The organism is Nonomuraea sp. NPDC050786 (assembly GCF_040654115.1).
GTDB lineage: Bacteria > Actinomycetota > Actinomycetes > Streptosporangiales > Streptosporangiaceae > Nonomuraea.
The window spans coordinates 1-114,430 of record NZ_JBFAHJ010000030.1; the positions used below are offsets into that span (position 1 = coordinate 1).

The 114,430-nt window shown below is 70.8% G+C and carries 100 protein-coding genes and 1 pseudogene (1 of these 101 cut by a window edge); 52 read left to right on the top strand and 49 right to left on the bottom strand.

The features are described 5' to 3' along the window. The first annotated feature begins 334 nt into the window (after positions 1–334). Both AB0H84_RS39800 and AB0H84_RS39805 read left to right on the top strand, forming a co-directional pair. Positions 335–2,020, top strand: a complete 1,686-nt coding sequence (locus AB0H84_RS39800; protein WP_357616691.1) for a thiamine pyrophosphate-dependent enzyme — start codon at positions 335–337, stop codon at positions 2,018–2,020. A gap of 10 nt (positions 2,021–2,030) precedes the next feature. Continuing rightward, positions 2,031–3,491 (top strand): aldehyde dehydrogenase family protein, encoded by a 1,461-nt coding sequence (locus AB0H84_RS39805; RefSeq protein WP_357616693.1) that lies wholly within the window; start codon positions 2,031–2,033, stop codon positions 3,489–3,491. 108 nt (positions 3,492–3,599) lie between these two features. On the opposite strand, the gene AB0H84_RS39810 is transcribed toward AB0H84_RS39805, so the two are convergent. After that, positions 3,600–4,448: a bifunctional methylenetetrahydrofolate dehydrogenase/methenyltetrahydrofolate cyclohydrolase gene (locus tag AB0H84_RS39810; RefSeq protein ID WP_357616695.1), complete on the bottom strand. Its 849-nt coding sequence runs from the start codon at positions 4,446–4,448 to the stop codon at positions 3,600–3,602. A gap of 221 nt (positions 4,449–4,669) precedes the next feature. On the opposite strand from AB0H84_RS39810, the gene AB0H84_RS39815 reads away from it, so the two are divergent. Genes AB0H84_RS39815 through AB0H84_RS39825 form a run of 3 tightly spaced genes read left to right on the top strand, consistent with a single transcriptional unit; the run spans position 4,670 to position 10,727 of the window. Beyond that, a complete protein-coding gene (locus AB0H84_RS39815) occupies positions 4,670–8,884 on the top strand; it encodes an NEW3 domain-containing protein (protein ID WP_357616697.1) in 4,215 nt (1,404 codons plus the stop codon). Beyond that, on the top strand, positions 8,881–9,804 hold the full coding sequence (locus tag AB0H84_RS39820) for a hypothetical protein (protein ID WP_357616699.1): 924 nt from the start codon (positions 8,881–8,883) through the stop codon (positions 9,802–9,804). Before AB0H84_RS39815 ends, AB0H84_RS39820 begins: the two co-directional genes overlap by 4 nt. Then, positions 9,804–10,727 carry an ROK family protein gene (locus AB0H84_RS39825; RefSeq protein WP_357616701.1) on the top strand — a complete coding sequence of 308 codons (924 nt, stop codon included), beginning with the start codon at positions 9,804–9,806 and terminating at the stop codon, positions 10,725–10,727. The genes AB0H84_RS39820 and AB0H84_RS39825 overlap by 1 nt, the downstream gene beginning before the upstream one ends. Before the next feature lie 135 nt (positions 10,728–10,862). On the opposite strand, the gene AB0H84_RS39830 is transcribed toward AB0H84_RS39825, so the two are convergent. The 4 genes from AB0H84_RS39830 to purN all read right to left on the bottom strand — a co-directional run bounded on the left by AB0H84_RS39830 (position 10,863) and on the right by purN (position 14,722). Next, positions 10,863–11,525: a DUF4097 family beta strand repeat-containing protein gene (locus AB0H84_RS39830; protein ID WP_357616930.1), complete on the bottom strand. Its 663-nt coding sequence runs from the start codon at positions 11,523–11,525 to the stop codon at positions 10,863–10,865. A 542-nt stretch (positions 11,526–12,067) separates the two neighbouring features. Then, positions 12,068–12,244 carry a hypothetical protein gene (locus AB0H84_RS39835; protein ID WP_357616703.1) on the bottom strand — a complete coding sequence of 59 codons (177 nt, stop codon included), beginning with the start codon at positions 12,242–12,244 and terminating at the stop codon, positions 12,068–12,070. A 313-nt stretch (positions 12,245–12,557) separates the two neighbouring features. Further along, positions 12,558–14,096, bottom strand: coding sequence for a bifunctional phosphoribosylaminoimidazolecarboxamide formyltransferase/IMP cyclohydrolase (purH, locus tag AB0H84_RS39840; RefSeq protein ID WP_357616705.1), 1,539 nt, complete (start codon positions 14,094–14,096; stop codon positions 12,558–12,560). Further along, positions 14,093–14,722: a phosphoribosylglycinamide formyltransferase gene (purN, locus tag AB0H84_RS39845; protein ID WP_357616707.1), complete on the bottom strand. Its 630-nt coding sequence runs from the start codon at positions 14,720–14,722 to the stop codon at positions 14,093–14,095. Before purN ends, purH begins: the two co-directional genes overlap by 4 nt. A 74-nt stretch (positions 14,723–14,796) precedes the next feature. Between purN and AB0H84_RS39850 the strand changes: the two genes are divergently transcribed. Further along, complete coding sequence (locus AB0H84_RS39850) at positions 14,797–15,216, top strand: hypothetical protein (RefSeq protein WP_357616709.1); 420 nt, start codon at positions 14,797–14,799, stop codon at positions 15,214–15,216. A gap of 50 nt (positions 15,217–15,266) precedes the next feature. Here AB0H84_RS39850 and AB0H84_RS39855 read toward each other — a convergent pair whose 3' ends face one another. Beyond that, the gene (locus tag AB0H84_RS39855; RefSeq protein ID WP_357616711.1) at positions 15,267–16,895 is read right to left on the bottom strand and encodes a DUF6350 family protein; all 1,629 of its coding nucleotides are present in this window, start codon (positions 16,893–16,895) and stop codon (positions 15,267–15,269) included. A 211-nt stretch (positions 16,896–17,106) separates the two neighbouring features. On the opposite strand from AB0H84_RS39855, the gene galE reads away from it, so the two are divergent. Then, on the top strand, positions 17,107–18,084 hold the full coding sequence (gene galE / locus AB0H84_RS39860; protein ID WP_357616713.1) for a UDP-glucose 4-epimerase GalE: 978 nt from the start codon (positions 17,107–17,109) through the stop codon (positions 18,082–18,084). A gap of 90 nt (positions 18,085–18,174) precedes the next feature. Here galE and AB0H84_RS39865 read toward each other — a convergent pair whose 3' ends face one another. Then, complete coding sequence (locus AB0H84_RS39865) at positions 18,175–18,948, bottom strand: hypothetical protein (RefSeq protein ID WP_357616715.1); 774 nt, start codon at positions 18,946–18,948, stop codon at positions 18,175–18,177. A 62-nt stretch (positions 18,949–19,010) separates the two neighbouring features. Further along, positions 19,011–19,823, bottom strand: coding sequence for a hypothetical protein (locus AB0H84_RS39870; protein WP_357616717.1), 813 nt, complete (start codon positions 19,821–19,823; stop codon positions 19,011–19,013). Positions 19,824–20,215: 392 nt separating this feature from the next. Between AB0H84_RS39870 and sucC the strand changes: the two genes are divergently transcribed. From sucC to AB0H84_RS39910, 8 genes are all read left to right on the top strand, one after another. Continuing rightward, complete coding sequence (sucC, locus tag AB0H84_RS39875) at positions 20,216–21,397, top strand: ADP-forming succinate--CoA ligase subunit beta (RefSeq protein ID WP_357616719.1); 1,182 nt, start codon at positions 20,216–20,218, stop codon at positions 21,395–21,397. A gap of 3 nt (positions 21,398–21,400) precedes the next feature. Further along, positions 21,401–22,276 carry a succinate--CoA ligase subunit alpha gene (gene sucD, locus AB0H84_RS39880; RefSeq protein ID WP_357616721.1) on the top strand — a complete coding sequence of 292 codons (876 nt, stop codon included), beginning with the start codon at positions 21,401–21,403 and terminating at the stop codon, positions 22,274–22,276. 160 nt (positions 22,277–22,436) lie between these two features. Next, positions 22,437–23,837, top strand: coding sequence for a glutamate--cysteine ligase (locus AB0H84_RS39885; protein WP_357616723.1), 1,401 nt, complete (start codon positions 22,437–22,439; stop codon positions 23,835–23,837). Between the two features lie 5 nt (positions 23,838–23,842). Further along, a complete protein-coding gene (locus AB0H84_RS39890) occupies positions 23,843–24,478 on the top strand; it encodes a neutral zinc metallopeptidase (protein WP_357616725.1) in 636 nt (211 codons plus the stop codon). 125 nt (positions 24,479–24,603) lie between these two features. Beyond that, positions 24,604–24,861 (top strand): WhiB family transcriptional regulator, encoded by a 258-nt coding sequence (locus tag AB0H84_RS39895; RefSeq protein ID WP_344997369.1) that lies wholly within the window; start codon positions 24,604–24,606, stop codon positions 24,859–24,861. A 233-nt stretch (positions 24,862–25,094) separates the two neighbouring features. Next, positions 25,095–25,778: a CPBP family intramembrane glutamic endopeptidase gene (locus AB0H84_RS39900; protein WP_357616727.1), complete on the top strand. Its 684-nt coding sequence runs from the start codon at positions 25,095–25,097 to the stop codon at positions 25,776–25,778. Between the two features lie 242 nt (positions 25,779–26,020). Continuing rightward, entirely contained in the window at positions 26,021–26,245 is a 225-nt protein-coding gene (locus AB0H84_RS39905; RefSeq protein ID WP_357616729.1) for a type II toxin-antitoxin system VapB family antitoxin, read from the top strand. Beyond that, positions 26,227–26,655, top strand: coding sequence for a PIN domain nuclease (locus tag AB0H84_RS39910; RefSeq protein WP_357616731.1), 429 nt, complete (start codon positions 26,227–26,229; stop codon positions 26,653–26,655). The genes AB0H84_RS39905 and AB0H84_RS39910 overlap by 19 nt, the downstream gene beginning before the upstream one ends. Positions 26,656–26,688: 33 nt before the next feature. On the opposite strand, the gene AB0H84_RS39915 is transcribed toward AB0H84_RS39910, so the two are convergent. Next, positions 26,689–27,408 carry a PIG-L deacetylase family protein gene (locus AB0H84_RS39915; protein WP_357616733.1) on the bottom strand — a complete coding sequence of 240 codons (720 nt, stop codon included), beginning with the start codon at positions 27,406–27,408 and terminating at the stop codon, positions 26,689–26,691. 125 nt (positions 27,409–27,533) lie between these two features. Here AB0H84_RS39915 and pcrA point away from each other — a divergent pair, with 125 nt between their 5' ends. After that, the gene (pcrA, locus tag AB0H84_RS39920; RefSeq protein WP_357616932.1) at positions 27,534–29,756 is read left to right on the top strand and encodes a DNA helicase PcrA; all 2,223 of its coding nucleotides are present in this window, start codon (positions 27,534–27,536) and stop codon (positions 29,754–29,756) included. A gap of 45 nt (positions 29,757–29,801) precedes the next feature. Here pcrA and AB0H84_RS39925 read toward each other — a convergent pair whose 3' ends face one another. The 3 genes from AB0H84_RS39925 to AB0H84_RS39935 all read right to left on the bottom strand — a co-directional run bounded on the left by AB0H84_RS39925 (position 29,802) and on the right by AB0H84_RS39935 (position 32,736). Continuing rightward, a complete protein-coding gene (locus AB0H84_RS39925) occupies positions 29,802–30,578 on the bottom strand; it encodes a L,D-transpeptidase (RefSeq protein WP_357616734.1) in 777 nt (258 codons plus the stop codon). Positions 30,579–30,895: 317 nt separating this feature from the next. Continuing rightward, a complete protein-coding gene (locus tag AB0H84_RS39930; protein ID WP_357616736.1) occupies positions 30,896–31,528 on the bottom strand; it encodes a response regulator transcription factor in 633 nt (210 codons plus the stop codon). Then, the gene (locus AB0H84_RS39935) at positions 31,525–32,736 is read right to left on the bottom strand and encodes a PspC domain-containing protein (protein WP_357616738.1); all 1,212 of its coding nucleotides are present in this window, start codon (positions 32,734–32,736) and stop codon (positions 31,525–31,527) included. Before AB0H84_RS39935 ends, AB0H84_RS39930 begins: the two co-directional genes overlap by 4 nt. A gap of 113 nt (positions 32,737–32,849) precedes the next feature. On the opposite strand from AB0H84_RS39935, the gene AB0H84_RS39940 reads away from it, so the two are divergent. The 5 genes from AB0H84_RS39940 to AB0H84_RS39960 all read left to right on the top strand — a co-directional run bounded on the left by AB0H84_RS39940 (position 32,850) and on the right by AB0H84_RS39960 (position 38,328). After that, complete coding sequence (locus AB0H84_RS39940; protein ID WP_357616740.1) at positions 32,850–34,382, top strand: PspC domain-containing protein; 1,533 nt, start codon at positions 32,850–32,852, stop codon at positions 34,380–34,382. Next, positions 34,372–34,575: a hypothetical protein gene (locus AB0H84_RS39945; protein WP_357616742.1), complete on the top strand. Its 204-nt coding sequence runs from the start codon at positions 34,372–34,374 to the stop codon at positions 34,573–34,575. The genes AB0H84_RS39940 and AB0H84_RS39945 overlap by 11 nt, the downstream gene beginning before the upstream one ends. Before the next feature lie 71 nt (positions 34,576–34,646). Next, entirely contained in the window at positions 34,647–35,129 is a 483-nt protein-coding gene (locus tag AB0H84_RS39950; protein WP_357616744.1) for a (2Fe-2S)-binding protein, read from the top strand. Further along, entirely contained in the window at positions 35,126–37,477 is a 2,352-nt protein-coding gene (locus AB0H84_RS39955) for a xanthine dehydrogenase family protein molybdopterin-binding subunit (protein ID WP_357616746.1), read from the top strand. The genes AB0H84_RS39950 and AB0H84_RS39955 overlap by 4 nt, the downstream gene beginning before the upstream one ends. After that, positions 37,474–38,328, top strand: a complete 855-nt coding sequence (locus AB0H84_RS39960) for a xanthine dehydrogenase family protein subunit M (RefSeq protein WP_357616748.1) — start codon at positions 37,474–37,476, stop codon at positions 38,326–38,328. Before AB0H84_RS39955 ends, AB0H84_RS39960 begins: the two co-directional genes overlap by 4 nt. 112 nt (positions 38,329–38,440) lie before the next feature. Here the strand turns inward: AB0H84_RS39960 and AB0H84_RS39965 are convergent, their stop codons facing one another. Continuing rightward, positions 38,441–39,622 (bottom strand): transposase, encoded by a 1,182-nt coding sequence (locus tag AB0H84_RS39965; protein ID WP_357616750.1) that lies wholly within the window; start codon positions 39,620–39,622, stop codon positions 38,441–38,443. Between the two features lie 174 nt (positions 39,623–39,796). On the opposite strand from AB0H84_RS39965, the gene AB0H84_RS39970 reads away from it, so the two are divergent. From AB0H84_RS39970 to AB0H84_RS39980, 3 genes are all read left to right on the top strand, one after another. Next, positions 39,797–40,519: an SRPBCC family protein gene (locus AB0H84_RS39970; RefSeq protein WP_357616752.1), complete on the top strand. Its 723-nt coding sequence runs from the start codon at positions 39,797–39,799 to the stop codon at positions 40,517–40,519. Positions 40,520–40,629: 110 nt separating this feature from the next. Continuing rightward, positions 40,630–43,245, top strand: coding sequence for a CDP-glycerol glycerophosphotransferase family protein (locus AB0H84_RS39975; protein ID WP_357616754.1), 2,616 nt, complete (start codon positions 40,630–40,632; stop codon positions 43,243–43,245). Next, positions 43,242–44,264, top strand: coding sequence for a glycosyltransferase (locus AB0H84_RS39980; RefSeq protein WP_357616755.1), 1,023 nt, complete (start codon positions 43,242–43,244; stop codon positions 44,262–44,264). Before AB0H84_RS39975 ends, AB0H84_RS39980 begins: the two co-directional genes overlap by 4 nt. On the opposite strand, the gene AB0H84_RS39985 is transcribed toward AB0H84_RS39980, so the two are convergent. Genes AB0H84_RS39985 through AB0H84_RS39995 form a run of 3 tightly spaced genes read right to left on the bottom strand, consistent with a single transcriptional unit; the run spans position 44,265 to position 47,636 of the window. Next, complete coding sequence (locus AB0H84_RS39985) at positions 44,265–45,302, bottom strand: sulfotransferase (RefSeq protein ID WP_357616757.1); 1,038 nt, start codon at positions 45,300–45,302, stop codon at positions 44,265–44,267. Positions 45,303–45,323: 21 nt separating this feature from the next. Beyond that, positions 45,324–46,142 carry a CDP-alcohol phosphatidyltransferase family protein gene (locus AB0H84_RS39990; protein WP_357616759.1) on the bottom strand — a complete coding sequence of 273 codons (819 nt, stop codon included), beginning with the start codon at positions 46,140–46,142 and terminating at the stop codon, positions 45,324–45,326. A 48-nt stretch (positions 46,143–46,190) separates the two neighbouring features. Next, a complete protein-coding gene (locus tag AB0H84_RS39995; RefSeq protein WP_357616761.1) occupies positions 46,191–47,636 on the bottom strand; it encodes a glycosyltransferase family 2 protein in 1,446 nt (481 codons plus the stop codon). Positions 47,637–47,782: 146 nt separating this feature from the next. Here AB0H84_RS39995 and AB0H84_RS40000 point away from each other — a divergent pair, with 146 nt between their 5' ends. Next, positions 47,783–48,274 (top strand): GNAT family N-acetyltransferase, encoded by a 492-nt coding sequence (locus AB0H84_RS40000; protein ID WP_357616763.1) that lies wholly within the window; start codon positions 47,783–47,785, stop codon positions 48,272–48,274. Beyond that, the gene (gene pseI / locus AB0H84_RS40005) at positions 48,271–49,314 is read left to right on the top strand and encodes a pseudaminic acid synthase (RefSeq protein WP_357616765.1); all 1,044 of its coding nucleotides are present in this window, start codon (positions 48,271–48,273) and stop codon (positions 49,312–49,314) included. Before AB0H84_RS40000 ends, pseI begins: the two co-directional genes overlap by 4 nt. Here pseI and AB0H84_RS40010 read toward each other — a convergent pair. Both AB0H84_RS40010 and AB0H84_RS40015 read right to left on the bottom strand, forming a co-directional pair. Next, on the bottom strand, positions 49,295–50,293 hold the full coding sequence (locus AB0H84_RS40010) for a hypothetical protein (protein ID WP_357616767.1): 999 nt from the start codon (positions 50,291–50,293) through the stop codon (positions 49,295–49,297). The genes pseI and AB0H84_RS40010 overlap by 20 nt on opposite strands. Beyond that, positions 50,290–51,018 (bottom strand): glycosyltransferase family protein, encoded by a 729-nt coding sequence (locus AB0H84_RS40015; protein WP_357616769.1) that lies wholly within the window; start codon positions 51,016–51,018, stop codon positions 50,290–50,292. The genes AB0H84_RS40010 and AB0H84_RS40015 overlap by 4 nt, the downstream gene beginning before the upstream one ends. A gap of 104 nt (positions 51,019–51,122) precedes the next feature. Between AB0H84_RS40015 and pseB the strand changes: the two genes are divergently transcribed. Together pseB and AB0H84_RS40025 are read left to right on the top strand one after the other, a co-directional pair. Continuing rightward, positions 51,123–52,097, top strand: coding sequence for a UDP-N-acetylglucosamine 4,6-dehydratase (inverting) (gene pseB / locus AB0H84_RS40020; RefSeq protein WP_357616771.1), 975 nt, complete (start codon positions 51,123–51,125; stop codon positions 52,095–52,097). After that, positions 52,097–53,221: an aminotransferase class I/II-fold pyridoxal phosphate-dependent enzyme gene (locus tag AB0H84_RS40025; RefSeq protein ID WP_357616773.1), complete on the top strand. Its 1,125-nt coding sequence runs from the start codon at positions 52,097–52,099 to the stop codon at positions 53,219–53,221. Before pseB ends, AB0H84_RS40025 begins: the two co-directional genes overlap by 1 nt. 59 nt (positions 53,222–53,280) lie before the next feature. On the opposite strand, the gene AB0H84_RS40030 is transcribed toward AB0H84_RS40025, so the two are convergent. Genes AB0H84_RS40030 through AB0H84_RS40040 form a run of 3 tightly spaced genes read right to left on the bottom strand, consistent with a single transcriptional unit; the run spans position 53,281 to position 57,717 of the window. Beyond that, positions 53,281–55,167 (bottom strand): glycosyltransferase family 2 protein, encoded by a 1,887-nt coding sequence (locus AB0H84_RS40030; RefSeq protein ID WP_357616775.1) that lies wholly within the window; start codon positions 55,165–55,167, stop codon positions 53,281–53,283. 40 nt (positions 55,168–55,207) lie between these two features. Further along, positions 55,208–56,839 carry a hypothetical protein gene (locus tag AB0H84_RS40035; RefSeq protein WP_357616777.1) on the bottom strand — a complete coding sequence of 544 codons (1,632 nt, stop codon included), beginning with the start codon at positions 56,837–56,839 and terminating at the stop codon, positions 55,208–55,210. A 41-nt stretch (positions 56,840–56,880) separates the two neighbouring features. Further along, positions 56,881–57,717 carry a hypothetical protein gene (locus AB0H84_RS40040; protein ID WP_357616779.1) on the bottom strand — a complete coding sequence of 279 codons (837 nt, stop codon included), beginning with the start codon at positions 57,715–57,717 and terminating at the stop codon, positions 56,881–56,883. Positions 57,718–57,878: 161 nt separating this feature from the next. Here AB0H84_RS40040 and AB0H84_RS40045 point away from each other — a divergent pair, with 161 nt between their 5' ends. The 7 genes from AB0H84_RS40045 (at position 57,879) to AB0H84_RS40075 (ending at position 64,756) form a co-directional block, all read left to right on the top strand. Continuing rightward, on the top strand, positions 57,879–58,124 hold the full coding sequence (locus AB0H84_RS40045; protein WP_357616781.1) for an acyl carrier protein: 246 nt from the start codon (positions 57,879–57,881) through the stop codon (positions 58,122–58,124). Further along, positions 58,102–58,869: an SDR family oxidoreductase gene (locus tag AB0H84_RS40050; RefSeq protein WP_357616783.1), complete on the top strand. Its 768-nt coding sequence runs from the start codon at positions 58,102–58,104 to the stop codon at positions 58,867–58,869. Before AB0H84_RS40045 ends, AB0H84_RS40050 begins: the two co-directional genes overlap by 23 nt. Next, positions 58,869–60,176: an AMP-binding protein gene (locus tag AB0H84_RS40055; protein ID WP_357616785.1), complete on the top strand. Its 1,308-nt coding sequence runs from the start codon at positions 58,869–58,871 to the stop codon at positions 60,174–60,176. Before AB0H84_RS40050 ends, AB0H84_RS40055 begins: the two co-directional genes overlap by 1 nt. A gap of 46 nt (positions 60,177–60,222) precedes the next feature. Next, positions 60,223–61,248, top strand: a complete 1,026-nt coding sequence (locus tag AB0H84_RS40060) for an acyl-protein synthetase (RefSeq protein ID WP_357616787.1) — start codon at positions 60,223–60,225, stop codon at positions 61,246–61,248. Beyond that, a complete protein-coding gene (locus tag AB0H84_RS40065; RefSeq protein ID WP_357616789.1) occupies positions 61,248–62,468 on the top strand; it encodes an acyl-CoA reductase in 1,221 nt (406 codons plus the stop codon). The genes AB0H84_RS40060 and AB0H84_RS40065 overlap by 1 nt, the downstream gene beginning before the upstream one ends. A 96-nt stretch (positions 62,469–62,564) precedes the next feature. Then, positions 62,565–63,236 (top strand): polysaccharide deacetylase family protein, encoded by a 672-nt coding sequence (locus AB0H84_RS40070; RefSeq protein WP_357616791.1) that lies wholly within the window; start codon positions 62,565–62,567, stop codon positions 63,234–63,236. An 8-nt stretch (positions 63,237–63,244) separates the two neighbouring features. Beyond that, the gene (locus AB0H84_RS40075) at positions 63,245–64,756 is read left to right on the top strand and encodes a hypothetical protein (protein ID WP_357616793.1); all 1,512 of its coding nucleotides are present in this window, start codon (positions 63,245–63,247) and stop codon (positions 64,754–64,756) included. 10 nt (positions 64,757–64,766) lie between these two features. Here the strand turns inward: AB0H84_RS40075 and AB0H84_RS40080 are convergent, their stop codons facing one another. After that, positions 64,767–65,246 carry an ATP-binding protein gene (locus tag AB0H84_RS40080; RefSeq protein WP_357616795.1) on the bottom strand — a complete coding sequence of 160 codons (480 nt, stop codon included), beginning with the start codon at positions 65,244–65,246 and terminating at the stop codon, positions 64,767–64,769. A 581-nt stretch (positions 65,247–65,827) separates the two neighbouring features. Here AB0H84_RS40080 and AB0H84_RS40085 point away from each other — a divergent pair. Both AB0H84_RS40085 and AB0H84_RS40090 read left to right on the top strand, forming a co-directional pair. Then, positions 65,828–67,402, top strand: coding sequence for a DUF1996 domain-containing protein (locus AB0H84_RS40085; protein ID WP_357616797.1), 1,575 nt, complete (start codon positions 65,828–65,830; stop codon positions 67,400–67,402). A gap of 138 nt (positions 67,403–67,540) precedes the next feature. Beyond that, a pseudogene (locus AB0H84_RS40090) lies at positions 67,541–68,098 on the top strand (protein-L-isoaspartate O-methyltransferase); the annotation flags it as partial. A 78-nt stretch (positions 68,099–68,176) separates the two neighbouring features. On the opposite strand, the gene guaA reads toward AB0H84_RS40090, so the two are convergent. Next, a complete protein-coding gene (gene guaA, locus AB0H84_RS40095; RefSeq protein ID WP_357616799.1) occupies positions 68,177–69,781 on the bottom strand; it encodes a glutamine-hydrolyzing GMP synthase in 1,605 nt (534 codons plus the stop codon). A gap of 41 nt (positions 69,782–69,822) precedes the next feature. On the opposite strand from guaA, the gene AB0H84_RS40100 reads away from it, so the two are divergent. Next, the gene (locus AB0H84_RS40100) at positions 69,823–70,773 is read left to right on the top strand and encodes a hypothetical protein (RefSeq protein ID WP_357616801.1); all 951 of its coding nucleotides are present in this window, start codon (positions 69,823–69,825) and stop codon (positions 70,771–70,773) included. On the opposite strand, the gene AB0H84_RS40105 is transcribed toward AB0H84_RS40100, so the two are convergent. Then, positions 70,764–71,585 carry an SDR family NAD(P)-dependent oxidoreductase gene (locus tag AB0H84_RS40105; RefSeq protein WP_357616803.1) on the bottom strand — a complete coding sequence of 274 codons (822 nt, stop codon included), beginning with the start codon at positions 71,583–71,585 and terminating at the stop codon, positions 70,764–70,766. The two genes, AB0H84_RS40100 and AB0H84_RS40105, sit on opposite strands and share 10 nt — an antisense overlap. A gap of 128 nt (positions 71,586–71,713) precedes the next feature. Beyond that, the gene (locus AB0H84_RS40110) at positions 71,714–73,207 is read right to left on the bottom strand and encodes a DUF885 family protein (protein ID WP_357616805.1); all 1,494 of its coding nucleotides are present in this window, start codon (positions 73,205–73,207) and stop codon (positions 71,714–71,716) included. 79 nt (positions 73,208–73,286) lie between these two features. Between AB0H84_RS40110 and AB0H84_RS40115 the strand changes: the two genes are divergently transcribed. Then, complete coding sequence (locus AB0H84_RS40115) at positions 73,287–74,030, top strand: N-acetyltransferase (protein WP_357616807.1); 744 nt, start codon at positions 73,287–73,289, stop codon at positions 74,028–74,030. A gap of 6 nt (positions 74,031–74,036) precedes the next feature. Here AB0H84_RS40115 and AB0H84_RS40120 read toward each other — a convergent pair whose 3' ends face one another. The 3 genes from AB0H84_RS40120 to AB0H84_RS40130 all read right to left on the bottom strand — a co-directional run bounded on the left by AB0H84_RS40120 (position 74,037) and on the right by AB0H84_RS40130 (position 77,402). Then, positions 74,037–75,014, bottom strand: coding sequence for a pyridoxal-phosphate dependent enzyme (locus AB0H84_RS40120; protein ID WP_357616809.1), 978 nt, complete (start codon positions 75,012–75,014; stop codon positions 74,037–74,039). A 69-nt stretch (positions 75,015–75,083) separates the two neighbouring features. Beyond that, positions 75,084–75,827 carry an MBL fold metallo-hydrolase gene (locus AB0H84_RS40125; RefSeq protein WP_357616811.1) on the bottom strand — a complete coding sequence of 248 codons (744 nt, stop codon included), beginning with the start codon at positions 75,825–75,827 and terminating at the stop codon, positions 75,084–75,086. A 69-nt stretch (positions 75,828–75,896) separates the two neighbouring features. Continuing rightward, positions 75,897–77,402, bottom strand: a complete 1,506-nt coding sequence (locus AB0H84_RS40130; RefSeq protein ID WP_357616813.1) for a succinic semialdehyde dehydrogenase — start codon at positions 77,400–77,402, stop codon at positions 75,897–75,899. Between the two features lie 73 nt (positions 77,403–77,475). On the opposite strand from AB0H84_RS40130, the gene AB0H84_RS40135 reads away from it, so the two are divergent. From AB0H84_RS40135 to AB0H84_RS40145, 3 genes are all read left to right on the top strand, one after another. Next, positions 77,476–79,719 (top strand): protein kinase, encoded by a 2,244-nt coding sequence (locus AB0H84_RS40135; RefSeq protein WP_357616815.1) that lies wholly within the window; start codon positions 77,476–77,478, stop codon positions 79,717–79,719. 32 nt (positions 79,720–79,751) lie between these two features. Beyond that, complete coding sequence (locus AB0H84_RS40140) at positions 79,752–81,737, top strand: beta-propeller domain-containing protein (protein ID WP_357616817.1); 1,986 nt, start codon at positions 79,752–79,754, stop codon at positions 81,735–81,737. A 155-nt stretch (positions 81,738–81,892) separates the two neighbouring features. Next, complete coding sequence (locus AB0H84_RS40145; protein ID WP_357616819.1) at positions 81,893–83,137, top strand: S8 family serine peptidase; 1,245 nt, start codon at positions 81,893–81,895, stop codon at positions 83,135–83,137. A 61-nt stretch (positions 83,138–83,198) separates the two neighbouring features. On the opposite strand, the gene AB0H84_RS40150 is transcribed toward AB0H84_RS40145, so the two are convergent. The 3 genes from AB0H84_RS40150 to AB0H84_RS40160 form a co-directional block, all read right to left on the bottom strand. Further along, positions 83,199–83,678 (bottom strand): DinB family protein, encoded by a 480-nt coding sequence (locus tag AB0H84_RS40150; RefSeq protein ID WP_357616821.1) that lies wholly within the window; start codon positions 83,676–83,678, stop codon positions 83,199–83,201. Next, positions 83,675–85,345, bottom strand: coding sequence for a glycerol-3-phosphate dehydrogenase/oxidase (locus tag AB0H84_RS40155; protein WP_357616934.1), 1,671 nt, complete (start codon positions 85,343–85,345; stop codon positions 83,675–83,677). The genes AB0H84_RS40150 and AB0H84_RS40155 overlap by 4 nt, the downstream gene beginning before the upstream one ends. A 208-nt stretch (positions 85,346–85,553) precedes the next feature. Continuing rightward, positions 85,554–86,324, bottom strand: a complete 771-nt coding sequence (locus AB0H84_RS40160) for a DeoR/GlpR family DNA-binding transcription regulator (RefSeq protein WP_357616823.1) — start codon at positions 86,322–86,324, stop codon at positions 85,554–85,556. Between the two features lie 129 nt (positions 86,325–86,453). On the opposite strand from AB0H84_RS40160, the gene AB0H84_RS40165 reads away from it, so the two are divergent. From AB0H84_RS40165 to AB0H84_RS40180, 4 genes are read left to right on the top strand one after another with little or no spacing between them, the layout of a single operon-like run. Beyond that, the gene (locus AB0H84_RS40165; RefSeq protein ID WP_357616825.1) at positions 86,454–87,326 is read left to right on the top strand and encodes a sugar isomerase; all 873 of its coding nucleotides are present in this window, start codon (positions 86,454–86,456) and stop codon (positions 87,324–87,326) included. Next, the gene (gene nagA / locus AB0H84_RS40170; RefSeq protein ID WP_357616827.1) at positions 87,323–88,459 is read left to right on the top strand and encodes an N-acetylglucosamine-6-phosphate deacetylase; all 1,137 of its coding nucleotides are present in this window, start codon (positions 87,323–87,325) and stop codon (positions 88,457–88,459) included. Before AB0H84_RS40165 ends, nagA begins: the two co-directional genes overlap by 4 nt. Then, on the top strand, positions 88,456–89,364 hold the full coding sequence (locus tag AB0H84_RS40175) for a 1-phosphofructokinase family hexose kinase (protein ID WP_357616829.1): 909 nt from the start codon (positions 88,456–88,458) through the stop codon (positions 89,362–89,364). The genes nagA and AB0H84_RS40175 overlap by 4 nt, the downstream gene beginning before the upstream one ends. Before the next feature lie 10 nt (positions 89,365–89,374). Next, the gene (locus AB0H84_RS40180) at positions 89,375–90,199 is read left to right on the top strand and encodes a class II fructose-bisphosphate aldolase (RefSeq protein WP_357616831.1); all 825 of its coding nucleotides are present in this window, start codon (positions 89,375–89,377) and stop codon (positions 90,197–90,199) included. Here the strand turns inward: AB0H84_RS40180 and AB0H84_RS40185 are convergent. From AB0H84_RS40185 to guaB, 6 genes are read right to left on the bottom strand one after another with little or no spacing between them, the layout of a single operon-like run. Then, a complete protein-coding gene (locus tag AB0H84_RS40185; RefSeq protein WP_357616833.1) occupies positions 90,189–90,623 on the bottom strand; it encodes a GNAT family N-acetyltransferase in 435 nt (144 codons plus the stop codon). The genes AB0H84_RS40180 and AB0H84_RS40185 overlap by 11 nt on opposite strands. Then, positions 90,620–91,396, bottom strand: coding sequence for a phosphotransferase (locus AB0H84_RS40190; protein ID WP_357616835.1), 777 nt, complete (start codon positions 91,394–91,396; stop codon positions 90,620–90,622). The genes AB0H84_RS40185 and AB0H84_RS40190 overlap by 4 nt, the downstream gene beginning before the upstream one ends. A 41-nt stretch (positions 91,397–91,437) precedes the next feature. Further along, entirely contained in the window at positions 91,438–92,118 is a 681-nt protein-coding gene (locus AB0H84_RS40195; protein ID WP_357616837.1) for an SDR family oxidoreductase, read from the bottom strand. Next, complete coding sequence (locus tag AB0H84_RS40200) at positions 92,115–93,311, bottom strand: sigma-70 family RNA polymerase sigma factor (protein WP_357616839.1); 1,197 nt, start codon at positions 93,309–93,311, stop codon at positions 92,115–92,117. The genes AB0H84_RS40195 and AB0H84_RS40200 overlap by 4 nt, the downstream gene beginning before the upstream one ends. Before the next feature lie 5 nt (positions 93,312–93,316). Further along, positions 93,317–94,438 (bottom strand): GuaB3 family IMP dehydrogenase-related protein, encoded by a 1,122-nt coding sequence (locus AB0H84_RS40205; RefSeq protein WP_357616841.1) that lies wholly within the window; start codon positions 94,436–94,438, stop codon positions 93,317–93,319. 4 nt (positions 94,439–94,442) lie between these two features. Beyond that, positions 94,443–95,924, bottom strand: a complete 1,482-nt coding sequence (gene guaB, locus AB0H84_RS40210; protein ID WP_357616843.1) for an IMP dehydrogenase — start codon at positions 95,922–95,924, stop codon at positions 94,443–94,445. Between the two features lie 444 nt (positions 95,925–96,368). Here guaB and AB0H84_RS40215 point away from each other — a divergent pair, with 444 nt between their 5' ends. Continuing rightward, positions 96,369–97,382, top strand: coding sequence for a helix-turn-helix transcriptional regulator (locus AB0H84_RS40215; protein ID WP_357616845.1), 1,014 nt, complete (start codon positions 96,369–96,371; stop codon positions 97,380–97,382). A 39-nt stretch (positions 97,383–97,421) separates the two neighbouring features. Then, positions 97,422–97,799 (top strand): DUF5319 domain-containing protein, encoded by a 378-nt coding sequence (locus AB0H84_RS40220; protein WP_357616847.1) that lies wholly within the window; start codon positions 97,422–97,424, stop codon positions 97,797–97,799. Between the two features lie 109 nt (positions 97,800–97,908). Here the strand turns inward: AB0H84_RS40220 and AB0H84_RS40225 are convergent, their stop codons facing one another. Further along, positions 97,909–98,544, bottom strand: coding sequence for a sigma-70 family RNA polymerase sigma factor (locus tag AB0H84_RS40225; protein WP_132334441.1), 636 nt, complete (start codon positions 98,542–98,544; stop codon positions 97,909–97,911). 1,739 nt (positions 98,545–100,283) lie between these two features. Between AB0H84_RS40225 and AB0H84_RS40230 the strand changes: the two genes are divergently transcribed. Together AB0H84_RS40230 and AB0H84_RS40235 are read left to right on the top strand one after the other, a co-directional pair. Then, positions 100,284–100,775, top strand: a complete 492-nt coding sequence (locus AB0H84_RS40230; RefSeq protein ID WP_357616849.1) for a hypothetical protein — start codon at positions 100,284–100,286, stop codon at positions 100,773–100,775. A 125-nt stretch (positions 100,776–100,900) separates the two neighbouring features. Then, positions 100,901–101,242 (top strand): hypothetical protein, encoded by a 342-nt coding sequence (locus AB0H84_RS40235; RefSeq protein WP_357616851.1) that lies wholly within the window; start codon positions 100,901–100,903, stop codon positions 101,240–101,242. Between the two features lie 969 nt (positions 101,243–102,211). On the opposite strand, the gene groL is transcribed toward AB0H84_RS40235, so the two are convergent. Together groL and groES are read right to left on the bottom strand one after the other, a co-directional pair. Continuing rightward, positions 102,212–103,831 carry a chaperonin GroEL gene (gene groL, locus AB0H84_RS40240; RefSeq protein ID WP_357616853.1) on the bottom strand — a complete coding sequence of 540 codons (1,620 nt, stop codon included), beginning with the start codon at positions 103,829–103,831 and terminating at the stop codon, positions 102,212–102,214. Positions 103,832–103,902: 71 nt separating this feature from the next. Then, positions 103,903–104,217 (bottom strand): co-chaperone GroES, encoded by a 315-nt coding sequence (gene groES / locus AB0H84_RS40245; protein ID WP_197093639.1) that lies wholly within the window; start codon positions 104,215–104,217, stop codon positions 103,903–103,905. 226 nt (positions 104,218–104,443) lie between these two features. On the opposite strand from groES, the gene AB0H84_RS40250 reads away from it, so the two are divergent. Then, a complete protein-coding gene (locus AB0H84_RS40250; protein WP_357616855.1) occupies positions 104,444–105,640 on the top strand; it encodes a class I SAM-dependent methyltransferase in 1,197 nt (398 codons plus the stop codon). 185 nt (positions 105,641–105,825) lie between these two features. Further along, a complete protein-coding gene (locus AB0H84_RS40255; RefSeq protein WP_357616857.1) occupies positions 105,826–107,661 on the top strand; it encodes a hypothetical protein in 1,836 nt (611 codons plus the stop codon). A gap of 187 nt (positions 107,662–107,848) precedes the next feature. Here the strand turns inward: AB0H84_RS40255 and tsaD are convergent, their stop codons facing one another. From tsaD to alr, 9 genes are all read right to left on the bottom strand, one after another. Next, positions 107,849–108,880 carry a tRNA (adenosine(37)-N6)-threonylcarbamoyltransferase complex transferase subunit TsaD gene (tsaD, locus tag AB0H84_RS40260; protein WP_357616858.1) on the bottom strand — a complete coding sequence of 344 codons (1,032 nt, stop codon included), beginning with the start codon at positions 108,878–108,880 and terminating at the stop codon, positions 107,849–107,851. Next, positions 108,873–109,304 (bottom strand): ribosomal protein S18-alanine N-acetyltransferase, encoded by a 432-nt coding sequence (gene rimI, locus AB0H84_RS40265; RefSeq protein ID WP_357616936.1) that lies wholly within the window; start codon positions 109,302–109,304, stop codon positions 108,873–108,875. Before rimI ends, tsaD begins: the two co-directional genes overlap by 8 nt. A gap of 11 nt (positions 109,305–109,315) precedes the next feature. Continuing rightward, positions 109,316–109,960, bottom strand: a complete 645-nt coding sequence (gene tsaB / locus AB0H84_RS40270; protein ID WP_357616860.1) for a tRNA (adenosine(37)-N6)-threonylcarbamoyltransferase complex dimerization subunit type 1 TsaB — start codon at positions 109,958–109,960, stop codon at positions 109,316–109,318. Between the two features lie 27 nt (positions 109,961–109,987). Then, positions 109,988–110,920, bottom strand: a complete 933-nt coding sequence (locus tag AB0H84_RS40275; protein WP_357616862.1) for a phosphotransferase — start codon at positions 110,918–110,920, stop codon at positions 109,988–109,990. A 33-nt stretch (positions 110,921–110,953) separates the two neighbouring features. Further along, the gene (locus tag AB0H84_RS40280) at positions 110,954–111,490 is read right to left on the bottom strand and encodes a class F sortase (protein WP_357616864.1); all 537 of its coding nucleotides are present in this window, start codon (positions 111,488–111,490) and stop codon (positions 110,954–110,956) included. Positions 111,491–111,493: 3 nt separating this feature from the next. Beyond that, the gene (locus AB0H84_RS40285) at positions 111,494–112,210 is read right to left on the bottom strand and encodes a hypothetical protein (RefSeq protein ID WP_357616866.1); all 717 of its coding nucleotides are present in this window, start codon (positions 112,208–112,210) and stop codon (positions 111,494–111,496) included. Between the two features lie 130 nt (positions 112,211–112,340). Further along, on the bottom strand, positions 112,341–112,799 hold the full coding sequence (tsaE, locus tag AB0H84_RS40290) for a tRNA (adenosine(37)-N6)-threonylcarbamoyltransferase complex ATPase subunit type 1 TsaE (RefSeq protein WP_357616868.1): 459 nt from the start codon (positions 112,797–112,799) through the stop codon (positions 112,341–112,343). After that, entirely contained in the window at positions 112,796–113,854 is a 1,059-nt protein-coding gene (locus AB0H84_RS40295; RefSeq protein WP_357616870.1) for an alpha/beta hydrolase, read from the bottom strand. Before AB0H84_RS40295 ends, tsaE begins: the two co-directional genes overlap by 4 nt. Positions 113,855–113,899: 45 nt before the next feature. Next, positions 113,900–114,430 carry the final stretch of an alanine racemase gene (gene alr / locus AB0H84_RS40300; RefSeq protein WP_357616938.1) on the bottom strand. It continues 603 nt past the right edge of the window, so 531 of the gene's 1,134 nt are visible here — the last part of the coding sequence; the start codon falls outside the window, past its right edge; it ends in the stop codon at positions 113,900–113,902.

The window sequence follows — 114,430 nt, forward strand, 5'->3', positions numbered from 1 at the left end:
TGAAAACCCACACCACCTACAACCAAGCAACCGCATGGTCGCACCGGCAACACGACTTCGCCGCTTGACATTCCAGGTCCAGGGATGTCTGACCCCGATGCGGCTCCTCCGACCGTTCCCTTCCCGCCGACGCTTGACATGGGCGGGTGAAGGCGTAGGTTTTCCGCGGTACGGGCTGTTCGGTCATAGATATATGTGCGCATCGCGAACAATTAGGAGCCTCAAAGGTGGCCCTGCCTCCTGAACGCGACCAGCTCACGACCCTCTCGCTGCCCCGCTTCGCGGAGCTGCGCGGCCACGTCTACCGGCAGATCCAGCGGGCGAGGGGCGAGCGGTGACGACGGTCAGGGACGCCACGTTCGACGTGCTCAGGCGGTACGGGCTGACCACGGTCTTCGGCAATCCCGGCTCGACCGAGGTGACGCTGCTGACCGGCCTGCCGGACGACCTGCGTTTCGTGCTCGCCCTCCACGAGGGGTCGGTCGTGGGCATGGCCACGGGGTGGGCCATCGGGCAGGAGGCGCCCGCGCTGGCCGTCCTGCACACCACGGCGGGGCTGGGGAACGCGGTGGGTGCCATCGCCACCGCCCGGGTGAACCGGGTGCCGCTCGTGATCCTGGTCGGGCAGCAGGATCGGCGGCATCTTGCGCTGGAGCCGTTCCTGGCCGGGCGGATCCACGGGCTGGCCGGGGACTATCCGGTCTGGGTGGATCAGCCGGTGCGGGCGCAGGACGTGCCGGGGGCGGTGGCGCGGGCCTTTCACGAGGCGACGACCTTCCACGGGCCCGCGCTGGTGGTGGTGCCGATGGACGACTGGGGGGCGCCCTTCTCCGGTTCGTCCGGGGAGCCGGTGGCGGCGGCCGTTCGGGTGGTGCGGCCCGTCGCCGTCGCGGACGGCGACCTGGCGGCGCTGGTGGAGCTGCTGTCGGGGGCCCGCTCCCCGGCGATCGTCGCGGGGGCGAGGGCGGAATGGGAGTCGCTGGTCCTGCTGGCCGAGCGGCTGGGGTGTCCGGTGTTCCAGGAGTCGTTCGGCGGGCGGGCCGGGTTCCCGCAGGACCATCCGCAGTACGCCGGGGTGCTGCCGGCCGACCGGGTCCGGCTGCGGGAGGCGCTGGCCCCGCATGACGTGGTGCTGGCCGTGGGGGCGCCGGTGTTCCGGCAGTACCCGTACGCGCCCGGTCCCCTGGTGATGCCGGGGACGTCGGTCGCGGTGGTCACGGACGACCCGGCCGAGGCGCATCGGAGCCCGGCCTCCCTGGCCTACCTCGCCTCGCCGTCGGCCGTCTGCGCTCGCCTGGCCGCGCTGCTTCCCGCCCGGCCTGCGGTCGCGCGGCGTTCTGACGTACCTGACCTTTCCGCCCGGCCTGCTGTCGCGCGGCGTTCTGACGTGCCTGACCTTTCCGCCCGGCCTGCGGTCGCGCGGCGTTCTGACGTACCCGACATTCCCGGACCCCCGGCGGAAGGGCGGCCGTTGCGGGCGGCGCACGTGCTGCGGGAGCTGGCGCTGCGGCTGCCCGCCGACACCGCGCTGATCGAGGAGACCCCGTCCTCCCGCCCCGACCTGCACCGGCTCGTACCGGCCAGGAACCCGCTCGGCTTCCTGTCGGCGGCCATGGGCGGGCTGGGGTTCGCCGTGCCCGCCGCGGTCGGCCTGCGGATGGCGCTGCCCGAGCGTCCCGTGGTCGCGGTCGTGGGCGACGGGTCGGCGCTCTACGGCGTGCACGCGCTCTGGAGCGCCGCGCACTACCGGGTGGGCGCGCTGTTCGTGGTGCTCGCCAACGGCCGGTACGCGATCATGGACCGGCTGGCCGACAAGCAGGGCGGCAAGGCGCCGTGGCCGCCGTTCACCGAGGTGGACATGCGCGGCCTGGCGAGGTCGCTGGGCTGCCCGGCCAGGCGGGTGGACACGTACGACGAGCTGACGGCGGCGCTGGACGAGGTGCTGCCGACGCTCTCCACCCGCGATGAACCCCTGCTGCTCGACGTGACCGTGACCGTGGACCCGGATTTCCAGCCTTAGGAGGCTCACCATGACGTTCCTCGACCCCAAGATCTGGACGGGATCGGTCTTCGACGGCGGATGGACGGCCTCGCGGGCCGGCGACGCCCCGGTCATCGAGCCCGCGACCGGCAACGAGCTCGGCCGCGCGGGCACGGCCGGCGCCGATGACGTGGCGGCGGCGGCCGTACGGGCTCGGGAGGAGCAGCGGGCGTGGGCCGCGACGTCTTACGAGGAGCGGGCGGCGCTGCTGCGGCGGGCCGGGCGGCTGTTCGAGGAGCACGCGCAGGAGATCCAGGAGTGGATCGTCCGCGAGTCCGGCGGCGTGCCGGGGAAGGCCGGGTTCGAGACGCACGTGGCGGCGCAGGAGTGCTACGAGGCGGCGGCGCTGGCCTCGCAGCCTCTCGGCGAGGTGCTGCCGACGGCCCGCAAGCGGCTCAGCTTCGCGCGGCGGGTGCCGGTCGGGGTGGTGGGGGTGATCGCGCCGTTCAACTTCCCGCTGATTCTCGGCATCCGGTCGGTTGCTCCGGCGCTCGCGCTGGGGAACGCGGTCGTGTTCAAGCCGGACCAGCGCACGGCCGTCTGCGGCGGGTTCGCGATCGCGCGGGTCTTCGAGGAGGCCGGGCTGCCGAGCGGGCTGCTGCACGTGCTGCCCGGCGGTCCCGAGGCCGGTCAGGCGCTGGTCGCCGACCCGAACATCCCCGTGATCTCCTTCACCGGCTCCACCGCCGCCGGGCGCAGGGTCGGCGAGGCCGCGGCGCGCCTGCTCAAGCGGGTCCACCTGGAGCTGGGCGGGAACTCGGCGCTGGTCGTGTTCGACGACGCCGACCTCGGCCCGGCCGCCTCGGCGGGCGCGTGGGCGTCGTTCTTCCACCAGGGGCAGATCTGCATGACCTCGGGACGGCACCTCGTGCACGAGGCCGTGGCCGAGGAGTACATCGAGCGCCTGGCCGCCAAGGCCGCGGCCCTGCCGGTCGGCGACCCCGCCACGGGACAGGTCGCGCTCGGGCCGCTCATCGACGCCGGGCAGCGCGACCGGGTGCACCGGCTGGTCACCTCCAGCGTGGCGGCCGGAGCCCGGCTCGCGGCCGGGGGGACGTACGAGGGGCTGTTCTACCGGCCCACCGTGCTGGCGGAGGTGCCGGTGAGCGCGCCCGCGTACGCGGAGGAGGTGTTCGGGCCGGTGGCGCCGGTGACGACGTTCGCCACGCTGGAGGAGGCGGCGGCGCTGGCCGCGGAGTCCGAGTACGGGCTCTCGCTGGGCATCCTCACCCGCGACGTGATGAAGGGGCTGGCGCTGGCCGATCTGGTGCCGACGGGGATCGTGCACATCAACGACCAGACCGTGGACGACGAGGCCGTGGCGCCGTTCGGCGGGGTGGGGGCGTCGGGGACGGGGGCCCGGTTCGGCGGCACCGGGGCGAACGTGGACGCCTTCACGGAGACGCAGTGGGTCACGATGCAGGGGGACATCGCCACGTACCCGTTCTGAGCCTTTCGGCGCACGCTCCGCGGGGGCGCCGCGCGGCGCGTCAGCCGCGTGCGGAGGCGGCGGGGAGGCGGTAGCGTTCCGCCGCCCCGCGAAATCGCGCCGCGTGGCTCAGTGGAGGCGCTCGGCGGCCTCGACCACGTTGGACAGGAGCAGGGCGCGGGTCATGGGGCCGACGCCGCCCGGGTTGGGGGTGAGGAAGCCCGCGACCTCGGCCACGTCCGGCGCCACGTCACCGGCGATCTTCCCGTCCACGCGGGAGACCCCCACGTCGAGGACGGCCGCGCCGGGCTTGACCATGTCGCGGGTGATCAGGCCGGGCACGCCTGCCGCCGCCACCACGATGTCCGCCCGGCGTACGTGGCCGGCCAGGTCCTGGGTGCCGGTGTGGCAGAGGGTCACGGTGGCGTTCTCGCTGCGGCGGGTCAGCAGGAGGCCGAGCGAGCGGCCCACCGTGATGCCGCGCCCGACCACGGCAACCTCCGCGCCCTTGATCGGCACGCCGTACTCCTGAAGGAGCAGCACGATGCCGTGCGGGGTGCACGGGAGCGGGGCGTCGACCATGTGGACGAGGCGGCCCAGGTTGACCGGGTGGAGGCCGTCGGCGTCCTTGGCCGGGTCCATGCGCTCGAGCAGGGCCATCGTGTCGAGGTGCTTGGGGAGGGGGAGCTGGACGATGTAGCCGGTGCACTCGGGCGAGGCGTTGAGCTCATCGACGGCCGCCTCGACCTCGGCCTGGGTGGCGGTGGCCGGGAGGTCGACGCGGATGGAGGCGATGCCCACCTCGGCGCAGTCGCGGTGCTTGCCCGCGACGTAGATCTGGCTGCCGGGGTCGTCGCCCACCAGCACGGTGCCCAGGCCGGGCGTGATGCCGCGTTCCTTGAGCGCGGCCACCCGGGCCGTGAGGTCTGCCTTGATCTTGGCGGCGGTCGCCTTGCCGTCGAGTTTCACTGCGCTCATGCCGCAATCCTTCCATGTCCGCACGCGCCCTCGGCACGCCACCCGGCAATCGCGGAGGTGTGCGTACGCCGGCCTCCAGGGCGAAGAGTTATCCACAGACGCCAGGCAGCTGAGTCGAGTTATCCACAGGCAATCGTTGACATCGTTGTCATCGATCTTGGAAGGGCTTAGTGTTGCGGGCGCCAGCAACATGCTCAGGAGGTCCCTTGCCTTGCCGCCTGTTGTCCGCAGAGTCGACCGATCTGTTCGTGGGCTCCCACGACGTGCCCTGCCAGGTGCTGAGAGTCACCGTTGGCGAAGGAGAGCACGAGTCGTCGCTGGAGCTGCGCGGCGAAGGCGTGCGGCTGGCCGGGCCGGTGACCGTGCCCGTGGCCGCCGCCGTCCTCGAGGTGCCCCTGACCGTGTCCGCGCCGCCCGGCAGCACCGTGCCCTGCGTGCTCACGCTGGGCGAGGAGTCGCTGGAGGTCACGGTCACGGCCGAGGAGCCGGGCTGGACCATGTACATGGTGTCCCACTTCCACTACGACCCTGTGTGGTGGAACACGCAGGCGGCCTACACCAGCCCGTGGGCCCTGCTCTCCGGCGACGGCACCACCCGGCCGCTGTGGGAGCGAAACGCGTTCGCGCTGGTCGAGGCCCACCTCGAGCTGGCGCTCCGCGACCCCGACTACCGTTTCGTGCTGGCCGAGGTCGACTATCTCAAGCCGTTCTTCGACACCCACCCCGAGCGGCGGGCCGACCTGCGCGCCCTCATGGCCGAGGGCCGGGTGGAGCTGATCGGCGGCACGTACAACGAGCCCAACACCAACTTGACCGGCGCCGAGACGACGATCCGCAACCTCGTCTACGGCATCGGCTACCAGCGCGACATCCTGGGCGGCGACCCGCGCACCGCGTGGCAGCTCGACGTGTTCGGCCACGACCCGCAGTTCCCCGGCTACCTTGCGGCGGCCGGGCTGACCGGCAGCGCGTGGGCGCGAGGGCCGTTCCACCAGTGGGGCCCGATCAGCAAGAACTTCAGGCAGGCCAAGAACGACGCCGGGCTGATGCAGTTCCCCAGCGAGTTCGAGTGGATCTCGCCGTCGGGCCAGGGGGTGCTGACCCACTACATGCCCGGCCACTACTCCGCCGGCTGGTGGATGGACTCCTCGCCGTCCCTGGAGGAGGCCTGCCAGGCGGTCCATGACCTCTACCGCTCGCTCAAACCGGTGGCCGCGACCAAGAACATCCTGCTCCCGGTCGGCACCGACTACACCCCGCCCAACAAGTGGGTCACCGACATCCACCGCACCTGGGCGAGCCGCTATGTCTGGCCCAGGTTCGTCTGCGCCACTCCTCGAGACTTCCTGGACGCGGTCCGCGCCGACATGTCGTCATTCAGTCCCCAGACCCGCGACATGAACCCCGTCTACACCGGCAAGGACGTGTCGTACATCGACACCAAGCAGGCCCAGCGCGCCGCCGAGGTGGCCGCCCTGGACGCCGAGCGGCTGTCGACGTTCGCGAGCCTGCTCGGGCTCGGCCGCTACCCGCACACGGCGCTCGACAAGGTGTGGCGCCAGCTGGCCTACGGCGCGCACCACGACGCGATCACCGGCTCGGAGTCCGATCAGGTCTACATCGACCTGCTGACCGGCTGGCGAGAGGCGTACGACCTGGCCACGACCACCCGGGACAACGCCCTCCGCGCGCTGACGGGCCGGATCGGCGTGGACGCGGCGAGCGTGGTGGTGACCAACACGCTCCCCTTCGCCCGCGACGGCCTGGTCCGCGTGGCCCTGCCGGCCGGGCAGACCGTGGCCCATCCTTCGGGCGCCCATGTCCCCGCCGTCCGGGAGCACGGCACGCTGACGTTCCTGGCCCGCGACGTCCCGTCCCTGGGGTGGCGTACGTACCGGATCGTGAACGGCTCCGCCGCCACCTGGACCTCGACCGACGCCTTCGCCGCTCTCACGGCCGACGGCGCGCCGACCGCCGACCCGATCACCATCCAGAACGATCGATGGCAGGTCACGGCCGATCCCGCCCGGGGCGGCGCGCTGATCTCGATCCTCGACCGATCAACCGGCCGCGAGCTCCTCAGCGGGCCGGGCAACGAGCTCCGGCTGTACGACGAATATGCCCAGCACCCGGACATGGGCGAGGGCCCCTGGCACCTCATCCCCACGGGCCGGGTCGTGGGCTCCGCGGACACGCGCACCGCGACCGCACGCGCCGACACCAGCCCGATAGGCCGGCGCCTGACCGTCACCGGGCAGGTCGGCGAGATCGCCTACGAGCAGACCGTCACCTTGCTGACCGGCTCCGACCGGATCGAGTTCACCACCCGCGTGCTCGACCACACCGGCGCCGACCGCCTGCTCCGCGTCCGCTTCCCGGCCCGCGTCGAAGGCGCGCTGCCGGTGTCCGACGTCTCGGGCGCCGTGGTGGGGCGCGGCTTCGCGCTCCCCGACGTGGACTCGGCCGAGCACCCGTGGACGCTCGACAACCCGGCCAACACCTGGTTCGGTCTGTCCGCCACCGCGAAGGTCGACCTCGGCGAGGCGGGCGCGCGTGCGCTCGGCGTGGCCGAGGTCGTGGTGCCCACGCCGGCGGACGCTCCGGATGCCCGCGACCTGGTGGTGGCCCTGGCCCGCGTGGGCGTGACCGCCACCACGTCGTCCGCCCCGGGCACGAGGTACGGCTGGCTCGACGTCGACTCGAACCTTCCGGACGTACGCATCGTCCTGGGCGGCCCCGACACCAACCCGCTGGCCGCCGAGATCCTCTCCCGGGCGGACCCGGCCTACCTGGACGCCCTCAAATCCGGCGAGTCCCGGGTGTGGATCCCGGCCGAACACCCGCTCCCGGCGGTCTGGCAACCGAGCGCCGACCTGCGCGACGTACGCGCCCTCCCGGCCCTGATCGTCACGGGCCCGATCGCCGACCTCGTGACGGACCTGGGCGACGCGACAATCGAGGCAGTGTGTCCCCTGGGCACGGAGCACCTCGACGACCGCACGGTCGCGCTGCTCGCCTACGGCCTGCCCGGCTTCGCGGTCGACCCGTCGGGCGCGCTGCACCTGTCGTTGATGCGCTCCTGCACGGGCTGGCCGTCCGGCATCTGGCTGGACCCACCGCACCGCACGACGCCGGACGGCTCGGGCTTCCAGCTCCAGCACTGGACGCACGAGTTCTCGTACGCTCTGGTCGCCGGCGAGGGCGACTGGCGGGCCCAGCGGCTCCCTGCCAAGGCTCAGGAGCACATCACCCCCCTGCTCCCCCGCACCCTCACCGCACCCCAGAGCGGCGACCTCCCCCAGACGCACTCCCTCCTGACCCTCACCCCCGCCCGGGACGTCCTCCTGGGCACCCTCAAGGCCACCGGCAACCCGCACGCGCACGGCCGCATCACCGGGCCCGACCAAGGCGTGACGATCCGCCTGGCCGAAGCCACCGGCCTGGGCTCCACCGCGGAGATCAGCTCTCCGCTCCTCCCTCTGCACTCCCTGACGCGCTCCAACCTCCTGGAGCACCCCGGCGCCCCGGTCACGACCACGAGCCTCCATCTGACAGGCTCCGAGATCGCCACCTACTCGACCACCACAGACCGGGACACTTCGTCGGAACCCGGTCCCGTGCCTCCTGAGCTCGGCCCCACCGCAGAGCAGGCCCAGCCGGTCTTCACCCGCTACTGGCTCCACAACAAGGGCCCTGCCCCGCTCGGCTACCTGCCGATCTCTCTTACGATCAGCCCCGGCCTGGTCAACCCGTCGGACGGAGAGTCCTTCGAGGTGGACGTGGTGCTCTCCTCACATCTGACGGACGAGCCTCACGAGGGCCTGGTCACCCTCCACATCCCGGAAGGCTGGAGCGCCTCCCCGGCCCAACGTGCCTTCCGCCTCGCCCCGGGCGGCCACCTCCGCTTCCCGGTCACGGTGACCCCGTCCCGCTCTGCGAGCGCCCACCCTGCCACGGGCCTGCACTTCGTCTCCGCCCGCACCTCGGTAGGCGGCCAGCTCATCGAAGACGTCACCACAGTGGCCCTCGCCCCCACCCCCGAGCTTCCGAGCCAGGGCACAGCCGATGCCTCCACCGGGGCCCACCACGGCACCAAGTCCGCCGAGGGCCGCCCCACAGGGCTGTCCGTCTCCCCCGTCACCGACGGCCTCACTCTCCGTCCCGGCACCAGCACCTCCCTCGTCCTGAGGCTGACCAACACCACCTCCGACGAGATCCGCGGCGAGTCGCAACTCGCCTCCCCGTGGGGGACGTGGCACCTGCTCCCCGAGGTCATCCAGGGCTTCACGATCGCAGCAGGCGAAACGGTGGACGTGTCGTTCCGGGTCGAGGTCCCCGAGGACGCACCCGCAGGCCACGCCTGGGCCCTGGCCAAGGTCATGTGGTTCGGCCGCTGCCAGTACAGCCCGGCGATCCGGCTGGAGGTGACCCGATGACGACCCACGTCCACCCTCTGGAAGGCGGCCCGGCTGCAGGATGGTCGGTGGCGGTGCGGGTGCGGACGGCTGCCACTGGGGCGGCCTCGGCGCCCGGCGTCGGGGCGGTGGCCGGGTGGGTCGACGGGCGTCCGATCCCCCGCGAGCGGCTCGAACGACGCCTCGCCGACCTGCACGACGGGCCCTTCCGCGCGACGCTGCCCGTGCCAGGAAGCTCGGAGGACCGTCAACTCGCCCGGTGGCTGACCCAGGTCATCCTCACGGAGGCGCTGTGCGAAGCGCTGGCCGCGGATCTGGGACTCGATCCCGTGGAGGCCGAGCCGTTCGAGGGCGTGGCGGCCGTCGAACTGGGCTCCATCAACACCGCCGCGTACAACGGCAACCCGTGGGTGCGGGCCGTGTTCGAGCACGTCACGGCCACGGTGGAAGCCCCACAGGAATGGCGCTCCCCCGTCCGCGCCGAGCGCTCTCCGCAGTACGTCATCCGGCACCGCCTCTTCCCGGATCGCTCAAGCGCCCACCGCGCGACACCCGATGCCCTCGACTCGCTCGGCCCGGCGGCATCGCTTGACTCCCTGCCTGCGGCGATAGCCGGAGCACTGCAGCGCCATCCACACGGCACCCTGGTAGGCCCCGTACAGGATGCCTTGGGGTGGCATGTCGCAATTCTCACCCCCGTCAAAGAGGGAGGAGCCGCCCTTCGGCCACCCCCACCCGCAGGCGACGCAGTCACCTCAGCGGCGCAGGCCACCACCCTGCCCCCACAGGACCGGAGTGGAGCGACGCTGCTGCTGGATGCCGCGCGGCGGAGGGCCTTCGCGCGCTGGCTGGATGACATGCGCGCCCGCAAGATCGAACTCGTGCCCGGCCTTGAACACCCTGGCGATCCCCGCCAGCCCGACAACCACCACAAACATTGATGAACTACGTACTTGCCATTGACATCGGAGGAACCAAGCTCGCCGCCGCACTGGTGGACGAGGAGGGTTCCGTGTTGCGTTCCGGTACGCGGCCCACGCCCCGTACGGAGGTCATGTCCGCCCTGGCGGCGCTCATCGCGGAGGTGACCGAGGAAGGCCCGCCACCGGAGGCCGTCGGGATCGGCTGCGCCGGCCCGCTGGATCTGGCCGCCGGGACGGTGAGCCCAGTGAACATGCCCAGCTGGCGCGGTTTCCCCCTGCGCGAGGAGGTGCGGAAAACGACGGGACTGCCGACCGTCCTCGCGGGCGACGCGCAGTGCTTCGCGCTCGGGGAGCACTGGCTGGGGGCGGGGCGGGACAGTGCCTCGCTGCTCGGCATCGTGGTGTCCACCGGGATCGGCGGCGGGCTGGTGATCGACGGCAGGCCGCTGCTGGGGACCACCGGGAACGCCGGGCACGTCGGCCACATGTCCATCGATCCCGGCGGCGAGCGGTGCGAATGTGGCGGCCGGGGTTGCGTCGAGCGCTACTCCAGCGGCCCCAACCTCGCCCGCTGGGCCCTGGACAACGGCTGGTCGCCCTCCTCAGGCCAATCGGATGAGAAGGCGGACGCGCGAGCACTCGCCAGGGACGCCGCGGCAGGCGATCCGATCGCGGTGGCGGCGTTCGAACGCGGTGCGCGGGCGCTGGCCGGGATGATCGCCTCGACGGCGGCCGCGGTCGAGATCACCACGGTGGTCGTCGGGGGTGGCGTGTCGGCGGCGGGAAGGGTGCTGTTCGACCCGCTGGAGCGCATGCTCGACGACGTGGCAGGGCTGGCGTTCGTCCGGTCGGTACGAGTCCACCAGAGCACCCTGGGCGTGCGCGCGGCCCTGGCGGGGGCGGCCCGGTTAGCCTGGCAGCGCACGTCGGCGGCCCCATAGCGGCGTGACCGGATGGCCGCGGAATCCGGCGCGAGTGCGTTCGGAAGAGGGGAACGACAGGGTGCCCGCTGACCTGCGGGCACCCTGCTGACGCCGGATACCGTGCCGAATCTCGGTGACCGGCGAGGCTGCGGGTCACAGGCTGCGAGCGATGATGTCGCCGTTGGAGGTGGTGGCGTGGATGTCGAGTTCGGCAGTGCCGTCGTTCTTGAGCGCATTGGTGATGCGGCCGTGGCTGGTGCCGGCGTCCAGGGCAGCCGAGACTCCGGCGGCGGCGGCGATCGAGATGTCGCCGGACTGGGTGCCGAGCACGACCTTGCCGCCCGTGGCCTCGGCGATCCGGATGTCACCGCTTGCGGTGCTGATCTGCGCGGGGCCGCCCAGGCGGCCCACCTCGACGTCGCCGTCGCTCGTGGTGAGGCGCAGGCTCGCGGTCTCGTCGATCTTGATCTTGCCGTACGCGCCTTCGAAGGAGACGTCGCCGAGGCGGCCGACCGTCCGGAGTTCGGCGCCGGCCGTCCTGGCCTCGACGCGGGAGCCGGCGGGCAGCTCGACCGTCAGCTCGATGGAGCCGGACGGGCCGAAGTACTGGTTCTTCACCGGGGCCTCGATCCGCAGGACGCCGTCGGCGTACTCGACCGTGGTCTCCTCCGCCGCCTTCACATCGCGGCTCTTCGAGGCGTTCGCGGGCCGGACCTCGACCGCGGTGTCGGCCCGGTCGGCGGCGACGAACCGGACGCGCCCCGCGGGGATGTCCAGGACGGCGGAGATCGGGGCGGGGGTGGCGAACGTCTGCATCATGTGCTCCTTGTGCTGCGTTGTCGTCGATCTCGCGAGGCCCGTCCCGGCGTGGCGCTCATGGCCTGTGCATGAGCGGCACACGAGTGCCGGGGTGAGCTCGGCGTGGCCCAGTCCGCAGCCCCGAGGCCGCATCGCTGAACCCTTCATGGCATTCACCATCGCCGACCGCTCTGATACCGGGCTGTCGCCGTCCTGACGCCGCCGCTGACATAGGGAGGAAAGTAGCCGGCCCGGGTCTCGACCCCGTGGCCATGTGGTGCAGACAGTCGATGCCGTGTTACTTGGCCCTGGGCACGATGAGCAGCTCGACTTCCTTGTCGATGGTCGCTCGCGCGCAAGGTCCAGCGCGCCGCGGCATGGGAGTGGGCCTTCGATCCGGCCATCCAGGGTGAGTGGGTCGAGGCCGACATCGCTGGACCGGAGCAGCAGCTCGTCGAGCTCGTCCGCCCGTACAGCTCGGCCTGCCGCCGCTGCTCGCCCTCCGCGAGCGCTGTCTATGCCGGGCCGGCGGGCTCCGCTGAGGGGGCCGGCCGCATAAGTTACTCGCGCTCGAGTGCCTGGGCCTCGCGGCGCTCGATGATCCGGCGGGTGAACGGGATGACCTCGACGGCACGGCTGCCGAGATAGGCACCGATGAAGGCGAGCACCAGGAGCACGACGGGGCTGGTGGCGAAGCCGTTCATGGTGACGAACGCCTGCAGGATCAGCTCGAGCAAGGGGGACTCCGTGGGGATCAGCAAGATGGGGGAGCATCAGGCTAACCGCATCTCGCGAATGCTCGGCCCCAAAACCGGACATGGCACGCCCCGGGATGCCCCGCGTGCGGCGGCCCGAGTCCACGCCGTCGGGCCACCCGGCCTCAGGCGGCGGGCGGCCCGAGCGTCCCCGTGACGGGCGGCCCGACCGCCCCCCATAACCGCCACGCGGCCCTCGGACCTGGTCCCATGTGGTGGGTGGTTCGAGGGCGGCGTGACAGCGGTCCGAGCACGCGCGTAGGGGCGGTCCGGGTGTCCTCTGACGGGTACAGGGTCAGTGGAAGAAGTGGCGGGTGCCGGTGAAGTAGAGAGTGACCCCGGCCTTCTCCGCGGCCTCGATGACGAGCTCGTCCCGGATCGAGCCGCCGGGCTCCACGATGAAGCGTACGCCGGCGTCGATCAGCACCTGCGCCCCGTCCGGGAACGGGAAGTACGCGTCCGAGGCCGCGACCGCCCCGGCCGCGCGGTCCCCCGCCCTCGCGACCGCCAGGCGGCACGAGTCCACCCGGTTGACCTGGCCCATGCCCACGCCCACGGTCGCCCCGTCGCTGGCCAGCAGGATGGCGTTGGACTTCACCGAGCGGCAGGCGCGCCAGGCGAACTCCAGGTCGGCCAGCTGCTCGGGCGACGCGGGCGCGCCGGTCTTGAGCTCCCACTGCGCGGCTGAGTCGCCGGTCGCGTCCACCTTGTCCACGGTCTGCGCCAGGAGCCCGCCGTCGATCTCGCGGAACTCCGTCGTCCGCGACGGCCCCTCCGGGCAGCGCAGCAGGCGCAGGCTCTTCTTGCCCCGCAGCACCTCCAGCGCCTCCTCCTCGTAGGAGGGCGCGATGACGACCTCGGTGAAGATGTCGAAGATCTGCCTGGCCAGCTCGGCCGTGACCGAGCGGTTGACGGCGATCACCCCGCCGTACGCCGACACGGGGTCGCACGCGTGCGCCTTGCGGTGCGCCTCGGCCACGTCGGCGCCGATCGCGATGCCGCACGGGTTCTGGTGCTTGATGATGGCCACGCACGGCTCGGCGAAGTCCCAGGCGGCCCGCCACGCGGCGTCGGAGTCGAGGTAGTTGTTGTACGACATCTCCTTGCCGTGCAGCTGCTCGGCGTTGGCCAGGCCGTCCGCGCGACCCACGTAGAGCGCGGCGCTCTGGTGCGGGTTCTCGCCGTAGCGCAGCGTCGCCTTGCGCTCATAGGCGGCCCCCGTGAACTCGGGGAACTCGCCGTCCCCGTGCGTCCGCGCGAACCAGTTGGCCACCGCCACGTCGTACGAGGCCGTGTGCGCGTAGGCGATGCCCGCCAGCCGCTTGCGATCGGTCAGCGTGAAGCCGCCCTCGGCGAGCGCGTCGCGCACGTCGCCGTAGAAGGTGGGGTCGACCACGACGGCGCAGGTGTTGTGGTTCTTCGCGGCGCCGCGGATCATGGCGGGCCCGCCGATGTCGATCTGCTCGACGCACTCCTCGTCGGACGCGCCGGAGGCCACCGTCTCCTGGAACGGATAGAGGTTCACCACGACGAGCTGGAACGGATCGATCTCCAGCTCCTCCAGCTGCGCCACGTGATTGGGCTTGGTGACGTCGGCCAGCAGTCCGGCGTGCACGCGCGGGTGGAGCGTCTTGACCCGCCCGTCCAGGCACTCCGGGAACCCGGTGAGCTGCTCGACCTTGGTCACCGGGATCCCGTACGACGAGATCGCGGCGGCCGTGCCACCGGTCGAGACGATCTCCACCCCTGCGCCGTCGAGGGCCCTGGCCAGCTCCTCGAGCCCGGACTTGTCGTAAACAGCGATCAGCGCGCGCCGGATGGCGATGCGAGTCACGTGGATTCCCCTCCTGTTTCGTTGCCGATGCGGACGATGCGTCCGCTGACCGTCCAGCCCTCGCGGACCATCCGGCCGACGATGTCGACGAGCAGGCGCCGTTCGACGGTCTTGATGCGTTCGTGCAGGACCGCCTCGTCGTCGTCCGGGAGCACGGGCACCGCCTCCTGGGCGATGATCGGCCCGCTGTCGACGCCCTCGTCGGCCAGCATCACCGTGCAGCCGGTCACCTTGACCCCGTGGGCCAGCGCGTCCCGTACGCCGTGCGCGCCGGGGAACGACGGCAGCAGCGCCGGGTGGGTGTTCAGCACGGGAAAGGCATCCAAGGTCGGCGGACCCAGAATTTTCATGAAGCCCGCCGAAACCACCAGGTCAGGCTCGTACTCGGCGATCCTGGCGGCAATGGCGGCATCCCATTCCGCCCTTGTCGCGTAATCGCCCAATTTTTCGACAAAAGTTGGTACGTTCGCCCTGGCCGCCCTGGTCAGCCCCTCGATCCCATCCCTGTCGGCGCCGACCGCGACCACGCGAGCACCGTAAGACGGGTCGGCGGAAGCGTCCAGCAGGGCCTGTAGGTTGGTTCCAGAGCCGGAGACGAGGACGACGAGCCGCCCAGCCTTAGACACGCACACTCCAAAAAGGAAACAGGGTGGGGCTGACAGGGTATCTGTTCCTCGCCCGGCGACGCAGAGGAGGTCAGGTGTCGACACCGGTGAAGGCACCGGCAGGCCAGCAGCCCGCTGATTCGGCGGGCCGCCGAGCGATCTGGTTGTCCATCGCAGCGCTGGCCATGACGTTCATGTTGCCGCTCGCCGGACTGGTCATGGCGTTGTTCGCGCTGATGGCCGGGATCCGGGCGTTCCCCCTGCTCAAGGGCGCGGGCCGGACCACAGGGGCCGCCGTGGGCGGCATCACCATCTCCTCGATCGCGCTGGCGCTGTCGGCCATGGCCACGGGGATGCAGCTGTACCTGATGGACGAGTACTCGGCCTACCAGGAGTGCATGAAGGGCGCCGGCACCGTTTCCGCGCAGGGCGAATGCTTCGCGCAGTTCAGGGACGCGGCCCAGCGCAAGCTCCCCGCCGACGTGCTCGAGGTGCTCGGGGCCATGCAGCCCTAGGGCAGCCCTAGGGCAGCCCTAGGGCAGCCCTGGTCCCGCCGGACGCGAGCCTAGTCGCGGTCCCAGGCGTACGGGTCGAGGTAGATCACATGGCCGCCACGGTCGTCCGACTCGTCCACGATGTCCTTGCGCGGCGGGCGGGCCGCCGGCTCCGGCGGGCGCGGGCGGGCCTGGGCGAGGGTCTCCGCCTCTGCGGAGGCGTGCTCGTCCTGCCAGTCGTCCCTGATGACCGGGATCTCCTGGGTGTCGGCCTCGGTGGCGTCCATCCAGTGGCCGGGCAGGGGGCGCGGGTCGGACTCGGCCAGCCCGACCTTGCTCGCCGCCTTGGCGATGGCGGCCCCGGCCTTGCGCACGGGAGCGGCCGCCTTGTCGAGCGGCGTACGGGCCCGCTTGTTGAGCAGCAGCAGGTTGGTCACTCCGGCGGAGATGCCGGCGGCCACGCCGACCTCCAGAGCCACCGACAGCGCCACCTCCCAGGGCGAGGGCCCCACCGTGGCCAGCCGGCCGCCGCCGATGGGGCCGCCGGACAGCGCTGCCAGCACTCCCGCCACGAGCCCGGTGACGACGCCGCTGAGGAACCCCCAGAGCGGCGCGGCCTCATAGGACGGCGACGGCGAGATCCTGGCCACCATCACCCCGGCCACGGCCCCCGCCGCGAACGGCAGCGCGATGACCGCCATCATCCACGCCGGAACGGGCCCGCTCTCCGGCAGGGCCCCCAGCAGCGGCAGGCTCGGCACCGTGCCGAGCTGCACCCCGGTGGGCGCGACCAGGGTGTCGGCGCCGATCGCGAACCCCGGCCCGGCGATGTAGGAGGAGGCCCAGATGACGGCGTTCAGCAGGTAGAGCACCTGCAGCAGCAACAGCAGCACCCCGCCCACGAACCCGGGCGAGAGCACGCTGGACAGCTCCTTGACCTGCCCGAAGTTCAGCACGACGGCGACCAGCACCAGCGCGAGCCCGGCCACGAGCAGCACGGCCGTGGCGACCGCCGTGCCGACGGTGAGCGCGCGCACCCGCTCGGGCAGCAGGCGCAGCATCACCCGCCAGGGACCGATCATCCGCGCCGTCGCCAGCGACCCCGCCAGGAACGCCAGCACGAAGTGGCTGAGCAGCGCCTCGCCGATGTAGGGCTGGGTGATCTCGTTGCTCGCCGCGAGCGCGATCAACCCCGCGAGCAGCGCGTACGGCGCCGCCAGCGACACCCCGGCCTGCACCACCAGGACGAGCTGGGCCCGCCGGCGGGCCCCGGCCTGCTCCTTCGGGCTGTTCTTCGGCAGCCGGGCAGGCAGGCGCAGCCGCAGGTCCGCGTCGCGCGCCATCCAGCGGCCGGCGCGATAGAGCAGCACGGCGGGCAGGATCGTCAGCCCCAGGGGCAGCAGGCCCACCCGCCCGCCGGGGATCGCGAACCCGGCGTGGTGCGCGACCAGCCAGAGCTGGGCCGCGGTGCGGAACACGCCCGGCAGCCCCGCGCCCAGCGTGCCGCGCGGCGCGGCGATCCAGCCGACGAGGGTGAGTGTGGTGAGCGCGGCCAGCCCGACGCCCAGGGTGGCGGCGGCGGCCAGCATCCCCGACACCGGCAGCGGCCGCCTCGTCTCGTCGTCGTCGCCCGGCACGCCGGGGAGCTTGCCGAGCACGGACCGGGGGGCAGTACGCAACTGGTCGAGAATCGCCGTCACAGTAGGCGATTTTCTCAAGGTTTCCCGACCAGCGCTTGGTTGACGCGCCGCCCCTCGCCCACTTTGTGAACCCGTAGCCCCCCGCTGGGGGGTGCGGACGCGGCCCATGGGGTCCGGTCGGCATGGGAAAGCCATGGGAAAGGCTGCGCCCGCCGGCGCACCGTACACGATGATGAGTTCTGCAACAGACCGACCGACGCTGGGAGCTGGGATGCGGGTATTGGTTACCGGAGGGGCCGGATATATCGGGAGCACTGTCGCGTCCGCGTGCCTCGATGCCGGGATGGAGCCGGTCATTCTGGACAGCCTCGTCACGGGCCGGCGGGAGTTCGCTCGGGGGCGGGAGTTCTATGAAGGAGATATCAGCGACGGTCCGCTGATTGACAAGATATTTACCGAAAATCCGGATATTGAGGCTGTCGTCCACTGTGCCGCGCTCATCGTGGTCCCGGACTCCGTGGCCGACCCCGTCGGCTACTACCGCGCGAACGTCGCCAAGAGCCTCGAATTCGTCGATCACCTGCTCCGCAACGGCTGCACCCGGATGATCTTCAGCTCCTCGGCCTCCATCTACCGCACGGGCGACGACCACACCGTGGACGAGGGGTCCCCGCTCGACCCCCAGAGCCCCTACGCGCGGACCAAGGCGGTGTGCGAGGCCATGTTCGCCGACATCGCCGCCGGTCACCCGATCAGGATCCTCTCCCTGCGCTACTTCAACCCGATCGGCGCCGACCCGCAGATGCGCACCGGCCTGCAGCTCCGCCGCCCCAGCCACGCCCTGGGCAAGATGATCGAGGCGTACGAGGAGGGCGTGCCCTTCCAGATCACCGGCACGAACTACCCGACCAGGGACGGCACGGGCATCCGCGACTACGTCCACGTCTGGGACCTGGCCACGGCCCACGTGGCGGCCCTGCGCCGCTTCGACGCGCTGGAGGCCGACGTGATCAACCTGGGCACCGGCGCGGGCACCACCGTCCGTGAGCTGGCCGAGGCGTTCAACCGCGTCGCCGACCGCCCGATCGAGGTCGTCGAGGCGCCCCCGCGCCCCGGCGACGTGGCCGGCGCCTACACCCGCAGCGACCTGGCCCGCCGCCTGCTGGACTGGCAGGCGGGCCACTCCATCGAGGACGGCATCCGGCACTCGCTCGAATGGGCGCGCATCCGGGAGTCCCGGCTCGGCTAGACCGGTGCCCCGGTCTCCATGCGCGTGTGGCCGGAGGGTGCCCGACGCCCGCGCGGCCGCAGGTCAACCGGCGCGCGGGCTGAAGATCACCTAGCGGTGGGCGAGCGCGCCGTCCGGGATGCTCTTGATCTCCTCCATCAGCTCGTCGAAAGCGGCACCCGTGAGGTCCTTGGAGTCGACCACTTGCTCCTCCGGCGGGGCCTTGATCGTGACCTTGGTGCCCCAGTCGGTGTACCGGGTGGTGACGGCGTCCCGCATCCAGCCGTAGGTGCCGAAATCGAGCTTCTCGTCGGTGATGAGACGCTCGGGAAGGCCCTTGGGCCCGATGTCCAGCCGATAGGCGAACCCGGTACCGGACTTGCCGTTGAGTCGGCGCACCTGTTCCTGGGTGATCGAGCCACGGTAGACGCCCGCTTTCGCGGTCTTGGCATGCGCGATCAGACCCTTCAGCACGACCGGCCTGGACAGGTCGGTCGGCTGGAATGAGATGAGCGGTCCCCGCAGGTCCAAGTGCACCCACGTCTTGCCTTCCGGCAGGCCACTCGTGCTCTGCAGGTAAATGTCGCGGCCCACGCTGACCCAACGCATCGGCATCGGATCGGCTTTCCGCTTGCGGGATACATACCGGACGGTGAAGTCACTGGCCACGATTCCCGAGGCGCCGAACTCGAGGACGCCGGTCATCCGGAAGGTCGCATCCGTCTTGTGGTCGCTGGAGGTCGCCCGGTCCGTCTCGGACACCTTCACGCCGTGCCCTGCGACGAGCTGCTTCTTCAGCGCCTTCACCGGATCGACGGCCGCCTGCGCGGGCGAGGCGGTGATCAGTGTCGCGGCGGCCAACGCCCCCGCGAGAACTCGCTTCATCCGCATCTCCTCACGAAAGGGCCCCCTCCTGCCCAGCAGGGCGGGAGGAGGCCGGGTACGGGCTAGTTGGCGAGCGAGTTCAGCGCGCTGTTCGGGATCTCCTGCGGGATCTGGCTGTCCTCACCGAGGTCCGCGATGTCGATCCACTGGTCCTCGGCCGGAGCCTTGATCTTTACCTTGGAGCCCCAGCCGATGTACCGGGTCTCGGTGACAGAGCGGGTCTTGCCCAGGACGCCGAGGTCCATGGTCCAGCCCGACGTCAGCTGGGTGGCCAGGCCCTTGGAGTCGACCTTCAGGGCGTAGTCGATCTTGATCTTGGAGAGCGGGCCGCCGATCTTCGTCCCGTACACCTTGGCCAGATCCTTGTAGGTCAGGGAGCCCTTGTACGTGCCGCCCTTGAAGCTCTTGGCGTGGGAGACGATCGCCTTCAGCACCTTCGGCTCGAAGATGTCGAGCGTCTGGTTGTAGGTGCCGCCGGAGGCCTCCCCGGTGTAGCGCACCCAGGTCTTGCCGTCAGGCAGGTTCTCGCTGAACAGACCGCCCTGGACGTAGCTGTAGCCGCCGACCGTGACGACGCGCGGCGGGCCGTACGCGGCCGCCAGGGACTTGTTCTTGCCCGCCCCGTGGGTCCTGACGTCGGACGCGACGACGCCCTTCTTGCCGAACTCGAACGTTCCAGAGGTCCGGGTGGAGGCGCCGGTGCTCTTGCCGTCCAGGGTGAGCCGGGTCGTCTCGGCGATCCGCACCCCGTGCCCCGCGACAAACTGCTTCTTCAGCGCCTTCACCGGGTCCACCGACGCGGCCTGCGCGGACGGCGTCGCGGTCACGAGCGCGGCGACCGTGGTTAACGCCAGGCCCGCGAGAATTCGCTTCATTCGTTTTCCTTCGGATTCAAAAGGAGAGGGAGCAGAATCCTGCCAATAGAAGATCACGAACATATCTCGAGAACCGGGTCACAAGCCGCCAAAACCGTGCATTTTTCGTGCAGTGAGGGTCCTGGAGAAGTGAGATCACCGTCACACAGCGGGAGAACCATGCCCCGATGACCTGGGCAGGTCAAGCTTCGGGCTAGGCTTTACCGGCGGAAACGCCCGGCACGCACCCCTGAGCGTAGGAGCTCGCCGTGAGAGAGCAGCGAACGATGCCAACGAGCGGTGAAGCGGATGCGACCATCAGCGCAGTTGCCCGGGCCGTCGAACATCAGTCGGAATAGCAGGGCGCGAACCCGACAGAGGGTGAGCGACCAAGTGGAAGAGGACGGACCCTCGTGGACCTGTTCGAACATCAGGCGAAAGAGCTCTTCGCCGACTACGGCATCCCGGTGCCACGCGGCATCGTCGCACACAACGTGGAGGAGGTGCGGTCGGCCGCCGAGGAGCTGACCGGCCGCGTTGTCGTCAAGGCCCAGGTCAAGACCGGCGGCCGAGGCAAGGCCGGCGGCGTGAAGGTGGCCGACGACGCCGCCGACGCAGTCAGCAAGGCCGAAGCCATCCTCGGCATGGACATCAAGGGCCACACGGTCCACAAGGTCCTCGTGGAGGAGGCCAGCGCGATCGCGGAGGAGTACTACTTCTCCTTCCTGCTCGACCGCGCGAACCGTACATTCCTCGCCATCTGCTCCGCCGCGGGCGGCATGGACATCGAAGAGGTCGCCCACACCTCGCCGGAGAAGGTCGCCAAGGTGCCGGTCTCCGCGCTGACGGGCATCGACCGCGCCAAGGCCCGCGAGATCGCGGTGGCCGGCGGCCTGCCGGAGAAGGCGCTCGACGGCGCCGCCGAGCTCATCGAGAAGCTCTGGTGCTGCTTCGTCGACGAGGACGCCACGCTCGTCGAGGTCAACCCCATGATCCTGTCGGCCGACGGCCAGGTGAAGGCGCTCGACGGCAAGGTCACGCTCGACGACAACGCCTCCTTCCGCCAGGCCGACCACGAGGCGCTCGCCGACAAGGCGGCCGAGGACCCGCTCGAGGCCAAGGCCAAGGCGAAGGACCTCAACTACGTCAAGCTCGACGGCGATGTCGGCATCATCGGCAACGGCGCGGGCCTGGTCATGTCCACCCTCGACGTGGTGGCCTATGCGGGCGAGCAGTTCCCCGGCAAGCCGTCCCCGGCCAACTTCCTCGACATCGGCGGTGGCGCCTCGGCCGAGGTCATGGCCGCCGGTCTGGAGATCATCCTCTCCGACCCGAGCGTCAAGTCGATCTTTGTGAACGTCTTCGGCGGCATCACCGCCTGCGACGCCGTCGCCAACGGCATCGTCTCGGCGTTCAAGCTGCTGGAGAGCCGCGGCGAGGCCGTGACCCACCCCCTGGTGGTCCGCCTCGACGGCAACAACGCCCAGCTCGGGCGGCAGATCCTGGCCGACGCCGCGCTCCCGCGGGTCGAGCTGGTAGACACGATGGACGACGCGGCCAAGCGGGCCGCCGAGCTCGCTGCGGTAGGTGCGTGACCCATGGCCATCTGGTTGACTGAGAACAGCAAGATCATCGTTCAGGGCATGACCGGTGGTGAGGGCACCAAGCACACCCGCCGCATGCTCGCCTCCGGCGCCAAGGTCGTCGGCGGCGTGAACGCCCGCAAGGCCGGCATCACTCACGAGGGCCTGCCCGTGTTCGGCACGGTCAAGGAGGCCATGGAGAAGACCGGCGCGGACGTGTCCGTCGTCTTCGTGCCGCCGGCGTTCACCAAGGACGCGGTCAAGGAGGCCATCGACGCCGAGATCCCGCTCTGCGTCGTGATCACCGAGGGCGTGCCGGTGCACGACTCGACCGAGTTCTGGGCGTACGCGGTCGCCAAGGGCAACAAGACCCGCATCATCGGCCCCAACTGCCCCGGCATCGCCTCCCCCGGCGCCTCCAACGCAGGCATCATCCCGGCCGACATCACCACCGCCGGCCGCATCGGCCTGGTCTCGAAGTCGGGCACGCTCACGTACCAGCTGATGTACGAGCTGCGTGACTTCGGCTTCTCGACCGCGGTCGGCATCGGCGGCGACCCCGTGATCGGCACGACGCACATCGACGCGCTCCAGGCGTTCCAGGAGGACCCGGGCACGGACGCGATCGTGATGATCGGCGAGATCGGCGGCGACGCCGAGGAGCGGGCCGCCGCGTACATCGAGCAGCACGTCACCAAGCCGGTCGTGGCCTACGTCGCGGGCTTCACCGCGCCGGAGGGCAAGACCATGGGGCACGCGGGCGCGATCGTGTCGGGCTCCGCGGGCACCGCCCAGGCCAAGAAGGAGGCTCTGGAGAAGGTCGGTGTCCGCGTCGGCAAGACCCCCTCCGAGACCGCCCAGCTCATGCGGGAGATCATGCAGGCGCGTTGATCGATCGCCTTTCAAGGCCCCGTGCGGTTCTCTCGCCGCGCGGGGCTTTTCGTTACGACTCTGGTCTTGGCGCTTCTGGCGTGGGACATTTCCTGTTATGGGCAGGGACGTGCCAGTTGTCGTGTTCAGCCGAGACGATCGCCGGAAATATCGTGAAAAGGTGCGTCGATGTCTCGACGTCTTCGCCCAGATGCTCCGCGAATCCCGCTTCGAGGTTGAACGCCCCCTCGCCGGCCTGGAGATCGAGCTCAACATCGTGGACGCGTACGGTGAGGCCGCCATGCGCAACGCCCAGGTGCTGGCCGCCATCGAGCAGCCGGACTGGGCGACGGAGCTGGGGCAGTTCAACATCGAGATCAACATCGAGCCCCAGGAGCTGGGCGGCGACGGCGCGCTGCGGCTGGAGAACGACGTCAGGGCGCGGCTCAACCACGCCGAGGAGCGCGCCCGCTCCCAGGGCGGCCACCTGGTCCTGATCGGCATCCTGCCGACGCTGCGCGAGCAGGACATCGGTGAGGGCACGCTCTCCGCGAACCCCCGCTACCGCCTGCTCAACGAGCAGATCTTCGCGGCCCGCGGGGAGGACCTGCATCTGTGCATCGAGGGCGTCGAACGCCTGGACACCCATGCCGACAGCGTCGCCCCCGAGGCCGCGTGCACCAGCGTGCAGCTGCACCTGCAGGTCAGCCCCGAGGCGTTCGCCGCGCACTGGAACGCCGCCCAGGCCATCGCGGGGCCCCAGATCGCGCTCGCGGCCAACTCCCCTTACCTGTTCGGCAAGGAGCTGCACCGCGAGACCAGGATCGCCCTGTTCGAGCAGGCCACGGACACGCGGCCGGCCGAGCTGAAGGCGCAGGGCGTGCGGCCCAGGGTGTGGTTCGGGGAGCGGTGGATCACCAGCGTTTTCGACCTCTTCGAGGAGAACGTCAGCTACTATCCCGCCCTGCTGCCGCTCTGCGAGGACGAGGACCCGCGTACCGAGCTCGAACAGGGACGCATCCCGCACCTGCACGAGCTGACCCTGCACAACGGCACGATCTACCGCTGGAACCGGCCGGTGTACGCGGTGGTGGACGGGGTGCCGCACCTGCGCGTGGAGAACCGCGTGCTGCCCGCCGGACCGTCCGTGGCCGACATCGCGGCCAACGCCGCGTTCTACTACGGGCTGATGCGCGTGCTGCCGTACGCCGAACGGCCGATCTGGAGCCAGATGTCGTTCCAGGCCGCCGAGGAGAACCTCGGCGCGGCGGCCCGGCACGGGCTGGACGCGCGGCTCTACTGGCCGGGAATGGGAGAGGTGCCCGCGGCCGAGCTGATCCTGCGCCGCCTCCTCCCCATGGCGCACGAGGGGCTGACCAGGTGGGGCGTGCACGGTCCGGTCGCCGACCGGCTGCTCGGCATCATCGAGGGCCGCTGCCTGACGGGCCGTACGGGGGCGAGCTGGCAGGTGGATCGCGTACGCGCGCACGGAGGAGATCGGCATGAGGCGTTGCGATCCATGACGCTCGGGTACATCGAGCGGATGCATTCGAATGAGCCCGTGCACACGTGGGACATGTGACTTCCGTGAAGCGCATCCTGATCATCGGCCTGGTCCTGCTCCTGGGCGCCTGTGGCCTCACGAGGCCGCGCTCCATGGACGCGAGGGGGGCCGACTCGTTCGAGGACGACGTGCGGACCGCTCGTACGCTGACGGAGGCGTTCTGGCAGCAGTACTTCCAGCGGCTCGGGCGCACCTATCGTCCTATTGCTGACTTTGTCCCCTATTCCGGGAATTCTGGCCCTAATTGCGGTAACGAGCCTGCCGTCCCGAACAACGCCTTCTACTGCCCGGTCGGCCACTTCATCGCCTACGACCAGGACTGGATGGAGTCGCTCTGGAACGAGATGGGGGACGGGTCGGTCTATGTGATCATTCCGCATGAGTTGGGGCATGCCGTGCAGGCGCAGCTCCAGACCGGTTTCCAGCTGAACGTACAAATGGAGCTGCAAGCCGACTGCTACGCGGGCGGCACCCTCTCGTCCCTGGTGCGTTCAGGCGCGCTGGAGACTCAGCCGGGCGACGAGGACGAGCTGCTCCTGAGCCTGGAGGCCGCCGGCGACCCGACGGACGACTGGCTGAACCCGTCCGCGCACGGGACGGCCGAGCAGCGCCAGGCGTCATTCGCGACCGGCTGGAGGAGCGGGGTGAGCGCCTGCTGAGCATCGCCCTCTGCCCGGTCCTCCTGAGATGTACCCGCCTGGGTCCGGGTCCGACTCGGGGATGTATGCACGGGTCAACCCAGAGGATGATGTGTCTGATCATGACCACGCTCTACCTTTGACCCATGCCTTTGGAGGAGATCGGCTGGCTGCGCAGGGGTGCGTGCAGGTCCAGCGACCCTGACCTCTTCTTCCCGCTCGCCCCCACCCCCTTGCAGGAGGCCCGCGCCAAGGCGGTGTGCGCGCGCTGCCAGGTCATCGAGGAGTGCCGCTCGTACGCGTTACGTGCGGGCGAGTCGGAGGGCATCTGGGGCGGCCTCACCCCGGAGGAACGCCGCCGCACCCGCTTCCCCACCGGCTGGCGCCGCCCCGCCGCCTCGTAGCTCCCGACCGTGCCCGGTCGGCGCCGCCACGCCGCCTTGTAGCTCCCGACCGTGCCCGGTCGGCGCCGCCACGCCGCCTCGTAGCTCCCGACCCACGCCCGGTCGGCGCCGCCACGCCGCCTTGTAGCTCCCGACCCACGCCCGGTCGGCGCCGCCACGCCGCCTCGTAGCTTCCCCGCTCCGCGCCCAGCCGGCGGTGACCGCGGAGGAGGTGCGCGACGTAGCCTGCAAGGGTGCTGCTCCGCTCGATCGCCATCCTCGCCGCCGCCAACATCATGAACAACAAGGTCGCCCCCCGCCTGGCGCCCCTGACCTCGGCCGCCGCGACCGCCGCCCTGGTCGCGATGGCTCGCCGGTCCGGTCTGTCGTGGCAGGAGCTCGGATTCGAGCACGGCCGCAGGGGCGCCGTGACGGGAGGCGCCTTGGCTGCGGCGGTGGCGGCCGTCTACACCGTCGGCATCGCCAACCCTCGCACCAGGCCGCTCTTCCTCGACGAGCGCGCCCTGTCACTCTCGCCCGCCCGCGCCCTGGAGGAGGCCCTGCTCCAGGTCCCGGTCGGCACCGTGCTGCTGGAGGAGGTGGGCTTCAGGGGCGCCCTGTACGCCATGCTGCGCCGGCGTCACGGCACGGTCGCCGCCACGGCGACCTCCTCGGCGCTGTTCGGCCTGTGGCACGTCCTCCCCGCGATCGACATGGCCCGCGCCAACCCCGCACTGGGTGCCCTGACGTCCGCCGAGTCCTCCACCCACCTCGACACCGCTCGGGTGGTGGCGGGGAGCGTGGTGTCCACTGCGGCGGCCGGGGTGCTCTTCTGCGAGCTGCGCCGCCACGGCGGCCTGCTGGCCCCCTCGATGCTCCACATCGCCACCAACTCCTTCGGCTACCTCTTCGCCCGGATCGCCGCCAAGCGAAAGTAGGGCTTTGCCCATATTGATTACGTAACGTAAGCAACGTTCGGTGGAGCTTTGATCCGCCACGCGTGAAGGTTCTCGTCCGCCGACGGAAGATCCTTCACCTGTCGATGGAGCGTTCCAGACACACTTTTCCCTGGTGTCTTACCGTCTCTCTCACGCATTCCCCGGGCCGGTGCCGCCTGAAGGAATGCGTATATCAAGATCACGATTCCTGATATACGATGGGAGCACGGAGGTGGTGCTGTATGCGTACAGTAATCGACATCGACAAGGACCTGCTGGAGAAGGCACAGCGGAAGCTGGGCGCCCCGACGATGAAGGAAACGGTTCGCGCCGCGCTTCAGGCGGTCGTCGACAGGGACGCGGAAAGGGCGAGCGCGATCGAGGCGTTCGAGTTCTGGCGCACGGAGGGGAGCCCGGACCTGTTGGATCCGGAGATCATGAAGCATGCGTGGCGGCGACTGGAGTGACGTATCTCCTCGACAAGAGCGCACTGGCCCGTATACGCACCAGCGACGTGGTCGCCAAGGCTCTCCATCCGCTCTACGCGGCGCGGGTCGTGGCGACCTGCGCCATCATCGACCTGGAGGTGCTCTACAGCGCCCGCGACTATGCGCACTATCAGCGCATCCTGCACGCCCAGCGCCAGTGCATCAGCCTCCCGGTCGACGGCGAGGTGCAGGCGAGGGCCCTGGACGTGCAGAGGCAGCTCGTGGAGAAGTCTCAGCACCGAGGTCTCGGGACGAACGATCTGCTGATCGCCGCCTGTGCAGAGGTGCACGGGGCGACGATCCTGCATTACGACCGCGACTTCGACATCATCTCCGAAGTCACCGGGCAGCCGGCGCTCTGGGTGGTGCGCCCAGGGTCGGTGCCCTAAAGAAAAGCCCTGGAGAAGGGCCCTGGATGGAGGTCAGGCTGTGGAGACGACCTGGAACGCCTCCGCGTAGTGGCCGGCGGGGAGGCCGGCCTGTTCGCCCCAGGCGGCGAAGCGGCTCTTGACGAAGTCGATGAAGCCCTCCACATGGGCGACCTGGCTCACATGTGACTGCAAGGCCGCGAGCTTGCGGTCCATGACCTCGGTGATGTCCACCCAGTGGTTGGGGGACGAGCCGCCGGTGAGCCAGACCTCGCGTACGGTCCACGCCTCCAGGCCCTCGTCCTTGACCAGCTCAGGGTAGGCGTAGGGGTTGCGGGCGTCCGGGTAGACGGCGTCCAGGGCGGAGCCGCCCACCGCGCGGTGGTCGGGGTGGCTGGGGGCGACGTGCTGGTAATTGCGATCCGGGTGGTGGGTGATGACCAGGTCCGGCCGGACCTGGCGGATGACGCGCGAGATGTCGCGCCTGAGCTCCAGCGAGGGCACCACCTGCCCGTCCGAGTAGCCGAGGAAGCGCACGTCCGTGACGCCGACCGCCTTGGCGGCGGTGCGCTGCTCGGTCCTGCGGAGCTCGGCCATCCCGGAATTGTCCAACGTGCGCTCGTTGCCGCCCGCATCCCCATCCGTGACCAGCAAGTACGTGACCTCGACCCCCCTGTCGACGAACAGCGCCACGCTGCCCGCCGCTCCGAAATCGACGTCATCTGGGTGGGCGGTCACCACAAGGACCCTGTTGATCTCGGCTTCCGACAGCATGGTTCCCCTTTCTGATGTTCTACGAAGGACAACCGCGCGCCCCTCGAATGGCATTCCGGTCAACGATTGTCGGTGGGGCGTCTTAACCTAGGTAGGTGCCCACCCAAGTCTCCGTAGACCACCCCCTGCTCGACGGCCTCAACCCGCAGCAGCGCGAGGCCGTGATCCATCATGGCAGTCCGCTGCTCATCGTCGCGGGGGCGGGATCCGGCAAGACGCGGGTGCTCACGCATCGCATCGCATATCTGCTGGCCGAGCGCGACGTGCATCCGGGCGAGATCCTGGCGATCACGTTCACCAACAAGGCCGCCCGCGAGATGAAGGAGCGCATCGACAAGCTGGTCGGGCCGCGCTCCAAGGCGATGTGGGTGATGACGTTCCACAGCGCCTGCATGCGCATCCTGCGGCGGGAGGCCAAGCGGCTGGGGTTCCCGTCGAGCTTCTCGATCTACGACCAGGCCGACTCGCAGCGGCTCATGGCGATGGTCTGCAGGGAGATGGAGCTCGACCCCAAGCGCTACCCGCCGCGCTCGTTCTCGGCGCAGGTCAGCAACTTCAAGAACGAGCTGATCGACTACGAGACCGCGCTCGACAAGGCGGGCTCGCACCTGGAGAAGACGCTCGCGCAGGCGTACAAGGCCTATCAGCTCAAGCTGACCGAGGCCGGCGCGATGGACTTCGACGACATCATCATGAACACGGTGACGTTGTTCCAGCTCTTCCCCGACGTGGCCGAGCACTACCGGATGCGCTTCAGGCACGTGCTGGTGGACGAGTACCAGGACACCAACCACGCCCAGTACATCCTGATCAGGGAGCTGGTCGGGCATCCCGAGCTGCGCACGACCGACGGCGAGCTGGTCCGGTCGGGCGCCGACATGTCCGAGCTGTGCGTGGTGGGCGACGCCGACCAGTCCATTTACGCCTTCCGCGGCGCGACGATCCGCAACATCCTGGAGTTCGAGCGCGACTACCCCGACGCGCGCACGATCCTGCTGGAGCAGAACTACCGCTCCACCCAGAACATCCTGGCCGCCGCCAACGCGGTCATCGCCCGCAACGAGTCGCGCAAGCCCAAGAACCTCTGGTCCGACCAGGGCGACGGGCCCAAGATCGTCGGGTACGTCGCCGACAACGAGCACGACGAGGCCATGTTCGTGGCCCAGGAGGTCGACCGGCTCAGCGACGAGGAGAACGTCAGGCCGGGCGACGTCGCCGTCTTCTACCGCACCAACGCCGCCTCCCGCGTGTTCGAGGAGATCTTCATCCGCACCGGGCTGCCGTACAAGGTGGTCGGGGGCGTGCGCTTCTACGAGCGCAAGGAGGTCAAGGACCTGCTGGCCTACCTGCGCGTGCTCGCCAACCCGGCCGACGTGGTGTCGCTGCGCCGCATCCTCAACGTGCCCAAGCGCGGCATCGGCGAGCGCGCCGAGGCCATGATCGAGGCGCTGGCGTCGCGCGAGCGCATCTCGTTCTGGGACGCGCTGCGCCGGGCCGACGAGGCGTACGGGATGGCCACGCGCTCGCTCAACGCGGTACGCGAGTTCGTCGCGCTGATCGAGGAGCTGATCGGCAAGGGCGAGGGCGTGCCGCCGTCGGCGCTGGCCGAGGAGGTGCTGGTGGCCACGGGCTACCGCGCCGAGCTGGAGGCGTCCGAGGATCCGCAGGACGAGTCGCGGCTGGAGAACCTCAACGAGCTCATCTCCGTCGCCTCCGAGTTCGAGGAGGCCAATCCGGAGGGGACGCTGGTGGAGTTCCTGGAGCAGGTGTCGCTCGTGGCCGACGCCGACCAGATCCCCGAGGCGGACGGCGGCCAGGGGGTGGTCACCCTGATGACCCTGCACACGGCCAAGGGGCTGGAGTTCCCGGTCGTCTTCCTGACGGCCATGGAGGACGGGGTGTTCCCGCACATCCGCTCGCTCGGGGAGCCCAAGGAGCTGGAGGAGGAACGGCGGCTGGCCTACGTCGGGATCACCCGGGCGCAGCAGCGGCTCTACATCACGCGGGCGGCCGTGCGCAGTTCCTGGGGGGCGCCCTCGTTCAACCCGGCCTCGCGGTTCGTCAACGAGGTGCCGGGGCAGCTCATCGACTGGCGTACGGACCCGGAGAAGTCCGCCTGGAGCGCGGCCACCCGCCGGGAGCCCGCCGCCCGCCCCGCACCCGCCAAGAGCGGTGGGCGCAAGGTGCCCTCGCTGGCGCCCGGTGACCGGGTGACGCACGACGCGTTCGGCCTGGGCACGGTGGTGTCCGTGGACGGGGTGGCGGAGAAGACCAAGGTGAAGATCGACTTTGGCGGTGGCGGGGAGAAGACGCTGCTGCTGGCGTACGCCCCGCTCGAGAAGCTCTGACCCTTCGTGCCCCGCCCCCTCCCTCCAGGGGCGGGGCACGGTGGGTCAGCTCTTCAGGGCGCTGCCCTTCTTCCACTCGGTCCAGTTGAGCTGCCAGTAGCTCCAGCCGTTGTTCCACTGCAGCTTGCGCTTGGTGCCGGTGATCTTGACGACGTCGCCGCGCTGGGCGATGCCGTAGAACCACTTGGCCCCGGCCGGGGTGGCGCGCACGCAGCCGTGGCTCTGGTTGGAGCGGCCCAGGAACTGGTAGTAGCCGGCGCTCTGGTGGACGTACTCACCGCTGTCGGAGATGCGTACCGCCCACGGGATCTCCTCCTTGTAGTAGCGCGGGTCCTTGGGGTCCGTCACGCCCATCCAGGAGGAGGTCATGGTCTCCACGGGCTTCTTGCCCATGGTGAGGTGGACGCCGCTGGTGGTGAGGTAGACGTCCACGCCGTTCCTGATCAGCCCGCCCCGGCCGGCGCTGATCGGGATCTTCTTGGCCAGCTTGCCGTCGCGGTACACCTTCATCTGGTGGCTGCGGGTGTTGACCACGGAGATGTTCTTCACGCCGACGGCGAAGCTGCGGGACACGTCCTTGGCGCCGGTGTTGCCGGGGAGCTGCGACAGGCGGGCGGTGAAGAGCACCTTCTGGTGGGGCTGCCAGTACGTCTTCGTACGGTAGATGACCTTGCGGGCCGACACCCAGCGCCACGCGCCCTCGGCCGGCTTCTCCGCCTGCACCTCCAGCAGGCCCTCCACGGCCGCCTTGTCCTCGACGTCGTGGTCGAACGTGACGATGATGGGGAAGCCGACGCCTACCTTCTCGGACTTCTCCCCCATCGGGGTTATGTCAGCTATATCAAGCTTGATCTTCTTCGCCGGTGCCGTGATGCCTGCCGCACCGACGGCTTTCACCACCGGGGCTTGCACTTGCGGGACGTGGCCGCTTTCGGCCGCACATGCCGTCAAAGCGGCCAGTGCGACCAGGGCCGGCAGCATCCGGGGGACGCGATTCAAGGGGGCACTCCTGGACTATGTGTTTTTCTCCTTCCTGTGTGACAACTGAGACAGGGGTTTTGTGGGCAGATCAGTGATAACTATCCCGTAACGTTCCACTCTCCTCATGGGTGACCTACCACCCAAAAGGGAAAAGGGCGTCAGACCAGGCGGCGGGCGGTGGCCCAGCGGGAGAGTTCGTGGCGGTTGGAGAGCTGGAGCTTGCGGAGGACCGACGAAACGTGGGTCTCCACGGTCTTGACCGAGATGAAGAGCTCCTTGGCGATCTCCTTGTACGCGTACCCGCGCGCGATCAACCGCAGCACCTCGCGCTCGCGCTGCGTCAGCGAGTCGAGCTCCGGATCGATGGACGGCGCCTCCGACGAGGCGAACGCGTCCAGGACGAACCCCGCCAGGCGCGGCGAGAAGACCGCATCGCCCTCGGCCACCCGCCGGATGGCGTCCGTGAGCTCCTTGCCGCTGATGTTCTTGGTCACGTAGCCCCGGGCCCCGCCCCTGATGACGCCGATGACGTCCTCGGCGGCGTCCGAGACCGACAGGGCGAGGAAGCGCACCTGGGAGCCCGCGCCCAGCACCCGGCGCAGGACCTCCTGGCCCCCGCCCCCGGGCATGTGCACGTCCAGCAGGACCACGTCGGGCTTGTGCTCGGCGATCGCCCTGACGGCCGTCTCCACGTCCTCGGCCTCGCCGACCACCTCGATCGAGTCGCCCAGCTCCGCGCGTACGCCCGAACGGAACAGCCGGTGATCGTCGACGATCAACACGCGCGTCATGCCTTCTCCACCTTCATCGTCAACATCACTTCCGTGCCCTCGCCGACCGAGGTACGCACCCTGGCCACGCCCCCGTGACGCTCCATTCTCCCGATGATGGACTCCCTGATGCCCATCCGGTCGAGCGGCACCGCCTCGAGGTCGAAGCCCTTGCCCCGATCCTTCACGAAAATCGTGACTTCTTCACCCTCTACTTCGGCATAGACGGAAATGGAAGGACTCTCGGAGTATTTGGCCGCATTGACCATCGCCTGCCGGGACGCCTTGAGCATGGCGGCCAGCCTGCCGGTCGAGTCGAGGTCGATGTCCCCAACGCAGACGACCTCGATGGGCACCCCGTGCGCGTCCTCCTCCTCGGCCGCGATCCTGCGTACGGCGGCCGCCACCGTGGCGTCGGCGTCCTGGGCGGGCTGGTAGAGCCAGTTGCGCAGCTCCCGCTCCTGGGAACGGGCCAGCCTGGAGACCTCCCGCGGGTCGTGGGCGACGCGCTGGATGAGGGTGAGCGTGTGCAGCACCGAGTCGTGCACCATGGCGGCCACCTCGGCCCGCTCCTCCTGCCTGATGCGCTCCCGCCGCTCCAGCTGCAGCTCTTTCCACAGACCGGCAAGCCAGGGCGCGGCGATGACCGCCAGGCCGCCGACCACCACGACGGTGAAGAGCAGACCGGGCCTCGCCTGGGCCAGCTCGCCCTGGGCGTACAGGAAGCCGGCCGCGCCGACCACCACGAGCGCCACGCCGAGCAGCGTGCGAACCCGGTTCTTCCTGATGCTCGTGGTGGCCCCGCGGACCCAGTTCTTGCGGCGTTCCGGGTCTGCCTGCTGCCAGAGGATCAACGCGCCGATGCCGCCCACGGCGAACGGCAGCATGCCGATCCCGCCCTTGGAGGCCCCCGTGAGCCAGCCGAACGCGAACAGCGCCACCCCGATCGCGCTGAAGGCCGCGAGCTGGCTCCAGTCCCGCTGCGGCGGCTGCCCCTCGTACGGCTGCCGCGGCGTGATCATCCACAGCACGGCGTACGCCACCACGCCGAGCCCGTCGCCGACCACGCTGAGCAGCACGAACATCAGCCTGATCACCACGGGATCGAGCGAGAGCTGCGCGGCCAGCCCTTGGGCGACACCGCCGAGCAGGCGGCCCTCCAGGGGGCGCATCATGCGCCGGTAAGGCGCGTCGCCGGTCGGCTCGGCGAGAGTCTTCTGGTCAGCCATAACATGGCCATAGTCACATGTCGGGGCTACTGCGGGCATCAGGGAACAACCCCCGGGTCGGGTCAGGGGTGTCCCGGATGCGGGCACACCGCGCGTGGGTCCACGATGGTTCCATGACAGAGGCTCCACCCAGAGAACCGGCCGCCCCGCCCCGGGCGCTGCGACGCAGCAGCGAAGGGCGCTTCCTCATGGGCGTCTGCGCCGGTCTCGGGCGGCACACCGGCATCGACCCGGTGGTGTTCCGCGTGGGCTTCGTCGTGCTCCTGGTCGGCTCCGGCATCGGGCTCTTCCTCTATCTGGCGGCGTTCCTGCTGATGAAGGAGCCGAACGGCAAGCCGGGGCTCATCGAGCAGTGGACGCGCCGCGACTTCGACGCCGAGGCCGTGATGGCGCTGCTGACGGCGGTGCTGGCGTTCGGGCTGGCGCTCAACCTGGCGACGGTCTGGCTCGACGCCGGCTCCCTGGTGGTGGGCGTCTTCCTGGCCGTCTCGCTGCTCGCCGCCCATTCGAGCGGGGTGGACCTGCTGGGGCTGGCCCGCTCGATGCCCGAACGCCTGAGCAGGAGGCGCACCACCCCTGTCAGCACCGCCGCGAGCGCCCCCGCGAGCGCCTCCGCCTCGGAGGCGCCGCCGGTCAGGGCACCCGAGCCGGCCCAGGCTCCGGTCAAGGAGCCGACCAAGGAGCAGGCCAAGGAGCGGGTCGAGGAACGGGCTGACAATCCCGCCCAGGTCCAGGAGCCGCCGATCGGGGTGGACGAGGCCACCGAACAAGCGCACGCCGCCGAAGCAAGAGCCGCCGACGTAAAAGCAGCGGACGTAAAAGCAGCGGACGAGGACGTCAAGGCGACCGCCCAGCACTCCGTCCCGCCGTACCGGCCGCAGCCCAGAACCCGCGTCGACTACACCCCGTACGGCGAGCCCTTCGCGCCGAACGGCCCCTACCGCCCGCTCGACCCGGCCAAGCGGGCCGGCTACTCGCCGTACGACCCCGCCCTGTACGGCCGCCCGATCCCCAAGACGGAGCGGAAGCCGCGCCCGAGGTCGTTCATCGGCGGCATCACCATCCTGCTGGCATTCATCATTGGAGGGATTGTCGTGGCGGTCCAAGCCAGGTCGGCCGCCGGAGTGAGCCCGACCATCGTCGGCGGCGCCATGCTCATCACGATCGGCGCCGGGCTGCTGATCGCCGCCTGGTGGGGACGCGGCGCCGGCCTGGTGGCCTGGGGCACCATGGTCGCGCTCATCGTGGCCGTCGGCCTGGTGCTCGGCGGCGTGCCCCGGAACCTCGGCGACTCCGTGTGGACCCCGACCAGCGTGGCGGAGGCGAGCAGGCTGTACGACGTGGGCGTCGGCGATGGCCGGCTGGACCTGTCGGAGCTGACACTGGACCCGGGGAGCACGGTGACGTTCAAGGCGTCGGTCACGGTAGGCGAGCTGGTGGTGATCGTGCCGCCGACGGCACGGGTGGAGGTGCACGCGATCAACAAGGTCGGCGACATCAAGCTCGATCACTCGGTGAAGGGCGGCGTGGACGTGCGCTGCGACAAGGTCCTGGAGCCGGAGGTCAGGCCGGACAAGAAGGTCTCCACCATCGTGCTCAACCTGCGCGGCGGCCTGGGCGACATGGAGGTGCGGCGTGCCGCGTGACGTCGAGCGGACCGGACGGGTGCACAGGACCGACTGGATGGCCCTGCTCAGCGGTGTGCTCTTCGTCGTTCTGGGCATCCTGATTGTGACGCGCGCGATCACGGATCCGCTGGTCCTGCTCGGGGTGTTGGTGCTGGGGTTGGCGTTCGCCGGGCTGGTGGCGATCATCGCGAGGGTGTTCCGCAGTAAATAACCCTTGACCGGGATAAACACCGGCGTAGGTTCGGGTGTGTCCGCCGATCCCCTGCTCCTGAGGGAGGACGTATGCCCCGAATCACCGTCACCGTCGACGGGATCCAGTACGAGGAGGATGTGGAGCCGCGGCTCCTCCTCGTCCACCTGCTACGAGAGCGGCTGGGCAAGACCGGCACCCCGGTCGGCTGCGACACCAGCAACTGCGGCGCCTGCACGGTCATGCTCGACGGCAAGAGCGTCAAGAGCTGCTCCCTGCTCGCCGTGCAGGCCGACGGCTGCGACGTCGTCACGATCGAGGGCCTGGGCGCCAACGGGTCGATGCACCCGATGCAGCGGGCCTTCCACGAGGAGCACGCCCTGCAGTGCGGCTACTGCACGCCGGGCATGGTCATGGCCGCGATAGACCTGCTCAGGGACAATCCCGAGCCGTCGGAGGAGGCGATCAGGGAGGGCCTGGAAGGCAACCTCTGCCGCTGCACCGGCTACTGCAACATCGTCAAGGCCGTACGCCGAGGCGCGCAGGAGATGGGGCGGGCGGTGACCACGCCATGACCGTCCAGCAGGAGATCGGCCGGCCGAGGAGGCGCAAGGAGGACGCCAGGCTGCTGACCGGGCGTGCCCAGTGGACGGACAACCTCTCCCGCCCGGGCATGCTGCACGTGATGTTCCTGCGCAGCCCGATGGCGCACGCCAGGATCGCCAGGGTCGACGTGTCGGGGGCGCGCGATCTGCCCGGGGTCGTGGCGGCGTTCAGCGGGCAGGACTTCGCCGCCGAGCAGGGCAGCCTGCCGTGCGCGTGGCCGGTGAGCGAGGACGTCGTCATCCCCGACCACCCGCCGATGGCGGTCTCCGAGGTCAGGTACGTCGGCGAGGCCGTGGCCTGCGTGATCGCGACCGACCGCTATCGCGCGGCCGACGCCCTTGAGGCGATCGACGTCGAGTACGAGCAGCTGCCCGCGGTCCTCGACATGAACGAGGCGCTGGCCGAGGGCAGCCCGAAGGTGCACGAGGCGGGCAACAAGGCGTTCAGCGTCAAGATCAACTCCGGTGACATCGAGGCCGCGTTCAGGGACGCTCCCGTCGTCATCGACCGTACGTACCGACAGCAGCGGCTCATCCCCAGCGCGATGGAGCCGCGGGCGGTGCTGGCCGACACCGACGGCGAGGCGTTCACGATCTGGTCGTCCACGCAGATCCCGCACGTGCTGCGGGTCATGCTGGCGGTGGTGACCGGCATCCCCGAGCACCGGCTCCGGGTGATCGCCCCTGACGTGGGCGGCGGGTTCGGCTCGAAGCTGCAGGTCACCGCGGAAGAGGTGCTCTGCCTGCTGCTCGCCCGCAAGCTCGGCAGACCGGTCAAGTGGACCGAGTCCCGCTCCGAGGGCAACCTGACCGTGCACCACGGGCGCGACCAGATCCAGCGCATCCGGCTGGCCGCCGACGCCGACGGACGCGTCCGCGGGCTGCGGGTCGACCTGCTGGCCGACATGGGCGCGTACCTGATGCTGGTGACGCCGGGCATCCCGCTGCTCGGCGCGTCGATGTTCAACGCGATCTACAAGATGGACGCGTACGAGTTCGGCTGCACGGGCGTGTTCACCACCAAGATGCCCACGGACGCCTACCGGGGCGCGGGGCGCCCTGAGGCCACGTTCGGCATCGAGCGCGTGATGGACGAGCTGGCCGCCGAGCTGAAGATGGACCCGGTGGAGGTGCGCAGGCGCAACTGGATCAAGCACGACGAGTTCCCGTACACCACGATCTCGGGCCTGACGTACGACTCGGGCAACTACGAGGCGGCCACGGACAAGGCGCTGGCCCTGTTCGGCTACGACAAGCTCCGCGCGGAGCAGGCCGACCGGCGTGACAGGGGCGACCCGGTGCAGCTCGGCATCGGGGTCAGCACGTACACGGAGATGTGCGGCCTGGCGCCGTCCAGGATGCTCGGCGAGTCCAACTACGGCGCGGGCGGCTGGGAGCACGGCTCGGTGCGGATGCTGCCCACCGGCAAGGTCGAGGTCATCACCGGCACCTCGCCGCACGGGCAGGGGCACGTGACCTCGTGGAGCCAGATCGCGGCGGACGCGCTCGGCGTGCCGTTCGAGGACGTCACGGTGCTCCACGGCGACACGGCCATCGCGCACAAGGGCCTGGACACGTACGGCTCCCGCTCGCTGGTCGTCGGCGGCGTGGCCGTGCTCAAGGCGTGCGACAAGGTCAAGGAGAAGGCCCGCAAGCTGGCCGCGCACGTGCTGGAGTGCTCGCCCGACGACCTGGAGTTCGCGGCCGGGGCGTTCAAGGTGCGGGGCACGGACCAGCAGAAAACCATCCAGGAGCTGGCCTACGCCGCGTTCACGGCGCACGACCTGCCGGAGGGCGTGGAGGCGCGGCTGGACTCCGACGCCACGTTCGACCCGGAGAACTACTCCTTCCCGCACGGCACCCACCTCTGCGCGGTAGAGGTGGACACCGAGACGGGCATGGTCAGGATCCGCTCGTACGTGGCGGTGGACGACGTCGGCAAGGTCGTCAACCCGCTGATCGTCGAGGGCCAGGTGCACGGCGGGATCGCGCAGGGCATCGCGCAGGCGCTGTTCGAGGAGGCCGTCTACGACGCCGAGGGCAACCTGCTGACCACCACGATGGCCGACTATCTGATGCCGTCGGCGGCGGACCTGCCGACGTTCGACCTCGACAGGACCGAGTCCCCGGCGACCAGCAACCCGCTGGGCGCCAAGGGGGTGGGCGAGGCGGGCACCATCGCCTCGACCCCGGCCGTCGTCAACGCCATCGTGGACGCGCTGCGCCCGCACGGCATCCACGACGTCGAGATGCCGTGCACGCCCGAACGCGTCTGGCGGGCCCTACGAGAGCAGGCGCAGGAAGGAGCGCGGCGATGATCCCCGCGCAGTTCGACTACGTACGTCCGGACTCGCTGGACGAGGCCTGCCGGGCGCTCGCCTCCGACGAGGAGGCCAAGGTGCTGGCGGGCGGGCAGTCCCTGCTGCCGCTGCTGCGGCTCCGGCTGGCGTACCCGTCGACGCTGGTCGACGTGGGCCGGCTGCCCGAGCTGAAGGGCGTGCACGACCGCGGCGACCACGTCTTCATCGGCGCGATGACCACGCACGACGAGGTCATGCGCTCCGGCGTGGTGCGGGCCGACTGCCCGCTGGTGGCGACGGCCGCGGCCACGGTGGCGGATCCGGCGATCAGGCACCGGGGCACGTTCGGCGGCTCGCTGGCCCACGCGGACCCGGCGGGTGACCTGCCCGCCGTGGTGCTGGCGCTGGACGGCGTGTTCGTGGCCAGGTCGGCGCAGGGCGAGCGGGAGATCCCGGCCGCCGAGTTCTTCGTCGACTACCTGGAGTCGTCGCTGGACTCCGGCGAGATCCTGGTCGGGGTGAAGATCCCGAAGCTGGGCGCGGGCTGGGGCTTCCACTACGAGAAGTTCCACAGGACCGCGCAGGCGTGGGCCATCGTCGGCGTGGCCGCCGCCGTCAAGCGCTCCAACGGGTCGATCGCCGAGGCCAGGATCGGGCTGACGAACATGGGCCCGACGCCGCTGCGCGCCCGTGCCACGGAGGCCGCGCTGGAGGGCGTGGAGCTGGGCGACCAGGTGCGCCGGGCGTGCCAGGAGGCCGCCGCCGGCGCCTCGCCCCCGGCCGACCTGCACGCCCAGCCCGACTACCGCCGGCACCTGGCCGAGGTCCTGACCCACCGAGCCGTACGCACCGCGGCCGGAGCACCCTGAGCCGGTAAGAGGGGGCGCCCCCCTTGCGGGGTGCCCCCGCACAGACATGGTGTCGCAACCGGGAAGGAGCGTATCGGTGACTCCTCCGCTCCCTGGAGGGGGCGGCTTCTCGCTAAGCCGCTCCCGCAGCCTCACGAAGGGCAAGCCCTGCCCTGAGGATGTTGATCGCCGCGTTCACGTCGGCGTGCGCGGTGTGCCCGCACGCCGTACAGGCGAACTCGGCTTGGGTGAGGCGGTTCTCCTTCGCGCAGTGCCCGCAACGGGCACAGGTGCGGGAAGTGTTGGCGGGGTGCACTGCGATCAGCTCTCGACCGGCGCTTTCAGCCTTGTGCGCAAGGATCGTCAGGAACACCCCCCAACCCGCGTCCAAGATCGAACGGTTGAGTCCGGCTTTCTGCGCGACGTTCCGGCCGGGTGCGTTGATCGTGCCGGACGCCGAGCGGGTCATATTCGCGATCCGCAGGTCCTCGTGCACGATCACGTCGTAGCCGCGGACCAGCGCCAAGGCGGCCTTGTGCGCGCCGTCCAAACGCTGGCGCCGCACCTTGGCGTGCAGCGCCGCCACCCGGGCGACGGCCTTACGGCGACGCGTGGACCCGCGCTTCTTGCGGGCCAGTTCTCGCTGGGCCGCCGCGAGCCGGCCGGCGCAGCCGGCCAGGTGCCGCTGGTTGCCGATGTGGTGGCCCTCGCTGGTCGTGGCCAGCGAGGCGACTCCCACGTCGATCCCGGCGAGGGCACCGGTGGCGGGCAGGGGCTGCGCGGGGACGTCCTGGCACGACAGCACGACGTACCAGCGGGAGCCCTCCCGCTTGACGCTGATCGCCTTGACCCGGCCCTTGATGGCCCGGTGCTGGTGCACCCGCACATGTCCGATGCCGAGCAGGTAAACCCGCCTCGCCGGTTCGTGTGGCTGGGAGTCCCACCTCGCGCCGTTCTTCGTCGCGGGCCACTCGACCGTGTCGAACCAGCCCCGGCCCTTGAAACGCGGGTAGCCGGGCTTCTCGCCCGCCTTGATACGGCGGAAGAACGCGGCGAACGCCTTGTCGAGGCGGCGAAGGGTCTGCTGCTGGGAACCTGCCGACCAGCGGCCCTGCCCGTCAGGGTCCGCTTTGCGGATCTCCTTCAGCTCAGCCGACTGATCACCGTAGCGGACCGTGACACCCGCCTTGGCGTAGGCGGCGCGCCGGTGCTCCAGCGCGGCGTTGTAGAGCTGCCGGTGATCCTCCAGGCAGGCGGCGAGCGTGGCGGCCTGCCGGCTGGTGGGGCGCAGCAGGAACGTGAACGACCTGCGCACCCACCTCCTACATTCGGTAACGGCGCGACCACGCTATCGGCCGGCACCGACAAAATCCGGAAGGGGATCTGTGATGCGCAGACCTGGCAGGTCAGGACACGCTCGGGCCTTGGCGGCCCTCCCTCTCCCGATTCCCCCCTCACCTAAAGGCGACAGCCCTCTTGGGAGGTTCTGATGGCGATGCGGTTCGAGCACGAGTTCACTGTTCCAGTCCCGATCGAGCAGGCGTGGGCGGTCCTGCTCGACGTCGAGCGGGTCGCGCCGTGCCTGCCGGGGGCGACGCTGGACATCTTCGAGGGCGACGAGTTCACCGGCAGGATGAAGGTCAAGGTCGGCCCGATCATGGTGACCTACAAGGGCTCGGCCAGGTTCGAGGACGTGGACAAGGACTCCTGCTCGCTCACCATCCAGGCGTCGGGCAAGGAGGCCAGGGGTTCGGGCACGGCCTCGGCCACGGTCAAGGCGCGGCTGACGGCGAGCGGCGAGGACACGACGGTGGCCGTGGAGACGACGTTCAACGTGACCGGGCGGCCGGCCCAGTTCGGGCGCGGCGTGATGGCCGAGGTCGGCGGCAAGCTCATCGACAAGTTCGCGGCCAACCTGGCCGCGCTGCTCTCCGAGTCCACGGTCGAGCCCGTCCCGGCCGGTCCGCTCGCCGAGCCCGCGCCCGTCCTCGCGGCGAGTCACGAGGAGGAACGGCACCTGAGCGCGGTGCCGCCGCCCGAGCAGGAGTCGCGGCCGGCGGGCACGCTCCGCACCTCGCTCACGCCCGAGGAGGAGGCGCTCGACCTGCTGGAGGTGGCGGGTCAGCCGCTGCTGAAGCGCCTGGCGCCCGTCGCGGGGGCGCTCGCCGTCCTGGTTGTCATCGCTTGGGTTATTCGTCGGCTTATGCGCTGATTTTCGGGCAATGAGCTGATTTTCGGGCAACAGTCCATCAAGTCCGGACACTTCCCCCGGCCTGGGGGAAGTGCCATTCCCGCAGGTGAATGGAGCCGCGGGAGGTTGGCATGCCGGACTGCACCGTTGTCGTGATCTCCTACAACGACGCGGCCCGCCTGCCCAGGGCCGTGCGCTCCGTGCTCGGCCAGTCGCTGCGCGACCTCGAGGTGATCGTCGTGGACGACGCCAGCACGGACGGCACGCCGGACGTGGTCGCCGGGCTCATGGAGCGCGACCGCCGGGTCCGGTACCTGCGCAGGTTCGCCAACAGCGGAGGCTGCGGCGCGCCCAGGAACGACGGGCTCGACGCCGCGGCCGCGCCGTACGTGATGTTCCTCGACAGCGACGACGAGTTGCCCAGGCACGCGTGCAAGAGCCTGCTCACCGAGATCGAGCGGACCGGGGCCGGCTTCGTGTCAGGGCAGATCTCGCGGCTGATCGAGCCGGACGGGCGGCTGAAGCCGTACTATCCCTCGCTCTTCGCGCCGCGGCGGGTGGTGGCGGGCATCCGCCGGGAGCCCGAGCTCTTCCTCGACTGCTTCAGCACGAACAAGCTCTACGACACGCGCCTGCTGCGGGAGCACGCCGTACGCTTCCCCGAGGACATCCTCTACGAGGACCACGTCTTCACGGCCGAGCTGTACGCGGTCGCGCGCAGGTTCGCGATCGTGCCCTGGGTGGTCTACCACTGGCACCGGGCGCCGGTGAGCGACTCGATCTCGCAGCGCGTCGACGACCTCGGCAACGTCCGGCAGCGGGTCGTCGCGGCCCGGCTGAGCGACGACATCCTGCGGGAGCGCGGGGCCGCGGACCTGGTGCCGCACCGGCAGCGCCGCTTCCTCCGGCAGGACCTGCGGGTCTATCTCAACCCGCTGCCCGCTCGGGATCTGGTGTGGGTCAAGGAGTTCGCCTCGATCGTGCGGCCGTACCTGGAGGAGATCCCCGGCTGCGTGCTGGACGGGATGGAGCCGCTGGACCGGGTCTGCTGCCGGCTCATCCTGGCGGACCGGGCCGAGGACCTGCTGGTGGCGGCGGGCTCGCTCACCGGGACGCGGGCCGCGCCACGGGCGGCGGTGCAGCTCCACGGGCGTACGTACTGGGGGACGTCGGTCTCGCCCGGCATGGACATCACCAAGCTGCGCCTGGCCGAGCTGCCCTTCTCCGAGTCCAGGCTGCGGCACGAGGTGTCGGAGCTCTCCTCGGACGGCGAGCGGGTGCGGATGGTCGTGCGCACGTACGACCCGTTCGGGGCGCTGCCGCTGGACTGGACGGCGTTCCTCCAGCTCGGCACCCGGAAGATCCCGATGAGACTGGAGCCGTCAGGCGAGGGCGGATACGTCGGCGAGGTCGTCTTCACCCCCACGGGCAAGTGCGAGCCGCGCATCGGCTTCACCAGGACCTCCGACGGGCACACCACGACGGACCGGATCATCGCCGGCCCGCGTACCGACCCCATCGAGCTGCCCGGATGCACGCTGGCGGTCGAGGGATACGCCGGATACCTGTGCGTGCGGCCGGGCCCCCGCCCGCTCCTGCGGCGGGCCGCGCGGTCGCTGGTGAGGCGGCTCAGCACGCCGGCGACCAAGCTGCGTGCCTACAAGCTGCTCATCAAGGTGCTGCCGACGCGGCGGAACCTCGCGCTGTTCGAGTCGGACGTCGGCAAGAGCTGCGACGGCAGCCCCCGGGCGATCTACGGGGAGCTGCGGCGACGCGGGCTGCCGATCGACGTGGTCTGGTCGGTGGCCAAGGGGCGCGGCGACCTCCCGCCCGGCGCGCGGCTCGTCCGCAGGGGCAGCTGGGCCTACATCTGGACGATGGCCAGGGCCGGGATCTGGGTGGACAGCCACGGCTTCCCGCTCGACCATCCGAAGCCGCGCGGCACCCGTTACCTGCAGACCTGGCACGGGCAGGGCATCAAGTCGATCGGATTCGACGCGCCCGACCTGCGTGCCGACTTCGACCGGCCGCGCGCGCAGTGGCGGGCCGCCGTCGCGCGGTGGGACGCGCTGGTCTCGCCGAGCGCGGAGTTCTCGCGGCTGTTCCTGCCCGCCAACGAGTACACGGGCAAGGTCTACCGGTACGGGACGCCGCGCTGCGACGCGCTGGTCAAGGGCGAGAGGACCGGGGACGTCCGCGAGCTGCTGGAGATCCCGCGCGGGCGGAAGATCCTGCTCTACGCGCCCACGTACCGGGATCGGGACATGGGCCGCGGCACCTCCGTCCGGGTGGACCTGGAGCTGCTGGCCGCCGAGCTGGCCGGCGAATGGGTGCTGGTGCTGCGTACGCATCCGGTGGAGCGCTGGTCCCCGCCCGAGCACCTCAAGCACTTCGTACGGGGCGCCGGGTCGTATCCCGAGATCAACGACCTGATGCTGGCCTCGGACGCGCTGCTGACCGACTACTCCTCGGTGATGTGCGACTACGCGATCACCGGCAAGCCGATGGTCTTCTTCATCGACGACTGGGACGACTACCGGCTGTCGGAGCGCGGTGTCTACCACGACCTGCCCTCCATCGCCCCCGGGCCGTGCGTCACGACGACCGAGGAGCTGGTGGCCGCGATCAGGCGCCTGCCCGAGAACCACCGGGCCTTCGCCGGACGGTACGCGGCCTTCCGCGCCCTGTGGTGCGCCGACGAGCGCGGCGACGCGTCCGCGCGCATCGTGGCGGACTTCTTCTCATGAGCGTCGTCTTCGCCTGCCTGGACGCCGACACCCTGGGCGGCGTCCAGCAGGTGACCCACACGCTCGCCCAGGGGCTGGCCGGGCGCGGGCACGAGGTGCACGTGGTCGGGCTGGAGCGGTCCCGCTCGCCGTTCCGGTACGTGGACCGGCCGCTGTACCACCGCCATGTGATCGGTGCCGGGCGACGGCTGAGGAGGCTGCTGGGCGGGATCGAGCCGGGCTACGCCGTCATGACCTCGCCGTCCGTGGTGGCCCGTCTGTCGGAACTGCTGCCCCCGGGGTTCCGGCCGATCGGGCAGTACCACGGCTCGTACGACCACGCCCGCGGCTGCTGGCACCTCGCCTCCATCAGGCGCCACTACCCCCACCTCGACCAGGCGGTCTTCCTCACCGAGGAGGACGCCCGGCTCTTCGCCGAGCACGCGCTGCTGCCCAACACCTGGACGCTGCCGAACCCCCTGCCCTGCTGGCCGGAGCGCCTCTCCACGCTCACCGAGCCCCGCGTGCTCGGCGTGGGCCGGCTGGAAGGGGTCAAGCGGTTCGACCGGCTGATCAGCGCGTTCGCCCGCTCGCGGGTGCCGCCGCCGTGGGAGCTCCACCTCGTCGGCGACGGCGGCGAGCTGGGGCGGCTGCGCGAGCACGCGCGCCGGGAGGGCCTCGGAGACCGGGTGGTCTTCAGGGGGCCGGTGCCGGCGGCGCGGATGTCCGCCGAGTACCTGGACGCCTCCGTGCTGGGCCTGACCAGCGAGCACGAGGGCCTGCCCGTCGTGCTGCTGGAGTCGGCCGCGCACGGAGTGCCGTCGGTGGCGTTCGACGTGTCGGGCGGCGTGCGCCGCGCGGGGCCCGTGCTGGTGCCGCCGGGCGACGTGGACGCGTTCGCGGCCGCGCTGGCCGAGCTGGCCGGCTCCCTGGACGAGCGGCGGCGGCTGGGGGCCGACGCGCGCGCACGGGCCGAGGCGTTCCGCCTCGACCACGTGCTGGACGGCTGGGAGCGGCTGTTCGCCCACATCGAGCGCTAGTCAGACGGTCTCCGTCAGCTCCGTGCGCTGCTGGGGCACGCCCGCCACGGAGCGCTGGCCCGAGGTGAGCATCGCGGCCACGGGGCTGGGCTCGCGCAGCCGGTTCAGCCGGTCGCGCATGTGCTTGCGCAGGCGGCTCGCCTTGCGCTTCTGCATCGTCTTCTGGCAGGCCGTCACGTGCTCCTTGGCCGGCCTGGGGGCGCCGGTGAGCTCGTACCCCATGGACTCGAGGCGGTCGCCGAGCATGTGCTCGGCCAGCGCGATCTCCCAGTCGTCCAGTCGGTTGGCCCAGCTCCCCACGCGGCTGCGGGTGACCTCGCCGTGGGTGTTGCTGTGCCAGACCTTGTGCTGCGGCACCGCCACGATGGCGGCCTCGCGCGGCGAGACCATCGCGGGTGAGTAGTCCTCGTCCAGGAAGTGGCAGAGCTTCTTCAGCTCGGTCGCCGGGTCGTCGGTGAGGTCCTCGTAGCGCAGCTCGTAGTAGGTGTCATCGCTCAGCGTGCGCCTGAGCCGGCCGCCCGCGTCGATGGCCTCGGCCCAGGTGGAGATGGCGTGGAAGGAGTCGAGCGTGTACCAGGGCATCTCCTTCAGCGAGGCCACGCAGTCGCGGCCGTCCCTGATGAGGTGGACGAACTGCGCGTCGGGGAAGAGCCTGAGCAGCAGGTCCACCTGCTTGACGTAGCTGGGCCGCTTGTCGCCCCAGCGGACCTTGTCGAACCGGTCGGCGTACATGCGGAACGCCGTCCCGAACACCGAGCCGAGCGAGCCGGGCCCCTCGACGACCTGCCGGATGAACTCGTCCTTGTCGATCTTGAGCTCGCGGAACTTCGTGCTGCGGTCGGTCGCGATCCACTGCGCCAGAGCGCGGCGGCGGGAGACGACCCGCAGGTCGCCCCACGTGCGGCGGCGGTAGTAGGCGGGAATGAGGAAGCGCGTCTCCGGCGGCACCGCCATGCGGGGGTGCGAGTGGAGCATGAGCTGGAGCATCGTGGTGCCGGACCGCGGACATCCGATGACGAAGACTGGCCGGTCGGACATTTGGTAGTAACCCCCGAAAACTTAGACGAGAACGTGCTCTCGGCTCTCCTGAGCGGAGGCGACGTCGTGCCTGCGCGTGAAGCGCCACAGCCGGTAGACCAGGAAGATCTCGTTGGCCAGCAGCAGCGCTCCGGCGAGCGCGGCGAGCGGGATCAGCGCCCATGCCCCCGCAAGGGGCGCGACCACGAACACCGCCGCGTGGAACTCGATGCCGCTGATCAGGTGCGAGCGGACCCGGTGCCGCGCCAGGAACCTGTTGAACCGCTTGGGGAAGCTGCGCGGCCGCCGCGTCCTCTCGGCGAGCGGCACCCGCTCCAGGGGCTCGATGAGGTCCTCGTCGGGCTCCCGCTCCCCCCGCTCCTCCCGTACGACCTCGCGTACGCGCTTCATCTGCGGCGCGTTGACGTACCTGAACAGGTCCAGCACGGCGACGGCCGCCCCGAGCAGGACGTGGCGCACATCCGAGGTGAGGGCGTACTGCCCGTATGCCAGCCCCCCGGCACACAGGACCACCCTGACCCGGTCCCCCACGTAGTCGAGCCAGAGGCCGAACGGCGTGCCCGTGCCCTTGAGCCGGGCGATTTTGCCGTCCACGCAGTCGATCATGAAGCTCAGATAGAAGACGACAGCGCCCGCTATGAGCTGATTCGTCGCGAAACAGGCGGCCGACACAGCGCCGAGGACCAGTGAGAACACGGTGAGGCCGTTGGGCGTCAGCCGGGTGTGGTTGGCGACCTGGAGGGCGACCCGGCAGGCGACCGGATCCACGAAATACACGGTCCACCAGGAGTCTCTCCGCTTGCGTGTCTCGTGGACGTCATCGAGCGAATAGGTCCTCATGGATTCCAGCATGACCACGTGACGCGCCCGAGTGATTACTCTCTGGAACTACTGGGGCATGTCCATGCCGCTTCTTGACCAACCTGGCACGGACAGCCGCCACGCGGTGTTCGCGTCGCCGTCCCTGGCCCAGCCCTTGAGCACGAGGCCGCGGGCCTCGCCGCGCACCTGGAGGCGCCAGCTCGGCCCGCCGCCCTGGAGCCGCTCGGGATCGACGGTCGCGGCCATGCCGTGGCGGCCCGTACGGCGCACCTCCAGCGGCACCCGGCGGCGGCCGTCGCTGAGCCACATGTCGACCTTGCTCACCTTGCGGTCGACCCGGTGGAAGGCGACCTGGCCGCGCAGGTGGTACTCGGCGCCGGTCCAGGTGCACTCCTCGACCCTGGCGACCAGCCTGATCTCGTCGCGGGCGTCGAACACCTCGTCGGGGATGCGGAGCCGGCGGCGTTTGCGGAAGAAGGGGTAGTCGCCGTACCAGTTGGTGGTGCGGCGGCCGCGCGGAACGATGCGGGTGCCGTCCTCGCAGGCGCGCCGGAACTCGCGCACCTGGCGCAGCTCGTCCACCATGCCGCGCCTGATCAGGTGCAGCTCCAGGCGGCGCAGCGACGGCGCGGTGGCCAGCGCCTTCGGGCTCAGCGTGGTCAGCCACGCCTCGGCCAGCTGCAGCAGCGGCCCCGCCTCCTCACACGCCTCCAGCGCCTGGAACAGGAAGACGATGTCCTTCTCCAGCACCAGCGCGTCGAAGCCGTCGAGCAGCTCGGGCGCCCGCTCGTCGAGGAAGGCGCGGACCGCGCGGATGGCCGCCAGCCGTTCGTACAGGTTGGGCAGCTCGGCCCGGCGCTGCGTGATCGAGGTCTCCCCCGCGTCGCGCTTGCGCCAGTGGTAGACCACGTCGCCGATCATGTCCACGCTGGTGGCCAGGACGTGCGCCTGCATGGCGACGGGCACGTCCTCGTAGATGCCCGGGGCGAACGCCAGGCCGCCGCGCTCCCAGAAGTCGCGCCGGTAGACCTTGTTCCAGACCGTGCGGTCCCTGATGAGGACCTGCTTGTCGGTGATGTGCGTGCACAGCTCCGGCCGCCTGAACGCCTTCTCGTGCAGGATCGACTCCTCCAGCACGCCGTCCACGAGCCGCCCCACCGCGCCGCACGCGAGGTCCGAGCCGGTCTCCGCGAGCGTGTCCACGAGCCGCCGGTACGCGTCGGGCGGCACGACGTCGTCGCTGTCGGCGAAGGCCAGGTACGTGCCGCGGGCCTGCCTGATCCCCGCGTTGCGGGCCGGTCCCGGCCCCAGGTTCCGCTGGCCGAGCAGGACGAAGCGGTCGTCCTTCGCGGCGAAGTCCTCGGCGATGCGCCGGCTGCCGTCCGAGGAGCCGTCGTCCACCAGGACGACCTCGATGTCGTCCAGCGTCTGCGCGGCCAGCGACTTCAGGCATTCCGTGATGTACGGCTCCACGTTGTAGACCGGGACGACCACGCTGAGCAGGGGGATCATTCCGAATTGCTCCTTGGCTCTCGGGACGGGTTCAGGGGCAGCATGCCCCGGCCGCCCGGCGGATTCCGCAGCCCTGATCAGCTCTTTACCGGACGCATAATCCGCTACGTTGGGCAGTGAGTCGAGCACGATCAGTAGGGGGAGCGGTGCTGAGAAGCGTCCGGGACGACGATCTGCCGGTCATGCGCCGATGGCGCAACCATCCGCGCGTGCGGGCGGCCAGCTTCACCACGCACGAGATCTCCGAGGGAGAGCACGCCCGCTGGTGGGAGAGCACCCGCGCCGACGCGCGCAAGCTGGTGCTGATCTACGACCACGAGGAGGCGGCCGCGGGCGTGGTCACCTACTCCGGCCTGTCGTCCGAGAGCGCCACCTGGGGTTTCTACCTCGACCTTGACGGGCTGGAGCAGTCTGGGGAGCTGCTCCGGGTCTGGGTCGGCCTGGAGCGGGCGGCCATCGAGTACGCCTTCGGGCCGCTCGGGCTGACGACGCTCCGCGGCGAGGTGCTGGCCTGCAACGAGGTGGCCCTGCGGCTGCACAGGCGGTTCGGTTTCGTGGAGGCCGGGACCTATCGGCGGGACGTCGACGGGGTGTCGCGTGACGTCGTGACCATCAGGCTCAGGAAGGAGCACTCATGATCTCCATCGCGGGGCGGGCGATCGGGGCCGATCATCCGCCGTTCGTGGTCGCCGAGCTGTCCGGCAACCACAACGGGAGCCTGGAGCGGGCGCTGGCCATCGTGGACGCGGTGGCGGCCAGTGGGGCGCACGCGCTGAAGCTGCAGACATACCGGCCCGACACGCTGACCATCGACTGCGACGGGCCCGCGTTCCGCCTGGGCGACGGGCACGAGCTGTGGGGCGGCGAGACCCTCTACCGGCTCTTCGAGCGCGCCCACACGCCCTGGGAGTGGCACGAGCCGATCTTCGAGCGGGCCCGCCGGCACGGGCTCATCGCGTTCTCCTCGCCCTTCGACCCCACGGCCGTCGAGTTCCTGGAGAAGCTGGACGTGCCGGCGTACAAGATCGCTTCCTCGGAGATCGTGGACCTGCCGCTGATCCGGCTCGCGGCCGCCACCGGCAAGCCCCTGATCATCTCCACGGGGATGGCGTCGACACGCGAGATCCAGGACGCGCTGGGCGCCGCCCGCGAGGCGGGCTGCACCGAGCTCGCCGTGCTGTCCTGCACGGCCTCCTATCCGGCCTCTCCCGCCGAGAGCAACCTGCGGTCGCTGCCGCGGCTGGCGGCGCTCACGGGCGAGGTGGTCGGGGTGTCCGACCACACGCCGGGCATCGGGGTGCCGCTGGCGGCGGTGGCGCTGGGGGCCTGCCTGATCGAGAAGCACGTCACCATGTCGCGGGCCGAGGGCGGGGTGGACTCGGCCTTCTCGCTGGAGCCCGCCGAGCTGGCCGCGCTCGTGGTGGAGAGCGGGCGGGCCTGGCAGTCGCTGGGGGGCGTGGACATCGGGCCCCGGCCGTCCGAGCTGGAGGGGCTGCGGTTCCGCCGATCGCTGTACGTGGTGCGTGACGTGCGCGCGGGCGAGGAGGTGACCTCCGAGAACGTTCGCTCGATCCGGCCCGCGGGCGGGCTGCCTCCCGACGCGGCCGGAGAGGTGATGGGGCGGCGCTTCACCCGCGATGTCCCGTTCGGCACGCCGCTCAGCTGGGACCTGATCTGAGGAGGGCGTCCGCGACGCGCTCCCTGCCCCGGCCGTCCACGAGGCCGCGGCCGCGCCGCCCGTGCTCCTCGCGGGCGGCGGGGTCGGTGAGCAGGCGGGCCAGCACGCCGACGGCCCGGGCGCCGGCCCCGGCGTCGGTCACCCGCCCGAGCCCGGCCGCGACGCCCCGGCCCACGAGCTCCTCATAGCCGACGAGCTGGTTGTCGGCCACCCAGCTCAGGGCGGTGGGCACGCCGAGGTAGAGCAGCTCCCAGACGGCCGACCCGGCGGCGGTGACCACGAGATCGGCCTCGGCCATGAGGTCGGGCAGCCGGTCGGTCGGCGGGATCACGGTGATCGGCCCGCCCGCCTCGAACGGCTCCGGGCTGACGACCGTGGCCTCGAACGCCGCCCCGGTCGCTCGCAGTGCCGCGGCCCAGGTGGGGGCCACGCCCGCGCTGTCGGTGCCGCCGAAGAAGCAGAGCACGCGCGGCACCGCCCCTTCCCCCGGCCCGGCAGGCCCGGCACGCCTGACCCGCCTGCGCCGCCGCACGCTGTCCCGCAGGAGCACGTAGCGCGCCCCGGCCAGGCGCGGGGCGGGCCGGGGGAAGGGGCGGCGCTCGGCGCCGAGGTTCTGGTCGAGGTAGAGATCGGCCTCCTGGCCCAGCGGGTCGCCGTCCACGATCGCCAGCACGCGCGGAACCACCCTCCTGAGCGCCGCCCCCGTGCCGTCCGGCAGCTCGTATGAGTCGAGGACCACGGCGTCCAGCCGGAGCTCGCGGGCCAGCCCTGCCAGGCGCGCCGGCTGCCCCGGAGCGGGCACCAGCGGCAGCCCGCGCGCGCCGAGCTGGGCCAGCGCCCAGTCGGAGCCGCGCACCTCGCCGAGGAAGACCACCGGCACGCCCCGCGCGCACAGCTCCTCGGCCAGCGCCACGCACCTCACCAGGTGGCCGACGCCGCTCCTGACGCCGGCGTCGCACCGGAAGCCGACCCCGCTCACGCGTCCTGGAGGGCCTTCTGCCGTACGTGGGCGTTGAGCCCGCACACCTCCGGCCGCTCGCGCAGCCAGCCCACCACCGTCCCGAACGGCAGGCACCGGTCGCCCAGCGCGTCCACCACCCGGGAGATGAGCCGCCAGTCGTCCTCCGTGTCGAGCGTGATCCGCAGGTCGTCGGCAGCCGGCTGGTAGGCCAGCCCGAGCAGCCGCGCCTCACCCGGGTGCGAGTAGACATAGGAGGTCACGTGCGTGCGGTGGAACCCCTCCGCCTCGGCGTCGGCGCGCTCGAGCGCGGCCCTGCCCACGATCTCCACGTCCAGCCCGCGCGGCAGCGTGCGCGCCAGGCTCGTGCTCAGGTAGCCGAGCCCCCGAACGGCACGGAACACCAGCGCCGCCTCCCTGATCACGGCGGGGTCCAGCAGCGGGCAGTCCGCAGTGAACCTCATCACCGCGTCCCCGCGCCGCCCCGCCAGCGCCTCCATGAACCTCGTCAGCACATCATCCACGGGCCCCCGGTGCCACGCCACGCCGAGACGGCGGCACTCGGCGACCACCGCGTCGTCGGCCTCCTCGGTGGTGGTGGCCACCACGAGATCGTCGAGCGCGCCGGCCTCGCGTGCGGCGCGGACCACCCACCCCAGCACCGACCTGCCGCCCAGCTCCCGCAGCACCTTGCCCGGCAGGCGGGTCGAGCCCATGCGTGCCTGGACAATCCCGACAATACGCATCGAAGCCCCATTCCCCCGTGTGGCTCTGCGTGCCCAATCGATCGCGCTATGCTACCGAACTGCTCGAACGACTACAGCGCGTCAGCGCGATTTCAGGGGGCCACGTGAGCATTCTCAGTGGATCGTCAATTCTGATCACCGGAGGCACGGGGTCCTTCGGCAAGGCGTTCATCCGCCACGCGCTCGACTCGCTGGGGGTGCGCCGCCTGGTGGTCTTCTCCCGCGACGAGCTCAAGCAGTACGAGCTCAGGCAGCTCTTCAGCGACGACGACCGCCTGCGCTGGTTCATCGGCGACGTCAGGGACCGCGAGCGGCTGACCCGCGCCATGCACGGCATCGACCACGTGGTCCACGCGGCAGCGCTCAAGCAGGTGGACACGGCCGAGTACAACCCGTTCGAGTACGTCCGCACCAACGTCGCCGGATCCCAGAACCTCGTCGAGGCCGCCATCGACTGCGGCGTGCGCAAGGTGGTCGCGCTCTCCACCGACAAGGCCTCCAGCCCGATCAACCTGTACGGGGCCACCAAGCTGGTCGCCGACAAGCTCTTCGTCTCGGCCAACCACTACGCCGCCGCCCACGAGACCCGCTTCTCCGTCGTCCGCTACGGCAACGTGGTCGGCAGCAGGGGCTCGGTGGTGCCGTTCTTCCTGCGCCTGGCGGAGCAGGGCGCCAGCCTGCCGATCACCGACAAGCGCATGACCAGGTTCTGGATCACGCTCGACCAGGCTGTCAGGTTCGTGGTGGACTCGTTCGACCTCATGCGGGGCGGCGAGCTCTACGTGCCGCGCATCCCGAGCATGCGCATCACCGACCTGGCCGAGGCGCTGGCGCCCGACAGCACGATCTACGAGATCGGCATCCGGCCGGGCGAGAAGCTGCACGAGGAGATGATCGCGCCCGACGACGGCCGCAGGACGCTGCGCCTGCCCGACCGGTACATCGTCCAGCCCACGATCGCCACCTGGGGCTACACGCCGCCGGGCGGAGAGGTGGTGCCGGAGGGATTCACCTACCGCTCCGACACCAACGACCGGTGGCTCTCGGTCGCCGACCTGCGCGCCATGGCGGCCGGCTGATGCTCCCCTACGGGCGGCAGTCGATCGCCGAGTCCGACGTCGAGGCCGTCGCCGAGGTGCTGCGCGGCGACTGGCTGACCACCGGGCCCGCCGTCGGCCGGTTCGAGGCGGAGCTGGCCCGCTGGGCGGGCGGCGTGCCCTGCGTGTCGGTCACGTCGGGGACGGCCGCGCTGCACGTCGCGTACGTGGCGGCCGGGGTGCGGGCGGGCGACGAGGTGGTCACGTCGCCGCTGACGTTCGTGGCCACGGCGGCCACGGCCGCGCTGCTGGGCGCGCGGGTGCTCTTCGCCGACGTGCAGCCCGACACGGGCAACCTCGACCCCGACGCCGTCGCCGCGCTGGCCGGCGAGAGGACGCGGGCCGTCACGGCAGTGGACTACGCGGGCCATCCGGCCGACTACGACGAGCTGCGCACGATCGCCGATTCGGCCGGGGCGGTGCTGGTCGCCGACGCCGCGCATTCGATCGGGGCCGCGTACAAGGACCGGGCCGTGGGCGCGCTCGCCGACCTGACCACCTTCTCCTTCTTCCCGACCAAGACCGTGACGACCGCCGAGGGCGGCGCGGTGGCGGCGGCCGACCCCACACTGCTCGAGCGGGCCGCCCGCTTCAGGAACCACGGGCTGGTCAGGGAGCCGGCCGACCAGCGCGAGCCGGACGAGGGCGGGTGGCATCAGGAGGTGCACGAGTTCGGGCTGAACTACCGCCTGCCCGACGTGCTGTGCGCGCTCGGGCTCAGCCAGCTCAGGCGTCTCGCGGCCTTCCGCGAGCGGCGCTGGGAGCTGGTCGCGCGCTACAACGCGCTGCTGCGTGACGTGCCGGGGCTGACGCTGCCGGCTGAGCGCGCGTACGTGCGACCGAGCTGGCACCTCTACCCGGTCAGGGTCCGCGACGGGCGCCGGCGCGAGGTCTACGAGCGCATGCGGGCCGCCGGCATCGGCGTGCAGGTCAACTACCTGCCGGCGTACTGGCACCCGGTCTTCGCGGACCTCGGCTACCGGCGCGGGCTCTGCCCCCGGGCCGAGGCCTACTACGCCGAGCAGTTGTCGCTGCCGCTGTTCCCCGATCTGACCGACGCCCAGCAGGACCGGGTCGTGGAGACGCTCGCCGGCATCCTCGCCTGACCAGCGCTGCCTGGCCGAGCGCTGCGCGGCCGAGCGCTGCCTGACCAGGGCTGCCTGACTCAGCGCTCGGCCAGCAGGAGGCAGCCGTCCTCGCCCCGGTCGACGAGGAAGCGCCGGTCCGCGACGGTCGCGACGGGCCGCTGCCTGGTCCGTACGAGCGGCCGGATGGGTTTGCCCTGGTCGATGACGACCTCCCACCACGACTCGTGGCCCACGCTCTCGTCGATGTCGGCCAGCGGCACCCGCGCCTGGAAGTCCTGGCCGGCGAGCGTCACAGGGAAGTACATCTCCTCGCCATCGCTCCTGCGCCGCAGCCTGACCACCGGCTCCCCGTCGCCCAGGTCGGACAGCACCCCGGAGAACACCAGGTCGCCGCCGTCCACCCGGCACTCGCGGATGATCGCCTCCGCCGTGCGCAGACGCAGGCCCCACGCGCCCCTGGGGCTGCGTACCGGCACCAGCCACACGCCCCTGCTGAGGCGCGGCGCGGGGATCAGCGGCGGCAGCCAGCGCGGCCCCGCCACCCGGCCGGCGAGCTTCAGCCCGTGTCCCCTGAGGCGCACGCACAGGTCCCAGCGGCCATGCCGGGCCAGCTGCGCCGGCGTCAGCGCGGCCGGATCGAACGCGAACCTGAACGGGAACGCGTGCTCCGGCAGCGGGCCGCCGTCCTCCTGCGCGACGCTCTCCCAGGTCGGCGCGCTCTCCTTGTCGGAGAGCAGCACGCTCTCGCCGGTCCTGCGCTCCTCCAGCCAGACTCTGACCCGCATCCGGCGCAGCTCTCCCACCTCGAACCTGCCCAGCCCCACGCGGCCCACGCCGTGGAGCACGCCGTCGCGCCAGTCGAGGCTCACCAGCCTGGCGGTCACGGCCAGCTCGCCGGAGACCTCCGACAGACCCTCCGGCATCATCGGGTGCCTGCCGTACCAGCGCTTGCGCAGGAGCCCGGCCGAGCCCACCCGGGGCTGCAGCTGCCCGCAGCGGTCCTGGGCGAAGACGTACGCCAGCTCGGACAGGCGGCGCTGGTGCAGCAGGTGGACCTGGAGGCGCAGCGGATACGGGATGCTCCGCCACGCCTCGCGCGACACGCCGTCGAGATAGCGGACGGCCAGGTCCACCAGGGCCGGGTCCGCCGCCGAGCCCATGGCGGCCATGGCCTCCACAGCGACGGACATGTCGATGTCCAGCGTGTCGCGGTCGAAGTCCGTCCTGAGGCCCGGCGCCCCCCGATCCAGCAGGGCGGCGGTCTCCAGCACGGACAGGAGGCGGTCGCGCAGGTTGCCGGCCTCCAGGCAACGCTGGGTGATGGAGGCGGCCGCCTCCTCGCGCTGCCGCCAGTGGTAGACGATCGCGGCCAGCACGTCCACCTTCTCCGCCCCCACGTGGGCCGCCATGGCGACGGGCTGGTCCTCGTACATGCGCTCGGGGAAGCTCAGGCCGAGGCGCTCCCAGAACGAGCGGCGATAGACCTTGTTCCACAACATGCGGTCGCGGACCAGCAGCGGGTGGCGGGTGATGTGGGTGCCTCTGATCGGCCGCGCGAACGCCTCCCTGTGCGCCCACGACGGCATGAGCAGGTTGCGGTAGAGACGCATGACGTTCCCGCAGGCCAGGTCCGAGCCCGTGGACTCGAGCGAGGACACCATGCGCTTGAACGCGTCGCGCGGCACGGTGTCGTCGCCGTCCACGAAGGCCAGGTAGCGGCCGGTCGCCCGGCCCACCCCGACGTTGCGGGCGCGGCCCACGCCCTGGTTGTCCTGCCTGATGAGGCTGATCCGGCGGTCGTCGGCCAGCCTGGACCCGACGACGGCCGCACCGCCGTCGCGGCTGCCGTCGTCGACGCAGATGACCTCCAGGTCGTCCATCGTCTGGGCGGCGATGGAGTCCAGGCAGGGTCCGATGTACCTCTCGACGTTGTGGAACGGGACTATCACCGAAAGAACCGGCACACGCTCTCCTCTTTCTGGGTGGTTATCCGTTTCTCCATGGCTATCCGGACAGCAGTCGGAAGACCCTGCGGGCGACCTTGCGGGGGCGGGCCAGGCGGCGGGAGAGGCGGTACCCGAGCGTCTTGCGGTAGGCGGAGGCCTTGCGCTGGCTCCTGCGCAGCTTGGCCTTCGCCCGCACCAGCTCGCGCTCCCGGTAGGAGAGCTTGGTCTCCAGGCGCGAGATCCTGGCCAGGGCCGCGGTGAGCTGGTCGGCCAGACGGTCGCGGGCCCCGAGCAGGTCACGGTACGTGGGCACGTGCTCCTCGCCGGGGCAGCCCAGCTCGGCGTCCAGCTTGCGGGCGCGGTCGAGGTCGCCCTGTCCGCACGGGCGCTCCGCCATGCCGCACAGGGTCAGCGTGAGCTGGTCGGCCTCCAGCGGCCACGGCCACGGGTGGTGGTGGCCGGCCGCCAGCAGCCTGACCGCGAACCGCCACAGGATCCGGCACAGGACGACCTTCGGCTCGGGCGGCATGGACGGGCCCGCGGCCGGGCTGGTGGCCGCGAACCGCTCGCCGTCGTACACCAGGCTGTCCGTCGCGGCCGACACGTCGCCGCCCGCCTCCAGCCATCCGGCCAGCTTTCGCAGCAGCTCGCGCACGGCCTGGACGTCCTCGCGGGCGCAGGCCTCCACGAGGATCTCCTCCACGACCCGGCCCGCCGGGATCGGGCGCTCCTCGCCGTCCGGGAGGCGCCTGACGCCGTCGCCGGTGAGCTCGTACAGCGCCGTGCCCTCCTCGACGAGCCCGAGCGGCAGCTCATCGGCGTCATGCGGCGGGTGTGTCGCCACAGTGGCGGCTTCGGTGTCATGCGGCGGGCGTGTCGCCACGGCCAGCCACAGCGGGGCGAGCTCCTCCCCCAGGCGGTGCCGGAACACCAGGCGCGTCAGCTGGAGCGGGTCGGCCACCAGCATGCGGTCGCCGCCCCGCGCGCTCAGCGGGAACGTGAGCGCGTCCGGCAGGTCGGCGTCCAGCGCCTCGCGGGACAGCAGCGCGCGGGGCGCCTGCCGGGCCGGATACGCCGCGTAGCACCGCCGCACGCTCAGCCCCGCCGACTCCAGCCCCCGGTCGAGAGCCGCGGGACCGCCGGGGTAGGTCGGGTCGAAGCCGTGCGGCTCCCACTGGTCGTCGCCGCCCTCCCGATCCGCGGGCCTGGCCTCGAGGAACCTGTCGACGCCCAGGTCGTTGCGTACGCCGAGCACCAGCCGGCCCCCGGGCGCGATCAGCCCGGCCAGCGCCCCGAGCGACTCGCGCCAGGCCGCCGCGGGCGCCTCGGCGGAGTGCGTGCGCAGCAGCCCGTCCAGCGCCAGCACCAGGTCGTACGGCTCCTCCGCGGCGAACGCCTCCAGCCGCCCGCAGAAGACCGCCAGCCCCCGATGCCGTTCGCCGAGAGCGCAGGCGTCGGGATAGGAGCGCAGCAGCACGGCGGCCGAGGGAGCCTGGGAGACCACCTCGTCCACCAGCCCCTGTGGATGCGGCCCGACCAGCAGCACCCGGCCGCTCGGCGGGATGAGCCTCCTGATCAGCTCGAGCGCCGCACCCCGCCAGTCCGTGATGCCGCCCATGTTGGACATGTCTGACCACAGCAGCATCTCGCCGCCGATCAACCGGACATTCTCCGGCGCTTCAGCGTTCATGGCGTCGCTCCGCGAGGCGCGCTCGGGCGCTTCATTCCTGTTCATGCAGACCGCGCCCGCTTCCATCCGAACATTCGCAGTAGCTCCTCCGGTGTCGCCTGATATTCGAATCCCAGCTCGCGCCGCGCCACCTCCGCCGCCAGCTCGCGGTCGACGTGCGTGCCGTGCAGGTCGGGCCAGAGGCGCATGCGGCGCGCCGTCCCGCCGTACTCGGGACGTTCGTCCTCGAACTGCATCGGATCCCCGTACACGGCCACCTCGCAGCCCACCGAGGCGCCGTAGAACAGCGCACTGCCGAGCCGGTTGGAGGCCACCCTGCGGTGGCGCCGCAACTGGACCAGCTGCTTGCGCAGGAAGTCGCGGCCCTTTCCCTCCCAGCGGGAGCCGCGCTCGCCGTGGCAGATGACCCGGAACCCCCTCGATTCGTACGCTCGCCGAATGTCCGGATTCGCGAATTCCAACCAATAAAGGCAGACCGTGACCGGCCCGGTCTCGACATTTCGGATTTCGTCAGCCAGCCGGGCATGGTCGCCAATGACGGAATGCTTTTCCCAGCCATGAAAGGGATACCAGATCGTACCCTTGCGCTCGGGCACCGCGCCCAACTCAGGCTCCAGGTGCAGCAGGTAAATCCAGGGCGCGCCGATGAGGTAGTGTCCCCTGCGGCCCATGGACCAGCCACGGCGACGCAGCACGTCGGACCAGATGAAACGGGGATATCCGGGGCTGCACCAGTGGTCGTCGGGCGGAAATCCGTGAAGATAGTTCCAGCCGTGCTGGAGGAAACCTTGGATGCGTTTCGGCGACTCCTCCGGCAGGCCGCAGTATCTACTGAGTATGCGCGAGTGCCCGTACCAGTGATTGGATTCGTCCATCATTCCCCCGTACGGTGGACCGTGTCCCGTCCGACATTCCCAGTCCGCAACGGGCGCCACCCGCCGTTATACGGTTCCATTACTGGAGCCGGGGGCTTGGTTTTTCCTCATCCCGCAGATCCCGCTACACTGTGTCGCGGCTTGAGGACAGAGAGTGAGTGATCATGAGTCATCTCGACCGCCTGCGGGCCGTCTTCCGCGGCGCGCTCAACCTCCCGGCCGACGCCGACGTCGACGGGCTCGAATACCGCGCCATCCGCCAGTGGGACTCACTGGCCCACATGGCACTGATCGCCGCGATGGAGGACGAGTTCTCCATCATGATCGACACTGACGAGATGATCGACATGAGCTCGTTCGCCAAGGCGGCCGAGCTGCTGGAGAAGCATGGCATCAGCGCCGCCGTCTGAGGCCCCGTCCGAGAGCAGGGTCGTCCTCGTCACCGGCTCGACGGCGGGCATCGGCCGGGCCGTCGCGGCCACGCTGGCCGCGGCCGGCCACGACGTCGTGCTCCACGGGCGCGACCAGGAGCGGGCCGCGAAGGCCGCCGCCGAGGTCGCCGCAGAGAGCGGCGGGGTCACCGACTCGGTCGCCTGCGACGTGGCCGACTTCGGGGCCGTGTCCGCCGTGATGCGGCAGATCTACCAGCGGCACGGCCGTCTCGACGCGCTCGTGGTCAACGCCGGTGTGCACGCCGGCGGCCCGCTCGGCATGACCCGCCACGACACGGTCGACCGGCTCTTCCAGGTCAACGCCGTGGGGGCGACGTACACGCTGCAGTCCTCGCTCAGGCTGCTGCGCCGCGGCACCGCTCCCGCCGTGGTGCTGGTCTCGTCGATGATGGGCCGCATGGGCGGCGCGGGCCAGGCGGTCTACTCCGCCACCAAGGCGGCCCTGATCGGCCTGACCCTGGCCGCGGCCAAGGAGCTGGGGCCCACCGGCATCCGGGTCAACGCCGTGGCCCCCGGCTACATCAAGACCGACATGCTCGCCACGCTCGACGAGGACGCCCGCGCGGCCACCGTCGCGGCGACCCCGCTCGGGCGGCTCGGCACGCCGGCCGACGTCGCCGGCGTCGTCGCGTTCCTGCTCTCGCCGGTCGCCGCCTTCATCACCGGCCAGGTCATCGGCGTGGACGGCGGGCTGGTGCTGTGATGTTCCCGCACCCACAGGCCCGCCTCGTCGTCGCGGGAGAGCAGGCGAGCCTCGGCGGCGACGACCTGCTCCACCACGTCAACCGCACCGCGGAGGCCCTGGCCCGGCTGCGGCCCGGGCCGCTGTTCTGCGGCATGCGCAACAACCTCACGTCGGTGCTGCGCTATCTCGCCGCGTGGCGGTCGGGGCGGCCGGTCGCGCTGCTCGATCCCGACCTGTCGCCTGGGGCGCTGGCCGAGCTGGTGGCCCGGTTCCGGCCGACGGCGCTGCTCGGCTTCACGCACGCGGCCGACGGCTCGCCGCCGCCACGCCACGACGTTCCCGAGCCCCATCCCGACCTGGCCGTGCTCCTCGCCACCTCGGGTTCGACGGGCAATCCCAAGCTCGTACGCCTGTCGCGCCAGGCCGTGCAGGCCAATGCCGCCGCCATCGCCGCGGCGCTGTCCATCACCCCCGACGAGATCGCGCCCACCAGCCTGCCCCTGCACTACAGCTACGGGCTGTCGGTGCTCAACAGCCATCTGGCGGCGGGGGCGACCGTGATGCTGACGGAGGCCGGGCTGCTCGAACGGTCGTTCTGGACGCATCTCGACGCGCACCGGTGCACGTCGCTGGCCGCCGTCCCCTACCAGTACGAGATGCTGCGGCGACTGCGCTACGAGCGGTCCGAGCACCCGACGCTCGCCACCCTCACCCAGGCAGGGGGCCGGCTCAGCCCGGAGCTGGTCACGGAGTTCGCGGGCAAAGCCGATCGGTTCTTCGTGATGTACGGGCAGACGGAGGCCACGGCCCGCATCGCCGTCCTGCCCCCCGACCGCCTGGCCGACAAGCCGGGCTCCGCCGGGGCGGCCATCCCCGGCGGACGGCTGGCCGTCGACGAGGGCGAGATCGTCTACCACGGGCCCAACGTCATGATGGGCTACGCGGAGACGGCCGCCGATCTGGCCAGGGGCGACGACCTGGGCGGCGTCCTGCGTACGGGCGACCTGGGGCGGCTCGACTCCGAGGGGTTCCTCTACATCACGGGGCGGCTCAAGCGGATCGCCAAGGTCTTCGGCGTGCGGGTCAACCTGGACGACGTCGAGCGCCTGGTGCGCGGCCCGGTCCCGGTGGCGGCCACCAGCGGCGACGACCGGGTGACGGTGTGGGCCGAGGGCCTCGACGCGGCCGGCTGCGCGATCATGGCACGGCGGCTGGGGGCGGAGCTGCGGGTCCATTGGAGCGGGTTCGACGTCCGCGGCATCGACACCCTGCCCCTGCTGTCCACCGGCAAGGTGGACTACCGGGCGCTGGAGTCACGCACATGACGGCCGACGATCACCCCGCGGCCCGCCGTGGGGCGGAGGGGGCCCGGTGAGCGTGTTCAGCTTGGCCGAGCGCGAGCGGGAGGCGGCCCTGGCGAGCGAGCTGGCGGCGCTCACCGAGCGGCACAGGCAGGCCTGCCCGCCGTACCGGAGGATCCTCGACGCCATCGCCGCGCGCCCCCCGTACGAGCGGCTGGTCGAGCTGCCCTGGCTGCCCGTGCGGCTGTTCAAGACGCACGAGCTGCGCAGCGTGCGGGAGGATCAGGTGTTCAGGGTGCTGACCTCCAGCGGGACCACCGGGCAGCAGCCCAGCCGGGTCTATCTCGATCGCGAGGCGGCCGCGGCGCAGACCAGGATGCTGGCGGCGACGCTCAGGGAGGTGCTCGGCGAGCGGCGGCTGCCGATGCTGATCGTGGACAGCCGCTCCGTCGTCCGCGACCCCACGCTGAGCGCCCGGGGCGCCGGCGTGCTCGGGATGATGAACTTCGGCAGGGACCACACGTTCGTGCTCGATGAGGACGGGCGGGTGGACGCCGAGGCGGTCAAGGCGTTCCTGGCGCGTCACGGGAGCGAGCGGTTCCTGGTCTTCGGGTTCACGTTCATGGTCTGGCTCCACCTGCGCGGTCTCGGCGTGGACCTCTCGCAGGGGGTGCTGATCCACTCAGGCGGGTGGAAGCGGCTGGCCGAGCAGGCGGTGGACAACGCCGAGTTCCGGAGGCGGCTGGCGGCCGAGTGCGGGCTGAGCCGGATCCACAACTTCTACGGGATGGTCGAGCAGATCGGCACCGTCTTCCTGGAAGGTCCGGAGGGCGACGGGCTCTACTGCCCCGATTTCGCCGATGTGGTGATCCGTGATCCGGAGACCTGGCAGGAGGCGGCCGTCGGCGAGCCGGGGCTGATCGAGGTCGTCAGCACGCTGCCCACCTCATACCCCGGCCACGTGCTGCTGACCGAGGATCTGGGTGTGGTGCGCGGCGTCGATGACGGGCACTGGCCGGGCAAGCGGTTCGAGGTCCTGGGCAGGCTGCCCAGGGCGGAGGCACGCGGCTGCAGCGACACCATGGGGCAGGGCTGATGCTGGACGACCCGAAGCTGGATGTCCGCTTCCCCGCCGGGGCCCACGTACCGGTCGATGGGCTGCTCGGGGAGCTGGGCGGCGGGCTCGACGTGGGCGACGAGCGGGTCCGGGAGTTCCTCGCGGCCTTCGGGAGGCGGCTGCTGCGGCCCGCGCTGGCGCGGCGCCACCCCGAGCTGGGCTCGCTCGGCTTCTTCCTGCGGCCCAGCGAGCTGGCCCGCACCGTGGAGGGTCTCGGGACCGAGCACGTACGCGTGCCGCGCGGCCTGGTCTTCCACATCCCGCCCGCCAACGTCGACACCGTCTTCGTCTACTCCTGGGCCCTGTCGGCCCTGATGGGAAACCGCAACATCGTGCGCCTGTCGCCCCGCTCCGGCGCGGTCGCCGAGGTCATCCTGGACACCCTGCACGAGGCCCTGACCGACGCGGACCCGGTCATCGCGGCCACCCAGCGCATCGTCTCCTACGGCCGCAGCGACGCCATCACCGCCGCGCTCTCCGCCGCCTGCGACCTGCGGGTGGTGTGGGGCGGCGACGGCACCGTACGCGAGATGCGCCGCCACCCGCTCGCCCCGCACGCCCGCGACCTGGTCTTCCCCGACCGCTCGTCGTTCGCCGTCGTGCGCGCGGCGGCCTGGCTGTGCGCGCCCAGGGCGGCGCGGGTCACCGCGGCCGAGGGGTTCGTGAACGACACCTACTGGTTCGACCAGGCCGCCTGCTCCTCGCCCAGGACCGTCTTCTGGGTGGGCGCGGAGGGCGACTGCGACGCGGCGCGGACCGACTTCTGCGAGCACGTGGCGCGGGTGGTGGCCGTCCGCGGGTGGGGGGTCGATGCGGCGATGGCCGTGGAGAAGCGGGTATCCACCTACGGCCTGGCCGCCGACGGGCTGGCGGAGAGCATCGAGTTCCGCGGGAACGCGCTGGCCAACGTGACGCTGGCGGCGGCGGCCACGGCGCCGAGGCAGTGGCTGGGGGCGGGAACGTTCGCGCACGCGAGGCTCGGGGCGCTGGCGGAGCTCGTCACGCTGGTCGAGCGGCGGGACCAGACGATGACGCACTTCGGGTTCGCCAAGGAGGAGCTGGAGAGGCTGGCCAGGGAGCTGGCCGGGCGCGGGGTCGATCGCATGGTGCCGGTCGGGAGCGCGTTGAGCTTCCACCGAGTGTGGGACGGGTTCGATCTCCCCGCCGAGTTCACCCGGCTGGTGACCGTCATCAGATGACGCTGTTCCCGCGGGCCTGGCTCGCGAGATGGGCGTATTCAGAACGAGACGGGCTGACATGCGCGGTCTGGCCACATTGGCCCTAGGCTGTGATCCGTGGTGTTTCATGCCCTGCTCGCGGTGACGCTGGCCATGACCTCGCTGCCCGCCCAGGCGACAACGGTCGACTGCGCGCGGGTCAAGTGCCTGGCCCTGACGTTCGACGACGGCCCCGGCGCGAACACGCCCGCCCTGCTCAAGACGCTCGAACGGGCGGGGGCCAAGGCCACGTTCTTCCTGGTCGGCAAGCAGGTGGAGCGGCGGCCGCAGGTGGCCAGGCAGGCGCTCGCGGAGGGGCACGCGATCGGCAATCACACCTACTCCCACGCCTCGCTGCCGTCCCTGTCCGACGACCAGATCCTCGACGAGATCAAGGCCGCCCAGAGCGCGATCCAGCAGGCCACGGGGGTGCGGCCGAAGATGTTCCGGCCGCCCTACGGGAACACCGACGACCGCGTGCTCGGGCTGGCCGACGAGCTGGACCTGGCGCAGGTGCTCTGGACGGGCACGACGCTCGACTGGAAGCTGCGTGACACCAAGAAGATCAAGTCGGCCGTGCTCAGGCTGGCCAAGCGCGACGGCGTGATCCTCATGCACGACGTGGTCCCCGCGACCGTGAAGGTCATGCCCGAGATCCTCAAGGAGCTCAAGAAACGCGGCTACCACCTCGTCACGGTCCCGACGCTGCTACGCGGCAAGGGGCCGAAGCCAGGAGTCAGCTACCCCTGATCAGGATCATGGGCAAGCGGAGGCGATGGGTCGCGCTCGCGACTTTCGCGGTCGTCCAGGCCGTCCTCGGATGCTGGTGGGCGGCCTTCTACCCGGGCCTGTTCAGCCGCGACTCGGTCCTCTACCTCAGCCACACCGTCGTCGGGCCGTGGGTGAGCGATCACTCGGTGCTCTACGACGCGCTGTTGTGGCTCAGCTTCACCAAGACCGGTGACCTGGGCGCCGTCACGTTCGCGCAGACCACCGCCATGGCGGCGGCGCTGACGTATCTGGCGCAGTCTCTCAAGGCGCTCGGCGCGCCCCGCCTGCCGACCACTCTCGTCGCGATGCTGATGCCGCTGGCGCCGCCCGTGGGCGCGTTCTCGGTGACGCTGTGGAAGGACGTGCCGTTCACGATCTGCGCGATCGCCATCGCGGGCGTGTGCGCGCGGATCGCGGCCAGGCGCGCCGTCACCGTGCCCGCCCTGGCCGGGCTCGGGGTGCTCTTCACGCTGCTCGGGTTGTTCCGGGCGAACGGCTTCCTCGTCGTGGGCGTCGCCGTCGTCGCGCTGCTGGTGATCGTCAGGACGATGCGCGTGCGGCTGCTCCTGGCCGGCACCTTCGCCGCCGCCCTCCCGCTCGTGCTCACGAACCTGGTCTTCCCGAACTTCGGCATCGCAGCCCCGTCCAAGACGTACGTGTACCACACGGCGTTCGGCGACATCGCGGTGGCGTACCGGGACCATCCCGAGCTGTTCAGCGAGCAGGACAGGACCCTCATGGCGTCGGTGGCGCCCCTGACGCGGTGGCAGGAGGGCGGGACCTGCTACACGGTCAACCCGCTGATCTGGCGGCGGGACTTCAGCTGGCAGCAGGCCGACGCGCACGCCTCCCAGCTGCTCGACCTCTGGAAGCGGCTGCTGCTCTCCGAGCCGCGCATGATCCTGGACGCGCGCCTGTGCCGGGGGGCGATCGCCTGGAGACCCGTGCAGGACGATCTCACGATCGGGGGGATGACCTACCGGTTCTCGCGGCGGCCCAACGCCGACACCTACGTGGGACCGAACAAGGTGCCCGACTTCCCCGGGCGCTGGGTCTACTCGCTGCGGCCGCTGTCGTGGGAGCTGAACCGGGTGGCCGACCCGTGGCTGACCGGCGCGCTGGCGCCGCAGTACGACTGGCTGCTGTGGCGGGGGGCTCTGTGGGCGTACCTGTCCTATCTGGCCGTGGGGCTGGCGGCCTGGGCCCTGCGGAACCGGTACGTGCTGGGCGTGGCCGCCGTGGTGGCCGGGCAGCAGCTGGCCATCCTGGCCAACATCTCGGCGCAGGACTTTCGGTACATGGCCTCGCCGATCCTCATCGGGGTGCTGCTGGTGCCGCTGCTCGTGGGGAGTGTGGGGCGGCTGGTGGCGGCCTCGGTACGGCGGGGCCGGCGCGTACGTTCTGAGCCGGGCGAGCCCGTGCCGGCCGACGCCGTACCGAATGTTCGGGCGCAGGAGAAGCCGGGCGATCCGGACGGCCCAGCGGGCGATCAGAGCTAGAGACCGGGGGTCACGCGGCGAAGGCGAGGGCGTCCAGGGGGCAGGCCTCGGTGAGGGCGATTGCCGGCAGTTCGAACCAGATGGCCTTGCCGCGAGGGGTGCGGACACCGCCCCAGCAGCAGGAAAGCGCGTTGACCAGGAACAGCCCGCGGCCGCTCTCCGCATCCGGATCGACGGTGCGCAGGTGCGGGAGCTCGGGATTCTCGTCCTCGACCTCGCACCGCAGCAGGCCGTCCTCGGCGAAGAGGCTGAGGCGGACCTGCCCGTACGCGTGCTCCAGCGCGTTGGTCACCAGCTCGCTGACGAGCAGCTCCGCGACGTCCGTCTGGGCCTCGAAGCCCCAGTCGGCGAGCTTGTCACGGGTGAGCCGGCGCGCGCTGCGCACCGAGCCGAGGTCGCCGGCGGGCAGCCACCACGAGGCCGTCCGGCCCGCCACCGGGCGGCGGCCGGTCGCCGCTGTCCAGATCCTGCTCCATGAAACCCTGTACATTGCCCCGCACCCCGAGTGGCAGCTGAGGAGTTGATGCTGCCGTTCGGTTTCCTGCCGTCCCCTCTTCGGGTGAGCGTGGATCGCTCACACCTTGAGAATGCCTCAGTGAGCTCTCGGGGAAGAGGTGAAAAATCCCCATATAGGTACCTATTCCGGACTACGTAGGTGCGACGGAGGCCGCTTCATCAGAGGCTCCAGCGCAAGATGGGGCTGGTGTTCCGCATCGACCGCTGCCTTGGCTTGCTTGAGTGCTTCCGCGGTTCGTCGCACGGTTGTACGACCCGCGCCTCGGGCCGGGTTCAATCCTCGAATGTGTATAAATACGCATCCGTGCTGGTCAGGGGTGGCCCGTCCGCCGCCCTGCGTCCGGGCCGGTCACCGCCTGATGAACCCCCCGCTTGGGATCCGCGTACCTCTCGAAGATCGGACTCCTTGCCCACATCACGAGAACCGGAGGGAGTGGTCGCATGCGAAGTCCATCGGGGGGAAGACGATTCAGACCCTGGCTGGGGGCTGCCGCCCTAGGCGGGAGCATCGCCGTCGTCCTGTGGGGAGCTCCGCTGTCCGCGCAGGCAGGCACGGTGAACCTCTACGTCCGTACGGCCGCGGCGCAGTCCATCGTCTGCCCCAGCGTGGCCGGCAAACTACCCGACATCCCCGAAGCCGCCAAGGCCGAAGTCGACCGGAACCTCGCACTCCTCGACAGACAACTCCAAGAAGCCAACGACCGACTCGCCCGATCAACAGGACAAGGCGGCCCCAACTTCGTCCAGAACGCCATCCTCGGCCCCCTCGCCGGCAAACGCGCCGCCACCCTCGACCGCATCGCCATAGCCATCGGACGCGTCACCCAACGCCCCACCGGCCTCGACCGACTCGCCACCTGCACACTCGGCGGCGGCTCCGACACCCCGGCGCCCGCCGAGACCACCCCACCGCCCAGCGAGGCCACCCCCACCGCGGAGCCCGGTGACACCCAGGACCCTGCGGCGCAGTCCATCGTCTGCCCCAGCGTGGCCGGCAAACTGCCCGCCATACCCGCAGCCGCCAAGGCCGAAGTCGACCGGAACCTCGCACTCCTCGACAGACAACTCCAAGAAGCCAACGACCGACTCGCCCGATCAACAGGACAAGGCGGCCCCAACTTCGTCCAGAACGCCATCCTCGGCCCCCTCGCCGGCAAACGCGCCGCCACCCTCGACCGCATCGCCATAGCCATCGGACGCGTCACCCAACGCCCCACCGGCCTCGACCGACTCGCCACCTGCACACTCGGCGGCTCTTCAGCGCGGGACGCCGGCCCCTCGGCCGACGACTTCGTCGACATCCGCAAGGTCCCCGAGACAGAGCAGCCGCAGGCGGACCAGAACGGCTCAACGGGCACGTTCGTCTCCCGATGCGGTACGACCGGCGCAGGCCATTCCAACGCCGACGACCTCATCCTCGCCCCCGGCATGTCGGACGGGGCCCAGCACCAGCTGGACTACGTGGGCAACCTGTCCACCGACGCCTTCTCGACCAACGAGACCCTGGCGGAGGCGGATACCAGCTGCCGCACGGCCGCCGACCGGTCCGCCTACTTCTGGCCGACCCTGCGCGTACGCGGCTCCGATGACGGGACCGGCACGGATGACGTAGGCACCCCCGTACAGCCGTCGTCGGTCAGGCTCGAATACCGCGGCAACCCCACATCAGAGGTCACGGCCGCGCCGAGATTCCTCAGAATGGTCTCCGGCGACGCCAGGGCCGTCACCAACGGCGGCGCCAACGCCCGGCCGACGTGGACCTGCACGGGTTTCACCGACCGGCTGACCGACAAGTACCCGATCTGCCCCTCCGGCAGCGACCTGGTCCGCGTCTTCGACATGCCGAGCTGCTGGGACGGCCGGAACCTCGACAGCGCCGACCACCGTACGCACCTCGTCTTCCCTGACGAGACCGGCGCATGCCCGGGCGGCACCGAGGCCGTGCCGCAACTCCGGATGACGCTGACCTACGAGAACGTGTCCGGCACGGCGGACATCCCCTTCGCGGTGGACACGTTCGCCAGCGAACGGCACGACCCGAGCACCGACCACGCCGGCTCCATCGGGGTGATGTCGGAGAAGCTCATGAGCACCGTCGTCCGCTGCATCAACAGCGGCAGGAACTGCTGACACCCGACCCACCCGTCGAGCGGGCACCACGCCGGGTGGCGTGGTGCCCGCTCGTGGATTCGGATCGAGGCGGCTGGGAAGCAGGTGGGCATGGCTCTGAGAAGCATGCCGGCGGGGGCCTGCGGCCGGTGACCGCCGATGAAGTACGACCCGCTGGTGGAGGCCGCCCAGTGGTCCGGGGTTGAAGATCCGCGACTGCTGGCCGCCATCGCCACCACGCCACGTGACCGGTTCGTGCCGCCACGCTACGCCGCGCGTGCTCCGTGCGACGAGCCCGTCCCCATCGGCCACGGGCAGCCCACGTCGCAGCCGTCCCTGATCTCGCAGATGATCGACGCCCTGAGGCTGTCGGGCACGGAGACGGTCCTGGAGATCGGCACCGGGTACGGCTACCAGACCGCCCTGCTCGCCCGCCTGGCCCGCCAGGTGTATTCGATGGAGCGCCACGCCGACCTGGCCGAGCACGCCCGGGCCAACCTCGCCGCCGTAGGGGCGGCGAACGCCGAGGTCGTGATCGGTGATGGCACCGCCGGCCTGCCGGAACACGCGCCCTTCGACGCCGTCGTCGTCTCCGCCACGGCCCGTACGGTGCCCGCCCCGCTCGCCGAGCAACTGGCCGAGGGCGGGCGGCTGGTCATGCCGATCCAGGAGGGCCTGAGCGAGATCGTCACGCTCTTCGGCAAGCGGCGGGGCCGCCTGGTCCAGGAGCGCCTGCTGACACCCGCCCGTTTCGTCCCCCTGATCGGCGAGCACGTGGACGTCCCGGAAGAGAAATTACTCCCACTCGATGGTGCCGGGGGGCTTGCTGGTCACGTCGACGACCACGCGGTTGATCTCGCGGACCTCGTTGGTGATCCGGGTCGAGATGCGCGACAGCACGTCGTAGGGCACCCGCGCCCAGTCGGCCGTCATCGCGTCCTCCGACGTCACCGGCCGCAGCACCACGGGGTGCCCGTACGTGCGCCCGTCCCCCTGCACGCCCACCGAGCGCACGTCCGCCAGCAGCACCACCGGGCACTGCCAGATCTGCCGGTCGAGGCCGGCCCGGGACAGCTCCTCGCGGGCGATCGCGTCGGCCTCGCGCAGGAGGTCGAGGCGCTCGCGGGTGACCTCGCCGACGATGCGGATGCCGAGGCCGGGGCCGGGGAACGGCTGGCGCCACACCATGGCGGCCGGCAGCCCGAGCTCCTCGCCCGCCCGGCGGACCTCGTCCTTGAACAGCGCCCTGAGCGGCTCCACCAGCTTGAACTGGAGATCCTCCGGCAGGCCGCCGACGTTGTGGTGGGACTTGATGTTGGCGGTGCCGGTGCCGCCGCCCGACTCCACGACGTCGGGGTAGAGCGTGCCCTGGACCAGGAACTCGACCGGGCCGTCGGCCATGATGGCGCGCTGCTCGTCCTCGAAGACGCGGATGAACTCGCGGCCGATGATCTTACGCTTCTCCTCCGGGTCGGAGACGCCGTCGAGGGCCTTGAGGAAGCGGTCGGCGGCGTCGACCACGCGGAGCTTCACGCCCGTGGCGGCCACGAAGTCGCGCTCCACCTGCTCGGCCTCGCCCTTGCGCAGCAGACCGTGATCGACGAAGACGCAGGTCAGCCGGTCGCCGATGGCCCGCTGGACGATCGCGGCGGCCACCGCGGAGTCGACGCCGCCCGACAGCGCGCAGATCGCGCGGCCGTCGCCGACCTGGCGGCGCACCGCCTCGACGGAGTCCTCGACGATGTTGAGCATCGTCCACGAGGGGCGGCAGCCGGCCGCGTCGAGGAAGTGCTTGAGCACCGTCTGGCCGTGCTCGGAGTGGAGCACCTCGGGGTGGAACTGCACGCCGTACAGGCCGCGCCCGGGGTGCTCGAAGGCGGCGACCGGCGTCTCGCGCGTCGAGGCGGTCACCGTGAAGCCCTCGGGGGCGGCCGCGACGCTGTCGCCGTGCGACATCCAGACCGTCTGGGCGCCCGGCAGGCCGGCGAAGATCACGCCCTCGTTGAGCACCTCGAGCGCGGTGCCGCCGTACTCGGCGACGCCGGTGCGGGCCACCTCGCCGCCCAGCGCCTGCGCCATGGCCTGGAAGCCGTAGCAGATGCCGAACGTGGGCAGGCCCGTGTCGAACAGCCCGTGCGGCACCGGCGGCGCGCCTTCGGCGTAGACCGAGGAGGGGCCGCCGGAGAGGATGATCGCCTTGGGGTTCTTCGCCAGCATCTCCTCGACCGGCATCGTCGAGGGGACGATCTCGGAGTAGACGTGACACTCGCGCACGCGCCTGGCGATCAGCTGCGCGTACTGCGCGCCGAAGTCGACCACCAGCACTGTGTCGAATTCAGACACCGTGAGAAACCCCCCAAAGGCGAAATGCGGTAACCACAGTCTATCGGCCCTGTGCATTACACCTGGCCTGCAGGCGGCACTCGTGCTAACACAGAACGATGGATCTTGTCTGGCCGGTGACGGCGTGGGCCCTGTGGGTGACCGCGCTGGCCGCCGCCTTCAAGGCGTCCAGCCGCGAACGGCCCCGGGAAGCGCCCCGGTACGAGGTGCCCGCGCCCGTGGCCGAGCTCTTACGCGGGATGCGGTCCCAGGATGTGTTCCATGCGGCGCTGCTTGACCTGGCGGAGCGCGGGTGGGTGACGATCGAGGGCGAACGCCTCTCGTTGGCGCCGAGCGGGCAGGAGCCGCTCCGCCCTTATGAGCGATGGGTCCTGGAACGGGTGGCCGCCCGCCTGGGAGGCCGGCCGTACGCGCCGGTGATGGCGCTCATGCCCGAGGGTTCCGACCTGGACGGCGACCTCGTCCTGCTCGTCCGGCACGCGGCCATCGAGCTCGGCCTGGCGCGCAGGCGCTGGCGGACCATGATCGTGCCGCTGCTCCTGGCCATGGGGCTCGTGGTCCCCTGGTACGCCACTCTCTCGGCGGCCGGGCTGTCGTGGCCGGGGATGATCGCGACAGTGGTGTCGTTCGTGGCCGGCATGAGCCTGCTCATGGCCGGAAGGGGTTTCCTGCTGACCGAGGCCGGGCGGGAGATCGCCGGGTCCGAGGGCGCGCCGGTGGACCCCCGGCAGGAGTGGATCTACACCGGCAGCGGCTGGCGCGGCATCGAGATCGAGGATCCCGGCTCGGCCGGCCCCGTTCCTAGCCGGCAGGAGGTCTCCGGTTACGTCGTCAAGCGCTGGGCCGTCATCGACATGGACCCCGACTCGATGAGCAGCAGGCGCTGCCACTACCTCGCCCTGCACGACGGCAGCTCGGAGAAGGCCACGTCATACCTGGTCAAGGAGGGCGTCTACCACGACGTGCTGCCGGGTGACTTCGTCCGGCTGCTGGTCAAGCCGCGTACCGGACGGGTGAAGCGGGTGCTGGGACACGAACGTCACTGGTAGGACGGCAGGCTGCCGCTGAGCAGGATCTCGGTCTGCAGGCGCAGCCGGGCGGCGTACCGGGGATCGGTCAGCACCAGGAACCGCTCCTCCCTGATCGCCTCCACGACCAGGTCGGCCACCTGGGACGGCTCGATGCCGCGCTCCGCCGACCTGCTGACGGACTCCTGGACCTCCACCTCGTCCTGGGTGGGGGTGCTGACCAGGGTGTGCGGGCGCACGCGCGCGGAGTCGGCGATGCGCGTCCTGACCGCGCCGGGGCAGAGCGCGGTCACGCGGAGCTTGGCCCCCGCGGCGGCCAGGTCATGGGCGAGGGCCTGGGACGCGGCCAGCGCGGCGTACTTGGTGACCGCGTACCCGCCGGCCCCTGGTGTGGCGAACAGCCCGGCCACCGACACCGTGTTGACGATGTGCCCCTCGGCGTCCTGCTCGATCATGCGCGGCACGAACTCGCGGACGGCGTGCAGCACGCCCCACAGGTTCACGCCGAGCAGCCAGGCGAAGTCGTCCTCGCCGCGGGTCCACATGCGCCCGCCCTGGAAGACGCCGGCGTTGTTGCAGAGCACGTGCACGGCGCCGAGCTCGCCGAAGCAGCGGTTGGCCAGGTGCCGTACGGCCGCCGCGTCGGAGACGTCGGTGACCTGCGTGAGCACCTTTCCGTCGCCCGCCTGGGCGGCCGTCTCCGCGAGGCCGCCGGGATCGACGTCGGCGAGCATCAGCGTCATGCCCTCGGCCGCGAACCTCAACGCCAGCGCGCGCCCGATGCCGCCGGCCGCACCCGTCACCACGGCGGTCTTGCCAGAGAGCTCCCGCACAGGCCCAACCTCCCTCGCTCGCGACCGACGCTACCGGAGGTGTCGTCGGTCGCTCCAGGGAATGCGTGCTGTACGGCGCGGGAGCTCCCCGGCGGCCCTGCGCTCGGGCGATGGCCACGAGCGAGCGCTCAGAGGATGCGGTCGATCAGGCCCAGGGGCGGCGAGCCGAGGTCGAGCAGCGCCTTGTGGAAGCGCTGCAGGGTGAAGCCCGCTCCCCACTCCTTGCGCGCCCGCTCCCGCAGGTCGAGGATGAGCAGCTTGCCCCAGGTGTAACGCCCGTACGTCGGGTCGAACGACGCCCGCCTGGCCTCCGACAGCGCCGCGGGCCCGGCCAGATGCGTGTCGGCCTCGAAGCGCCTGGCACCCTCCTCGACCGTCATCTGCCCGGTGTGCACGCCGATCGCGCAGGCGAGGCGGGTGACGCGGATCAGCGCCTCCACCCACACCCCGATCTCGAACCGCGGGTCGTCCGCCTCGAAGCCCTCCTCCACGCAGAGCTCCTCGGCGTAATGCGCCCACCCCTCGATGAACGCCATCGACTGCAGCAGCCTGCGCACGTCGGACTTCGCCCGCCGCAGCGCGCGGGCGTGCGAGAAGTGGCCGGGCGCGACCTCGTGCACGTTGATCGCCGGCAGCGTCGTACGGCTGAAGACCTCCAGCCACTCCTCCTGGTCCTGCTCGGGCCAGGACGTGTCCGGCGGCGTGATGTAGTACCAGGACGGGCCCTCGGGCTCGCCGGGCGAGTTCCACGCCATCATGGCCATCGCCCAGCGCCGCGACTCGGGCGCCAGCCCCACCAGGCACTCGCCGTCGTGGTAGGGCACGAGATCCTTCTCGCGCGTGAACGCGATGGCCTTCTCGGTGCCGATCCGCGCCGCCTCGATCACGCCGTCCGCGTCGGGGTGGTCCTTGACCAGCTCGCGTACGACGTCCAGCGGGGCCCTGTCCGTCTCCCCCAGCTTGGCGCAGGACTCGGCGAGCAGCGCCATCAGCCGGTCCCGCTCGGCGTCGGCCCGCTCGGCCAGCCTGCCGAGATCGACCGGCAGGCCCTCGGCCGTGCCCATGAGCCTGGCCAGGGCCTCGCCGCCGAGCGCGGCGTCGGGGTCGCCCTCGGCCGCGGCCCGCTCGACGTGCGCGACGAGCCGTCCGTGGGCCTCGAGGGCGGCCTCGTCCGTGACCCCGGCGGCCAGGCCCTTGACCGCCGCCAGCAGGGACTTCGCGACGGGGGCCGGGACCTGGTCGAGCGAGGCGATCGCCTGGTCCACGGCGTCGGGCCAGAGCCCGAGGTGGGCCGCCTTGGCCGCGGCGCGCTCCGCCTCGGGGGCGTAGTCGCGGTCGTAGCAGGCGAGGTCGAGGTTCGAGAGGTGGATCAGCGGGTTCTTCCGGTGCAGCTCCAGCTCGCCGAACTGAGTACGCAGGCTCTCCTCGAACACCTGTAGGTGTTCGGCGTCATGCGCGTCCTCGGGCGCGGGCCCCTGGCCGAGCCGGGCCAGCCCGGACCGCACGCCCTCGGGTGAGAGGTCCTGGATCCGGCCGTCGTACTCGTGCCTGCCGCCGCCCTCGCGCGCCTCGGCCACGATCAGGTCGGTGATGGCTCGCAGCCTGGCGTCAAGTTCTGTCATGCGGCCGACGGTAGCGCACGCTTCCTTGCCCGGTTTATTGGTGCGCGTACCGGTCGGCCGTAATGTGAAAATGGTCCGCATGGCTATCAAGATCACGACGCTGGCGGAGCGTCCCGAGTTCGCGCCGTCGCTGTTCGAGATGGACCATACGTGGCAGGAGTTCGTGCTGCAGGACCCGATCGCGGACCTGTTCTATCCCTTCGCCACCACGACCTACGCCGAGTACGTGCTGGTGGCCGATGACGAGGCGGAGCCGGGGCGGCTGGTGGCGCGGGGCTGCATGATCCCGTTCCTCTCGGAGGGCGCCGAACTGCCCGACGACGGGTGGGACGGCGTGATCAGGTCGGGCTGGCTGGCCCGCGAGCGCGGCACGCGCCCCGACAGCATCTCCGCCCTGGAGATCAGCGTCCGCCGCGACCTGCAGGGGACGGGCCTGTCCTCGGTGATGCTGGCGGGCATGCGCGACCACGCCGCCCGCCTCGGCTATGCCGAGCTGGTGGCGCCCGTCCGGCCCAACAGGAAGCATCTCGAACCGCACACCCCCATGTCCGAGTACGCCTTCAGGACCCGCGCCGACGGCCTGCCCCATGACGCCTGGCTGCGGGTGCATGTGCGGGCCGGCGGGAAGATCGTCAAGGTGGCGCCCCGCTCGATGGTGGTGGCGGGCACGCTGGCGGAGTGGCGGAAGTGGACGGGCCTGCCGTTCGACCGCTCGGGACCGCTGGAGGTGCCGGGCGCGCTCACCCCGGTGCACTGCGACGTGGAGCACGACCACGCGGTGTACGTGGAGCCGAACGTCTGGGTCGTCCACCCCCTGATCTGAGCGACCTCAGACGCCGGTACGGCTCCGCAGCTCGTCCCTGTGCCGCCCGCTGTCCAGCCCCTTTCCGGCGGCCCACGCGTCATCGTGATATGTCGCCAGATGCCGGTCGGCGGCGTCCCCGAGCACCGACACCACCGTGCCGCTCTCGCCCCTGGCCCGCATGCGCTCGACCAGCTCGAGCGCCGCCCAGAGCGCCGTGCCCGACGAACCGCCCACCGGCAGCCCCGTGACCTCCCTGATGTGCCTGGCCGCCGCCACGCTCGCCGCGTCGGGCACGGGAACGACCAGGTCGACGAGGTCAGGCCGGAACCCGGGCTCGATGCGGGGCCGTCCGATGCCCTCGATCCGCGACGGCATCCCGGTCGCGTAGTCGGGCACGTCGAGGGTCCACCCCAGGAAATATGCCGAATTATCGGGATCTGCCACTGCGACCCGGCAGGGCAGATCGTGGTCGCGGATCCAGCGGCCGAGCGTCGCGGACGTGGCGCCCGTGCCCGCCCCCGTCACCACCCAGTCGGGCCGCACCTGCCCGAACAGCTCCTCCCCCAGGTCGTGCTCGGCCGCACGCCCGAACTGGTCGAGGAAATGGCCCGGGATCCCGCGGGCCGCGTCGTAGATCGCCAGCGGCGGCGTCACGAACCTGCACTCCCCGCCGAGCGCCTCCACCGCCCGGGCGCGCGCCTCGCTCCGCGCGCCCGGCATGACCACGATGTACGGCAGCCCGAGCCGCCGCGCGAACCACGCCTGCGCCACGGCCGCGCTGCCACCCGTCGCCTCCACCACGGTCGTGCCCTCGGTGACCAGCCCGTCGAGGATCGCCCGGCGGAACAGCGCCCTGGCATGGCGGTGCCGCAGGCTCCCCGTGGGCTGCGCGGACTCGTCCTTCAGCAGCAGCCTGATCCCGGGCGCCCGCACCGGGAAGTCGATCAGCGGGGTGGGCTCCCCCGCCGCCAGCACGTCGAGCGCTCGCACGTTCCAGCTCACCGCTTCACCCTCCCAGACGTGGGCGGGGAAGGTCGCGCCCGTTCGCCAGAAGCCGATCCCGCGAGGCGGTCAGGCGAGTCGGGTGCTCTCGCCGGGAGCCAGCAGCCGCAGGCGGTCGCCGGACCCGGCGAACGCCTTCTCCACGGTCTCCCGCCCCTGCGTGAAATGCGCCCAGTGCTCGAAGTGCAGCGGCACCACGTACCGGGCGTCCAGGATCTCGGCGGCCGCGGCCGCGTCCTCGCTGGTCAGCGTCAGGAAGCCGGCCACCAGCGGCGTGCGGGCCCCGCCCGCGAACAGCAGCGCCACGTCCACCGGGCCGACCCGCTCCGCGACCTCCCGTACGACGTCGAGCGAGGCGTTGTCCCCGCTGACGTAAACGGTCGGCAGGCCCTCACCGCTGAGCACGAACCCGGTGACCTCGCCCACCAGGTGCTCGGTCCCGTCCGGCCCGTGCTGCGCCGGGACTCCGGTCACCTGCAAAGCGTCGCCCACCGTGACAGACGTCCAGTTGGGGAGGGCACGTACCGAGCCGCCCAGCCGCGAGGCCGCCGACCCCGTGGACAGGATCAGCGGCACGGACGCCAGGTAGTCCCGTCCGGTTCTGTCGAGGTTATCCGGGTGCTGGTCGTGCGAGAGCAGCACGGCGTCCACCGGCCCGAGCGAGGAGAGCTCCACGGCCGGCCCCGCGGTCTTGGTGAGCGCCCTGTTGCCGATCGGGTAGTCGCCCGGCGCGTCGAACGTGGGGTCGGTCACCAGGCGCACTCCGCCGAGCTCCAGGACCGCCGTGGGCCCTCCGACGTAACGAATCTCCATGGTCGTCAACGACACCGGGCCCTGGCCGGTTATTCCGCGCCTTGATCGTTCATGTCCACCGCGCAGCCGTCACTTCAGCCGCAGCCGCCGCATCGCCTTGAGCGTGGTGGCCAGGGTGACGGCCCACTTCTCGTACGGCAGCCCGAAAGGTGGCTCGAACCCCAGCCAGCCCGCCTGCGAGGCCACCGTCTTGGACTCGGTGTAACGCAGCAGCCCCTCCGCGCCGTGCCGGCGCCCCAGGCCGGACGCCTTCATCCCGCCCATGGGAGCGTCGTAGGAGGCGTAGGCCGAGGCGTACCCCTCGTTGATGTTGACCGTGCCGGCCCTGACGCGGGCGGCGAGCGCCCGGCCGCGCGGGAGGCTGGAGGTCCAGATGGAGGCGTTGAGGCCGTAGATGGTGTCGTTGGCCAGCTCCACCACCTCGTCGTCGGAGGAGAACGGGTAGAGCGCCACCACCGGCCCGAACGTCTCGTTGCGGCACAGCTCCATGTCCTCGCCGACGCCGGTGAGCACGGTCGGCTCGTAGAACAGCGGGCCGAGGTCGGGCCTGGCCTTGCCGCCTGTCAGCAGGGTCGCGCCCTTGGCCAGGGCGTCCTCGACGTGTGCGGTGACCGTGTCGAGCTGGCGCTGCGAGGTCAGCGAGCCCATCTGCACCGACCAGTCGTGGCCCGCGCCCAGCTTGAGCCCCCTGACCTGGGCGACGAAGCGCTCGGCGAACGCGTCGAACACGGACGCGTGCACGTACAGGCGCTCGATCGACAGGCAGAGCTGGCCCGCGTTCGTGAAGCAGGCCCGGATGGCACCCTGTACGGCCACGTCCAGGTCCGCGTCGTCGAGCACCACCATCGGGTTCTTGCCGCCCAGTTCGAGCGAGCAGCCGATGAGCCGCTTGGCCGCCTCCTCGGCGATCTTCCTGCCGCCGCGCGTGGAGCCCGTGAACCCCACGTAGTCGGCGTCGTCGAGCAGCGCGTCGCCGATCTCGGCCGGCTCGCCGAGCACCACCTGCCAGATGTCGCGCGGCATGCCGAGTTCGGCCAGCAGGTCGATGGTCCACAGCGCGGACAGCGCGGTCTGCGTGTCCGGCTTGTGCACGATCGCGTTGCCCGCCAGCAGCGCGGGCACCGCGTCGGTGACGCCGAGCGCGAGCGGATAGTTCCACGGGGAGATCAGCGCGACCACGCCCTTGGGCTGGCGCAGCTCCACCACCCGGGTGGCCATGGGGAAGATGCCCTTGCGGGCGCGCGGGGCGAGCAGGCCGGGCGCGCGCCGGGCGTAGTAGAGGCTGCAGCCCGCGACGTCGAGCACCTCCTCGAAGGCGTGCTTGCGGGCCTTGCCGGTCTCGTTCTGGACGATGTCGAGGATCTCGTCCCTACGGTCCAGGATCGCGTCGTGCAGCCGCAGGAACGGTCTCGCCCGTTCCGCCGCGGGCCTGGCCGCCCACTCGGCCTGGGCCGCCCTGGCCTTCTCGTACGCCCGTCGGACGTCGTCAACGTCCGATATGGGCAGCTCGGCGAGGGTTTCGCCGGTAAAGGGAGCGATGATGTGCCGTGTCCTACCGCTGGACGTCACGTGCATGGCAGAAGGATATTCCGCCCGGCTACCGGCGGGTAGTTTTTGCGGATGCGCGCCGTAGGGCCAGAATCCCTACATGGCAACCTTCGCTCCGCTACGCCCCGGGGATCCACAGCGGCTTGGGGGCCTGGATCTCCTCGGCCGGCTCGGCGAGGGCGGTCAAGGCGTCGTCTACCTGGCCAAAGGCCAAAATGACTCACGGGTTGCGGTCAAGTGGCTGAGGCCTGACCTGTCGGGCGACCAGGTGAGCATCGAGAGGTTCCTGCGCGAGGTGCAGGTGGCCCAGCAGGTGGCGCCGTTCTGCACCGCGGCCGTCCTCGGCACCGGGGCCGAGCAGGATCGGCCGTACATCATCAGCGAGTTCATCGAGGGGCCCTCTTTACACCGGGTCGTGCAGGAAGAGGGGCCGCGCACGGGCTCCGTCCTGCACCGGCTGGCCATCGGCACCGCCACCGCGCTCGCCGCGATCCACCAGGCGGGCATCGTGCACCGCGACTTCAAGCCGGCCAACGTGATCATCGGCGCCGACGGCCCCAGAGTGATCGACTTCGGCATCGCGCGGGCGCTGAACGCCACCTCGACGATCAGCAGCATGGTCGTGGGCACGCCGGCGTACATGTCGCCCGAGCAGATCATGGGCCACACCGTCGGCCCGGCCTCCGACATGTTCGCGTGGGCCAGCACGATGGTCTTCGCGGCCTCCGGCCAGGCGCCGTTCGGCAGCGACACGATGCCCGCGGTGATCAACCGCGTGCTCAACCACCATCCCGATCTCAGCGTGCTGGACGGCCAGCTGCGTGACGTGGCGGCCGCGTGCCTGGCCAAGGACCCGGCGCAGCGGCCGACGGCCGAGCAGGTCATCATGCGGCTGCTGCGGCACCCCGCGCCCGGCTCCGCACCGAGCTCCGCGCCGAACCCTGGCATCCTCGCGCAGGCCGCGGCCGAGGCCGCGCCCGCGCCCCCCTTCTCCGCACCATCAGGACCCGCGTCAGGCCCCATTCCGGGACCGTACGGAGGTCCGCCGTCCGGCCCTTATCCGCAGGGACCGCCGTCCGGTCCCCATCCGCAGGGACCCCCGTCCGGTCCCAACCCGTACTCGGGCCCGGTCCCGCACACGGGCTCCGTCGCGCCGTCCGCCCAGCCCTCGTGGCATCCTCCGGGCCCCTACGGTCAGCAGCCCACCCATCCGAGCTGGGCGGAGCAGCCGCGCCCGCCGCAGCGGAAGGGCCGGGCGCCGCTCATCGCCGGCATCACGGTGGCGGTCGCGCTGCTGATCCTGGCGGGCGTGATCGTGTACATCCAGGCCGACAAGGGCACGCTGGCCGACCCCCCGCGCACCCCGTCACCCGGCCCGACCAGGTCCAAGACGACCGCCAGCCAGTCACCCAGCCAGCCGGCCGTGCCGGCGACGGGCAAGCGGGTGTCGATCCCGGGCGCGGGCGGCATGTCCCTCTACGAGGACCCGCGCGACGCGGTCGTCCTGACGTCCTACGAGGTCTACGACAAGAAGAAGGACGACTGGATCGACTACGCCAGGGGCTCCCTGCACGGCTCCTACACGAAGTACGCCGGCAACTGGGAGTCCATGGTCTCCCCCGACGGCCGCTATCTCGCGACCAGGGGCAGGAGCTACAGCTCGGACGACTACGACTTCGTCATCATCAGCGACCGGCAGAACGGCGACCGTACGACGATCAAGACCGTCAAGGAGCCGCTGATCAGCAGCATCAGGGCCTGGTCGAAGGACGGCTCCAAGATCCTGCTCAACGTCGAGAAGAAGAGCGGCAAGGACTGGATCTACCTCGGATTCGTCCTGATCGACGTGGCCGGGAAAAATGCCACCACCGTGAACGTCTCCGACACCTCGGTGCGCAAGACGGCCTTCGGCTTCGACGGCGACGACGAGGGCGCGGTGAACGTCTACGGCGACGAGAAGAACCGCGGCCTGCGCTTCTTCAACACGGAAGGCAAGGCCACGCGCTCCCTGCCGGGCATCGGCACGCTCTCCGCCGGCACGCAGGACATCTTCTCGCCCTCGGGTAAGACGTTCGTCACCAACTGCCCCAACGGCGGCGACGGCGACCACTGCGTCTGGGACTCCCAGTCCGGCGAGCGGGTGCGCAAGTTCTCCTCCGACTGCGACAAGGTCCTCGGCTTCTACGACGAGACCCACCTCTACTGCTGGGAGCAGGACAACGGCACCAACGACGAGATCCAGGTGGTCGACTTCACCGGGAAGCTGGTGCGCAAGCTGCTCGAGGTGCCCGACGAGATCGACTTCAGCCCGGTCTTCACCGTCAATCCCAACAGGCGGTCCTGAACCATCCGGCCGGGAGAGCCGTCAATGAGGGCATGAAGACGCTGATCCGTGCGGCCACGGCCGCCGCGGCGCTCGCGACGGTAACGGTCGCCTGCACCTCCACGGCCGCGGGGCCGCCGCCGAAGCCGAGGACGAGCCCGCTCGGCGCGATCCGCCTGGTGGCCTACACCAGCTGCGACGACCTGCTGTCCGGGCTGCGCGAGCACGCCGCCAGGAACGTCTCCGCGTACGGCTTCGACGGCGGCATCCTGCCCTACGCGGCCTTGGCGAAGGACGCCCGCGTGGCCGCCGAGCAGGCGGACACCCCCGAGCACTCCACGACGAACGTGCACGAGGCCGGCGTGGACGAGCCCGACGCGGTCAAGACCGACGGCAACCGGGTCATCACCGTCAAGGACGGCGTCCTGCGGATCATCGACACCGCCACCAGGAAGGTCACCGCCTCACTCAGGCTGACCGAGAAGGGCCTGCCCGGCGTCTCCGCCGACCTGCTGGTCTCCGGTGACCGCGCGCTGGTGCTCATGCGCGGCGGCGACATCATGTACAAGGCGAGGGACTTCGTCCGGCCGGGCGAGACGAAATACGTGCTGGTCGATCTGTCGGGGCAGCCCAAGGTGCTCAGCACGATCAAGACACAGGGCTCGTACGTGGACGCCAGGATGGTCGGCTCCACGGTCCGGCTGGTCACCCGCAGCCAGCCGGAGATCACGTTCCCCGTGATCAACGGGGAGGTCTCGGAGGCCGAGCGCGTCAAGCGCAACCAGGCGGCGGTGCGCAAGGCCCCGGCCGAGGCCTGGCTCCCCAAGATCGAGATCACGGACGCGTCCGGGACGGTCAAGAAGGACTCCGTGAAGTGCGACCGGATCAGCCACCCGGCCGACTACACCGGCACCTCGCTGCTCACCGTGCACACCGTCGACCTCGCGCAGGGCGTCACCGCGGCCGGCACCGACCCGATCAGCCTGGCGGCCGACGGCGACATCGTGTACGGCACCGGCAGCAGCCTCTACGTGGCCAGCAACCCGCGCTGGTGGATGCCCCAGCCGGTGGAGGACACCCCAGACACTCCGGCCACTGCGGACACCCCGGCGACCGCGCAGACCTCGGGAGGCGTGGCCCCGGCCGAGGAGCCCACGCCCACGGACCCGCAACCGACGGATTCCGCCGAACCCGCGCCCACCCCGTCCCCGACCCCTGCCGTCCCGCCGGAGGAGACGGAGGTCCACCGGTTCGACATCTCCTCCCCCGGCGCCCCCTCCTACGTGGCCTCGGGCAAGGTCCCCGGGCGGCTGCTGAACCAGTACTCGCTGTCGGAGTACGACGGCCACCTCCGCGTCGCGACCACGCTCACCTCCCAGGACGGCGAGAACAGCTCCAGCGCCGTGTACGTGCTCAAGGCCGACACCCTGGCCAGGACGGGCGAGGTCGGCGGCCTCGGCCGGGGCGAGCGCATCTACTCGGTCAGGTTCATCGGCCCGGTGGGCTACTGCGTCACGTTCAGGCAGGTAGACCCGCTCTACACACTGGACCTGCGCGACCCGGCGGCGCCCAAGGTGACGGGCGAGCTGAAGATCACCGGCTACTCGGCGTACCTGCACCCCGGCGCCGAGGGCCGCCTGATCGGCATCGGCCAGGAGGCCAGCGAGAAGGGCCGGACGCTGGGCACGCAGATCTCGCTGTTCGACGTCAGCGACCCGGCCGTCCCGCGCAGGCTGTCGCAGCTGTTCCAGAAGGACTCGGGCTCGACGGCCGAATGGGATCCGCACGCGTTCCTGTACTGGCCGAAGACCGGCCTGGCGGTGATCCCGCTGTTCCAGCAGACCGAGTCGGGCGCGCTCGTGCTGAAGATCGACGACTCGGGCGTGTCGAAGCTCGGCATGATCAAGCACCCGGCGAGCGAGGCCGGGATCGACCGCGCGATGGTCATCGGCGACTCGATCTGGACGATCTCGTACGACGGCGTCCAGGTCAACGACGCCGCCACGCTGGCCCAGCAGGCGTGGATCCCGCTGCGTTAAGCAAGCAAAGGTGCCGATTTCGTATGATTGGCACCTTTATCCATGGACAGCCCCCCACTCGTGATGAAAACTTTACTAACCATGTAATGTCGGATTGGTGGGGCTTGTAATCCCACAGGCCTCTCCAGTCCCATCACAGGAAGGGCCCACGCGCCATGCGATCACGCACCCCCCTGCTCGCATTGCTCGTCAGCGCACTGGCGTTACCCCTGACGCCGCCGGCCGCCTCCGCCGCCACGCAGGCCGCGCAGGAGACGTACATCGTCCAGCTCAAGCCGACGCTGCGGGCGGCACCCCGCTCCGCCGCCCAGGACCAGGTGTCGCAGTACGGCGGCGAGCTCGTCGGCGTCTACGAGCACGCGTTCAAGGGCTACACCGCCCGCCTCAGCGCGACCGCCGCCGAGCGGCTCAAGCAGAACCCGAACGTGCTCAGCGTCGAGCCCGACGCCGTGGTGACGACGTTCGCCCAGACCACGCCCACGGGCGTCAAGCGCATCTTCGCCCCCGCCAACCCCAACCTGGACATCGACGGCGTCGATGACGTGCGCGTCGACGTGGACGTCGCGGTCGTCGACACCGGCGTGGACTACACCCACCCCGACCTGAACGTGGTCGCCCGCGCCAACTGCGTGACCGGCGTCTGCCTCAACAACACCGGCACCGACGACAACGGCCACGGCTCACACGTAGCCGGCATCATCGGCGCCAAGGACAACACCATCGGCTCGGTCGGCGTCGCGCCCGGGGCCCGCATCCACGGCGTCAAGGTGCTCAACTCGGCCGGCTCCGGCACCCTGTCGGCCATCGCGGCCGGCATCGACTGGGTGGTGGCACGGGCCTCCACCATCGAGGTCATCAACCTGAGCCTGGGCTGCAGCGGCTGCTCCAGCAGCGCCATCAGCAACGCGATCACGAACGCCGTCAACAAGGGCATCGTGGTCGTCGTGGCCGCGGGCAACAGCCACGCGAACACGTCCTCCTTCTTCCCCGCCAACCACCCGGACGTGGTCACGGTCTCGGCGCTCACCGACAACGACGGCCTGCCCGGCGGCGCGGGCGGCAGCACGCTCTCGTGCCGCAGCGAGACCGACCAGGACGACACCTCGGCGTTCTACTCCAACTACGGCTCCACCGTCGAGATCACCGCGCCGGGCACCTGCATCTACTCGACGTGGATGAACGGCGGCTACAACACGATCAGCGGCACCTCGATGGCCAGCCCCCACGTGGCGGGCGCGGCCGGCATCCTCACCTCGGGCAGCCGCAAGCCGACGACCAGGGCGGGCGCGCTGGCCGTACGGAGCAAGCTGATCTCCACCGGCAACTTCAACTGGACCGACGACTCGGGTGACGGCGTCAAGGAGCCGCTGCTCGACGTGCACGACTCCACGCAGTACTAGGAGGCCATCCTGGAAGGGCGGTACGCGGATCCCGCAGCGCCGCGTGCCGCCCGCCCCTCCTTCAGCCTTCGGCCAGCTCCCGGGCGATGTCGAGATGCCCGGCGTGCCGCATGTACTCCTCCAGGACGTGGAACATGATCCACGCCAGCGTCGGAGGCTCCTTGGGCGGCTGGAACCTGCCGATCCGCGAGGCCACGTCCGACAGGCTCGCCCCCGCCACGATCTGCCTGGACCGCTCGCACTGCGCCAGGTAGAACTCCTTGAGCTCCTCCAGCGACTCGGTCGCGACGAACGCGCCGTCCTCGTCGCGGTCCCCGTTCGCATCCGCCACCTGCTCACCGGCGAAGTCCCACTGGAACCAGCGCCGCTCCATGAACGCCAGATGCTTGAGCATCGCCGCCGGCGTCCACCCCGACGGCACCCGGCTCACCTCGGGCTCGGGAAAGCCGTCCAGCTTGCGCAGGATCTCCTCGCGGTAGTGATCGAGATAACCCTCCAGCAACTGGCGGGGGTCGGACAACTGCTTGGAAGGTTCGGTCATGAATGCTCCGGGACGACGGGGACGATCTCCGGCGCGCCGAGCCTGATCGCGTCGGCCTCCTGGTCGGAGTCCTGCTCCTGCGAGCGCCGCTCGGCCTCGACCCGCTTGGCGTAGTATTCCACCTCCCTCTTCACCTGCTCGCCGTCCCAGTCCAGCGGCCCGGCCAGCAGCTCGGCCGCCTCCTGCGCCACGGCCGAGCCGCGGTGGAAGGTCTCGATGGAGATGCGCGTACGCCGGGTCAGCACGTCGTTGAGGTGCCTGGCCCCCTCGTGGGTGGCGGCGTAGACGATCTCGGCGCGCAGATAGTCGTCGGCCCCCGACAGCGGCCTGCCCAGCGACGGGTCGCGCTCGATCAGCTCCAGCACCTCGTCGATCAGCGAGCCGTAGCGCTGCAGCAGGTGCTCGATCCTGGCCACGTGCAGCCCCGAGGTGTGGGCCAGGCGGTGCCTGGAGTTCCACAGCGCCTGGTAGCCCTCGGCGCCGGCGAGCGGGATGCGGTCGGTGCACGAACCGGGCACCCGCTGGCCGAGCCCGTGCACCACCGTGTCCACCGCGTCCTTGGCCATGACCCGGTACGTCGTGTACTTCCCCCCGGCGATCATCACCAGGCCCGGCACGGGGTGCGTCACCACGTGCTCCCTGGACAGCTTCGACGTCTCGTCGGACTCGCCCGACAGCAGCGGCCGCAGCCCCGCGTAGACGCCTTCGACGTCGTCACGGGTCAGGGGGACGGACAGGACGGCGTTCACGTGGTCGAGCAGGTAGTCGATGTCCGTGCGGGAGGCGGCCGGGTGGACCTTGTCGAGCGTCCAGTCGGTGTCGGTGGTGCCGATGATCCAGTGCCGGCCCCAGGGGATCACGAAGAGCACCGACTTCTCCGTACGCAGGATGATCCCGGTCAGCGAGTGGATCCGGTCCCTCGGCACCACGAGGTGGATGCCCTTGGAGGCGCGTACGTGGATCTGGCCCCGGCCGCCGACGAGCTGCTGGATGTCGTCGGTCCAGACGCCGGTGGCGTTCACCACCTGCTGGGCGCGTACCTCGAGCTCGTCGCCGAGCTCCAGGTCGCGCACGCGCACGCCGGTGACCCGCTCGCCCTCCCGCAGGAACCCCACCACCTGCGCCCGCGGCGCGACGAGGGCGCCGTAGGTGGCGGCGGTGCGCAGCAGCGTCGTCACGTAGCGGGCGTCGTCCACCTGCGCGTCCCAGTACTGGACGGCGCCCGTGAAGGCGGTCTTCTTCAGCGCGGGGGCCAGCCGCAGCGCCCGCGACCTGGACAGGTGCCGGTGGCCCGGCACGCCACGGGTGATCCCGGTCGCGAGGCCGAGCGTGTCGTAGAGCGCCACGCCCGCGCCGACGTACGGCCGCTCCCAGGCGAAGTGGGTCAGCGGAAAGAGGAACGGCACCGGCCTGACCAGGTGCGGCGCGATGCGCTGCAGCAGCAGCGCGCGCTCCTGCAGGGCCTCGCGCACCAGCTCGAAGTTGAGCTGCTCCAGGTAGCGCAGGCCGCCGTGGATGAGCTTGGAGGAGCGGGAGGACGTGCCGGAGGCGAAGTCCCTGGCCTCGACCAGCGCCACGTCGAGCCCCCGGGTCGCGGCGTCGAGCGCGATCCCCGCCCCCACGACACCGCCGCCCACCACCACCACGTCGAAGTCCTGCGCGGCCATGCGCTCCAGCGCCTCGGTCCGCTCCGCGGGCCCGAGCCGAGCCACACACTTTCCCGGCGTCATATTTCCCCCTGGTACGGCTTTGTCGCCTGCGCTCCATACCTACCCTCGGGGCCCTCGCCCTGTAACGCCACCGCCGAAGTGCGGACCCGCCCCCGCGTCGTGGAACCGCCGCACGCGTGCGGACCGCCCCGGGACGAACGCCGGGTCAGGCGCGGATGACCTTCACCCCGGCGTCCGCCAGCTCCCCGGCCAGCGCGTCGGAGAGCCGGTCATCCGTGACCAGCGTGTCGATCCGGCCGATCGGGCAGATCCGGGAGAAGGCCCGCTTGCCGATCTTGGAGGAGTCGGCCACCACCACGACCTGCGCCGCCCGGCTGATCAGCAGGTGGTTGACGCTGGCCTCCCCTTCGTGGTGCGCCGAGGCCCCCACCTCGACGTCCAGCGCGTCCACGCCCAGGAACGCCACGTCCAGCGTCACCTGCTCCAGCACCCCGGTCGCCAGCGGCCCGATGAGCTCGTACGACTGCTGCCTGGCCACCCCGCCCGTCACCACGATCTTGACGTGCTGCCGCACGGTCAGCTCGGCCGCGATGTTCAGCGCGTTCGTGACGATCGTGAACCCGCTCTCCAGCGTCGGCGTCGTCGCGAGCGTGCGCGCCAGCTCCGACGTGGTGGTGCCGCCGTTGAGCCCCACCACGGCCCCGGGCGTCACCAGCTCGGCCGCCGCGGTGGCGATGCGGTGCTTCTCGCCGGCGTGCCTGGCCGTCTTGTACCGCAGCGGCAGGTCGTAGCTCACGCTCTGCGCGACCGCGCCGCCCCGCGTGCGCATGAGCATCTGCTGCTGCGCGAGCTGGTCGAAATCCCGCCGGATCGTCGCGGTGGAGACGTCGAGCGCCCGTGCGGCCTCCTCCACCGACAGCCTGCCCTCCTGGGCCAGCAGCTCGAGGATGGCGTTCCAGCGGTCGTAGCGGGACACGAGGCCTCCTAGGCGATGGGGACAAGGGCAAGCGTGGCACAACGGCACAGGACAGAGCCACCGGTGTTCATTACTGCTCTCTCCTGATATAAATCCAGCAGAAACAATCAATCTCCGGGGAGGCAAGTGGTGACCACCCACACCGAGGCCGAGATCGCGTCCCAGCCGTCGTGCTGGCGCCGCGCCGTCGCGAGCGTTCCCGCCGACGCGCTGCCGCGCCAGGGCGAGCGGGTCGCCGTCGTCGGCTGCGGCACGTCGTGGTTCATCGCGATGGCGTACGCCGTGCTGCGCGAGCGGGCCGGGCACGGCGAGACCGACGCCTTCGCCGCCTCCGAGGCCCCGATCGACCGCTCGTACGACCGCGTGCTCGCCCTGACCCGTTCGGGCACAACGACGGAGGTGCTCGAGCTGCTCGCCAGGACGACCACGCAGACCACGGCCATCACCGCCGACGCCAACACGCCGATCATGCAGGCCGCCGACCAGGTCGTCGTGCTCGACTACGCCGACGAGCGGTCGGTCGTGCAGACCCGGTTCGCCACCACGCAGCTCGCCCTGCTCCGTGCCAGCCTCGGCGAGGACCTCACGCAGGCCGTCGAGGACGCCGAGGCGGCCCTGGCCGCACCGCTGCCGGACGAGCTGGTCCGGGCCGAGCAGTTCAGCTTCCTCGGCACCGGCTGGTCGGTCGGGCTGGCGCAGGAGGCCGCGCTGAAGATGCGCGAGGCCTCCCGCTCGTGGACGGAGGCGTACCCGGCGATGGAGTACCGGCACGGCCCGATCAGCATCGCCGCCCCGGGACGCGTGACCTGGATGCTCGGCACCGCGCCCGAGGGCCTGCGCGCGCAGGTCGAGGAGACCGGCGGGACGTTCTTCGAGACCGCGCTCGACCCGATGGCCGAGCTGATCAGGGCGCAGCGGGTGGCCGTCGCCCGGGCGTTCGCCCAAGGTCTGAACCCCGACGAGCCCATGCACCTCACGCGATCTGTGATCCTTTCTTCATGAGCCTTACTCTTGCCGACGCCAGGATCGTGACGCCCGAGGGAGTTCACGAGGGGTGGCTGACCATCGAAGACGGCCGCATCACGCATGTCGGCCGCGGATCGGCCCCGGGTCAGGGCCTGAGCGTGGGCGGGCGGCACGTCATCCCGGGGTTCGTGGACATCCACAACCACGGCGGGGCGGGCGGCTCGTTCCCGACCGGCGAGCAGGACAAGGCACGTGAGGCCGTCGAGCTGCACCGCCGCCACGGCACCACCACGACGGTGGCCAGCCTCGTCACCGACTCGCCCGACGGCCTGACCCGGGCCGCGTCGGCGCTGGCGGAGCTCTGCGAGGAAGGGCTGCTGGCCGGCATCCACTTCGAGGGCCCGTACATCTCCAAGGCCCGCTGCGGCGCGCACGACCCGACCCTGCTGAGGGAGCCGTCGCCGCGGGAGCTCGGGGCGCTGCTCAAGGCGGGGCGCGGGCACGTGCGCATGGTGACCATCGCGGCCGAGCTGCCCGGCGCGCTCGACACGATCCGCATGGCCGCCGCCGAAGGCGTGATCGCGGCGCTCGGCCACAGCGACGCCGACTACGACACGACGATCGCGGGCATCGAGGCGGGCGCGAGCGTGGCCACCCACCTCTACAACGCGATGCCGCCGCTCGGCCACCGCGCGCCCGGCCCGGTGGCCGCGCTGCTCGACGACGAGCGGGTGACGGTCGAGCTGATCAACGACGGCGTGCACGTCCATCCGGCCATGCTGCGCCTGGCGTACGAGGTGGCGGGCCCCGGCAGGACGGCGCTGATCACCGACGCGATGTCGGCCGCCGGGCTCGGCGACGGCGACTACGTGCTCGGCCCCATGCGGGTGCGCGTGGACGACGGCGTGGCCAGGCTGGTCGAGGGCGGCTCGATCGCGGGGTCCACGCTGACCATGGACGTCGCTTTCCGGCGCAGCATCCAGGAGGTCGGGATGTCGCTGCCCGACGCGGTCCAGGTGGCGTCCCTGACGCCCGCGCGGGTGCTGGGGCTGGCAGACAGGCTCGGCTCGATCGCCGTGGGCAAGGCGGCCGACCTGGTGGTGCTCTCCGACTCGCTGGAGGTGGCCGGGGTGATGAAGGACGGCGTCTGGGTCACGGAGCCCCGATGATCCTCACCGTGACGCTCAACGCCGCGCTCGACGTGACCTACCAGGTCCCGGAGGTGGACTGGGACGGCGTCAACCGGGTCGGCGCGGTCCACAGACGCGCGGGCGGCAAGGGCGTCAACGTGGCCCGCGTGCTGGCCGCGCTCGGCCAGGACGTGCTGGTCACCGGGCTGGCGGGCGGTCCCACAGGGCGGGCGATCGAGGACGACCTGCGGTCGGCGGGCCTGCCCAGCGCGCTGTGCGCCGTCGCCGCCGACTCCCGCACCACGCTGGTCGTCGCGGAGCAGGCCGGGACGCGCACCGCGCTCTTCAACGAGCCCGGCCCCGAGGTCACCCCCGCCGAGCTGGCGGGCTTCGTACGGCACTACGCATCGCTGCTCGCCACCGCCGACGCGGTCGTCATCTCGGGCAGCCTCCCCCGCGGCGTCCCCGCCGACACCTACGCCACGCTCGCCTCCATCGCCGCGGACGCCGGCGTCCCGGCGATCGTGGACGCCGACGGCGACCCGCTCCGCCACGCCCCCAAGGGCCGCCCTGCCGTGGTCAAGCCCAACCGGGAGGAGCTGGCCAGGGCCGTGCCCGGCGGCACCCCGGCCGAGGGAGCCGAGGCGCTGCGCAGCCAGGGCGCCGAGGCCGTGGTGGTCTCCATGGGTGCCGACGGGCTGCTGGCGGTCACCGGGGAGGGGACGTTCACGGCGCGCATGCCGTACACCGTGCGCGGCAACCCGACGGGGGCGGGCGACTCGCTCGTCGCCGGGCTGGCGCTGGGCCTGGTGGAGTCGGCGCCGTGGCCCGACAGCCTCCGGCGGGCCGCGGCCCTCGGCGCGGCCGCCGTGGCCGCGCCCGTGGCGGGCGACTTCGACCCCGACGTGTACGCCGACATACACCCCCAGATCACCATCACGTAAGGAGCCCGGCATGCCCCTCGCCCCCATCGGCGACATCGTCAGCCAGTCGCCCGCCGGGGTGGGCGCGTTCAACGTGATCCAGCTCGAGCACGCCACCGCCATCGTGGCCGGCGCCGAGGCCCTGAGCCTGCCGGTCGTGCTGCAGATCAGCGAGAACTGCGTCCGCTACCACGGCGCGCTCGAGCCCGTCGCGCTGGCCGCCCTGGCGGTCGCCAGGCGCGCCGAGGTGCCGGTCGCGGTCCACCTCGACCACGCCACCGACCGGGCGCTCGTGGAGGAGGCGGTGGGGCTGGGCCTGGGCTCGGTCATGTACGACGCCTCGGCGCTGCCCGACGAGGAGAACGTCCGCACGACCGCCGAGGTCGCCGCCTGGTGCCACGAGCGAGGCGTGTGGGTGGAGGCCGAGCTGGGCGAGGTCGGAGGCAAGGACGGCGTGCACGCCCCCGGCGCGCGCACCAAGCCGCACGAGGCGGTCGACTACGTGGCCAGGACCGGCGTGGACGCGCTCGCCGTGGCCGTGGGCACCTCCCACGCCATGACCACCAAGGACGCGGTGCTGGACCTGGAGCTCATCGCCGAGCTGCGGGCCGCGGTGCCGGTGCCGCTGGTGCTGCACGGCTCGTCAGGGGTGCCCGACGACGTGCTGCGCGAGGCGGTGCGGAACGGCATGAAGAAGATCAACATCGCGACGCACCTGAACAAGGCGTTCACCGGCGCCGTACGCGACTACCTGGCCCACGACGAGCGCGTCGTCGACTCCCGGAAATATCTCAAGGCCGGCCGCGACGCGGTGGCCAGGGAGGTCAGCCACCTCCTGGGGGTTCTCACGGGCTGAGCCGCTTGCGCATCATCACCGCCGAGCGGCCCTCGACCCCCATGCGGCCGGTCTCCACATATCCGAGCGACTCGTACAGGGCGATGTTGGCGGCCATCTTGACGTTCGTGTAGAGGCGCAGGGCGGGCAGGCCCAGCCGGCGCGCCTCCTCCTCGGCGTACGCCAGGAGCGCGCGCCCGAGGCCCCTGCCCTGGCGGTCGGGGCGCACGGCGACGTTCTCCACCAGCAGGACGCCGTCCTCTGGGACGAGCACGACGATCCCGTCGAGCTCGTCCGTGACGTGCACCCGGCCCGCGTCGATGAGCGCGGCATAGTCGGCCTCCATCGGCAGCGGCCGCATGCCGATGACCTCGATCCACGGCGCGTAGGCGTCGTGCACCAGGCGCTCCACGGCGGCCTTGTCCGCTGCTCCAGCCCGTCTCATGCGCCCAATGTTGCCAGCACGCGTTCGACCTGTCGCCCGAACGTGCCCGGCGGATTGCGCGGGTGCTCGCGGGAGAGCAGGAACAGCCAGACCAGGGCGTGCACCTTACGGCACTCGCGCAGCCGCCGCTCCACCGGCGGGCTCAGCTCGAACCGGTGCGCGATCTCCACCTCGCCGTCCACCCACATCGACACGTGCTCGGCCATCTCCGCCAGCTCGAAGGCCAGGTCGCTGCGCCCGGAGTCCTCGTAGTCGACGATGCGGACGCGTACGCCGTCCCACAGGAAGTTGGCCAGGTTGCCGTCGCCCGCCCCGAACACGGGCGTGATCCCCGACTCTCCCGGCGACCAGCTCGCCAGCCACCGCAGGCCCTCCTTGACCGCCCGGTCCGCCGGCGGGTCGCGCGGCTCCCAGCTCGCGCCGCGCCGCCGCACCCAGTCGATGACCGCCTCGAGCTGCCACGGGCGCAGCGGGACGGCCCGGAGGACGTCGAGCGGCACCGCCGTGTGCAGCTCGGTGAGCGCCTCGACCAGCGCCGCGACGTGTACGGCCTGCGCGAACAGCCCGCGCAGCGGCACCCCGTCGATCCGGGACATCGTCACCACGCCCGCCTCGTAGCCGATCGGCTCGGGGGCCAGGCCGGGGGCGTACTCGGCCAGCAGGTTCAGTGCGCGCCACTCGCGCTCGGCCGCGCCGGGCTTGCTGTCCATGTAGCGCTTGATGACCACGTCGCCGGCGAAGGCGAGCTCGTGCGTGTGGCGAAGGTCGGCCATGCCCGCATGCTAGGGCACCGGTCTGCCGACAGCGCCTGCGCTCACCAGGGCAGCGCGCGCCCGTCGCGGAAGAACCCGCCGGTCGGCCCGCCGTCCGGCAGATCGACCGCCCACAGCACGCTCCTCGCGCCCTCCGCGACCGGCCGCCCGCCGGGGCCGCCCATGTCGGTCGCGACCCACCCGGGGCAGACCGCGTTGACCAGGATCCCCTCGCCGCGCAGCTCGGCGGCGAGCATCCTGGTGAGCGCGTTGAGCGCGGCCTTGGAGACCGCGTAGGCCGGCGTCCCCGCCCCCATGGAGGCCAGCGAGCCGGCCTCGCTGGAGACGTTCACCACCCGGCCGTGCCTGCTCGCCCGCAGCAGCGGCAGCAGCGCCTGCGTCACCCGCCACGCCCCGAGCAGATTCGTGTCCAGCGCCTCCTGTACGACGCCCAGGTCCGCGCCGGTGGCCCGCTGCCAGGTGTCGTAGTGAATGGCCGCGTTGTTGACCAGCACATCCACCCGCTCATGGCCGAGCTCCCTGGCGAACCTCTCGACGGACCCGGCGTCGGACACGTCGAGCTGCCTCGCCTCCACCGCCCCGCCCAGCCCGGCGGCGGCCTTCTCGGCCTTGCGCGCGTCCCTGGCCGTCAGCACCACCGTGTCACCGGCCAGCGCGAGCTGCCGGGCCACCTCCAGCCCGATCCCCCGGTTGGCCCCCGTGACCACGCACACCCTCGTCATGCCCCCACCCGTTTCCGCAGGAAAGCCCGCTCCACCTCGTTGCCCGCCCGCGCGATCGCCGCCTCGTACGCCGCCACGGCCTCCTCCTCGCGCCCGAGCCGCCGCAGCAGGTCCGCTCGTACCGCATGGAACACGTAGTAATCATCGGGCCCGTCGAGCAGCCCCAGCGCCGCCTCCGGCCCCTCCACCTCGGCCACCGCCACGGCCCGGTGCACCGCCACGACGGGCCCGGGGTCGAAGGCCGCCAGCAGGTCGTACAGCCGCACGATCTGCCGCCAGTCCGTGTCCCGCGCCGCCGCCGCGTCGCTGTGCACGGCGTTGATCGCGGCCTGGATCTGGTACGGGCCGGGCTCGTTGCGCCGTAGGCACCGCCGTACGAGCTCCTGCCCCTCCGCGACGAGCGCGCGATCCCACAGCCCCCGGTCCTGCTCGGCGAGCGGCACCAGCTCGCCTGCCTCGGAGGTACGGGCGGCGCGCCGCGACTCGGTCAGCAGCATGAGCGCGAGCAGCCCCATCACCTCGGGCTCGTCCGGCATGAGCTCGGCCAGCAGCCGGCCGAGCCGGATGGCCTCGGCGCACAGGTCCTCGCGGACCAGCCGGTCGCCGGAGCTGGCCGCATAGCCCTCGTTGAAGATCAGGTAGACCACGGCCAGCACCGCCCGCAGCCGCTCGGGCAGGTCGGCCTCCGCCGGGACCCGGTACGGGATCCGGGCGGCGCGGATCTTGCTCTTCGCCCGCACCAGGCGCTGCGCCATGGTCGGCTCCGGCACCAGGAACGCGCGGGCGATCTCCGCCGTCGTCAGCCCGCCGAGCAGCCGGAGCGTCAGAGCGACCCGCGCGTGCGCGGCGAGCGCGGGATGGCAGCAGGTGAAGATCAGCCGCAGCCGGTCGTCGTGCACGGGCCCCACGTCCTGGGGCCCGTCGTCGGCCTGCAGCAGCGCGGCCTGGGCGTGTTTGCCGGGCCGCGCCGACTCCTTGCGCAGCCGGTCGATGGCCCGGTTGCGCGCGGTCGTGATGATCCACCCGGCCGGGCTGGGCGGCGCCCCGGCGGACGGCCACTGCCGCACCGCCACGCTGAACGCCTCCTGCACCGCCTCCTCGGCGAGATCGATGTCGCCGAAGACCCGCACGAGCACGGCGACCGCCCTGCCGTACTCCTCGCGGAACACCCGCTCGACCGCGGCCTCCGACATGAGCGTCAGCGCTGGATGGGGGCCACCACGACCTCGACCCGCTGGAACTCCTTGATGTCCGAGTAGCCGGTGGAGGCCATCGTCCGCTTGAGTGCGCCCATCAGGTTCATCGAGCCGTCGGCCACGCTCGACGGCCCGTGCAGGATCTGCTCGAGCGTGCCGACCGTGCCGAACTCCACCCGCCGGCCCCGCGGCAGGTCCGGGTGGTGCGCCTCCGAGCCCCAGTGGAACCCGTGGCCGGGCGCCTCGACCGCCCGCGCCAGCGGCGAGCCCACCATCACGGCGTCGGCCCCGCAGGCGATGGCCTTGGCGATGTCACCGGAGGTGCCCATGCCGCCGTCGGCGATCACGTGCACGTAACGGCCGCCCGACTCGTCCATGTAGTCGCGGCGCGCCGCCGCGACGTCGGAGATCGCGGTGGCCATCGGCACGGCCACCCCGAGCACGTTGCGGGTCGTGTGCGAGGCGCCGCCGCCGAAGCCCACCAGCACGCCCGCCGCGCCCGTGCGCATGAGGTGCAGGGCCGCCGTGTACGTCGCGCAGCCGCCCACGATGACCGGCACGTCGAGCTCGTAGATGAACTGCTTGAGGTTGAGCGGCTCGGCCCGGCCCGACACGTGCTCGGCCGACACGGTGGTGCCGCGGATGACGAAGATGTCGACGCCCGCGTCGATCACGGCCTTGTGGTACTGGACCGTGCGCTGCGGGGACAGCCGCACGGCGGTGGTCACGCCGGACGCCCGGATCTCCTCGATCCGGCGGCCGATCAGCTCCTCCTGGATGGGCGCCGCGTAGATCTCCTGGAGCCGCTTGGTGGCCGCCGCCGCGTCGAGGGCGGCGCACTCCTCCAGCAGCGGAGACGGGTCCTCGTACCGCGTCCAGAGCCCTTCGAGGTCGAGCGGCGCGAGACCGCCGAGCCGGCCGATCTCGATCGCGGTCGCCGGGGACACCACGCTGTCCATGGGGGCGACCACCACCGGCAGCTCGAAGCGGTAGGCGTCGATCTGCCAGGCGATCGAGACCTCCTCCGGGTCCCGGGTGCGCCGCGAGGGAACCAGGCCGATCTCGTCAAGCGAGTACGCCCGCCGCCCGGCCTTGCCCCGGCCGATCTCCACCTGCTGAGTCATGAACTTACCTTCTGTGATAGTTCGGAGCTTCCACGGTCATCTGGATGTCGTGGGGGTGGCTCTCCTTGAGGCCCGCCGACGTGATCGGCATGAGCTCGCAGTCGGTGTGCATCTGCTCGATCGTGCGGCAGCCGGCGTACCACATGCCCTGGCGCAGGCCCCCGACGAGCTGGTGGGCGACGGCCGCCACCGGGCCGCGGTAGGGGACCTGGCCCTCGATGCCCTCGGGGATGTACCTGTCGTCGCCGCCGACGTCGGCCTGGGCGTAGCGGTCCTTGCTGTAGGAGGTGCCGCCGCGCTCGCGGTTGCGCACCGCGCCGAGCGAGCCCATGCCGCGGTAGGACTTGAACTGCTTGCCGTTGATGAAGATCAGCTCACCCGGCGACTCCTCGCACCCGGCGAGCAGCGAGCCGAGCATGACCGTGTCGGCGCCGGCCGCGATGGCCTTGACGATGTCGCCGGAGTACTGCAGGCCGCCGTCGCCGATGACCGGCACACCCGCCGGGCCGCACGCCCTGGAGGCCTCGTAGATGGCCGTGACCTGCGGCGCGCCCACCCCGGCCACCACCCGCGTGGTGCAGATCGAGCCGGGCCCGACGCCCACCTTGACCGCGTCGGCGCCCGCGTCGACCAGCATCTGCGCACCGGCCCTGGTCGCGATGTTGCCCGCGACGACCTCGACCTTGCTGTTGGCCTTGATCTTGCCGACCATGTCGGCCAGGCCCTTGGAGTGACCGTGGGCCACGTCGATGACCACCACATCGACCCCGGCCTCGATCAGCGCCTTGGCCCGCAGCTCGGCGTCGCCGCCGACGCCGATGGCCGCGCCCACGATCAGCCGGCCGTCGGCGTCCTTGGTGGAGAGGGGGTACTGCTCGCTCTTGGTGAAGTCCTTGACCGTGATCAGGCCGCGCAGCCTGCCGTCGGGGTCGACCAGGGGCAGCTTCTCGATCTTGTTCTGCCGGAGCAGCGCGAACGCCTCGTCACGCGACACGCCCACCGGGGCGGTGACGAGCGGCATCTTGGTCATGACCTCGCGTACGGGGCGCGAGTGGTCCGTCTCGAAGCGCATGTCGCGGTTGGTCACGATGCCCAGCAGCGTGCCGTCCACGTCCGTCACGGGCACACCCGAGATCCGGTACGTGCCGCAGAGCCGCTCGACGTCGGCCAGCGTGTCGTTCGGGCTGCAGGTCACCGGGTTGGTGACCATGCCGGCCTCGGAGCGCTTGACCAGGTCGACCTGCTGGGCCTGCTCGTCGACCGACAGGTTGCGGTGGAGGATGCCGATGCCGCCCTGGCGGGCCATGGCGACCGCCATGCGGGCCTCGGTGACGGTGTCCATGGCCGCGGAGATCAGCGGGATGGAGAGCGTGATGTTGCGCGACAGGCGTGACCTGGTGTCGGCCTCGCCTGGCTGCAGGTCTGAATACGCCGGCACCAGCAGCACGTCATCGAAGGTCAAACCTGTTTCGGTGAACTTGGACATGCTGCGGCCCCCTCCTGCCGTTGCTCTGATTGAGCCAAGTCTAGGGCCTGCCTCCAAACCGCGGCTCAGCGCCCTTACCTGGAGCCATGGGGGATGCCGGGGGCACGATGACCCCCACGGTCCGTCGTACCCCCGGCATGAAAAGTGCCGGGGGATGGGCCGGTCGGTGATCCGTCCCATCCCCCGGCCACCGGCACCCGGGTGTGGCGGCGCTCCACGCCACCGAACCCCCCTCCGCGTCCTGATGGCCGGTGCCACCGCAGCCCTTGCAGGGTGCCGACGCTAGGTAAAGAGTGCGTTACGGAACGGAACAACGCAATGCGAAAAGGTGCAAGTTCATGAAGTTGCACTTCGCCCGCGCCAGTCATGGCAACGGGGGGACACGAGCGTATTGCGGGGTTATTCTCACGGCACGCCCGTGTCCCCCCGACGGAGCCGCCCCCCATGCGCAACCAGTCGCCTACAGTGTCCGACCCCTTCGAGACGCTGGGCCTAGACCCGGCGCAGACCGCGCTCTACTCCGCGGTGCTGCGGCTGCATCGAGCGACCATCACCGATCTCGCCCTGGCCATGGACGGCCCCGTCGACAAGGTCGGTCGCCAGCTCGACGACCTCGTCAGGCTGGGCGTGATCGACGAGCAGTCCGGGGAGTACCTGGCCAGGCACCCCGCGGCGGCGCTGGGCCGGGTGATCGCCGATCGGCTCGACCGGCTGGCGGAGGAGAGCCGCAGGATCGACAGCGCGCTCGGCTCGATCCGGTCGCTGATCCGCGACTACGACGCCGGGCGCGACTACCAGAGCGGCACCTTCACGGTGGAGATCGTGAACGGGGCGGACGTGCTGTACGAGAGCGTGGTCGGCATGGCCGTACAGTCGCCGCCGACGGAATTGATGACCGCGCTTCCGGACGAGCGCACCATGACCGACTTTGCCCGGAAATTTGCTGATCCGTGGATTGATGCGCAGAAACGAGAACTTCTCGCGGTTCATGCGATCGTGCCGGTGTCCACCCTGGTGCTGCCCGGCGTACGCGATCAGCTCACCCGCCTGCTCGACGCCGGCGGCAAGGTACGCACGCTGGACCGGGTGCCGAGCTGGTTCATGACGGCGGGGTCGGAGGTCGCCGGGCTGCCCCCGTTCTGGGGCGGCAACCTGCCCGATCACGCGTACAACTTCTATCTCGTACGCACGCCCGTCGTCGTGGGCCTGCTGCGGACCCTCTTCAGGGAGCTGTGGACCAGGGCCGTGCCGCTCCCCTGGGGTGGCCGCAGGAGCGAGGGGATGGTCCAGGTCCTCCGCCTGGCGGCCCAGGGCATGTGCGACGACTCCATAGCCCGCCAGCTAGGTGTTTCGGTCCGTACGGTCAGGGCGAGATTCGCGGACGCCATGACGGAATTGGGCGCTCAATCCCGCTTCCACGCAGGCGTGGAGGCCGCCAGGCGCGGATGGCTGAGGTAATGTCCACCGCTCGGGCCGCTTCGGTCATATGGTGGGAAGGTGCTGGAAGACGTCCCCCGCGACCCGTTCGCGGACGACCCGAACGACCCTTCCTCGGCGATGGGCGCGCTCGACGACGCCGAGCCACTCACCGCGGCCGAGCGTGACGAGGCCATCACGGACCTCGCCGACGTCGAGGCCTTTCGCTCCCTGCTCGAACCGCAGGGAGTGCTGGGTCTCGTACTCGACTGCCCTGAATGCGGCGAGCAGCACTTCTTCGACTGGGAGCTGCTGCGCGGCAACCTACGGCAAATGATCGAGAAAGGCCAGCCGCAGGTGCACGAGCCGGCCTTTCACCCGGACCCGGCGGACTACGTCAGCTGGGAGTACGCCAGAGGCTATGTCGACGGCGTCATCGACACGGAGGAACGCCGCTGACCGACGTCATCGAGCAGCGCGGCCAGCAACCGCGCGGCCGGATCGCCTGAGTCAGGCATCTCTCCACGACCGAGCGCATCGAGCAGCGCGTCGGTCTCTTCCTCTGGCGTCAAGCCGACTCCAGCTCGGCCATCTGCCGCAACCTGGCCAGCGCCCGATGCTGGGCGACGCGGACCGCACCCGGTGACATACCGAGTACATTACCGGTCTCCTCGGCAGACAACCCCGACACCACCCGCAACAGCAGCAACTCGCGCTGGTTCTCGGGCAGCCGGGCCAGCAGCCGCCGCGCGTGCTCGACCTCGATGTAGCGGACCACCGTCTCCTCGGGCCCAGGCCCGTCGTCCGGACCGTCCGGCAGATCCTGAGTGGGTACGGCCGAGCGCACCGAACTCCGCAGCGCGTCGGCCACTTTGTGCGAGGCGATCCCGAACACGAAGGAGGCGAACGGCCGCCCCATGTCCCGGTATCGCGGCAGCGCGGACAGGACCGCGATGCACACCTCCTGGGCCACGTCATCGGCAATGTGATATTGCCCTGAAACCCTGCCCAGCCGGGCGCGGCAATACCGCACCACCATCGGACGCAACTCACCGAGCAGGGATTCGATCGCACTGCGATCCCCCTGTACGGCGAGGCTCGTCAGTTCCCTAAGGTCGGAGTCATCCGTCCGTGCCGGAAGTCTCGACGCGAGCCTTACCCCAATTTTGGCGTCGGCGACGCTTCCCTCGCTCACGATAGGCATGATGCCCGCACTGATCCGGCCTGTCGTCATGGCGAACGGCTACGGATTGGTCACATTGACGCGACGATAACCGGTAGTAATCAATTGACCACACTAAGCCTTAACTGCTGACATAATGTTTCATCCCATAACCCGGAATGTACGACAATTGTCAGACCCCAGACGCTTATCCCCCACTCCCGGTTTACTCCAATATTCCACCTTTTCCCCCACTTCCCCCCAAACCGCCAGCACCAATCCCCCAGCGTTCCGCACCCCCAGGAGCGCCCCGGGGCGGAAACACACGGCCTTCCACACGGGATGCGCTCCGCGCAGCGGGCTCCAGGCAGCGCCCCCCAAGGGGGCACGCCCCCTTTCGATCCCCCAAAGGCAAGGTCCTCGCCGAGGGCGCGCTTCGCGCGACGGAAGCTCGGGCAGCGCCCTGTGGGGGCAGGCCCCCACACCCCCAGGCGGGGACTTGCCGGTCCCCGCACCCCTCGGACGCAACCGCCACTACCACCCGCCAGGATGGTCTCCTGTCAACAGACCTAACGAGTGCAACCGCTCATCTCAACGATCTCTGACTCCGGTGGCTCAGCTCGCCACACCAAGCCCGGCGCGCTGCCACCAGAGCGCGATCCGGGCTCCCGGCAGCGCGCTCAACCATCCCAAAACGCTCATCCTGAGCAACGGCACGGCCTGAGATCAGGTCAATCTCGTGCACCTCTCCGGCGGACGCAATTCACGGGATGAAGGGCGAGAGGTGATGGAGCACCTTCTCCGCCGCATCCACGACCGCAGTCGCCGCTGGGAGATCGTCGCGGGCACTGTCCTCGTCGATCCACGCGGTGCTGGTGGGATATTCGCTCTCGTGCCGAGTGGTGCGGATGCGATCAACCGGACGAAGAATCGCTCCCATAGACACACCGAACTGTGCACGTGTCGCCTGCTGAACCGCCAGGTGGCCGCCCGTCGTCGTGCCCGGAGACCTTGCATCTGAAGGAGTGCGGCCAACGATTTGCGGACAGCGTCATGCAAGGCCGCGTAAGCAAGGCATGGATCGGTTGAGGCAAGGGTCTCGGCGCTGCGCAGGTGTTGGCGAGCGGTGGAGAGCGTCCGTTCGGCGAGTCCGGCATCAGCCACAACCTGTGTGAGCTCACGCCGCTGCAACATGCCGACGATCTCCTCTCGCCCCCCGTGTCCAGCCCGTCATTCCGTTTCTCCATCAGCGACTGGCACATTGACCTGTGGGCGCTCGTGAAGCTCCCGAATGAAGCCGTCCTCGCTGGCTTCCCAGCGTGCGCGGGTGATGACCACCGCATTGACCTGACGTCCCAGTCTGGATCTCGCACGTTCCGTCGCATCGTGGAGATCATCCCGATCCGGACGGCCGATGACGAGAAGGTCGATGTCAACGGGGGAAGGCCCGGGCTCTCCACGCATCCGCGCCGCCCACGATCCGAAGACGCAGAGACGCCTCAGCTACCCAATTCTTTTGGAGCCTGCTGACAAAGGGCTATCCACCTCCTCCGCCGGCATCGGCCTCTCCGGTCGAATGAAAATTTCACCCATCACGCCGGCATTACGGCTCCGCAGGAGCGACCCTCGACCTGGTGGGACGCCTGGCCTGCCCTCGCGAGAGCCGCCGGTGCAAGTTATCGCCGAGCCGAATCAGTGGCTCTCAATCGTCTCTCTGGACGCCTGGAGGCCCCCACCATAGTCTCCGTGCGCGCTCCGCCGACATCACGAAAGAGATGAGGTTGGAATTGACACCTGCCAAAGCACGTCGTGCGGCCAGCTCTGTCGCCATCGCCATCGCAACCCTCGCGGCGATCCTGGTGCCCGTCACTCCCGCGCACGCCGCCTACGGCCCAGACCAGTCCGTGTCCGTCACAGTGACCTCGAACGCCGGACCGCCGATCATGCTCGCCCAGCTGACCGGCACGCTGGCGTTCGACGACGGGAACACGAAGTTCAGGTACGCGCTCCGGCTGTGCTGGGGCAGCGGGTCGTACCCCAAGCCGAACTTCTACGTCTCCGTCAACGGCAGCACCGTCTTCTATCCGACCCAGACGGGCACGGCAGCCGCTCCCCCCGGATGCCAGCTGTCCCTATTCCTCTACGACGGTGAATACACCCACTCCGCCACCGTCACGAACGTCACCTTGTACGTGACGGGCGGCTGGTTCTATCCAGGCCAAACTTACAACAGCCGCACTAAATCCGTGACCTACGACAACCCCTACAACTGAGCCGTCCGAAAGCCGCGACCACACCGCCACCCGGCGTACGCGGCTGGGACACAACCCCGTCCGCGCAGGACGGTAGCCGAAAGTGCGCTCGCGCGCTGAACGTCCGACGAAAGTGGAGAGGCCAGATGGAATCTCGTACAGGCCGCCGCAGGAGAGCGCTCCTTTGGCGCGTATCGGCCGCGTCCCTTGTCACGGTGACGGCGCTCGGTCTCGGCGGCGTGACAGCCGACGCCGCCACCGATCAGTCCGCCGTGTCCTACACGGTTCCGCGTTCGGCGAGCGCGGTGGGCCAGGGCCGGACCTCGGACGTGGCCAAGCACAACGGCGCGCAGGAGGCCAGGGCGGCGGTGCTGGCGGCGGGTGGCGACTGCACGAACTGGTCGCAGAGCGATCGCGCTCTCTTCATTGCGCCGGACAGCTCCTGGTGGGTCTACGAAGTGACCGTCTCGGCCCTCTGCGTGCACTGACCCGTCGAACGGCCGAGAGCGGCTCTGGCGGCCACACCGCCGCCCGCGTCGGCTTCGAGCCGAACGCGGCTGCACCGATCATGCGGAACCAGAACATCGTCCACCTGGTCACCCCATCACCGGCTGGTACCAGACGGTCCCCGTCGCACTGTAACCGGCCACGTAACGCACGAAGGGCGTCCTCCGCGGGAGCGACGCCCTTCGCCTTGGATCAGCAAGATCTTTCTCACCGCCAATGGCTGTTACCACCAGGGGGCGGACCAAGTACGAGAGAAAGGGACAGTGGGGTGTGTTTGTCGGATGATGTAACTCTCCACCTGGGTTTGATCGCGGCTTGATGAACACGGCCGTTCGCCAGACCCGCCGGCCATGCACACGCGGCTCCCCCAGCCCGGACGGTCGGAGCGTGGCGCAGGCCTACCGGCCCTTGCCCCATGGGAACCGGTCCGCTCATGGAGCCTGGTGACGCTGGGAGCCCAGTAACCCGCGGCTGGACTGGCTGGAAGAGCTCACCGCCGGCCACGGCATCCCGACCCGCTGGATGGGCGGCGGCACGCTGGATGGCCTGGCCGCCGACAACCCCGCCCTGGTGGAGTGACTACTTCGGCGATGGAGGACAGCGCCTGGCCCGGCTGATGGCTGACGCGCTCCAGGGCGGCCGCGACCTGCCTCTTAGTTCGAAGACCACCGATGACACCGAACTAAAGTGAACACCGGCCGCCTCCTCCGCGGCCAACCAGGCCGTGGTGCTCCCGCTCTCGGCGGCGAGCCGGGGAGTTCGGGTCGCGGCCCGCTTACTGGGCGGCGGTCTGCCTGCTGCCGTCGTCGGCACACGTGTTGACGCTACGCGACCTGGGCTGGTGAGCGGCACCAGTCGTCAAAGGGCAGGGCGGGAACCGGTGGCCATAAATGCCGCACGGCCCGCACCCCCTGAAGGGTGCGGGCCGTGACGAGCGGAAGGGGGACGGGTCAGTGGCCGTGGCCGTGACCGTGACCCTGGCCGGCGGCCGGGGCCTCCTCCTCGGGCTTGTCGACCACGAGCGCCTCGGTCGTGAGCAGCATGCCCGCGATCGACGCCGCGTTCTGCACGGCGGAGCGCGTGACCTTCACCGGGTCGATGACACCCTGCGCGATCAGGTCGCCGTACTCGCCGGTCGCGGCGTTGAGGCCGTGGCCGGCCTCCAGCTCGGCGACCTTGTGGGTGACCACGTAGCCCTCGAGACCGGCGTTCTCGGCGATCCAGCGGGCCGGCTCGACCAGGGCGCGGCGGACGACGCCGACACCCGTGGCCTCGTCGCCCGACAGGCCGAGGTCGTCGAGGCCCTTGGAGACGTGGATGAGCGCGGAGCCACCGCCGGAGACGATGCCCTCCTCGATCGCGGCGCGGGTCGCGGAGATCGCGTCCTCGAGGCGGTGCTTCTTCTCCTTCAGCTCCACCTCGGTGGCGGCGCCGACACGCAGCACGCACACACCGCCGGCGAGCTTGGCCAGGCGCTCCTGCAGCTTCTCGCGGTCCCAGTCGGAGTCGGACTGCTCGATGGCGAGCCTGATCTCCTTGACGCGGTCCTCGATGGCCTGCGCGTCACCGGCGCCGTCGACGATGGTGGTGTTGTCCTTCGTCACGACGACGCGGCGGGCCTGGCCGAGCACCTCGAGACCGACGTGCTCCAGCTTGAGGCCGACCTCCTCGCTGACGACCTGGCCGCCGGTGAGGATGGCCATGTCCTGCAGCATCGCCTTGCGGCGGTCACCGAAGCCGGGGGCCTTGACCGCGACGGAGGTGAACGTGCCGCGGATCTTGTTGGTGACCAGGACGGCCAGGGCCTCGCCCTCGACGTCCTCGGCGACCACGAGCAGCGGCTTCTTCGTCTGGGCGATCTTCTCCAGCAGCGGCAGGAAGTCCGCGATGGAGGAGATCTTGCCCTGGGTGAGCAGGATGTAGGCGTCCTCGAGGACGGACTCCATCCGCTCGGGGTCGGTCACCATGTACTGCGACACGTAGCCCTTGTCGAACTGCATGCCCTCGGTGAACTCGAGCTCCATGCCCATGGCGTTGGACTCTTCGACGGTGAGCACACCGTCCTTGCCCACCTTGTCGAACGCCTCGGCGATCAGGTCGCCGATCTGCGCGTCCTGGGCGGAGATCGTCGCAACGTTGGCTATCTCCTTCTTGTCCTCGACCGGGCGGGCGCTGGCGAGCAGCTTGTCGCTGATCTCCTTGGCGGCCTTGTCGATGCCGCGCTTGAGCGACAGGGGCGAGGCGCCGGCGGCCACGTTGCGCAGGCCCTCGCGGACCATGGCCTGGGCCAGGACGGTCGCGGTGGTGGTGCCGTCACCCGCGATGTCGTTGGTCTTGGTGGCAACTTCCTTGGCGAGCTGGGCGCCGAGGTTCTCGTAGCGCTCCTCCAGCTCGATCTCACGAGCGATGGTGACGCCGTCGTTCGTGATCGTCGGTGCACCGAACTTCTTGTCGATGACGACGTTGCGGCCGCGCGGGCCGAGGGTTACCTTCACGGCGTCCGCGAGGGCGTTGACACCGCGCTCAAGCGCGCGGCGGGCACCCTCGTCGAACTCCAGGATCTTCGCCATTGCTGAAAGTCCTCTCCTAGCGTCGAAAGCCCCGGCCGCCCTCAAGAGCGCCCGGGGCCCGACACACCGGCTTACTTCTCGATGATCGCGAGAACGTCGCGGGCGGAGAGCACGAGGTACTCCTCGCCGCCGTACTTGACCTCGGTGCCGCCGTACTTGCTGTAGAGGACGATGTCGCCCTCCGAGACGTCGAGCGGAATCCGCTTGTCGCCGTCCTCATCCCAGTTGCCCGGGCCCACCGCGAGGACCTTGCCCTCCTGCGGCTTCTCCTTGGCGGTGTCAGGGATGACCAGGCCGGAAGCGGTGGTCTGCTCAGCCTCAAGCGGCTGGACCACGATGCGGTCGCCGAGCGGCTTAACGGGAACCTTAGTGGCGGTCGTCACGATCGGACCTCCCCTTCAGATTTGAATGATCTAGAAGAGGCGACCAGCTGGGCCTGCCGTCGCGGGTGTCAGACCTGCCTCGTCGCACGTTGGCACTCTCAAGGGGAGAGTGCCAACAGGAAACATATGCAAGAGGGGCTTGACAGTCAACACGAACGCGTCTGCTGAGAGCGATCAGCACCCCAACTGCTCTTTCCCACAGTACGCCCGCGGCCCAACCTGCCCGGGCATGGCACTAACGTCGGGTGATGTGGACCTCGACGCCTTCAAGGAGTTGCTGACCCCGCGCGGGCAGCGGGCCCTCGCGGAGGCCGGGGAGCTGGCAGGGGCCGATCCGGTCGCCGCCGCCACAAAGCTGCGCAAGACGTACGACCCCGCCCTCACCTCCGCCGCGCTGACCCAGGCCGGGCTGAGGGAGCGCGCCAGGGCCAAGTTCGGCGAGGACGCCGGCCGGATGTACTTCACGCCGCACGGCGTGGAGCAGTCCACCCGGGCGGAGGTCGCCGAGCACCGCGTCCGCCGCCTGATCGCGTCATGGCCGGATCCGCCCAGCGTGGTGGACGCGTGTTGCGGCATCGGCGGCGACTTCCTCGCGCTGGCCCGCGCCGGCTGTGCCGTGGCCGCCGTGGACACCGACCCGCTGACCGCCGCCGTGGCCAGGGCCAACGCCGAGGCGCTCGGGCTGGGCGACAGGGTGACGGTGTCCGTGGCGGACGCGGCCGGGGTCAGGCCGGAGGCGTACGACGTGCTGTTCGCCGACCCGGCCAGGCGGACGAGCAGGGGCAGGACATTCGATCCCATGGCCTACTCCCCGCCCTGGCCGGTGGTGCTCGACCTGGTCTCCAGGGCCTCCCGCGCGTGCGTCAAGGTCGCCCCGGGCATCCCGTACGAGTTCATCCCGGACGGCGCCGAGGCCGAGTGGGTCTCGTACAAGGGCGAGGTCAAGGAGGCCGCGCTCTGGACCGGCTTCCAGGGGGCGACGCGGCGCGCCACCCTGCTCCCCGGCGGGCACACGCTGACTGCGACGGGAGCCGAGGCCCAGGTCGGCCCGGTCGGCAGGTACGTCTACGAGCCGGACGGCGCGGCCATCCGGGCGCACCTCGTGGGCGAGGTGTCCGAAATCGTGGGCGGGCGCCTGCTCGACCCGTTGATCGCCTACATCACCGGGGACGAACCGATCGACACCCCATGGGCGGCCAGATATGAAATTTCGGACGTCATCCCGTTCTCGCTGAAAAAGCTGCGAGCGCTGCTCCGCGAGCGGCGAATCGGGAATGTCACCATCAAGAAGCGCGGCTCCGCCGTCGACATCGAACGCCTCAGATCGGACCTACGGCTGAATGGCGAAAAGTCCGCGGTAATCATCCTTACCCGGATCATTGATAAGCCGTCAGTCATCATCTGCGATGCTGCCCCACCTGCCTAAACCGGGCATTTTTCCGTTACCCACGATCTTTCCATTCGCCGCGTCCTGACCTTGATCGAAGGACTAAGGTGGGCGGGCGGGAGTTCTCCCCCTGATGCGGTTACCCGTGTTCTCGCTTCCATCTGCAAATCGGACCTATCCCCACCGCTGCGCGGCAGACCGTCGGCGAGCCAAAGGAGCTTTCGGTGGACCATTCCAACCACACCACCCTTCTCCAGGCAGGAGGCCAATCCGGCATCTCGGAGAGGATGCGGGATCTGCTCGCGCGTGCCGCGCAGGATCACGTGTACGAGCAGCGCACACAGGGGGCAGTGCTGGACGAGATCCGCCAGCGACTCGAAGGCATGGAGTGGCTGCTGCGGGAGGTGCGCGAGCGCGAGCTCGGCGGCCTCAGCGGCACGCTGCATGCGGTCAGCGGACGGCTCGACGACCTCGCCGCCAAGCCGCCGATGTGGGCGGAGGGGCTGGCCCAGCACGTGGAGGCGGTGCGCGACCACGTGGACGCCGTCGGGGAGAAGGTGGGCCACGTGGACGCCCGCGTCGCCCCCGTAGCCGAGCTGCCGAACCTCTGGGCCGACCTCGGCACAGTGGGCGACAGCGTGGAGGAAGCCCTCAACCGCCTGCAATCGGTGCTCGACACCACCGATGGCATTACGAGGGGAATGTCCGACTTCGCCGCCAAGCTGGCCACCCTCAATTCCAGCATGGAGGCCGCCGCCAGCCGCTTCACCAGGCTCGACAAGTCGATGGCCGAGCTGACCACCCGTACCGACCGGGTGGAGGTCGTGGTCGGCGACCTGTCCGAGCAGCTGACGGTCCGGCTGAACGAGCAGGACGAGCATCTCGCCACGCGCCTGGACGAGACCGATCGGCGCCTGAGCACGAGACTCGACGAGACGGACCAGCGCCTGACCGCGCGACTCGACCACGCCGACCAGCACCTCACGGCCCGGCTCGACCAGACCGACCAGCAGCTCACGGCCCGGCTCGACCAGACCGACGAACGGCTCACCGCCCGGATGGACGAGACCGACCAGCGCCTGGCCACCAGCCTCGTCGAGGCGGACGAGCGGCTCGCCGGCCGCCTCAAGGACTCCGACGACCAGCTCTCCTGTCTCCTGTCCGACGTCGAGCTGCGCCTCACCACCAGGCTCGACGAGGCCGACCAGCACCTCGCGGTCCAACTGGGCGAGAGCGAGCAGCGCCTGAGCGCCAGGCTCAGCGGCGTGGACGCCCGGCTCGACCGGGTGGAGGGCAAGCTCATGGGCCTCGACTCCAGGCTCACCGGGTTCGACAGCCGGCTGGAGTCCGCCGACGAGTGCCTGGCCGACATCGACACGAGGCTCGACGGGATCGACGGCAGGATGGTCGGGGTCGACAAACGGCTCACGTCCGTGGACAGCCAGCTCAGCGGGGTCGACAAGCGACTCGGCACGGTGGACGGCCACCTGGGCCGCCACGACGACAGGTTCGACGCCCTCGACGTACGCATCGACGCCCGCTTCACCGCGCTCGACGAGCGCATGGTGACGGCCGACCAGCGGCTCAACGAGACGGCCACCCGCAACGAGGGCCGCTTCAACAAGCTCGACACCCAGATCGACGCCATAGACGAGCGGCTGATCGAGGCCGAGGAGCACCTGAGCAGCCGCTTCGACGGCATCGACACCCGCATGAACGGCCTGGCCGCCCGCGCCGAGCAGACCGGCGCGCACCTGGAGACCTTCGACGACCGCATCGAGGCCGTCAGCGAGCGCATGGGACAGCTTCCGGCCACCCTGGCCACCCAGGGCGAGCTGCTCCAGACGCACGCGGGAGACCAGGCGGAGCGCCTCGCCGCCGCCACGAACGCCCTCACGGAGCTCGTCACCTCCCGCCCCGACCGCGACCAGCTCGCCGAGACGGTCACCGGCATCGTGCAGCCGGCGGCCGACGACCTCACCAAGCGCCTGGGCGCCCTTGAGGAGACCATGCTGGCCCTGGCCGAGGCTCTCCTACGCCCGAGCCGTTCCAAGGACTGAGGCAGGCCCACAGAGGCGAGGCGGGGCATCCCACGCTCCGCCTCGCGGGGAGCGTCCCCCCGCCACGGCAGCGCCCAACGTGAGCCCCGACCGGACACAGCAACACCCGACGAAAGCCCGACCGGACACCACAGCACCCGACGCGAGCCCGACCGCGCCCTCGCCTACCCGAGGGTGCGGAAGAGGCTCAGACGTGGACTGTCGTGATCGGCAGCGACGAGTCCGCGGGAATCTCCAGGGTCGAAGGCGAGATCCCGGCCGCGACCAGGTTGGAGCCCAGGGCGGCGACCATGGCGCCGTTGTCGGTGCACAGCCCCGGCCGGGGCACCCGCAGGCGTACGCCGGCCGCGTCGCACCGCTCCTGGGCCAGCGCGCGCAGCCGCGAGTTGGCCGCCACACCGCCCCCGATCAGCAGATCGTGCACGTCGTACTTCCGGCACGCCTGCAGCGCCTTGCGGGTCAGCACGTCGACCACGGCCTCCTGGAACGAGGCGGCCACGTCGGGCACGTGGACGGACTGCCCCGACGCCTCCCGGGCCTCGACCCAGCGGGCCACGGCCGTCTTCAGGCCCGAGAAGGAGAAGTCGAGCGTGCCGTCGTCGATCTTGCCGCGCGGGAACGTGATGGCCGTGCCCGAGCCGTCGCGGGCGGACCGGTCGATGTGCGGGCCGCCGGGGAACGGCAGCCCCAGCACCCGGGCCACCTTGTCGAACGCCTCACCGGCCGCGTCGTCGACCGTCGAGCCGAGCGAGATCACGTCCTGGGCCACGTCGGGCACGAGCAGCAGGGACGAGTGGCCGCCCGACACCAGCAGGGCGATGCACGGCTTGGGCAGCGGCCCGTGCTCCAGCTGGTCCACGGCGACGTGGGCGGCCAGGTGGTTGACGCCGTAGAGGGGGACACCCAGGCCGAGCGCGTACGACTTGGCCGCGGCCACCCCCACCAGCAGCGCGCCCGCCAGCCCCGGGCCGGCGGTGACGGCGATGGCGTCGATGTCGGAGAACGTCAGGCCCGCCGCGGCCAGCGCGGCCTCGACGGTCGGCGTCATGGCCTCCAGGTGGGCGCGCGAGGCCACCTCGGGCACCACGCCGCCGAAGCGGGCGTGCTCCTCCATGCTGGAGGCGATGGTGTTGGCCAGCAGGGTGTGGCCTCTGACGATGCCGATGCCGGTCTCGTCGCAGGAGGTCTCGATGCCCAGGACCAGGGGTGCGTCAGTCACCAAGCTTCCTTCTCATCATGATCGCGTCGGTGCCGTCGTCGTAGTAGCGGCGGCGGGTGCCGATCTCCTCGAACCCGTAATGCCGGTAGACCGCCTGCGCCTGCGGGTTGTCGGCGCGTACCTCCAGGAAGACCTCGCGGGCTCCCCTGCGGCCCGCCTCGGCCAGCAGCTCGGTGAGCATCGCACCGCCGATGCCGGTGCCCCGGTGCTGCTCCAGCACCGCGATGGTCTGCACGTCGGCCTGGTCGGCCGCGGCGGCGAGCCCGGCGTAGGCGACGATCTCGCCGTCGACGAGCACCACCACGTAGTGGCGCGAGCGCGGCATGTCGGCCAGCTCGCCGCGCATCATGCCCTCGCTCCAGGCGTCGAGCGGGAACGTGGCCCGTTCGATCGCCATGACCGCCGGCAGGTCCGCCTCGGTCATCTGCCTGAGTTTCACGCCGTCACCCTCTTGGGCGCCCCGGGGACCACGGCGTCGGGCCTGCGCAGGTAGATCGGGCGCGGCGGGCCGAGCGGCGCGCCCTCGGCGAGGCGCTCGGCCGCCAGCGCGGCCAGGGCGCCCGCGTAGGGGTAGGGCGGCGCGTCGTTCTTGCCGAGGACCTCGGCGTAGAGCGCGGCGCCCGCGCCCACCACCGGCAGCCCCTCCACCGGCACGTCGGCGGGCCGGTCGACGAAGGGCCCGTCGAGTCTGGTGCGCATGTCCGCGTATCGCGCCCAGAAGACCTCTTTGCGCCGCGCGTCGGTGGCCACCAGGAACGGCTCGGCCAGCCCGCTGCCGTACGCGACCGCGTCGAGCGTGCAGATGCCGTACGCGGGCACGCCCAGCGTGGTGGCGAGCCCCTGCGCGGTCATCAGCCCGACGCGCAGGCCGGTGTAGGGACCGGGGCCGCTGCCGGCCACGATGGCGGTCACGTCGCGCAGCGCCGCGCCCGCCTCGCGCACGACGCGCTCGATGGTGGGCACGAGCAGCTCGCCGTGGCGCCGGGCGTCGATCGTCGTGTGCTCGGAGAGCACTCGATCGCTGTCGTGGAGCGCGGCGGTGACGGCGGGTGTCGCGGTATCAAAGGCCAGGACCAGCACGGCTGTCTAGCCTACCCGCCGAACGGGTCAGACCCAGCCCGTACGGAGTTTCAGCCACTCGAGCGCGACCGCTCCCTGGGCCCGCTGGAACGCCCTGACCGTCGGGATCCCCGGCGGATCGGGCAGGCGGCCGTGATGCACGAAATAGCCGGTGATCGCGGCCAGCACCGCGGTCACCGCCGGATCCGGCGAGTCGAACAGCTCGTGCGGCGCGGGTCCGCCCTGCATGCGCACCGAGGGCAGCATGCACAACCGGTCGATCCACGAGGCGCCCACGCAGGCCCACGGCCAGTCCACGAAGTAGACCCGGTCCTCGGTGAGCAGGATGTTGTCGGCCCGCACGTCGGCGTGGAGCAAGGTGTCCCCCGCCGCCGCCTCGGTCCACCCGGACTCCAGCTCGGCCAGCTCGGCGAGGTGGCGCACCGCCCACGGGTCGAGCCCCTCGGTCCCCTCCTCCAGCAGGTCGCGCCAGCCGTGGAACGACGCGCCGAACACCTCGCCGACCGGCGGCGCGTCGATCGGGGCCGGGGTCAGCGCGGCCGCCATCTCATCCACGGCCGCCAGCACCCGGTCGAGCTGGTCACGCCGCCACGGCAGCGCGGGATGCGCGCCTTCGACGTCCTCGAAGACCAGCGTGACCCAGCCCTCCAGCTCGAAGCCGGTCAGCAGCCTCGGCGCGGGCGCGGACTCCGGCAGGGCGGCGGCGATCTCGAGCTCGGCGCGGTAGATGCGGACGGAGTCGGGGTTCGGCTCGGGGCCGACGGCCTTGACGAAGGCGCGCCTGCCGTCCTCCGTGCGGAGGCGTACCGCGGCCGCCGGGGAGAAGCCTCCGGACTGGGTGACCGCCTCGGCCACGCGCCCTCCCAGGAACTCCTCCACGGCCGCGCGCACCGGCGGGTGCACCTCGTGCCAGGGCACCCGTACGCCGGACGCGGGCGGGTTCGTGTCTACGCTGCTCATGCCTCCATGGTCTCGGCAGGCACAAGTGTTTTTTCAGGCGCGGGAGGCGTACACGATGATGTTGTCCAGGTACTCGCCCTTGGCATAGTCGAACTTTCCGCCGCAGGTGACCAGCTTGAGCCCGTCCTCGACGTACACGCGCCTGGTGGGGAAGCTGTCCTTGTGCACCTGCTCGATCGCCTCGACCTTGAAGCTCACGACCTTGCCGTCACTGCGCTCGACCTTGACGGTCTCGCCCTTGCGTAGCTGCCTGAGCCGGTAGAACACGGCGGGGGCCGTCTTGGTGTCGACGTGCCCGATGATCACCGAGGCGCCCTTCTCGCCGGGCACGGCGCTGCCGGAGTACCACCCGGCCACCTTCGGCTTCTCGTACGGCGGCAGCTCGACCTCGCCGTCCTTGGTCAGGCCGAGCTTCATCAGCGGCGCCTCGAGGTCGATCGCGGGGATGTCGATGCTCTCGGGCACGACAGCGGCGGCAGGGGTGGTGTTCGTCTGCATGCTCTTGCCGAACGCGACCAGCACCAGGCCCGTGACGGCACCCGCGAGCACCACCCGTCCAGGGCGGGCCATCGACTATGCCCGGCTGCGACGCTTGACCGCCACGCCGATGCCCACGGCCAGCGCCAGGCCGATGAGCACGCCCGCCGGACCGATCGGGACCGAGGAGTCGTCGCTGAGGTCCATGCCGTACGTGCCGCCGCCGCCCGCCTTGGGCGCCTTGGTCGGCACCGTGGACGACTCTGGCTCGGCCGCGCCGATCCTGAGCGTGGCCCGGCCCATGTCGTTGGTGCCGTCACACTTGACGTCGACCCGGTAGGAGCCGCGCCGGACCGTTCCGGAGACCTGCGCCTCGCCGCGCACCCAGGGCGAGCCGCCCGCGGACGTGCCCGTCGCGGTGGGGGTGGCCGAGGCCGCGGGGACCGGGTTGAGCACGACGCCGTTGATGAACGCCTTGGACGTCGCGGTGCCGGTGTGCGCGGGGCCGCCGGTCGGGACGGGGCAGTTGGCCAGGATCCACACCTTGGACGTCTCGCCGGCGGTGACGCGGTCGGGGTTGAGCTGGACCGAGATGGTCTGCCTGGTCACGGTGGCGGTGGGGCTCGGGCTGGTGGTCGCGGTGCCGGTCGGCGTGCCTGTGCCGCTGGCCGTGGGGGTGGGCGTGCTTGTCGGATTGGTCTCCGCGGAGGCCGCGCAGCCGGTCAGACCGACCATGACGATGGCTCCCGCGTACGCGAATCGCCTGATCCCGAGCACCGGCCGCACCCCACTTTGCCGTCCTGCTACCAGCATCCACCAGAACTTTGGCTGTCGCCCTCCTGATACCCAGAAATTCTGGGCCAATCCCTGACCAACGATCATGATTTATGTCGCCGGCCTGATACGTCAAGGGTGCCAGGATCGCCGAGAATTGCCGGGATTTTTACTCTTCCGGCGGCTCAGACGGCGTGTCGGCCCACCTGGGGCCCACGCCGCGCAGGGTCACGACGCGGACCTCCTCGCCCGCCTCGCGGTCGATGTGGATCTCCAGCCGGTCCTCGGCCAGGCCCTCGACCAGCCCCTCTCCCCACTCGACGACGGTGACGGACTCCTCCAGCGAGGCGTCCAGGTCGAGGTCGTCCACCTCGAGGTCGCCGCCCAGGCGGTACGCGTCCACGTGCACGAGCGGCGGCCCCTGGCGCAGCGAAGGATGCACCCGGGCGATCACGAACGTGGGCGACGTGATCGGGCCGCGTACCTTGAGCCCCTCGGCGATGCCCTGCACGAGCGTGGTCTTGCCCGCACCGAGCGGGCCCGACAGGATGACCAGGTCTCCCGCGCGCAGCCGCGCGGCCAGCCGGGCGCCGTACGCGCGCATGTCCTCTGTGGTCGGGAGCCTCACTGTAGTTCCACCCTCTTCACCAGGTCGCGCAGCGCGTCGTTGACCACGCCCGGCCGCTCCAGCTGGATCAGATGCGACGTGTCGGGCACCTCGGTGAGCTGCGCCTTCGGCAGCGCGGCCGCGATGGCCCTGCTGTGGTCGGGCGGCGTCAGCCAGTCGCGGTCGCCGACCAGGATCGCGGTGGGCACCGAGTCGAGGACGTGGAGCGCGGAGAGCTTGTCGTGGTTCATCAATGCGGGATAGAAGTCGGCGACCACCTCGGTCGGGGTCGCCCTGATCATGGACTCGGCGAAGTCGACCACGGTCGGGCTGACGTTCTTGGAGTCGCCGAAGCCCATGTAGCGGGTGATCAGGAAGGCGATGTCGCTGCCCACGCTGCGGGTGCGGTCGACCAGCGCGCCGCGCCGGCCCAGCATCGAGACCGTGGTGGGCGCGATCTTGTGCACCGCCTTGGAGAGCATCGCGGGCAGGCCCAGCGTGAGCTCGGCCAGCTTGCCCGCCGAGGTCGAGATGAGCGCCACGCCGCGGACCTTCTCCTCGAACAGCTCGGGGTGGCGGTCGGCCAGCGCCATGATCGTCATGCCGCCCATCGAGTGGCCGACCAGCACGCACGGGCCCGGCACGAACCGCTCGATCACCTCGGCCAGGTCCTCGCCGAGCCGGTCGATCGTGCTGTCGTCGGCGCCCGCGCGCTGCGAGCGCCCGTGGGAGCGCTGGTCCCACAGCACGAGGCGGTAGTTCTCCCGCAAGTCCTTGCGCTGGTAGTGCCAGGACTCCAGGCTGAGGCAGTAGCCGTGACAGAGCACGACGGTCAGCGCCTCGTCCTTCTCCGGCCCGTCGATCTCCACGTGGAGCGCCTTGCCGTCGGAGGTGATGAGCGTGCGCTCCCTGCCCCGCAGCTCGCCGAACGGCTCGCTCGCCTCGGTGTCGGGGCGCAGCCTGATCCGGCCGACCGCGTAACGCTTGGCCAGCGCCGCCGCCGCGACCCCGGCGGAAGCCGCACCGACGAGCGCGCCGGCGATTCCCACCCTGCGCCGTGTTGTCGTCGTCGTCATGTCCCCGATCCTTCTCCGCTCATGCCCGCCAGGAAGTGCCCGTCGTCACTCCGAACGCCTGTGCTCGTAGACCCGCGGCACGCGCGAGCCGATCCTGGTCACGATCTCATGCGTGATCGTGCCGAGGGTATCCGCCCACTCCTGAACGGTCGGCTCGCCCCTGTCGCCAGGCCCGAACAGCACGACCTCATCGCCTGCCGACAGCGGGTCGTCACCCATGTCGATCATGAACTGGTCCATGCACACCCGCCCGGCGATCAACCTGCGCCGCCCGCCCGCCAGCACCTCGGCCCGCCCCGTCGCGTGCCGGAGAATGCCGTCCGCGTATCCGAGCGGCACGAGGCCGAGCGTGGTCTCGCGCTCGGTGACGTACAGGTGAGCGTAGGACACCCCCGAACCCTCCGGCACCCGCTTGACCAGCCCGATCCGAGCGACGAGCGTCATCGCCTGCCGGAGGCCGAAGTCGCCCAGCTCGGGGATGGGACTCAGGCCGTACATCGCGATGCCCGGCCTGACCAGGTCGTAGTGCGCCTCGGGGAGGGTCACGGTGGCGGCGGAGTTGGCCAGGTGCCTGAT

What these genes read in the sequence shown, in the direction of transcription:
- AB0H84_RS39805 (WP_357616693.1), top strand. Translation starts at nt 2,031, where the DNA reads ATGACGTTCCTCGACCCCAAGATCTGGACGGGATCGGTCTTCGACGGC.
- AB0H84_RS39810 (WP_357616695.1), bottom strand. Translation starts at nt 4,448, where the DNA reads ATGAGCGCAGTGAAACTCGACGGCAAGGCGACCGCCGCCAAGATCAAG.
- AB0H84_RS39820 (WP_357616699.1), top strand. Translation starts at nt 8,881, where the DNA reads ATGACGACCCACGTCCACCCTCTGGAAGGCGGCCCGGCTGCAGGATGG.
- AB0H84_RS39825 (WP_357616701.1), top strand. Translation starts at nt 9,804, where the DNA reads ATGAACTACGTACTTGCCATTGACATCGGAGGAACCAAGCTCGCCGCC.
- AB0H84_RS39830 (WP_357616930.1), bottom strand. Translation starts at nt 11,525, where the DNA reads ATGCAGACGTTCGCCACCCCCGCCCCGATCTCCGCCGTCCTGGACATC.
- galE (WP_357616713.1), top strand. Translation starts at nt 17,107, where the DNA reads ATGCGGGTATTGGTTACCGGAGGGGCCGGATATATCGGGAGCACTGTC.
- AB0H84_RS39865 (WP_357616715.1), bottom strand. Translation starts at nt 18,948, where the DNA reads ATGAAGCGAGTTCTCGCGGGGGCGTTGGCCGCCGCGACACTGATCACC.
- AB0H84_RS39870 (WP_357616717.1), bottom strand. Translation starts at nt 19,823, where the DNA reads ATGAAGCGAATTCTCGCGGGCCTGGCGTTAACCACGGTCGCCGCGCTC.
- sucD (WP_357616721.1), top strand. Translation starts at nt 21,401, where the DNA reads ATGGCCATCTGGTTGACTGAGAACAGCAAGATCATCGTTCAGGGCATG.
- AB0H84_RS39895 (WP_344997369.1), top strand. Translation starts at nt 24,604, where the DNA reads ATGCCTTTGGAGGAGATCGGCTGGCTGCGCAGGGGTGCGTGCAGGTCC.
- AB0H84_RS39905 (WP_357616729.1), top strand. Translation starts at nt 26,021, where the DNA reads ATGCGTACAGTAATCGACATCGACAAGGACCTGCTGGAGAAGGCACAG.
- AB0H84_RS39915 (WP_357616733.1), bottom strand. Translation starts at nt 27,408, where the DNA reads ATGCTGTCGGAAGCCGAGATCAACAGGGTCCTTGTGGTGACCGCCCAC.
- AB0H84_RS39925 (WP_357616734.1), bottom strand. Translation starts at nt 30,578, where the DNA reads ATGGGGGAGAAGTCCGAGAAGGTAGGCGTCGGCTTCCCCATCATCGTC.
- AB0H84_RS39930 (WP_357616736.1), bottom strand. Translation starts at nt 31,528, where the DNA reads ATGACGCGCGTGTTGATCGTCGACGATCACCGGCTGTTCCGTTCGGGC.
- AB0H84_RS39935 (WP_357616738.1), bottom strand. Translation starts at nt 32,736, where the DNA reads ATGGCTGACCAGAAGACTCTCGCCGAGCCGACCGGCGACGCGCCTTAC.
- AB0H84_RS39940 (WP_357616740.1), top strand. Translation starts at nt 32,850, where the DNA reads ATGACAGAGGCTCCACCCAGAGAACCGGCCGCCCCGCCCCGGGCGCTG.
- AB0H84_RS39950 (WP_357616744.1), top strand. Translation starts at nt 34,647, where the DNA reads ATGCCCCGAATCACCGTCACCGTCGACGGGATCCAGTACGAGGAGGAT.
- AB0H84_RS39955 (WP_357616746.1), top strand. Translation starts at nt 35,126, where the DNA reads ATGACCGTCCAGCAGGAGATCGGCCGGCCGAGGAGGCGCAAGGAGGAC.
- AB0H84_RS39960 (WP_357616748.1), top strand. Translation starts at nt 37,474, where the DNA reads ATGATCCCCGCGCAGTTCGACTACGTACGTCCGGACTCGCTGGACGAG.
- AB0H84_RS39970 (WP_357616752.1), top strand. Translation starts at nt 39,797, where the DNA reads ATGGCGATGCGGTTCGAGCACGAGTTCACTGTTCCAGTCCCGATCGAG.
- AB0H84_RS39975 (WP_357616754.1), top strand. Translation starts at nt 40,630, where the DNA reads ATGCCGGACTGCACCGTTGTCGTGATCTCCTACAACGACGCGGCCCGC.
- AB0H84_RS39980 (WP_357616755.1), top strand. Translation starts at nt 43,242, where the DNA reads ATGAGCGTCGTCTTCGCCTGCCTGGACGCCGACACCCTGGGCGGCGTC.
- AB0H84_RS39985 (WP_357616757.1), bottom strand. Translation starts at nt 45,302, where the DNA reads ATGTCCGACCGGCCAGTCTTCGTCATCGGATGTCCGCGGTCCGGCACC.
- AB0H84_RS39990 (WP_357616759.1), bottom strand. Translation starts at nt 46,142, where the DNA reads ATGAGGACCTATTCGCTCGATGACGTCCACGAGACACGCAAGCGGAGA.
- AB0H84_RS39995 (WP_357616761.1), bottom strand. Translation starts at nt 47,636, where the DNA reads ATGATCCCCCTGCTCAGCGTGGTCGTCCCGGTCTACAACGTGGAGCCG.
- pseI (WP_357616765.1), top strand. Translation starts at nt 48,271, where the DNA reads ATGATCTCCATCGCGGGGCGGGCGATCGGGGCCGATCATCCGCCGTTC.
- AB0H84_RS40015 (WP_357616769.1), bottom strand. Translation starts at nt 51,018, where the DNA reads ATGCGTATTGTCGGGATTGTCCAGGCACGCATGGGCTCGACCCGCCTG.
- AB0H84_RS40025 (WP_357616773.1), top strand. Translation starts at nt 52,097, where the DNA reads ATGCTCCCCTACGGGCGGCAGTCGATCGCCGAGTCCGACGTCGAGGCC.
- AB0H84_RS40035 (WP_357616777.1), bottom strand. Translation starts at nt 56,839, where the DNA reads ATGAACGCTGAAGCGCCGGAGAATGTCCGGTTGATCGGCGGCGAGATG.
- AB0H84_RS40040 (WP_357616779.1), bottom strand. Translation starts at nt 57,717, where the DNA reads ATGATGGACGAATCCAATCACTGGTACGGGCACTCGCGCATACTCAGT.
- AB0H84_RS40045 (WP_357616781.1), top strand. Translation starts at nt 57,879, where the DNA reads ATGAGTCATCTCGACCGCCTGCGGGCCGTCTTCCGCGGCGCGCTCAAC.
- AB0H84_RS40050 (WP_357616783.1), top strand. Translation starts at nt 58,102, where the DNA reads ATGGCATCAGCGCCGCCGTCTGAGGCCCCGTCCGAGAGCAGGGTCGTC.
- AB0H84_RS40055 (WP_357616785.1), top strand. Translation starts at nt 58,869, where the DNA reads ATGTTCCCGCACCCACAGGCCCGCCTCGTCGTCGCGGGAGAGCAGGCG.
- AB0H84_RS40065 (WP_357616789.1), top strand. Translation starts at nt 61,248, where the DNA reads ATGCTGGACGACCCGAAGCTGGATGTCCGCTTCCCCGCCGGGGCCCAC.
- AB0H84_RS40075 (WP_357616793.1), top strand. Translation starts at nt 63,245, where the DNA reads ATGGGCAAGCGGAGGCGATGGGTCGCGCTCGCGACTTTCGCGGTCGTC.
- AB0H84_RS40080 (WP_357616795.1), bottom strand. Translation starts at nt 65,246, where the DNA reads ATGTACAGGGTTTCATGGAGCAGGATCTGGACAGCGGCGACCGGCCGC.
- guaA (WP_357616799.1), bottom strand. Translation starts at nt 69,781, where the DNA reads ATGCACAGGGCCGATAGACTGTGGTTACCGCATTTCGCCTTTGGGGGG.
- AB0H84_RS40100 (WP_357616801.1), top strand. Translation starts at nt 69,823, where the DNA reads ATGGATCTTGTCTGGCCGGTGACGGCGTGGGCCCTGTGGGTGACCGCG.
- AB0H84_RS40110 (WP_357616805.1), bottom strand. Translation starts at nt 73,207, where the DNA reads ATGACAGAACTTGACGCCAGGCTGCGAGCCATCACCGACCTGATCGTG.
- AB0H84_RS40115 (WP_357616807.1), top strand. Translation starts at nt 73,287, where the DNA reads ATGGCTATCAAGATCACGACGCTGGCGGAGCGTCCCGAGTTCGCGCCG.
- AB0H84_RS40125 (WP_357616811.1), bottom strand. Translation starts at nt 75,827, where the DNA reads ATGGAGATTCGTTACGTCGGAGGGCCCACGGCGGTCCTGGAGCTCGGC.
- AB0H84_RS40130 (WP_357616813.1), bottom strand. Translation starts at nt 77,402, where the DNA reads ATGCACGTGACGTCCAGCGGTAGGACACGGCACATCATCGCTCCCTTT.
- AB0H84_RS40135 (WP_357616815.1), top strand. Translation starts at nt 77,476, where the DNA reads ATGGCAACCTTCGCTCCGCTACGCCCCGGGGATCCACAGCGGCTTGGG.
- AB0H84_RS40140 (WP_357616817.1), top strand. Translation starts at nt 79,752, where the DNA reads ATGAAGACGCTGATCCGTGCGGCCACGGCCGCCGCGGCGCTCGCGACG.
- AB0H84_RS40145 (WP_357616819.1), top strand. Translation starts at nt 81,893, where the DNA reads ATGCGATCACGCACCCCCCTGCTCGCATTGCTCGTCAGCGCACTGGCG.
- AB0H84_RS40150 (WP_357616821.1), bottom strand. Translation starts at nt 83,678, where the DNA reads ATGACCGAACCTTCCAAGCAGTTGTCCGACCCCCGCCAGTTGCTGGAG.
- AB0H84_RS40155 (WP_357616934.1), bottom strand. Translation starts at nt 85,345, where the DNA reads ATGGCCGCGCAGGACTTCGACGTGGTGGTGGTGGGCGGCGGTGTCGTG.
- nagA (WP_357616827.1), top strand. Translation starts at nt 87,323, where the DNA reads ATGAGCCTTACTCTTGCCGACGCCAGGATCGTGACGCCCGAGGGAGTT.
- AB0H84_RS40175 (WP_357616829.1), top strand. Translation starts at nt 88,456, where the DNA reads ATGATCCTCACCGTGACGCTCAACGCCGCGCTCGACGTGACCTACCAG.
- AB0H84_RS40180 (WP_357616831.1), top strand. Translation starts at nt 89,375, where the DNA reads ATGCCCCTCGCCCCCATCGGCGACATCGTCAGCCAGTCGCCCGCCGGG.
- AB0H84_RS40185 (WP_357616833.1), bottom strand. Translation starts at nt 90,623, where the DNA reads ATGAGACGGGCTGGAGCAGCGGACAAGGCCGCCGTGGAGCGCCTGGTG.
- AB0H84_RS40190 (WP_357616835.1), bottom strand. Translation starts at nt 91,396, where the DNA reads ATGGCCGACCTTCGCCACACGCACGAGCTCGCCTTCGCCGGCGACGTG.
- AB0H84_RS40195 (WP_357616837.1), bottom strand. Translation starts at nt 92,118, where the DNA reads ATGACGAGGGTGTGCGTGGTCACGGGGGCCAACCGGGGGATCGGGCTG.
- AB0H84_RS40200 (WP_357616839.1), bottom strand. Translation starts at nt 93,311, where the DNA reads ATGTCGGAGGCCGCGGTCGAGCGGGTGTTCCGCGAGGAGTACGGCAGG.
- AB0H84_RS40205 (WP_357616841.1), bottom strand. Translation starts at nt 94,438, where the DNA reads ATGACTCAGCAGGTGGAGATCGGCCGGGGCAAGGCCGGGCGGCGGGCG.
- guaB (WP_357616843.1), bottom strand. Translation starts at nt 95,924, where the DNA reads ATGTCCAAGTTCACCGAAACAGGTTTGACCTTCGATGACGTGCTGCTG.
- AB0H84_RS40215 (WP_357616845.1), top strand. Translation starts at nt 96,369, where the DNA reads ATGCGCAACCAGTCGCCTACAGTGTCCGACCCCTTCGAGACGCTGGGC.
- AB0H84_RS40225 (WP_132334441.1), bottom strand. Translation starts at nt 98,544, where the DNA reads ATGCCTATCGTGAGCGAGGGAAGCGTCGCCGACGCCAAAATTGGGGTA.
- AB0H84_RS40235 (WP_357616851.1), top strand. Translation starts at nt 100,901, where the DNA reads ATGGAATCTCGTACAGGCCGCCGCAGGAGAGCGCTCCTTTGGCGCGTA.
- groL (WP_357616853.1), bottom strand. Translation starts at nt 103,831, where the DNA reads ATGGCGAAGATCCTGGAGTTCGACGAGGGTGCCCGCCGCGCGCTTGAG.
- AB0H84_RS40250 (WP_357616855.1), top strand. Translation starts at nt 104,444, where the DNA reads ATGGCACTAACGTCGGGTGATGTGGACCTCGACGCCTTCAAGGAGTTG.
- rimI (WP_357616936.1), bottom strand. Translation starts at nt 109,304, where the DNA reads ATGACCGAGGCGGACCTGCCGGCGGTCATGGCGATCGAACGGGCCACG.
- AB0H84_RS40275 (WP_357616862.1), bottom strand. Translation starts at nt 110,920, where the DNA reads ATGAGCAGCGTAGACACGAACCCGCCCGCGTCCGGCGTACGGGTGCCC.
- AB0H84_RS40280 (WP_357616864.1), bottom strand. Translation starts at nt 111,490, where the DNA reads ATGGCCCGCCCTGGACGGGTGGTGCTCGCGGGTGCCGTCACGGGCCTG.
- AB0H84_RS40285 (WP_357616866.1), bottom strand. Translation starts at nt 112,210, where the DNA reads ATGCTGGTAGCAGGACGGCAAAGTGGGGTGCGGCCGGTGCTCGGGATC.
- AB0H84_RS40295 (WP_357616870.1), bottom strand. Translation starts at nt 113,854, where the DNA reads ATGACGACGACGACAACACGGCGCAGGGTGGGAATCGCCGGCGCGCTC.